Source organism: Herbaspirillum sp. FG34, from assembly GCF_057809315.1.
The window spans coordinates 112436-199441 of sequence record NZ_JBMDJS010000010.1; the positions used below are offsets into that span (position 1 = coordinate 112436).

At 58.0% G+C, this 87006-nt stretch carries 81 protein-coding genes, 1 tRNA gene and 2 pseudogenes (1 of these 84 running past the window's edge); 53 read left to right on the plus strand and 31 right to left on the minus strand.

Annotation, left to right across the window (positions count from 1 at the left end; genetic code table 11):
* The 5 genes in view from ACODSZ_RS14170 to ACODSZ_RS14190 are tightly spaced (at most 33 nt apart) and all read right to left on the minus strand, a layout consistent with a single transcriptional unit that may run on beyond the window.
* Positions 1-14: the 5' end (the start) of a 5-oxoprolinase subunit C family protein gene (locus ACODSZ_RS14170; RefSeq protein ID WP_488927840.1), read on the minus strand. Its footprint begins 964 nt before the window's first position; the window shows 14 of its 978 coding nt (coding positions 1-14); it begins with the start codon at positions 12-14; its stop codon lies off the left edge, out of view.
* Entirely contained in the window at positions 4-903 is a 900-nt protein-coding gene (locus ACODSZ_RS14175) for a 5-oxoprolinase subunit B family protein (RefSeq protein WP_488927841.1), read from the minus strand. The genes ACODSZ_RS14170 and ACODSZ_RS14175 overlap by 11 nt, the downstream gene beginning before the upstream one ends.
* Entirely contained in the window at positions 900-2291 is a 1392-nt protein-coding gene (locus ACODSZ_RS14180; protein WP_488927842.1) for an acetyl-CoA carboxylase biotin carboxylase subunit, read from the minus strand. The genes ACODSZ_RS14175 and ACODSZ_RS14180 overlap by 4 nt, the downstream gene beginning before the upstream one ends.
* Before the next feature lie 9 nt (positions 2292-2300).
* Positions 2301-2549, minus strand: a complete 249-nt coding sequence (locus ACODSZ_RS14185; protein ID WP_175344813.1) for an acetyl-CoA carboxylase — start codon at positions 2547-2549, stop codon at positions 2301-2303.
* Positions 2550-2582: 33 nt separating this feature from the next.
* On the minus strand, positions 2583-3341 hold the full coding sequence (locus ACODSZ_RS14190) for a 5-oxoprolinase subunit PxpA (RefSeq protein ID WP_488927843.1): 759 nt from the start codon (positions 3339-3341) through the stop codon (positions 2583-2585).
* Positions 3342-3470: 129 nt separating this feature from the next.
* Here ACODSZ_RS14190 and ACODSZ_RS14195 point away from each other — a divergent pair, with 129 nt between their 5' ends.
* Positions 3471-4388 (plus strand): LysR family transcriptional regulator, encoded by a 918-nt coding sequence (locus tag ACODSZ_RS14195; RefSeq protein WP_488927844.1) that lies wholly within the window; start codon positions 3471-3473, stop codon positions 4386-4388.
* Between the two features lie 77 nt (positions 4389-4465).
* Here ACODSZ_RS14195 and ACODSZ_RS14200 read toward each other — a convergent pair whose 3' ends face one another.
* Entirely contained in the window at positions 4466-5506 is a 1041-nt protein-coding gene (locus tag ACODSZ_RS14200; RefSeq protein WP_488927845.1) for a restriction endonuclease, read from the minus strand.
* A gap of 617 nt (positions 5507-6123) precedes the next feature.
* On the opposite strand from ACODSZ_RS14200, the gene ACODSZ_RS14205 reads away from it, so the two are divergent.
* From ACODSZ_RS14205 to ACODSZ_RS14220, 4 genes are read left to right on the plus strand one after another with little or no spacing between them, the layout of a single operon-like run.
* Entirely contained in the window at positions 6124-8604 is a 2481-nt protein-coding gene (locus ACODSZ_RS14205) for a type I restriction-modification system subunit M (RefSeq protein ID WP_488927846.1), read from the plus strand.
* Complete coding sequence (locus tag ACODSZ_RS14210; protein ID WP_488927847.1) at positions 8595-9881, plus strand: restriction endonuclease subunit S; 1287 nt, start codon at positions 8595-8597, stop codon at positions 9879-9881. The genes ACODSZ_RS14205 and ACODSZ_RS14210 overlap by 10 nt, the downstream gene beginning before the upstream one ends.
* Positions 9874-12987: a type I restriction endonuclease subunit R gene (locus ACODSZ_RS14215; protein ID WP_488927848.1), complete on the plus strand. Its 3114-nt coding sequence runs from the start codon at positions 9874-9876 to the stop codon at positions 12985-12987. The genes ACODSZ_RS14210 and ACODSZ_RS14215 overlap by 8 nt, the downstream gene beginning before the upstream one ends.
* Complete coding sequence (locus tag ACODSZ_RS14220; protein WP_488927849.1) at positions 12987-13703, plus strand: M48 family metallopeptidase; 717 nt, start codon at positions 12987-12989, stop codon at positions 13701-13703. The genes ACODSZ_RS14215 and ACODSZ_RS14220 overlap by 1 nt, the downstream gene beginning before the upstream one ends.
* Positions 13704-13803: 100 nt before the next feature.
* Here the strand turns inward: ACODSZ_RS14220 and ACODSZ_RS14225 are convergent, their stop codons facing one another.
* Both ACODSZ_RS14225 and ychF read right to left on the minus strand, forming a co-directional pair.
* Positions 13804-13986 carry a hypothetical protein gene (locus ACODSZ_RS14225; protein ID WP_488927850.1) on the minus strand — a complete coding sequence of 61 codons (183 nt, stop codon included), beginning with the start codon at positions 13984-13986 and terminating at the stop codon, positions 13804-13806.
* A gap of 133 nt (positions 13987-14119) precedes the next feature.
* The gene (gene ychF / locus ACODSZ_RS14230; protein WP_008332485.1) at positions 14120-15211 is read right to left on the minus strand and encodes a redox-regulated ATPase YchF; all 1092 of its coding nucleotides are present in this window, start codon (positions 15209-15211) and stop codon (positions 14120-14122) included.
* A gap of 409 nt (positions 15212-15620) precedes the next feature.
* Here ychF and ACODSZ_RS14235 point away from each other — a divergent pair, with 409 nt between their 5' ends.
* The 24 genes and pseudogenes from ACODSZ_RS14235 to tatC all read left to right on the plus strand — a co-directional run bounded on the left by ACODSZ_RS14235 (position 15621) and on the right by tatC (position 33284).
* Positions 15621-16424, plus strand: coding sequence for an ABC transporter ATP-binding protein (locus tag ACODSZ_RS14235; protein WP_008332484.1), 804 nt, complete (start codon positions 15621-15623; stop codon positions 16422-16424).
* Positions 16421-17200 carry a lipid asymmetry maintenance ABC transporter permease subunit MlaE gene (gene mlaE / locus ACODSZ_RS14240; protein ID WP_008332483.1) on the plus strand — a complete coding sequence of 260 codons (780 nt, stop codon included), beginning with the start codon at positions 16421-16423 and terminating at the stop codon, positions 17198-17200. Before ACODSZ_RS14235 ends, mlaE begins: the two co-directional genes overlap by 4 nt.
* A 74-nt stretch (positions 17201-17274) precedes the next feature.
* Positions 17275-17751 (plus strand): outer membrane lipid asymmetry maintenance protein MlaD, encoded by a 477-nt coding sequence (gene mlaD, locus ACODSZ_RS14245; protein ID WP_034351105.1) that lies wholly within the window; start codon positions 17275-17277, stop codon positions 17749-17751.
* 5 nt (positions 17752-17756) lie between these two features.
* The gene (locus tag ACODSZ_RS14250; RefSeq protein ID WP_034351103.1) at positions 17757-18494 is read left to right on the plus strand and encodes an MlaA family lipoprotein; all 738 of its coding nucleotides are present in this window, start codon (positions 17757-17759) and stop codon (positions 18492-18494) included.
* A 267-nt stretch (positions 18495-18761) separates the two neighbouring features.
* Entirely contained in the window at positions 18762-19397 is a 636-nt protein-coding gene (locus ACODSZ_RS14255; protein WP_008332480.1) for an MlaC/ttg2D family ABC transporter substrate-binding protein, read from the plus strand.
* A gap of 57 nt (positions 19398-19454) precedes the next feature.
* Positions 19455-19748 (plus strand): STAS domain-containing protein, encoded by a 294-nt coding sequence (locus ACODSZ_RS14260; protein WP_488927851.1) that lies wholly within the window; start codon positions 19455-19457, stop codon positions 19746-19748.
* A 341-nt stretch (positions 19749-20089) separates the two neighbouring features.
* Complete coding sequence (locus ACODSZ_RS14265) at positions 20090-21001, plus strand: ABC transporter ATP-binding protein (RefSeq protein ID WP_008332478.1); 912 nt, start codon at positions 20090-20092, stop codon at positions 20999-21001.
* A complete protein-coding gene (locus ACODSZ_RS14270) occupies positions 20998-21762 on the plus strand; it encodes an ABC transporter permease (RefSeq protein ID WP_175344810.1) in 765 nt (254 codons plus the stop codon). Before ACODSZ_RS14265 ends, ACODSZ_RS14270 begins: the two co-directional genes overlap by 4 nt.
* Before the next feature lie 47 nt (positions 21763-21809).
* Positions 21810-22046, plus strand: a complete 237-nt coding sequence (locus tag ACODSZ_RS14275) for a BolA family protein (RefSeq protein WP_008332475.1) — start codon at positions 21810-21812, stop codon at positions 22044-22046.
* A gap of 9 nt (positions 22047-22055) precedes the next feature.
* Complete coding sequence (gene murA / locus ACODSZ_RS14280) at positions 22056-23312, plus strand: UDP-N-acetylglucosamine 1-carboxyvinyltransferase (protein WP_175344809.1); 1257 nt, start codon at positions 22056-22058, stop codon at positions 23310-23312.
* A 25-nt stretch (positions 23313-23337) separates the two neighbouring features.
* Positions 23338-23988 (plus strand): ATP phosphoribosyltransferase, encoded by a 651-nt coding sequence (gene hisG / locus ACODSZ_RS14285; protein ID WP_134223469.1) that lies wholly within the window; start codon positions 23338-23340, stop codon positions 23986-23988.
* 40 nt (positions 23989-24028) lie between these two features.
* Positions 24029-25345 carry a histidinol dehydrogenase gene (gene hisD, locus ACODSZ_RS14290; protein ID WP_008332467.1) on the plus strand — a complete coding sequence of 439 codons (1317 nt, stop codon included), beginning with the start codon at positions 24029-24031 and terminating at the stop codon, positions 25343-25345.
* 1 nt (position 25346) lies between these two features.
* Positions 25347-26183 (plus strand): DNA-methyltransferase, encoded by an 837-nt coding sequence (locus ACODSZ_RS14295; RefSeq protein ID WP_008332466.1) that lies wholly within the window; start codon positions 25347-25349, stop codon positions 26181-26183.
* Entirely contained in the window at positions 26164-27270 is a 1107-nt protein-coding gene (gene hisC, locus ACODSZ_RS14300; RefSeq protein WP_488927881.1) for a histidinol-phosphate transaminase, read from the plus strand. Before ACODSZ_RS14295 ends, hisC begins: the two co-directional genes overlap by 20 nt.
* 73 nt (positions 27271-27343) lie before the next feature.
* The gene (gene hisB, locus ACODSZ_RS14305) at positions 27344-27940 is read left to right on the plus strand and encodes an imidazoleglycerol-phosphate dehydratase HisB (RefSeq protein WP_008332457.1); all 597 of its coding nucleotides are present in this window, start codon (positions 27344-27346) and stop codon (positions 27938-27940) included.
* A 63-nt stretch (positions 27941-28003) separates the two neighbouring features.
* On the plus strand, positions 28004-28642 hold the full coding sequence (gene hisH / locus ACODSZ_RS14310) for an imidazole glycerol phosphate synthase subunit HisH (RefSeq protein ID WP_488927852.1): 639 nt from the start codon (positions 28004-28006) through the stop codon (positions 28640-28642).
* A 78-nt stretch (positions 28643-28720) separates the two neighbouring features.
* Positions 28721-29518 (plus strand): 1-(5-phosphoribosyl)-5-[(5-phosphoribosylamino)methylideneamino]imidazole-4-carboxamide isomerase, encoded by a 798-nt coding sequence (gene hisA, locus ACODSZ_RS14315; protein WP_008332447.1) that lies wholly within the window; start codon positions 28721-28723, stop codon positions 29516-29518.
* A gap of 1 nt (position 29519) precedes the next feature.
* Complete coding sequence (gene hisF, locus ACODSZ_RS14320; protein WP_175344806.1) at positions 29520-30284, plus strand: imidazole glycerol phosphate synthase subunit HisF; 765 nt, start codon at positions 29520-29522, stop codon at positions 30282-30284.
* Positions 30281-30664 (plus strand): annotated as a pseudogene (gene hisI, locus ACODSZ_RS14325) (phosphoribosyl-AMP cyclohydrolase); the annotation flags it as partial. The gene hisF and the pseudogene hisI, both read left to right, overlap by 4 nt.
* 113 nt (positions 30665-30777) lie before the next feature.
* Complete coding sequence (locus tag ACODSZ_RS14330; RefSeq protein WP_039783857.1) at positions 30778-31116, plus strand: phosphoribosyl-ATP diphosphatase; 339 nt, start codon at positions 30778-30780, stop codon at positions 31114-31116.
* Between the two features lie 52 nt (positions 31117-31168).
* The gene (locus tag ACODSZ_RS14335; protein ID WP_175344804.1) at positions 31169-31549 is read left to right on the plus strand and encodes a histidine triad nucleotide-binding protein; all 381 of its coding nucleotides are present in this window, start codon (positions 31169-31171) and stop codon (positions 31547-31549) included.
* A gap of 71 nt (positions 31550-31620) precedes the next feature.
* Positions 31621-31824, plus strand: coding sequence for a Sec-independent protein translocase subunit TatA (tatA, locus tag ACODSZ_RS14340; protein ID WP_008332431.1), 204 nt, complete (start codon positions 31621-31623; stop codon positions 31822-31824).
* Positions 31825-31945: 121 nt separating this feature from the next.
* On the plus strand, positions 31946-32470 hold the full coding sequence (tatB, locus tag ACODSZ_RS14345; RefSeq protein WP_008332430.1) for a Sec-independent protein translocase protein TatB: 525 nt from the start codon (positions 31946-31948) through the stop codon (positions 32468-32470).
* Positions 32471-32510: 40 nt separating this feature from the next.
* Positions 32511-33284: a twin-arginine translocase subunit TatC gene (gene tatC / locus ACODSZ_RS14350; protein WP_008332428.1), complete on the plus strand. Its 774-nt coding sequence runs from the start codon at positions 32511-32513 to the stop codon at positions 33282-33284.
* A gap of 78 nt (positions 33285-33362) precedes the next feature.
* Here the strand turns inward: tatC and ACODSZ_RS14355 are convergent, their stop codons facing one another.
* Together ACODSZ_RS14355 and ACODSZ_RS14360 are read right to left on the minus strand one after the other, a co-directional pair.
* Positions 33363-34052 carry a DUF2461 domain-containing protein gene (locus ACODSZ_RS14355; protein ID WP_008332426.1) on the minus strand — a complete coding sequence of 230 codons (690 nt, stop codon included), beginning with the start codon at positions 34050-34052 and terminating at the stop codon, positions 33363-33365.
* 18 nt (positions 34053-34070) lie between these two features.
* Entirely contained in the window at positions 34071-35252 is a 1182-nt protein-coding gene (locus ACODSZ_RS14360; protein ID WP_034351100.1) for a Do family serine endopeptidase, read from the minus strand.
* 44 nt (positions 35253-35296) lie between these two features.
* Here ACODSZ_RS14360 and ACODSZ_RS14365 point away from each other — a divergent pair, with 44 nt between their 5' ends.
* The gene (locus ACODSZ_RS14365; protein WP_488927853.1) at positions 35297-36061 is read left to right on the plus strand and encodes a Nif3-like dinuclear metal center hexameric protein; all 765 of its coding nucleotides are present in this window, start codon (positions 35297-35299) and stop codon (positions 36059-36061) included.
* 77 nt (positions 36062-36138) lie between these two features.
* Here the strand turns inward: ACODSZ_RS14365 and mscL are convergent, their stop codons facing one another.
* The gene (gene mscL / locus ACODSZ_RS14370; RefSeq protein WP_283810207.1) at positions 36139-36576 is read right to left on the minus strand and encodes a large conductance mechanosensitive channel protein MscL; all 438 of its coding nucleotides are present in this window, start codon (positions 36574-36576) and stop codon (positions 36139-36141) included.
* A 292-nt stretch (positions 36577-36868) separates the two neighbouring features.
* On the opposite strand from mscL, the gene petA reads away from it, so the two are divergent.
* The 6 genes from petA (at position 36869) to ACODSZ_RS14400 (ending at position 41092) form a co-directional block, all read left to right on the plus strand.
* Positions 36869-37477, plus strand: coding sequence for a ubiquinol-cytochrome c reductase iron-sulfur subunit (petA, locus tag ACODSZ_RS14375; protein ID WP_034351097.1), 609 nt, complete (start codon positions 36869-36871; stop codon positions 37475-37477).
* Positions 37478-37479: 2 nt separating this feature from the next.
* Positions 37480-38886 carry a cytochrome b gene (locus ACODSZ_RS14380; protein WP_175344801.1) on the plus strand — a complete coding sequence of 469 codons (1407 nt, stop codon included), beginning with the start codon at positions 37480-37482 and terminating at the stop codon, positions 38884-38886.
* Positions 38887-38909: 23 nt separating this feature from the next.
* On the plus strand, positions 38910-39674 hold the full coding sequence (locus ACODSZ_RS14385; protein ID WP_008332420.1) for a cytochrome c1: 765 nt from the start codon (positions 38910-38912) through the stop codon (positions 39672-39674).
* Between the two features lie 97 nt (positions 39675-39771).
* Complete coding sequence (locus tag ACODSZ_RS14390; protein ID WP_017453790.1) at positions 39772-40383, plus strand: glutathione S-transferase N-terminal domain-containing protein; 612 nt, start codon at positions 39772-39774, stop codon at positions 40381-40383.
* A gap of 120 nt (positions 40384-40503) precedes the next feature.
* Positions 40504-40992, plus strand: coding sequence for a ClpXP protease specificity-enhancing factor (locus tag ACODSZ_RS14395; protein WP_008332418.1), 489 nt, complete (start codon positions 40504-40506; stop codon positions 40990-40992).
* A gap of 24 nt (positions 40993-41016) precedes the next feature.
* A tRNA-Thr gene (locus ACODSZ_RS14400) sits at positions 41017-41092 on the plus strand.
* A 588-nt stretch (positions 41093-41680) separates the two neighbouring features.
* Here the strand turns inward: ACODSZ_RS14400 and ACODSZ_RS14405 are convergent.
* From ACODSZ_RS14405 to ACODSZ_RS14425, 5 genes are all read right to left on the minus strand, one after another.
* Positions 41681-42034 (minus strand): DUF2185 domain-containing protein, encoded by a 354-nt coding sequence (locus tag ACODSZ_RS14405; protein WP_488927854.1) that lies wholly within the window; start codon positions 42032-42034, stop codon positions 41681-41683.
* A 148-nt stretch (positions 42035-42182) separates the two neighbouring features.
* Positions 42183-43172 (minus strand): DUF1444 domain-containing protein, encoded by a 990-nt coding sequence (locus ACODSZ_RS14410; protein WP_488927855.1) that lies wholly within the window; start codon positions 43170-43172, stop codon positions 42183-42185.
* A complete protein-coding gene (locus ACODSZ_RS14415) occupies positions 43129-43746 on the minus strand; it encodes an LbetaH domain-containing protein (protein ID WP_488927856.1) in 618 nt (205 codons plus the stop codon). Before ACODSZ_RS14415 ends, ACODSZ_RS14410 begins: the two co-directional genes overlap by 44 nt.
* Before the next feature lie 206 nt (positions 43747-43952).
* Positions 43953-44633 (minus strand): tetratricopeptide repeat protein, encoded by a 681-nt coding sequence (locus ACODSZ_RS14420; RefSeq protein WP_488927857.1) that lies wholly within the window; start codon positions 44631-44633, stop codon positions 43953-43955.
* A gap of 5 nt (positions 44634-44638) precedes the next feature.
* Positions 44639-45040, minus strand: coding sequence for a hypothetical protein (locus ACODSZ_RS14425; protein ID WP_488927858.1), 402 nt, complete (start codon positions 45038-45040; stop codon positions 44639-44641).
* A 152-nt stretch (positions 45041-45192) separates the two neighbouring features.
* On the opposite strand from ACODSZ_RS14425, the gene ACODSZ_RS14430 reads away from it, so the two are divergent.
* Entirely contained in the window at positions 45193-47400 is a 2208-nt protein-coding gene (locus tag ACODSZ_RS14430) for an OsmC domain/YcaO domain-containing protein (protein WP_488927859.1), read from the plus strand.
* Between the two features lie 196 nt (positions 47401-47596).
* Here ACODSZ_RS14430 and ACODSZ_RS14435 read toward each other — a convergent pair whose 3' ends face one another.
* The 7 genes from ACODSZ_RS14435 to ACODSZ_RS14465 form a co-directional block, all read right to left on the minus strand.
* On the minus strand, positions 47597-48433 hold the full coding sequence (locus ACODSZ_RS14435) for a hypothetical protein (protein ID WP_488927860.1): 837 nt from the start codon (positions 48431-48433) through the stop codon (positions 47597-47599).
* A 224-nt stretch (positions 48434-48657) separates the two neighbouring features.
* Positions 48658-49623 carry a hypothetical protein gene (locus ACODSZ_RS14440; RefSeq protein WP_488927861.1) on the minus strand — a complete coding sequence of 322 codons (966 nt, stop codon included), beginning with the start codon at positions 49621-49623 and terminating at the stop codon, positions 48658-48660.
* Positions 49620-51044 carry a hypothetical protein gene (locus ACODSZ_RS14445; protein WP_488927862.1) on the minus strand — a complete coding sequence of 475 codons (1425 nt, stop codon included), beginning with the start codon at positions 51042-51044 and terminating at the stop codon, positions 49620-49622. Before ACODSZ_RS14445 ends, ACODSZ_RS14440 begins: the two co-directional genes overlap by 4 nt.
* Positions 51045-51064: 20 nt before the next feature.
* Entirely contained in the window at positions 51065-52768 is a 1704-nt protein-coding gene (locus ACODSZ_RS14450; protein ID WP_488927863.1) for a DUF2345 domain-containing protein, read from the minus strand.
* A gap of 295 nt (positions 52769-53063) precedes the next feature.
* Entirely contained in the window at positions 53064-54149 is a 1086-nt protein-coding gene (locus ACODSZ_RS14455) for an Imm71 family immunity protein (RefSeq protein ID WP_488927864.1), read from the minus strand.
* Positions 54146-54298: a hypothetical protein gene (locus tag ACODSZ_RS14460; protein ID WP_241822122.1), complete on the minus strand. Its 153-nt coding sequence runs from the start codon at positions 54296-54298 to the stop codon at positions 54146-54148. The genes ACODSZ_RS14455 and ACODSZ_RS14460 overlap by 4 nt, the downstream gene beginning before the upstream one ends.
* Before the next feature lie 214 nt (positions 54299-54512).
* Positions 54513-55580, minus strand: coding sequence for an Imm71 family immunity protein (locus tag ACODSZ_RS14465; RefSeq protein ID WP_488927865.1), 1068 nt, complete (start codon positions 55578-55580; stop codon positions 54513-54515).
* Positions 55581-55946: 366 nt separating this feature from the next.
* Between ACODSZ_RS14465 and ACODSZ_RS14470 the strand changes: the two are divergent.
* Positions 55947-56183: pseudogene (locus ACODSZ_RS14470) on the plus strand (OsmC domain/YcaO domain-containing protein); the annotation flags it as partial.
* Positions 56184-56301: 118 nt separating this feature from the next.
* Here the strand turns inward: ACODSZ_RS14470 and ACODSZ_RS14475 are convergent.
* From ACODSZ_RS14475 to tssJ, 8 genes are all read right to left on the minus strand, one after another.
* Positions 56302-56895: a hypothetical protein gene (locus ACODSZ_RS14475; RefSeq protein WP_241822124.1), complete on the minus strand. Its 594-nt coding sequence runs from the start codon at positions 56893-56895 to the stop codon at positions 56302-56304.
* 384 nt (positions 56896-57279) lie between these two features.
* Complete coding sequence (locus tag ACODSZ_RS14480) at positions 57280-58194, minus strand: hypothetical protein (protein ID WP_488927866.1); 915 nt, start codon at positions 58192-58194, stop codon at positions 57280-57282.
* Between the two features lie 65 nt (positions 58195-58259).
* Positions 58260-59027: a hypothetical protein gene (locus tag ACODSZ_RS14485; RefSeq protein WP_488927867.1), complete on the minus strand. Its 768-nt coding sequence runs from the start codon at positions 59025-59027 to the stop codon at positions 58260-58262.
* A 132-nt stretch (positions 59028-59159) separates the two neighbouring features.
* A complete protein-coding gene (locus ACODSZ_RS14490; protein ID WP_488927868.1) occupies positions 59160-60083 on the minus strand; it encodes a DUF2515 family protein in 924 nt (307 codons plus the stop codon).
* 113 nt (positions 60084-60196) lie between these two features.
* Positions 60197-63076 (minus strand): type VI secretion system Vgr family protein, encoded by a 2880-nt coding sequence (locus ACODSZ_RS14495; RefSeq protein ID WP_488927869.1) that lies wholly within the window; start codon positions 63074-63076, stop codon positions 60197-60199.
* Between the two features lie 39 nt (positions 63077-63115).
* On the minus strand, positions 63116-63895 hold the full coding sequence (icmH, locus tag ACODSZ_RS14500) for a type IVB secretion system protein IcmH/DotU (RefSeq protein WP_175345026.1): 780 nt from the start codon (positions 63893-63895) through the stop codon (positions 63116-63118).
* Entirely contained in the window at positions 63892-65244 is a 1353-nt protein-coding gene (gene tssK / locus ACODSZ_RS14505) for a type VI secretion system baseplate subunit TssK (RefSeq protein ID WP_008332282.1), read from the minus strand. Before tssK ends, icmH begins: the two co-directional genes overlap by 4 nt.
* Positions 65245-65305: 61 nt before the next feature.
* A complete protein-coding gene (gene tssJ, locus ACODSZ_RS14510; RefSeq protein ID WP_488927870.1) occupies positions 65306-65935 on the minus strand; it encodes a type VI secretion system lipoprotein TssJ in 630 nt (209 codons plus the stop codon).
* Between the two features lie 367 nt (positions 65936-66302).
* On the opposite strand from tssJ, the gene ACODSZ_RS14515 reads away from it, so the two are divergent.
* The 15 genes from ACODSZ_RS14515 to ACODSZ_RS14585 all read left to right on the plus strand — a co-directional run bounded on the left by ACODSZ_RS14515 (position 66303) and on the right by ACODSZ_RS14585 (position 86610).
* Positions 66303-66917: a tetratricopeptide repeat protein gene (locus ACODSZ_RS14515; RefSeq protein WP_488927871.1), complete on the plus strand. Its 615-nt coding sequence runs from the start codon at positions 66303-66305 to the stop codon at positions 66915-66917.
* 88 nt (positions 66918-67005) lie between these two features.
* Positions 67006-67506: a type VI secretion system contractile sheath small subunit gene (gene tssB / locus ACODSZ_RS14520; RefSeq protein ID WP_175345025.1), complete on the plus strand. Its 501-nt coding sequence runs from the start codon at positions 67006-67008 to the stop codon at positions 67504-67506.
* 11 nt (positions 67507-67517) lie between these two features.
* Entirely contained in the window at positions 67518-69011 is a 1494-nt protein-coding gene (gene tssC, locus ACODSZ_RS14525; RefSeq protein WP_488927872.1) for a type VI secretion system contractile sheath large subunit, read from the plus strand.
* A gap of 35 nt (positions 69012-69046) precedes the next feature.
* Positions 69047-69538, plus strand: coding sequence for an Hcp family type VI secretion system effector (locus tag ACODSZ_RS14530; RefSeq protein WP_175345024.1), 492 nt, complete (start codon positions 69047-69049; stop codon positions 69536-69538).
* A gap of 178 nt (positions 69539-69716) precedes the next feature.
* On the plus strand, positions 69717-70205 hold the full coding sequence (gene tssE / locus ACODSZ_RS14535; protein WP_241822129.1) for a type VI secretion system baseplate subunit TssE: 489 nt from the start codon (positions 69717-69719) through the stop codon (positions 70203-70205).
* Complete coding sequence (gene tssF, locus ACODSZ_RS14540) at positions 70206-72050, plus strand: type VI secretion system baseplate subunit TssF (protein WP_488927873.1); 1845 nt, start codon at positions 70206-70208, stop codon at positions 72048-72050.
* Entirely contained in the window at positions 72014-73102 is a 1089-nt protein-coding gene (tssG, locus tag ACODSZ_RS14545) for a type VI secretion system baseplate subunit TssG (protein WP_488927874.1), read from the plus strand. Before tssF ends, tssG begins: the two co-directional genes overlap by 37 nt.
* 72 nt (positions 73103-73174) lie before the next feature.
* On the plus strand, positions 73175-75850 hold the full coding sequence (gene tssH, locus ACODSZ_RS14550; protein WP_488927875.1) for a type VI secretion system ATPase TssH: 2676 nt from the start codon (positions 73175-73177) through the stop codon (positions 75848-75850).
* Between the two features lie 95 nt (positions 75851-75945).
* Entirely contained in the window at positions 75946-78843 is a 2898-nt protein-coding gene (locus tag ACODSZ_RS14555) for a type VI secretion system Vgr family protein (protein WP_488927876.1), read from the plus strand.
* An 11-nt stretch (positions 78844-78854) separates the two neighbouring features.
* Entirely contained in the window at positions 78855-79805 is a 951-nt protein-coding gene (locus ACODSZ_RS14560) for a DUF4123 domain-containing protein (protein ID WP_488927877.1), read from the plus strand.
* Between the two features lie 3 nt (positions 79806-79808).
* A complete protein-coding gene (locus tag ACODSZ_RS14565; RefSeq protein WP_488927878.1) occupies positions 79809-82670 on the plus strand; it encodes a T6SS effector BTH_I2691 family protein in 2862 nt (953 codons plus the stop codon).
* A gap of 81 nt (positions 82671-82751) precedes the next feature.
* Positions 82752-83501, plus strand: a complete 750-nt coding sequence (locus ACODSZ_RS14570; RefSeq protein WP_241822136.1) for a putative type VI secretion system effector — start codon at positions 82752-82754, stop codon at positions 83499-83501.
* Between the two features lie 226 nt (positions 83502-83727).
* Positions 83728-84480, plus strand: a complete 753-nt coding sequence (locus ACODSZ_RS14575) for a putative type VI secretion system effector (RefSeq protein WP_488927879.1) — start codon at positions 83728-83730, stop codon at positions 84478-84480.
* Between the two features lie 280 nt (positions 84481-84760).
* Positions 84761-85708 (plus strand): DUF6708 domain-containing protein, encoded by a 948-nt coding sequence (locus ACODSZ_RS14580; protein ID WP_008332265.1) that lies wholly within the window; start codon positions 84761-84763, stop codon positions 85706-85708.
* Positions 85705-86610, plus strand: coding sequence for a DUF6708 domain-containing protein (locus ACODSZ_RS14585; RefSeq protein ID WP_488927880.1), 906 nt, complete (start codon positions 85705-85707; stop codon positions 86608-86610). Before ACODSZ_RS14580 ends, ACODSZ_RS14585 begins: the two co-directional genes overlap by 4 nt.
* Positions 86611-87006 lie beyond the last annotated feature (396 nt).

Here is an 87006-nt window from a genome sequence, read left to right on the forward strand (position 1 = left end):
ACCTTAATCGTCATGGAGGGCCTCCTTGAGAGCGTGGATGCAGGCCGCCGGATCGGCCTGGAAGGCATCGAGATCGAAACTGGCCGGGCGGATGCGCAGGTCGAAGCGGCCGGCCTCGACCGCCGCGACGGCGGCGTCATACCCGGCACGGTCGATGGGCTTGAACTGCACGATGTCACCGGCACGGAAGAACACCATCGAGTCCTGCAGATAGGGCAGGCCCTGCGCCGGATCGTAGATGGGCGCGGGCGTGACGCCGAACATCTGGTAACCGCCAGCGCCGCGCACCGAGTAGATGCAGCCGAAGCAGCCGCCGTGGCCCAGGGTCAGCCTGGGCGTGTCGGTACGGGGCCGCAGGTACTTGGGCACCTGCAACTGCTTGTCCTGCCCGACCATCTGGTACATGAAGGGCAGCCCCGCCACGAAACCGACCATGGAGACGAACCAGGGCGTGCCGCTGTGGGCCGCGATGAAGGCTTGCACCTCGTCATAGCCATTGATGCGCGCCGCGTATTGCAGGTCGGTGGAGGACGGGTCCTGGTGGCGGTCACGGAAGCGCGCCTGGGTTTCATTGGTCCAGGGATCGTCATACAGCACCGGCACCTCGATGATGCGGGTCTGGATGCGGCGCTCGGCGGTAGTGCTGGCTTCCAGCGCCTTGACCTGTTCCAGCAGAGCCAGCGGATGGATCAGGTCAGGATTGAAGCGGATCTGGAAGGAGGCATTGGCCAGGCAGACATCCAGTACGCCGGGCAGCGCCAGCCGCTCCACGGCGCGGGTGATGGCCATGGCGCGGAAGAAGGCTTCCAGCGACATCGATTCCGACACTTCCGCAAAGAGGTGTTCGTCACCGGCGATACTGTAGCGGATGGGCGCGCAGGGCTGGGATTGTGGGCTGTTCATTTCAGGCCTCCAGAAGTTGCGCGGTGCGCTCGGCTGCGTTCGGCCAGCCAGGTTTCCAGCGCGCCGGTATTGAAGCGCGCCGCCTGCACGCGCGCATCGGCCAGCAGCCACTGATGCAGTGGCAAGGTGGTGGCCATCCCGCTGATCCGCGTGGCGGCGACTGCCGCCTGGGCGCGTTCGATGGCCTGCGCCCTGTCCTTGCCATGCACCACCAGTTTGGCCAGCAGCGAATCGTAATACGGCGGGATGCGATAGCCGTCGTAGAGATGGCTCTCCACGCGGATGCCTTCGCCTTGCGGCCAGTGCAGGTCCGTCACGGTGCCTGGGCAGGGGAAGAAATTGCGTTCCGGGTCTTCGGCGTTGATGCGCATTTCCACTGCTGCGCCCAGCATGCGGATGTCGGATTGCCGCAAGCCGAGCGGCTCGCCACCCGCGATGCGCAGCATGGCCTGCACCAGATCGATGCCGGTGATCATTTCGGTGACGGGATGCTCGACCTGGATGCGCGTATTCATCTCGATGAAGAAGAACTCGCCGCTCTCGTCATCGAAGAGATATTCCAGCGTGCCGGCGCCGCGATAGTGCAACTGTTCGGCCAGCCGTACCGCGCTCTCGCAGAGGGCTTGGCGCTGTGCGGACGTGAGCGCGGGCGAGGGCGCTTCTTCGAAGACCTTCTGGCGGCGCCGTTGCAGCGAGCATTCGCGTTCGAACAGGTGTACGGCGCGCAGGCCATCGCCCAGGATCTGCACTTCGATGTGGCGCGCGCTGCGGATGAAGCGTTCCAGGTACACCGCGCCTGATCCAAACGCGGCCTGCGCTTCGCTTTGTGCGATGGGGAATTCCCGCGTCAGTTCGGCAGCATCGCGCGCCATGCGGATGCCGCGACCACCGCCGCCAGCCGAGGCCTTGATCAGCAGGGGATAGCCGACCTGTTCCGCACAGGCCAGGGCGGCGGGGAGATCATCGAGTTCACCCGGCGATCCCGGCACCACCGGCACGCCGGCAGAGGCCGCAGTACGGCGCGCTTCGGCCTTGTCGCCCATGCGGCGGATGGTATCGGCATCCGGTCCCACGAAGATCAGCCCGGCCTCGCTGACCGCTTGCGCGAAGGCGGCGTTCTCGGAGAGGAAGCCATAGCCGGGATGGATGGCATTGGCACCGGTCGCGCGTGCGGCCTGCAGCAGTGCATCTGCGTTGAGATAGCTGCGGTCGGCGCGGGCTGGTCCGATGATCTGGACTTCATCGGCCATGCGCGCAGCCATCGAATCGGCGTCGGCCTCGCTGCAGGCGGCCACGGTCGGGATACCCAGCGCTTGCGCGGCGCGCAGGATGCGCACGGCGATTTCGCCGCGATTGGCGATCAGCAGTTTGGTGATGGACGTGCTCATGATGCCGCCTCAGCCTGCCGTCTCGATGACGGCGACCAACTGGCCGGGTTCGACCGGATCGCCGTTCTCGACGTGGAAGGCCAGCAGCGTGCCGCCGTGCTCGGCCTGCAATTCCGTAAATTGTTTCATCACTTCGATCAGGCCGATCACGGCACCGGCCTCGATGAGGTCGCCTTCCTGCGCATAGGGTGGGGCCTCAGGGCTGGACCGGCGATAGAAGGTGCCGGGCAAAGGGGAGTGCACTTCTTGGACTGCCATGACTTTTCTCCTTCGTGTGATGAATGGTATGGATCAGCGCGGTGCGGCGATGGCTATTTCGGCGACTTCGAGGCTCCTGCGTGTGGCCTGCACCAGTGCGAGGGCACCGGGTGTATCGCTGTGGATACAGACGGATTCGAAGGCGATGGGAATATCGCGCCCTTCGACCGTGCGCACCACGCCTTCGCGGCAGGCCCGCAGCACCTTGGCCGCCACCTGCGCCGGATCGAGCGCACCGACCCGGCGGGTGAAGACGATGGAGCCGCTGTTGTCGTAATCGCGGTCGGCGTAGAACTCGCAGACCACGGATTGTCCTAGTTCCCGGGCCACGCGCCAGACGGCCGAGCCGTGCATGCAGAACAGAAGCAAGTTCGGGTCCAGCTGGCGCAGGGTCTGCACGAAGGTGCGCGCGGCCTCTTCATCCCGGGCCAGGTGCATGTAGAGCGCGCCATGCGGTTTGATGTGTTGCAAGGTCATGCCGTTGAGGCGGGCGAATTCGCGCAGGGCGCCGAGCTGGTAGAGCATGTCGTTGACCAGCTCGGTGGCCGGGGCGTTGAGATGGCGGCGGCCGAAGCCGACCAGATCACGGAAGCCCGGATGCGCACCGATGGCCACGCCGTGTTGCCGCGCCTGTTCCACCGTGCGCCGCATGGTGTTGGGATCGCCCGCATGGAAGCCTGTGGCGATGTTGGCTGAACTGATCAGGGGCATGATGGCCGCATCGACGCCATCGCCGATGGTCCAGGGGCCGAAGCCTTCGCCCATGTCCGAATTCAGATCGATTGTTCTCATCTCGTGGTCTCCTGCGCTGCCGGAATCAGCGCGTGAAAATGAGTATAGAAATCGGCCACGGTATTGGACAGATGTATTATCAGAGGGCTTGATATCGAAAAATCCGATAGCTTATGAAGGGCATCAAACATGGCCATCACCCTCCGGCAGATTCGTTATTTCGTTGCTACTGCGGAAGTGGGACAGATTTCGCAGGCGGCAATTCATCTGCACATTTCGCAATCCTCGGTCACCAGCGCCATCCAGGAACTGGAGGCCATGCTGGGCGCCCCGCTGTTCATTCGCTCCCCGCAGGGGATGATCCTCACCGACAGCGGGCGGCATTTTTTGAATCATGCGTATTCGATTCTGCGCAGCGTGGACGATGCGATGAAGAGCCCGCTGCCGGACAACACCGCCAGTGGCAGCTTGCGGGTGGCGGCCAGTTATACGGTGCTGGGATATTTCTTGCCGCACCATTTGCAGCGGTTGTCGCAGTCCTATCCGGGGATCAAGCTGCATGTGCATGAGAAGGAGCGTGCCGAGATCGAGCAGAGTCTGGTGGAGGGCGACATCGACATGGCGGTGGTGCTGACTTCCAACCTGCGCCATCGCGAGATCGCTTACGAGACGCTGTTTGGTTCGGTGCGCCGGCTGTGGCTACCGGCGCGCCATCCGCTGGGGGAGCGCTCGGTGGTAAATCTCTCCGAGGTGGTCAATGAGCCCTTCATCCTGCTGACGGTGGACGAGGCCGACAAGACCGCGCTGCGCTACTGGAACCAGAGCGGACGCAAGCCCAACATCATCATGCGCACCAGTTCCATCGAGGCGGTGCGCAGCATGGTGGCCAATGGGTCGGGGGTGGCGATTTTGTCGGACCTGGTGTATCGGCCGTGGTCGCTGGAGGGGTTGCGTATCGAGACCGTGTTGTTGATGGATCACGTGCCGGCCATGAATGTGGGGCTGGCCTGGCGCAAGGGGGTGAAATTTACGCCGGCGATGGAGGCGGTGCGGGAGTATTTCAGGCAGTCGTTTTTGACGCCGCAGTTGAGTAGTGGGAGGAGGTGAGAAAGTGATTCTCATAATTGGAGAATCACTTTCAGTTGAATTGTCCACAGCACTTGTCGTGGACAAGCGGAAATGATTTAGAGAATTTCTTCCTGAGAGGCCACCATCCAGACGCGCTTGAGAGGCAGTTCTGCCTTGAGGTCCTCATCGAGGCGGTCATATTGGTCGAAGAGTTGTTCGAGTATTTCCTTTTGCGTCCACAGGCGCAGCCGGAAGAACTGTGAAGCCATTTCCTTCTGTACGTTGCCCTTGAAGCCACCCCAGGCCACGAACAAGCCTTGGTCAGCGTTGAACTTGGTCATCGCGCCCAATAATTTATCCACAGGCTCGCGCCCGATGGGTGAGTCTTCCGACTTGACCTCGATGCACAGGCGTGGTGCCGAAAAGCCCAGCGGGCCGGAACCGGCCAAGATATCGGCGCCGCCGTCCGCGCCTTCCGGGCTGCGGTAGGTCGTGTAGCCCTGCGCCTTGAGGATGCCTTCAATCAGGCGGGTCAGGCCGTGGCCCTTGAAACGGGCGGAGATCAGGGAGGCAATCTGGTCGCGCGCCAGTTCGTCCAGGTCGGTATCGGCGGTGTCTTCATCGTTGCTGACCGTTGCCGGCGCTTGGGTGGCAATGGCGAGAGTTTCTGCTTTCCAGCCGTTGGCGCGCATGGCGGCAATACGCTTTTCGGCGTTGTTGCGCTTGATGCGGCAGATGGTCATGAAGGCGCCGAAGGAGAACAACAAGTCCTTGCCGAAGTGCGTGCGGGGGATGGCTTCGCCTATCCATTTGACGGCGCGGGAGTGGAAGAAGGGGTTGGGACCGGATGCTTGCGACTGATAGTCTCCGGTGATTTCACCGATGTAGACCGCTGGCTGTGACTTCAGGGGGATGACGACCAGATCGCCGATGTTCATCTCATGCGCGAAGGGCCAGACCTGGCTGACCCAGTTCTGGATGGTCTTGGGCTTGGCTTCGCTGTAGCGCTGGGTCATCGCGGCGGTGAGCTCGCTGCGGCCGGACATTTTGGAGAGATCGACGTCGAGATCGTCCCAGGTCACGTAGACGCGGTTTTCCTGGATGAACTTGTGTTCGTACTCGCCGTGGGAGCCGGCGCGGATGAGCCAGATGGACATGGATGGTTTCCTTGTTTTGTTTTCTAGGGCGGAATGGGTTTAGAAGGTTGGCGATGATGATAGCTGAAAGCTTAATTAATTGGAGGCGGTTAGTTATCTCCAGATTTCTGGCGTTTGCGAGGTTGAGGAACTTGATCGGACGGTGTAATAAGCTTAACGAGTCTTCAAATGGTAGACTCTCGCCCTACGATTCAGGAGCTGGCTGACGTGCCAGCAAAGCTTCCTGGCATCAGCGCGGCAGCTAAAGCCCGCCGTCCAGGCTGCGAACGAATTGAAAGAGGGAATGAAAAAATGAAAAGCGTACTACAACGTGTCCAGCGGGCCTCGCAACGAGCTAGTCACTTCGAATTAGATACTCCAGCGAATGTTGTTCTTAAGGGGCTGGGACTAAAGATTGATTAAGAAATAAGCGCGACCCACGATAGCCGCTCATCCGCACGCCTTCCTATTTGGTATGTTGCATCGTTCGGTCGAGAGTAGCACGGGCCGCCTATCGTTCCACCCAGTAAGACTATCTGCTATTGCTCGCGTGTCAGCTAACGTCGCAGACCGTTGGAGCGGAAAGCCGCGTTCGACTAGCTTTCTGAGCAAGAAAAAATAACTGAAATTGAATCACAATGGCCATCAAGAAATCAGATCTCTATTCCTCCCTTTGGGCATCTTGCGACGAACTGCGCGGCGGCATGGATGCCAGTCAGTACAAAGACTACGTGCTGTTCATGCTGTTCATCAAGTATGTTTCGGACAAGTATGGCGAGTCTGATGACTTTTCTCCGCCCGTCACGATTCCCCCCGGAGCCAGCTTCAAAGATATGGTTGCGCTCAAGGGAAAGAGCGATATCGGTGACAGGATCAACACACAGGTGATTCAGCCGCTGATTGACGAAAACTCGCGCCTTGCGCGCAGTGATTTTCCTGATTTCAACGACCCGAACAAACTCGGTGAAGGTCAGGCGATGGTGGATCGCCTCAGCAATTTGATTGGTATCTTTCAAAAGCCTGAACTAGATTTTTCGAAGAACCGCGCCGAGAACGACGACATTCTGGGGGATGCCTACGAATACCTGATGCGTCATTTCGCCTCACAGAGCGGCAAGAGCAAGGGCCAGTTCTACACCCCATCCGAAGTCAGTCGGATCATGGCTAAGGTTGTGGGGATATCTCCCTCCAATGCAGTGGCATCGACCACTGCGTACGACCCCACCTGTGGTTCTGGTTCGTTGCTGCTCAAAGTTGCAGCCGAGGCAGGAAAACACATTACGTTGGAAGGCCAGGAAATGGACGTGACCACTGCTGGTCTCGCCCGTATGAACATGATCCTGCACGACTTTCCAACCGCCAACATCCTGCAGGGCAATACGCTCGCATCGCCGAAGTTCAGGGATGGTGAGTCGCTGCGAACCTATGACTACGTGGTCGCCAATCCGCCATTTTCAGACAAGACTTGGAGCACAGGAATGACCCCGGCCAGCGATCCGCACCAGCGGTTTGTTTGGGGGGAGCCGCCGAAAAAGCAAGGCGACTATGCTTACCTGTTGCACATCATTCGTTCAATGAAGAGCACTGGAAAAGGTGCGTGCATTCTGCCGCACGGCGTCCTTTTTCGGGGCAACGCCGAGGCTGTCATCCGCGAGAAACTGGTGCGCTCGGGCATCCTCAAAGGGATCATCGGTCTGCCGGGCAACCTTTTCTACGGCACCGGCATCCCGGCCTGCATTTTGGTGCTGGACAAGGAAAACGCTTCAGCCCGCAAAGGCATCTTCATGATCGACGCCTCCAAGGGCTACATCAAGGATGGTCCCAAGAACCGCCTGCGTGAGCAGGACATTCACAAGATCGTCGATGCCTTCACCAAGTTGACGGAGTTGCCACGCTACTCGCGCATGGTACCGCTGACCGAGATCGCAGACCCCAAGAACGACTACAACCTCAACCTGCCACGCTACATCGACAGTACCGAACCTGAAGACATCCAGGACATTGATGGCCACTTGCGTGGCGGGATTCCAGAGCGTGACCTGGATGCGTTGAGCGACTATTGGAAGGTCATCCCAGGTGTGCGTAATGCCCTGTTCGCGTCAGCCGGGCGCGCTGGTTATGCACAGCTGAAACTGCCCATCGCCGAGGTGAAGACCGCCATCTTTGCACATCCTGAGTTCACTGCATTCAATCAAAAGACGACCAAGATCTTTGTTGACTGGAAGCAGACCAGCACACCGCAGCTAAAGGGCTTTGCGAAAAACGGCCACCCGAAGCAATTGATCGAAACACTGTCCGAGGAGTTGCTTTCCCGATTCAAGTCGACGCCCCTAGTCAATGCCTATGACGTGTATCAACATCTCATGGACTACTGGGCCGAGTCGATGCAAGACGACTGCTACCTGATCTCCGACGCAGGCTGGCAGGCTGGGGCGCAGCCGCGTGAAATTATTCAGGTCAAGAACAAGGACGGCAAGTTGGCGTGGCCGGAAGCGCATGACTACAAGAAAGGCAAGCGCCGCTTCAAATCGGATCTGATTCCGGCGTCAATTCTGATTGCCCGTTATTTCATCGCTGAACGGGACGCCATTGAAACATTTGAGTCCAAGCTGGCAGATGTCGAGCAGCAACTTCAGGAGATGATGGAAGAGAACAGCGGTGAAGAAGGGCTGCTGGCCGAGGTCATTGAAGGCGAGGGCGACAAGCAGAAGATCACGGCTAAGGCTGTCAAAGCCCGCCTGAAGGAAATCGATCACGATCCTGACTATGCCGACGAATGCAAGGTGCTGCAGGACTACGCCGCCTTGCTCGACCAGCAGACCGATATCAAGGTAAAACTGAAAGCGGCGCAGGATGACCTTGAGTCCAAGTTGGATGCCAAGTACCCCAAGCTGACGGAGGATGAAATCAAGATACTTGTGGTGGACGACCAATGGTTGGCGATCTTGGGCGACGCCGTGCAAGGTGAGCTGGATAGGGTTTCTCAGAGACTCACCAGTAGAATTCGCCAGCTTGCAGAGCGTTATGCCAAGCCGTTGCCGACGCTGGCCAATGATCTTGCAATACTTTCAGCGCGAGTAGATGAGCACCTGAAAAAGATGGGGGCTGTATGGAACTGAGCCCAGGCTACAAGATTTCCGAGGTCGGGGTGATTCCTGATAGTTGGGAGGTAAAGACCTTAGGCTCTCTTACAACACTCCTAACAAACGGTTTTGTTGGGACTGCCACTACCGCTTACGTCGATGGTGATGATGGCATACTCTATATTCAAGGTTACAACGTCGAGGAAAACGGATTCAATTTCAGAGGCATTAAACGTGTTTCAAAAATATTCCACGCCAAAAATAAAAAATCTTGTTTGGAGATAGGTGATTTACTCACGATTCAGACAGGAGACGTCGGCGTTACAACCGTTGTGACTTCAGAAATTGCAGGAGCAAATTGTCATGCCTTGATCATTTCTCGGTTCAGGATATGGGAATCTGAACCTTGGTACTACTCCCAATATTTCAATTTTGAGCGAGGGCGTGCAACACTCAAACAGATCGAAACAGGGACAACGATGAAGCACCTTAATGGTGGCGATATGAAGCGTATTTTTTTGCCGTCGCCACCTGTTGAGGAGCAACGAGCCATCGCGCAAGCCCTGAACGATGTGGATGTATTACTTGCAGCACTCGAAGAAATGATCGCAAAGAAGCGCGATTTGAAGCACGCTGTTGTGCGGAAATTGATGACTGGCGAGATTCGACTGCCGGGTTTTTCAGGTGAGTGGCAGAAAAAGACCTTCGGTGAACTGGGCGAGACCTATGGTGGGCTAACTGGGAAAAAGAAATCGGATTTTGGGGTCGGCTCTGCCAAGTACATCGCTTTCACGAATGTGATGGCGAATGCGGTGGTCGATTGCGCCGCTGTCGAGCCAGTGAACGTGTCACCCTCTGAGACTCAAAGCAAAGTGCTACGCGGTGACCTACTTTTCAACGGCTCCTCCGAAACGCCGGAGGAGGTTGCGTTTTGCTCACTGATGACCGAAGCAGTGCCGGATTTGTATCTCAACAGCTTCTGTTTCGGATTTCGTCTTTTTGACGATCAGCAAGTGAACGGTCTATTTTTTACCTATTACATCCGTGCCAAACCAGGGCGAGAAATAATGAAGGCACTTGCACAAGGTTCCACAAGGTACAACCTCTCTAAAGCAGCCCTGCTTGATGCGTCGATCCTATTGCCCAGGATAGATGAACAAGTGGCTATCGCAGAAGTTCTTTGTGAAATGGACGCAGAGCTAATTGCACTTGAGTCGCGCCGGGATAAAACCCGCAACATCAAAAGAGCCATGATGCAAGAGCTGCTCATGGGGAAAACGCGGCTGATTGCCAAGGAGAAAAGTCGTGTCTGAACGAACCCGATCTGAACGCAAGACGCAGAACCGTGTTGCCTCTCTGTTTACGGATGTAAGTCACCCTGACTGTCTTGGTTATGATTATCTAGGTGAGTGGAGTAAACGCAATGAGGGGCAAGGTGGCAGCCGCGCCGTCGAGACAGATTTTTTGCGTAGTAACCTTAAGAAGCGTGGTTATTCCCACGCCCACATCTCCGCCGCGCTACAAAAGCTCCTAACGGCAGCCGACTCCACCGGCGTTACTCTGTATCAAGCCAATCTGCGCACCTACCAATTGCTGCGCTATGGCGTACCGGTACAGATCGCAGCCGGGCAGGTACATGAGACAGTACACCTCATCGATTGGGAAATTCCCGACAACAATGATTTTGGCCTGGCCGAAGAGGTCACCTTGCGCGGAGGCTACGAACGGCGGCCTGATATGGTGGTGTATATCAACGGCATCGCCATCGCAGTCATTGAACTAAAACGTAGTTCGGTAGAGGTGGCCGACGGTGTGCGTCAGCTCATCACCAACCAGGAAGAGATTTTCAATAAAGGCTTTTTCAGCACAGTCCAGTTGGTGTTGGCGGGTAGTGACTCGCAGGGGCTGCGATACGGTACCACCGGAACGCCGGAAAAGTTTTTTGTAGCGTGGAAGCAGAGCAAGGATAAAAATCCCACCACGTCAGCACCCATTGCCGAGGGAGCCTTGTTGGATAAGCCGCTGGCCCAGCTGTTTGATAAAGGGCGTCTGCTGGATTTGATCCGTAACTTTATCATCTTCGATGGAGGTCAAAAGAAGGTGCCTCGCGTGCACCAGTACAACGGCGTCAAAGCCGCCCAAGAGCGGATTAAGCAGCAAGAGGGCGGTGTCATCTGGCACACCCAAGGTAGCGGCAAGAGCATTTTGATGGTGCTCATCACTAAGTGGCTGCTGGAGTTTGATCCCCATGCCCGTGTTCTTGTCATTACTGACCGTGATGAGCTGGACAAGCAGATCGTCGGCGTGATGCGCAATGCAGGTGTGATTGGCGAAGACGCTGCGTCACCGCGCATTACCTCCCGCGCCGAACTCGTGCAAAAGCTCGGAGCGGCCACGCCTCGTTTGATGTGCGCACTGATTCACAAGTTTGATGCGACCGATCTGCAAAGTGAACCACCCAGGGTAGCGGGCCGCATTTACGTCTTGGTCGATGAATGTCATCGCACGCAGGGCGGCAGCATGAACAAGCAGATGAAGCGTTGGCTGGAGAATGCAGTTTTCATCGGTTTCACCGGTACGCCTCTGCTGCGCAAAGACAGGCAAACCACCCGCGAGGTATTTGGTACCTATATCCACACTTACAAGTTTGATGAAGCGGTGACAGACAAGGTGGTGCTCGACCTGAAGTACGAGGCACGTGATGTGCCGCAGCGACTGACGTCGAAGAAAGCCATTGATGACTGGTTCGATCAGAAGACCAAGGGTCTGAATAATTTTAGGCGCTCGGTTTTGCGGAAGCGCTGGGCGACCATGGAAGAATTGATGAGCGCCGGTGAGCGTAAGCAGCGCATCATTGCCGACATCATCCACGACTTCGGCGTCAAGCAGCGCCTGAACAATGACCGCGGAACGGCCATTCTGGTGGCCGCTTCCATCTATGATGCGTGTCATTATTTCCGCCTGTTCCAAAACACGTCTTTCGGGAAGTATTGCGGAATCATTACCTCTTACGAACCCAATCACAACGCAATCTCGCGCGAACCAAAGGATAGCGACGAACGCTACAAGTTTGATACTTATACTGAGCATGTCCTGCAGAAAGACCAGAGCACCAAGGACTACGAGGATAAGGTCAAGCAGCGCTTTATCGATGAACCTGCCAATCTGAAGTTGTTGATTGTCGTGAGCAAACTGCTGACGGGCTTCGATGCGCCGTCTTGCACTTACATCTATCTCGACAACGGTCTAAGTGATCACACTCTGTTCCAGGCTATTTGCCGCACCAATCGGCTCGATGGCGACGATAAAGACTACGGTCACATCGTCGATTACAAAGAGCTTTTCGATAAGGTGCAAGACTCTATCGCCGTCTATACCTCGGATGAGCTGGACATCGACGAAGATGGCGATGATGGTAACGTCGTCGTGAAGGACTGGCTCAAGGAGGGCAAGGCGCAGTTAGATGCTGCGCGGGAAGCCCTGCACTACTTGTGCGAGCCAGTCGCAATGCCCCGTGAGATAGAGCAATACCTGCACTATTTCTGTGGGGATGCCAATGATCCTGAAGCGTTGCAAGATACTGAGCCGCTACGCATCTCGTTTTATAAGTCTGCTGCCGTATTTCTGCGAGCATATGCGGCGATTGCGCAAAAGCTAGAAGATGCAGGGTATTCATCGCTGGATATTGCTGCTCTAGAAAAAGAGATAGCGTTCTACAGCGACATCCGCATGGCGATCAAGAAGCATTCTTGCGAAGAGCTTGATATCAAGCCCTATGAGGCGGATATGCGCCACCTCATCAACTCTTACATCCAAGCAGACTCGGCCGAACAGTTGGGTAACCTCAACTCGCTTTCGCTGACTGAGCTGATCATTGAAACCGGTATTCACGACGCCATTGCCAAGAAACTTAATCAAAAGGGAAAGCTGTCGAAGAATGCTATTGCCGAAGGCATCATCAACAACGTTCGCAAGACGATCATTCGTGATCAACTGACTGATCCGAAGTTTTATGACGAAATATCCAAGCTCCTCGAAGATCTGATTAAGCAAAAGCGAGATGACACTGCCGCCTACGAGAAATTTCTCCAGAAGGCAGAGGAGTTGGTGAAGAGGATGGCCGCAAAAAATAATGGTAGTCATCCGCACGTGCTCAACGGGAACGAGGAAGCCGTCACGCTCTTCAATAATCTGACTGGGATCCCGGTTGCAAATTTCGTCTGCCCGGTTGACGATGACGGTAAGGCAGCGCTCGCACTGAAGCTCGATCAGGCCATGCGAGAGCAGGCTCCTGCTGGATGGAAGGGAGATGAGACACGTGAGAAGCAGGTGCTGAACGCGCTGTTTCCCCTTATGTCGCGGGATCGGGTTGCGACGCAGGCCATTTTTGAAATCATCAAGAACCAACCGGGGTACTGATGAACGAAACGATTCTATTGGGCGAGATTTCGATAACAGTGATCAGGAAGGACATCAAGAATGTCCACCTCACCGTGCACCCGCCCGATGGACGCGTATCGCTCGTCGCCCCAACTAACACACGTCTAGAAGTGGCGCGCGCCTACGCGATCTCAAAGCTGGTTTGGATTCGTGAACAGCAGAGAAAGTTGGAATGCCAGGCGCGGGAAACTCCACGCCGATTCATTGAGCGTGAAAGCCACTATGTTTGGGGACGGCGCTATTTAATGTCGGTCAACTATCACGATGTAAAGCCTTCAGTTGTTCTCAGCAATAAGCGGATCATTTTGACCGTTCGTCCTGGCTATGGCGAAGAAAAACGGGGCGAGGTGATGCATGAGTGGCACAAGTCGCTGCTGCATAAAGTCGTGCCGCCACTGATTCAAAAGTGGGAGCAGAGACTAATGGTAAATGTGTCGGGCTATTTCCTGCAGCGGATGAAAACTAAGTGGGGTGGTTGTAATCCCGCATTGAGACACATTCGATTGAATACGGAATTAGTGAAAAAGCCAAAGGATCTGCTTGAGTATGTTGTGGTGCATGAAATGGCCCATTTGATTGAGGCCACGCATAGTGATCGCTTTATCGCAATCCTCGATGAGCATTACCCTAGCTGGCGTGAAGCGCGTGCCGAGCTCAATGAATTGCCGTTGGCGGCGGAAGTATGGAACGAGTGATGCAGCACCTGACAGGGTAGGTACTGAAATTTTGCGAGCTGCTAGTTCTCTTGCTTGTCGACGGGCGGATGTAAGAGAGACCGTTGCAGAACAATCGCAGTCACGACAAATTCTCGGCTTTTTTTGGTCCGATGACGCGTTCGGTGGGCGTGAATTGAATTGGCGTCAGACAGCTTTCATTTAACTCGCGCATGGTCTGCTTGTCGACGGCGCCGATTTCATTCAGAGCCTCCATCGTTTCGTGGATAGCCGCATAGGCTTCGCTACGGTATCTCTTGGTCATTATTTTGTTCCACCATCAATTGCTGCTCTTCGATCAACGCGGCAAGCTGCTCTTGACCGAGCGCATGCCATGCAATAAAAAACCCCGAGTTTAATCGGGGTTCAAGTCCTACTGGAATTCGATAAATCGGTGTTCAGACATTGAACAAGAAATTCATCACATCCCCATCCTTGACCACATACTCCTTGCCTTCCGCGCGCATCTTGCCCGCTTCCTTGGCACCGGTCTCACCCTTGAAGGCAATGAAGTCCTCAAAGGCAATCGTCTGCGCACGGATGAAGCCGCGTTCGAAATCGGTGTGGATCACGCCCGCCGCCTGCGGACCGGTAGCACCCACCGGCACCGTCCAGGCGCGTACTTCCTTGACGCCCGCCGTGAAGTAGGTCTGCAGGCCCAGCAGCTTGAACGCCGCACGGATCAGACGGTCCAGGCCCGGCTCTTCCATGCCCATATCGGCCAGGAAGTCGGCCTTGTCGGCGTCGTCGAGATCGGCGATCTCGGCTTCGATGGCCGCGCAGATGGCCACGATGGGGGCGTTCTGTTCCTGGGCGTAGGCGGTCAGCTGGTCCAGCAGCGGGTTGTCGGTGAAACCGCTGTCGGACACGTTGGCCACATACATCGCCGGCTTGGCCGTGATCAGGCACAAGGGCTTGATCAGCAGCATCTCTTCGGCATCCAGACCCAGCGCGCGCACCGGCTTGGCTTCGTCCAGCGCCGGCATGATGCGCTCCAGCAGCGCCACCAGCTTGGCCGCATCCTTGTCGCCGGAACGGGCCTTCTTCTGTTCGCGGTGGATGGCCTTCTCGACCGTGCCCATGTCGGCCAGCGCCAGTTCGGTCTGGATCACGGCGATATCGTCCAGCGGGCTCACGCGACCGGCTACGTGGATCACGTTCGGGTCTTCAAAGCAACGCACCACGTTGACAATGGCATCGGTCTCGCGAATGTGCGACAGGAACTGGTTGCCCAAACCTTCACCCTTGGAGGCACCCGCCACCAGGCCCGCAATGTCCACGAATTCCACCGTGGCCGGCAGGATGCGCTCGGGCTTGACGATCTCCGCCAGCGCCTTCAGGCGCGGATCAGGCACTTCCACGATGCCGACGTTGGGCTCGATGGTGCAGAACGGATAGTTCTCGGCGGCGATGCCCGCCTTGGTCAGCGCATTGAAAAGAGTGGATTTACCGACGTTGGGCAGACCCACGATGCCGCATTTGAGGCTCATGACAGATTCTTCCGAAAGCAAAACCGACATTGTAGCAAGCCCCACGCCCCAAGCCCCAGCTTTGCAACGCAGCATCGAAGCGCACGTATGCGCTGTGGTATCCGGCCATCACTGGTAACATGCGAGTCTTGATTCGCATCTCGGAAATTGTCTGCAATGCACCATTCCGTTGCAGATGTACCACGCAATAAGAATTTTTTTGCCGGTGCAATATTTAAATGACTCATCCGTCATCTAGTTGGTTGTCGGAAAGTGTACCTATTTGTAGTGAACATGCCTGTAACTTGTAAAGAACAGGCGTTTTCAGCGCCCGTGATTTACAGGCTGTATTGCCTTCTTGAAAGCGATTTGTAAAATTTGCTCTACAATGTCGGTTTTCCCAAATCCTCAAAGAATCCCCTTGCCTCCCGTGCCCAACATCGTCGAAATCCGCGATCTGCATTTCCGTTATGGCGACCGGCCCATCCTGACCGGTTTGCAGATGGACTTCCCGCGCGGCAAGGTGGTGGCGGTGATGGGCGGTTCCGGATCCGGCAAGACCACCATCCTGCGCCTGATCGGCGGGCAGTTGCAGCCTCAGCAGGGCAGGGTGGAAGTAGATGGCGAGAACGTGCCCTCGCTGGCGACCCGGCAGTTGTATGTGCTGCGCCGCAAGATGGGCATGCTGTTCCAGAACGGCGCGCTCTTTACCGACATGACGGTGTTCGACAACGTGGCCTTCCCGTTGCGCGAGCATACCGACCTGGATGAAACGCTCATCCGCGACCTGGTTCTCATGAAGTTGAATGCCGTGGGCCTGCGCAATGCCGCCGCCCTCAAGCCGGCCGAGATCTCCGGCGGCATGGCGCGCCGTGTGGCGCTGGCACGGGCCATCGCTCTGGACCCGGCGTTGATCATGTATGACGAACCCTTCGCCGGGCTCGATCCGATTTCCATGGGCGTGACGGCCAACCTGATCCGCCGCCTCAACGATGCCCTGGGGTCGACCTCGATCCTGGTGTCGCACGATGTCAATGAATCCTTTGCCATTGCCGACTATGTGTATTTCCTGTCGGCCGGCAAGATCGTGGCCCAGGGAACGCCGCAACAGATGCGTGAATCCACCGATCCCTATGTGAAGCAATTTGTCCACGCCGAGGCCGATGGTCCGGTGCCCTTCCATTATCCGGGCCGTTCGCTGGCCGAGGACCTGGGCCTGGGAGGTGGCGCATGATCGTCCGTCTGCTCGGCGGTCTGGGCCGCAGCGTGCGCGAGTTCGCAGTCGGCGTGGGTTTTGCCGCGCGCATGTTCATCAACATGCTGGGGGCCTCGCTGGGCCTGCTGCGCCGTCCGCGCTTGATTACCGACCAGATCCACTTCATCGGCAACTATTCGCTGGTGATCATTACGGTGTCGGGCCTGTTCGTGGGGTTCGTGCTGGGTCTGCAGGGGTATTACACGCTCAATAAATATGGTTCGGAGCAGGCCTTGGGTCTGCTGGTGGCCTTGTCGCTGACCCGTGAGCTGGGCCCGGTGGTCACGGCCCTGCTCTTCGCCGGGCGCGCCGGGACCTCGCTGACCGCCGAAATCGGTCTGATGAAGGCTGGTGAACAGTTGTCGGCCATGGAAATGATGGCCGTGAACCCGCTGCAACGCGTGGTGGCGCCCCGTTTCTGGGCCGGCGTGATCGCCATGCCGGTGCTGGCGGCCATCTTCAGCGCCGTCGGTGTGCTGGGGGGCTATGTGGTCGGCGTGCTGCTCATCGGTGTGGATGAGGGCGCGTTCTGGTCGCAGATGCAGGGCGGGGTGGATGTGTGGAACGATATCGCCAATGGCGTGTTGAAGAGCATCGTCTTCGGCGTGGCCGTGACCTTCGTGGCATTGTTCCAGGGATATGAAGCCCAGCCTACGCCCGAAGGCGTGGCCCGCGCCACCACCCGGACCGTGGTGATCGCCTCGCTCACCGTACTGGGCCTGGATTTCCTGCTGACTGCACTGATGTTCAGCTGAGCGGCCACAGTACTTGGACTGGCGCCCGGTGAGGGCGCAATGATGTGAATAAAAGGGTAGAAAAAGGGTTGAATATGCAACGTAAATCTCTGGATGCCTGGGTGGGAATCTTCGTGCTGGCCGGCGTGGCGGCACTGGCGTTCCTGGCGCTCAAGGTGGGCAACATGAGCTCGATGTCCTTTGGCCAGAAGACCTATGCCCTCAAGGCCAATTTTGACAACATCGGCGGCCTCAAGTCGCGTGCGGCCGTCAAGAGTGCCGGCGTGGTGGTGGGCCGGGTGGACTCGATCCGTTTCGATGACCAGACCTTCCGTGCCGTGGTCACGCTGAACATGGACGAGGGCTACAAATTCCCCAAGGACAGCTCGGCCAAGATCCTGACCTCTGGCCTGTTGGGTGAACAATACATCGGCATCGAGCCGGGCGGCGATACTGCTAACCTGGCTGCGGGCGATACGATTAAGATGACACAATCCGCGATCGTGCTGGAAAACCTGATCGGTCAGTTCCTGTACAGCAAGGCGGCAGAGGGAAAGGATGATTCCAAATGAATCAAATGAATAAAAAAACCATCAGCACCGCTTATGCAGGCCGCCTCGGCGCCTTCGCCCTTGCTGCCGCCGCCCTGACCGGCTGTGCCAGCACCAGCAACAATCCCAAGGATCCGCTGGAAGGCTTCAACCGCACCATGTTCAGCTTCAACGACACGGTCGACAAGGTGGCCCTGAAGCCGGCTGCGCAAGCCTACGACACCGTGGTGCCGACGCCGGTCCAGCGCGGCGTGGGCAACTTCTTCGGCAACATCGGCGATGTCTGGTCGTCCATCAACCAGCTGCTGCAGGGCCGCATCGAGCAGGGGGTCTCGACCTTCATGCGTGTGGCCATCAACACGACCTTTGGTCTGGGTGGCGTGCTGGACGTGGCGACCGAAGCGCGTCTGCCGCGTGAGAAGTCCGATTTCGGCCAGACCCTGGGCAAATGGGGCGTCGGCTCCGGTCCCTACGTGGTGCTGCCGTTCTTCGGGCCCTCCACCCTGCGCGACACCGCCGGCATGCCGGTGGACCTGTACGGCGACCTGTGGACCTACAAGCGTCCGACCCGCTGGCGCAATGTCGGTGCGGTGGTCCGCATCGTCGACCGTCGCGCCCAACTGCTGGATGCCTCGACCCTGCTGGAAGATGCCGCACTGGACAAGTATGACTTCGTGCGCGATGCCTACCTGCAACGCCGCCAGAGCCAGATCAACGGTGCCTCCGGTGGCAGTGAGCAGAAGGAAGAAACCATCAAGCCCTGATGGCCCGGATCGCCTCGCGGGTGTAACCTCCGGGGCGCCCGCAGGGGCGCTTTGGTCTTGAAATGTGGCCGAACTGCCCAATCTGCGCTTTCCGTGCAATCTCCCCTCAGGGCAATCTGTAACATCCGTGCCGAACTGTGACGGCGCGGGAACCCCGCTCCCGGGCGGGTTTCGAAGGACAACGCCAGCTGCCGTCGGCGCGCCGTACAGCGCGACGCCACCGGGCAGCCCCGGCGCCTTCTGCCGACTCGAATGGAAAACCGACTTATGAAGATGCTTACCAAACTTTTCGCCATCGCCGCCTTTGCCGTTCCGGCGCTGTCCTTCTCCGGCGCCGCATCGGCCCAGGAGGCCCCGGATGCGCTGGTCAAGCGCATCAGTTCCGAAGTTCTGGATACTGCCAGGAACGACAAGGACATCCAGGCCGGCAACAACGCCCGCATCATGCAGCTGGTGGAGCAGAAGATCCTGCCCTACGTGGATTTCGAGCGCATGACCCAACTGGCCGCCGGCCGCTACTGGCGCCAGGCGACGCCTGAGCAGCAAAAGCAGCTGATCACCCAGTTCCGTAGCCTGCTGGTGTTCACCTATGCCGGCGCGCTGTCGCAGGTGCGCGACCAGAAGATCGAATTCAAGCCGCTGCGCGCTGCGCCGACCGATACCGAAGTGGAAGTGAACTCGCAGGTCATCTCCTCGCGCGGTGGCGAGCCGATCCAGCTGAGCTATCGCCTGGAAAAGAAGGCCGACGGCTGGAAGCTGTATGACGTCAACGTGCTGGGCGCCTGGCTGGTGGAAGCCTATCGCGGTACCTTCTCCAGCGAGATCAACAAGGGCGGCATCGACGGGCTGATCAAGGCCCTGACGGACAAGAACCAGCAACTGGCCGCGCGCGGCAAGAAGTAATCTCCGTCACTGCTGACCGACCCTCGACCACTGACCCCTGATCCGAAAGAGCGCATCATGTTCAAGCCCGGCGCCTCGTTGACCTTCACCAATGCCAGCTCGGTGTTGCGCCAGGGCCTGTCGGCCATCGCCGCCGGCCAGGCCAGCATCGACGTCAGCGAGGTGGTCGTGGTCGATTCCTCGGCAGTGGCGACCCTGCTGGCCTGGCGGCGCGCTGCAGCCGGTCGTGGTGCGGCACTGGAGTTCGGGGTCTTGCCCGCCAATTTGCAAAGCCTGGCCGACCTCTACGGTGTGACCGCCTTGCTGCTAGGCGCCAGCGCGCCGACTTCCGCGACTGATCGACATCACTGATCGCGCTCTCCCCAGTCGTCCGGGCTCCCGGACGCCGGGAAGCCCGTCCGGGGCGGCCCCGAATATCGAATTCCCCTATAATCGAAGGTTTTGCAGGCGCGTCGGCAGCCTGGGCCGCGGATAAGCTTTCCGCCCAGGCAATCTCCTGCCTGTCGGCAATGCCGACGGCAACACCGAAACACTGCGCTATTTTTCATGGCACAACGACAAGATGGCTGCGACAGCCTGCCTCCCCAGCGGAGAGCATGGCGCAGCCAGGGCGAGGTGGACAGCGGATTCCCCGGTGGAACTCCTGGCTCCTTATTTCTTTCTGGCAAGTAACGTATTGAACGGGCGAGGCAATGGCCGCTCTCCAAATCACAGACATCAAGAAGCGCTACCAGTCCCTGCAGGCGCTGGGTGGCGTATCCCTGGCGATCGAAGAAGGTGAATTCTTCGGTCTGCTCGGTCCCAACGGGGCCGGCAAGACCACGCTCATTTCCATCATTGCCGGCTTGAACCGGGCCGATTCGGGCTCGGTCACCATTCACGGGCATGACGTGGTGAGCGACTATCGCGGCGCCCGCATGAACCTGGGCGTGGTGCCGCAGGAGCTGGTCTTCGATCCCTTCTTCACCGTGCGCGAGACCTTGCGCATGCAGTCCGGCTATTTCGGTCTGACCAACAACGACAAGTGGATCGACGAGGTCATGGAAAACCTCGACCTCACCAACAAGGCCGATACCAACATGCGCGCGCTGTCCGGCGGCATGAAGCGGCGCGTGCTGGTGGCCCAGGCGCTGGTGCACAAGCCACCCGTGATCGTGCTGGACGAACCGACCGCCGGGGTGGATGTGGAATTGCGCCAGACCCTGTGGCAGTTCATCGGACGCCTGAACCGCGAAGGGCATACCATCGTGCTGACCACGCACTATCTGGAAGAAGCCCAGGCCTTGTGCAATCGCATCGCCATGTTGAAGTTCGGCCGTGTGGTGGCGCTGGATTCGACCGAGGCCCTGATTCGCCGCATCTCCGGTTCGCAGATGCTGTTGCGCTTGAAGCGCGGCAGCCTGCCCGATGGCTTGAAGGCATTGGTCACCCATCCGGAAGAGCTGTTGTCGGGCAATAAATTCACGCTGCGCGTGACGGACTACAAGGAAGTCGAACCCATCCTGGCCACGCTGCGCGCCTCGGGCGCGGAGATCGACGATCTGCAGTTGCAGCAGGCCGACCTGGAAGACGTCTTCATCCAGATCATGGGAGATGAAAAATGATTGGTTTCCGTACCCTGTTCTACAAGGAAATCCTGCGTTTCTGGAAGGTGGCCACCCAGACCATCACCGCGCCCATCGTCACGGCCCTGCTGTACCTGCTGATCTTCGGCCACGTACTGCAGGATCGCGTACAGGTTTATCCGGGCGTGAACTACACCGGTTTCCTGGTGCCGGGCCTGGTGATGATGAGCGTGTTGCAGAATGCCTTTGCCAATAGCTCTTCTTCGCTGATCCAGTCCAAGATCACCGGCAACCTGGTGTTCGTATTGCTGACGCCGCTGTCGCACTGGGAACTGTTTGGCGGCTACGTACTGGCGGCCGTGGTGCGCGGTCTGATGGTGGGCGCGGGCGTGTTCGTGGTCACCGTCTGGTTCGGCCACCTGGACTTCGTGGCGCCGCTGTGGATCCTGATGTTCGCCCTGCTGGGAGCGGGCATCCTGGGCACCATGGGGCTGATCGCGGGCATCTGGGCCGAGAAGTTCGACCAGCTGGCGGCGTTCCAGAATTTCCTGATCGTGCCGCTGACCTTCCTGGCCGGCGTGTTCTATTCGATACACTCGCTGCCTCCGTTCTGGCAGGCGGTATCGCATTTCAACCCGTTTTTTTATATGATCGACGGCTTTCGTTATGGCTTCTTCGGCCAGTCCGACATTCCCCCCATGACCAGCCTCGGTATCGTCGCCGTGTTCTTCGTGGCGCTGTCTACCCTGGCCGTGCGCATGCTCAAGAGCGGCTACAAGCTGCGGGCAGGTTCGCATTGAACACCCTGCGCCCCGCCATCTCCCTCATTCCCGTGAAGAGCCTCAACATGCTACCCACACCTGAACTCGTCAAAAGCTACATCGCCGCCGGCCTGGAGTGCCAGCACCTCGAAGTGGAGGGCGATGGCCAGCACTTCACCGCCGTTATCGTCGCCGAGGCGTTTGCCGGCAAGCGCCTGATCCAGCGTCACCAGCTGGTCTATGCCGCGCTGGGTGACCGCATGCGCGAAGAAATTCACGCGCTGTCGATGAAGACCCTGACTCCCGAAGAATTCCAGAAATAAGGCAACACGATGGACAAGCTTTTGATCCGTGGCGGCAAGCGCCTCTCCGGTGACCTCACCATTTCCGGTGCCAAGAATGCCGCGCTGCCTATCTTGTGCGCGGGCCTGCTGACCGATGGCGACCTGGTGCTTTCCAATGTGCCCCACCTGCAGGATGTCTCCACCATCACCAGGCTGATGACGCAGATGGGCTTGCGCGTACGCGAGAACGGCGAGCGGCTGGTCTTGAACGGCAATGACATCACCCGCCCCGAAGCGCCCTATGAGCTGGTCAAGACCATGCGTGCCTCGATCCTGGTGCTGGGCCCCTTGCTGGCGCGCTTTGGCCAGGCCAAGGTGTCGCTGCCCGGCGGTTGTGCCATTGGTTCACGTCCGGTCGACCAGCACATCAAGGGACTGCAGGCGATGGGCGCGGAAATTCATATCGAGGCCGGATACATCCATGCCAAGGCCAAGCGCCTGAAAGGGGCGCGCATCGTCACCGACATGATCACCGTGACCGGCACCGAGAACCTCTTGATGGCTGCCGCCCTGGCCGATGGCGAGACCGTGCTGGAAAACGCTGCGCGCGAACCTGAAGTGGGTGACCTGGCCAATCTGTTGGTGAAGATGGGCGCGAAGATCGAGGGCATCGGCACGGATCGCCTGGTGATCCAGGGTGTGGATAAGCTGCACGGTGCCGAGCATGAGGTCATCGCCGACCGCATCGAGACCGGCACCTTCCTGTGCGCCGTTGCGGCCACCGGTGGCGACGTTACCCTGCACCGTACCCGTGCCGGCCTGCTCGATGCTGCGCTGGACAAGCTGCGCGAAGCCGGTGCCATCCTCACTTCGGGCGAGGACTGGATCCGTATCCAGATGGCGCGCCGTCCCAAGGCGGTGAGCTTCCGTACGACTGAATATCCGGGCTTCCCGACCGACATGCAGGCGCAGTTCATGGCCTTGAACTGCCTGGCCGAAGGCACCAGCCACGTTACCGAGACCATCTTCGAGAACCGTTTCATGCACGTGCAGGAATTGAATCGCCTGGGCGCGGCCATCGATGTGGAAGGCAATACCGCCATCGTCACCGGGGTCGAGAAATTCCTCGGCGCCCCCGTGATGGCGACCGACCTGCGCGCCTCGGCCTCGCTGGTCATCGCCGGCCTGGCGGCGCAGGGCGAGACGGTGGTGGAGCGCATTTATCACCTCGACCGCGGCTATGACCGCATGGAAGCCAAGCTGTCGGCCATCGGCGCCGATATCGAGCGCATCAAGCAAGTTTGACGGATTCCACAAAAAGTACACCATCATGACCCAACAACTGACGCTGGCACTCTCCAAGGGCCGTATTTTCGAAGAGACCCTGCCGCTGCTCAAAGCCGCCGGCATCACCGTGGCCGAGGATCCGGAATCCTCGCGCAAGCTGATCCTGCCGACCAATGACCCCGACGTGCGCGTGATCATCGTGCGCGCTTCGGACGTGCCGACCTACGTGCAATACGGCGCGGCCGATTTCGGCGTGGCCGGCAAGGACGTGCTGATGGAACATGGTGGCGAAGGCCTGTACCAGCCCATCGACCTGAACATCGCCAAGTGCCGCCTGTCCGTGGCGGTGCAGGAAGGGTTCGATTACGCCAGCGCGGTGCGCCAGGGCGCGCGTCTGCGCGTGGTCACCAAGTACGTCAATACCGCGCGCGAGCACTTCGCTGCCAAGGGTGTGCACGTCGACCTGATCAAGCTGTATGGCTCGATGGAACTGGGCCCGCTGGTGGGCCTGTCGGATGCCATCGTCGATCTGGTCAGCACTGGCGGTACGCTGCGCGCCAACAAGCTGGTGGAAGTCGAGCACATCATCGACATCTCCTCGCGCCTGGTGGTGAACCAGGCCGCGCTGAAGTTGAAGCGCGAGCGCCTGCAGCCGATTCTCGATGCCTTCGAGAAGGCTTCCAAGGCCAAGTAATTCCCACGACCCCAGACATCCTCGCAGAGCAGGTGAGACCATGAGCATTGCCATCCGAAAACTCGATTCCGCCGATGCCGGCTTCCGTGACAAGCTGTCGGCCGTGCTGGCCTTCGAAGCCAGCGAGGACGAAGCCATCGACCGCGCTGCGGCCACCATCCTGGCCGACGTGAAGGCGCGCGGTGACGCCGCCGTGCTGGAATATACCCAGCGTTTCGACCGCCTGCAGGCCACTTCCGTGGCCGCTCTGGAGATCGGCAAGGATGCGCTGCAAGCTGCACTGGCCGGGTTGCCCGAGGCACGCCGCCATGCGCTGCAGACCGCCGCCGACCGCGTGCGCGCCTATCATGAGCGCCAGAAGAAGGAATGCGGCTCCGATGGTTTCCTCTATCGCGAAGCCGATGGTACCGAACTGGGCCAGAAGGTCACGCCGCTGGATCGCGTGGGTATCTACGTGCCGGGCGGCAAGGCAGCTTATCCGTCATCGGTGCTGATGAATGCGATTCCGGCCAAGGTGGCCGGTGTGCAGGAAGTCATCATGGTGGTGCCGACTCCGGATGGCGTAAAGAATGAACTGGTGCTGGCCGCCGCCGCCATTGCCGGCGTGGATCGCGTCTTCACCATCGGTGGTGCGCAAGCCGTGGGCGCGCTGGCCTATGGCACCGCCACCATCCCGCAGGTGGACAAGATCGTCGGTCCGGGCAATGCCTACGTCGCTGCTGCCAAGCGCCGCGTGTTCGGCGTGGTGGGCATCGACATGATCGCCGGTCCCTCCGAGATTCTGGTCATCTGTGACGGTGCCACCGATCCGGACTGGATCGCCATGGACCTGTTCTCGCAAGCCGAGCACGATGAACTGGCGCAATCCATCCTGCTGTGCCCGGATGCGGACTACATCGCCAAAGTCGAAGCCTCGATCAATCGCCTGCTGGAAGATATGCCGCGCAAGGACGTGATCCGTACTTCCCTGACCGACCGTGGCGCCCTGGTCAAGGTGCGCGACATGGAGGAAGCCTGCGAGATCGCCAACATGATCGCCGCCGAGCACCTGGAGATTTCCGCGCAGGAACCGCAGCAGTGGGCCGACCAGATCCGTCACGCCGGGGCCATGTTCCTGGGCCGTTTCTCGTCCGAATCGCTGGGTGATTATTGCGCCGGTCCCAATCACGTGCTGCCGACTTCGCGCACGGCGCGTTTCTCCTCGCCGCTGGGCGTGTATGACTTCCAGAAGCGTTCCAGCATCATCCGCGTGTCGGAAGAGGGCGCGCAGACGCTGGGCAGGATTGCCGCTGAACTGGCTTATGGCGAGGGTCTGCAGGCCCACGCCCGCTCGGCCGAATTGCGGCTCAAGAAGTGAGATGATGACCTCCGCCACCGACTCCCTTGCAGGCGCCGGCTGGCTGGACCGCGTATTTTGCGAGGATGCGCTCTCGGTCGCTGCCGGCCTGGCGCGGGTTCCCGATGGCAGCGTCGATCTGATGATCGCCGATCCTCCCTACGGACTGGGCAAGGATTACGGCAATGATTCCGACAAGCTCGATACCGCCGCTTACCTGGCCTGGACCGAGCAGTGGGTCGATGCCGCGCTGCCCAAGCTGAAGCCCAATGGCAGCCTCTACATCTTCCTGACCTGGCGCAATTCGCCGGAGATCTTCGTGATGTTGAAGCAGCGCATGACCATGATCAACGAGATCATCTGGGACCGCCGCGTGCCCTCCATGGGCGGCAGCACCCGGCGTTATTCGTCGGTGCATGACACCATCGGTTTCTTCGCGCGGGCCAAGGATTATTTCTTTGATCTCGATGCCATCCGCATTCCCTACGATGCCCAGACCAAGAAGGCGCGTTCACGCTCCATCTTCGTCGGGGCCAAGTGGCTGGAAATGGGCTACAACCCCAAGGATGTGTGGAGCGTCTCGCGATTGCACCGCGAGCACAAGGAGCGCGCTGACCATCCCACCCAAAAGCCGCTGGAAGTGGTGGAACGCATGGTCAAGGCATCATGCCCGCCCGGCGGCGTGGTGCTCGATCCCTTCATGGGCAGCGGCACCACGGCCGTGGCAGCACGCCGTTGCGGGCGCCACTTCACCGGCTTTGAACTCAATCCCGATTATTGCGAACTGATCCGCCAGCGTCTCGACGCTCTCGATGCGCCGGCGCCTGCGAGCCTAGATGATGAATCCCTCCAAGCCTGAGACCGTGGACGACCTGGTGGCCAACGTGATCCGCCCGCTGGTGCGCGGTTGGCAGTCCTATCACGTGCCCTCGGCCGAAGGGATGGTCAAGCTCGATGCCATGGAAAATCCCTACCTGCTGCCGCCGGCCTTGCGTGATGAACTGGCGCAAAGACTGGCGGCACTGGCGTTGAACCGTTATCCGGTGCCGTCCTATACGCACCTGAAGGCGGCGATCTGCGCACAGTTGGGTGTGCCCGAGGGATATGACGTCCTGCTGGGCAATGGCTCGGATGAGCTCATCACCATGCTCTGCGTGGCCTGTGCCATGCCGGGGCGTACCGTCCTGGTGCCGGAGCCGGGTTTCGTCATGTACGGCATCTCGGCCAAGATGGCTGGCCTGGACTACGTAGGCGTGCCGCTGCGCGCGGACCTGACACTGGACCTGCCGGCCATGCTGGCCGCCATCGAGCAACACAGGCCCGTGATCACCTGGCTGGGCTATCCCAACAATCCGACCGGCACGCTCTATCCGATGGCCGAGGTGTTGCGCATCATCGAAGCCGTCGCGCCCTACGGCCTGGTGGTGGTGGACGAAGCCTATCAACCCTTTGCCGCCTCGACGCTGATGCCTGCATTGCCGCAGCACAACAACCTGATCGTCATGCGCACCGTCTCCAAGCTGGGCCTGGCAGGCATCCGCCTGGGCTACCTGTCGGCGGCCCCGGCCCTGTTGCGTGAATTGGACAAGGTGCGCCCGCCCTACAACGTCAACGTGCTGACCGAGGCGGCGGCGCTGTTGGTGCTGGAGCACCTGCCGGTGCTGGAGGCGCAGGCGGCACAACTGCGTGAGGCGCGCGGCGCACTGGCAGCGCGGCTGGCGGCGCTGGAAGGGGTGGAGGTGTTTGCCTCGGCGGCCAATTTCATCCTGATCCGCGTCCCGGATGCCGATAAAGTCAGCGCTGCATTGCTGGCGCGCAGGGTACTTGTCAAAAATGCCGGTAGAATGCACGTATTGCTGCGAAACTGTTTGCGTATTACCGTCAGTTCAGATGAAGAAAACCGCATTTTTCTGACGGCCCTGAAAGAAACACTGCGAGAGCACTGAAGGATTCAGGCTCCCGCACAGGCAAGCCGGCATCAAGCATTACCCAACGATAGAACACCGTCTGACCCCAACCATGTCTACACCGAGAACCGCGGAAGTCGTCCGCAACACCAACGAGACGCAGATCCGCGTTGCGATCAACCTGGATGGCACCGGCCAGCAGAAGCTGGATACCGGCGTCCCCTTCCTGGATCACATGCTGGACCAGATCGCCCGCCACGGCCTGATCGACCTGGACATCCACGCCAAGGGCGACCTGCACATCGACGCGCACCATACGGTGGAAGACGTGGGCATCACCCTGGGCATGGCGTTTGCCAAGGCCATCGGCGACAAGAAGGGCATCCGCCGCTACGGCCATGCCTACGTGCCGCTGGATGAAGCCCTCTCGCGCGTGGTGATCGACTTCTCCGGCCGTCCCGGCCTGGAATACCACATTCCCTTTACCCGCTCGATGATCGGTTCCTTCGATGTCGACCTGACCAGCGAGTTCTTCCATGGTTTCGTCAACCATGCGCAGGTGACCCTGCACGTGGACAACCTGCGTGGCGTGAATGCCCACCACCAGGCCGAGACCGTGTTCAAGGCCTTCGGCCGCGCGCTGCGCATGGCCGTCGAACTCGATGCACGCGCTGCTGGTACGATTCCGTCCACCAAGGGCAGCCTGTAAATCGCAGGGTATCGCTAAACATCATCTGGGTTTCCCGGTGCGTGAGCACCGTTCAATGTCGCCATGAATAAAATTGTTGTAGTCGATTACGGCATGGGCAACCTGCGCTCGGTGGCGCAGGCGCTGCGCCATGTCGCGCCTGAAGCCGACGTGCGCATCTCCGGCGAGGTCGCCGATATCCGCGCCGCCGACCGCGTGGTCCTGCCCGGCCAGGGCGCCATGCCCGATTGCATGCGCAGCCTGCGCGAATCCGGCGTGCAGGATGCCGTGCTCGAAGCCTCCCGCACCAAGCCGCTGTTCGGCGTGTGCGTGGGCGAGCAGATGCTGTTCGACTGGAGTGAAGAAGGCGACACCCCCGGCCTGGGCCTGCTGCCCGGCAAGGTGGTGCGCTTCGAGCTCGAAGGTATGCGCCAGGACGATGGATCGCTGTTCAAGGTGCCGCAGATGGGCTGGAACCATGTGCACCAGACCGGCGCCCACCCCTTGTGGGAAGGCATCGCAGATAATGCCTTCTTCTATTTTGTCCACAGCTATTACGCCGTCCCGGCCGAAACGTCGCAGATCGTTGGCCAAACTCCCTATGGCCGTGACTTCGCTTGTGCCGTGGCCCGCGATAATATCTTTGCAACTCAGTTCCATCCGGAAAAAAGTGCTTCGGCGGGTTTGCAGCTGTATCGGAATTTCGTACACTGGAAACCTTGATTTTTTGCCTTTCCGGCAAGAACTTCGCCGCAGAGCGTCGCCAACCCTTCTTTTTTACTGACTAGTCATCCCCTAGCCATGCTGCTCATACCCGCCATCGACCTGAAAGACGGTCATTGCGTACGCCTCAAACAAGGTGATATGGAACAAGCCACCGTTTTCTCCGAAGATCCGGCGGAAATGGCCCTGCACTGGCTCAAGCAGGGCGCGCGCCGCCTGCACCTGGTGGACCTGAACGGCGCCTTCGCCGGCAAGCCCAAGAACGAGGCGGCCGTGAAGTCCATTCTGCAGGTGGTCGCCCGCTTCGCCGAGGAAAACGAGGTCGAGGAAATCCCGGTGCAACTGGGGGGCGGCATCCGCGACCTGGACACCATCGAGCGCTATCTGGACGATGGCCTCTCCTACATCATCATCGGCACCGCCGCGGTGAAGAATCCCGGTTTCCTGCATGACGCCTGCAGCGCCTTCCCCGGCCAGATCATCGTGGGTCTGGATGCCAAGGACGGCAAGGTTGCCACCGATGGCTGGAGCAAGCTGTCCGGCCACGAAGTGGTGGACCTGGCGCAGAAGTTTGAAGGCTATGGCTGCGAAGCCATCGTCTACACCGACATCGGCCGCGACGGCATGATGGGCGGCGTCAACATCGAGGCTACGGTGCGCCTGGCGCAGGCCGTGACCATTCCCATCATCGCTTCGGGCGGCGTCCACAACGTGGGCGACGTCGAGGCGCTGTGCCGGGTCGAGGATGAAGGCATCGAAGCCGTCATCTGCGGCCGTTCCATCTATGAAGGGACGCTGGACCTGCGCAGCGGCCAGGATCGTGCGGATGAACTGACGCGCGAACTGGAAGCCAACCGCCTGTCCGGCAGCAAATAACATGGCCCTTGCAAAACGCATCATCCCTTGCCTGGACGTGACCGCGGGTCGCGTGGTCAAGGGCGTCAACTTCCTGGAGCTGCGCGATGCCGGCGATCCGGTCGAGATTGCCCGTCGTTATGACGAGCAGGGCGCCGATGAGCTGACCTTCCTCGACATCACCGCCTCCTCCGATGGCCGCGACCTGATCCTGGACATCATCGAAGCCGTGGCCTCGCAGGTCTTCATCCCCCTGACGGTGGGCGGTGGCGTGCGCGCGGTGGAAGATGTGCGCCGCCTGCTCAATGCCGGTGCCGACAAGGTGGGCATCAACACCTCGGCCGTGACCAATCCGCAACTGGTGGCCGATGCGGCCAACAAGTACGGCTCGCAATGTATCGTGGTGGCCATCGATGCCAAGCGCGCCGGTGACGGCAGGTGGGAGGTCTACACCCACGGCGGGCGCAAGGCCACCGGCCTGGATGCCGTCGACTGGGCGCGCAAGATGGCGCAGCTGGGTGCGGGCGAGATCCTGCTGACCAGCATGGATCGTGACGGTACCAAGAGCGGCTTCGACCTCGACCTGACCCGCGCGGTCTCGGAAGCGGTCAGCATTCCCGTGATTGCTTCGGGTGGCGTGGGTGGCCTGCAGGACCTGGCCGACGGCATCACCAAGGGCAAGGCCGATGCGGTGCTGGCCGCCAGCATCTTCCACTATGGCCAGCACACCGTGCAGGAAGCCAAGCGCTTCATGGCTGATCAGAACATTTCCATGAGGCTGGCATGAGCATCAGCGCCAAATGGCTCAACAAGGTCAAATGGGACGAAGTCGGCCTGGTGCCGGTGATCGCCCAGGAAGTCGGCTCCAATGACGTGCTGATGTTCGCCTGGATGAACCGCGAGGCGCTGGCGCGCACCGTGGAGATCGGCCAGGCGGTCTACTGGAGCCGCTCGCGCAAGAAGCTGTGGCACAAAGGTGAAGAATCGGGTCATTTCCAGAAAGTGCACGAAATCCGCCTGGACTGCGATGAAGACGTGGTGCTGCTCAAGGTCGAGCAGGTGGCCGGCATTGCCTGCCATACCGGCCGCCATTCCTGCTTCTTCCAGAAGTTCGAGGGTAGCGCCGACAGCGGCGAATGGGTCACGGTCGAGCCGGTCCTGAAGGATCTGCAGCCGGGTGCCGGCGGTGCTCCGGTCGCCGCAGCGGCCGCACCGGTCGCCAAGCCCAAGCGCGTGCGCAAGACCATCCCCAAGCCCGTGGATAGTGACAAGACCCCATCATGAGTGAAACCCTGAAGCGACTGGCCGAAGTCATCGAGTCGCGCAAGCTGGCCAACGGCGGCAATCCCGAGAAATCCTACGTCGCCAAGCTGTTCTCCAAGGGGGATGACGCCATCCTCAAGAAGATCGGCGAGGAAGCTACCGAAACCGTGATGGCCGCCAAGGATGCCCGCGTCTCGGGCGACAAGTCCAAGGTGCTCTACGAGTGCGCCGACCTGTGGTTCCATTCCATGGTCCTGCTGGCGCAGTTCGAGCTGAGCCCGCAGGATGTGCTCAACGAACTGGCGCGGCGCGAAGGCCTCTCCGGCCTGGAAGAAAAGGCGGCCCGCAAGGACTGACCTGACCGGTTGGCGTTCTTTTCCATTCCCCTTGTTTCCCAGGAGTACGGCGTTGGATAATTGTATTTTCTGCAAGATTGCGGCGGGCCAGATCCCCTCGAAGAAGATCTACGAGGACGAGGACCTGATCGCCTTCCACGATATCAATCCGGCTGCACCGGTGCATTTCCTGATCGTGCCGCGCCAGCATGTGGCGACCCTGGCCGATTGCGGTGAACAGCATGCCGCCCTGCTGGGCAAGATGCTGGCGCTGGCACCGCGCCTGGCGGCCGAGCAGGGCTGTGCTTATGGTCTGGACGCCGAAGGCAAGCCCAGCGGCGGTTTCAAGACCATCATCAACACCGGACCGGATGGCGGCCAGGAGGTGTACCATCTGCACATGCACGTGATCGGCGGTCCGCATCCCTGGCGGGTACGGTTCGTGCAACAATAAGGATTCGCCGGCCCGGGGGCTGGCAGGTTTCACTTGTACACAGGGCAGGGATGTCCGCTTAGGAGAAGAGAATGGGTTCGTTCAGTATTTGGCATTGGCTGATTGTTCTGGTGATCGTGATGCTGGTCTTCGGCACCAAGAAGCTCGGCAACATGGGTTCCGACCTGGGCAAGGCAGTCAAGGGCTTCAAGGATGGCGTCAAGGGCGCCGAGGAAGAGAAGAAGGACGCGGCCATCGACGTGCAGGCCAAGGAAAAGGACAAGTCCGGCAGCTGAACAGGCCGCCCGCCAGCCCTGTCTGGCGGGCTCGCATGGGCCCGCGTCGCGGTTCGAAGCGGGTATCCCGTCTTCCGGCGCATGCGCGCCCTCGTTGTCCTCTTAATGCCCACACAGACTCATGATTGATATCGGCCTTACCAAGCTGGCCTTGATCGGCGTGGTCGCGCTGGTCGTGATCGGTCCCGAGCGCCTGCCCAAGGTAGCGCGCATGGCCGGCACCCTGTTCGGTCGCGCCCAGCGCTACATCAACGACGTCAAGTCGGAGGTCAGCCGCGAGATGGAACTCGACGAGCTGCGCAAGATGCAGAAGGATGTGCAGGACGCCGCCAGCGATGTCAGCAACAGCATCCACAAGAGCATGTCGGAGACGGAAGCATCGATCAATGACGCCTGGAACGGCGGTGACGATTCTTCCAGTTCCGACAGCGCCAGTGCGGGCAATAGCTGGACCCGTACGCCCGATCCTTCCCTGCATGCGATCAAGGCCAAGGCCTTCCGCCGCAAGAAGCTCTCGCGCACTACCGGCGTGCCGGCCTGGTACAAGCACCAGAGCGGTCACAAGACCCGCGTGATCTCGGCCTCGGCACGGGTGGCCAAGTATCGCCGTCCGGTCGGTGTGGGCAAGTCGGCAGGTTTCTTCTAATTTGGCGCAGCGCGTCTCACCTCATCGGAATTCCGACCCCATGGCTGAAGAAAACACCCAGGCCGAAGATACCTTCATCTCGCACCTGATCGAATTGCGCAGCCGTATCGTCAAGGCGGCTGCCGTGGTGCTGGTGGTGTTCCTGTGCCTGATGCCCTTCGCGGCCCACATCTTTGACGTGCTTGCCGCGCCGATGATCCATGCGCTGCCCGCCGGCAGCCGCATGATCGCCACCGGCGTGATCACGCCTTTCCTGATTCCCATCAAGGTCACCATGCTGGTGGCGGTGCTGATCTCGCTCCCCTGGGTGCTGTACCAGCTGTGGGCCTTCGTCGCACCGGGCCTGTACGCGCACGAGAAGCGTCTAATCGCGCCGCTGGTGATCTCGTCTTCGCTGCTGTTCGTCATGGGGGTGGCGTTCTGCTACTTCTTCGTCTTTGGCGTGGTCTTCCCGTTCATCAACAACTTCGCCCCCAAGTCGGTCTCGGTGGCACCGGATATCGACAGCTACGTCGACTTCGTCCTGACCATGTTCGTCGCCTTCGGCGTGACCTTCGAGGTACCGGTGATCGTGATCGTGCTGGTGCGCATGGGCTTGGTTCAATTGTCCAAGCTCAAGCAGATCCGTCCCTACGTGATCGTTGCCGCCTTCATCGTCGCCGCCGTGGTCACCCCGCCGGACGTGATGAGCCAGCTGATGCTGGCCGTGCCGCTGATCCTGCTCTACGAAGTGGGCCTGTTGGTGGCGCCGATCTTCGAGCGCGCCACACGCGCGCCGGATGCCGAGCCCAGCAGTTCGGTATCCTCGGAATAAGCCCGGCTGTCCCCGTAAAACAAAGCCCGCTCGATGATGAGCGGGCTTTGTCGTTGTGGAAGCAGCTTGGATGAGTCCTCACTCCTCGAGGCTCACCAGAGGGATCTCGCGCAGCCATTGCACCAGCGGATAGGCATCCTTGAATCCTTCCAGTACCTGCTTGCCGAGGTCAGCAGGAATCTTCTTGCGGATATCTTCTTCGGTCCAGACGATGAAACTCTTGAGCTTCACGTATTCGATATTGGGCGTGTCCGGATCGAAGCCCTTGGGCGGACGTTGCAGCTTGCCTTCCTCCTGCAGATCCCCATAAGTCGCCACAAGCTTCTTGTTCTTGCGCATCTTGGTGAAGCCTGCTGCATCTTCCACCACCCGGTTGCGGATGGCGCGCAGGCGCGGCGTCGGTGGCAGGTATTCACCTCCGGCGATGAGCAGCTGCCCGGCTTCGTTGATGTGGAAGTAGTAGGCCGGACCACCGCCCTGGCTGGGCTTCTTCAGCCCACTGGCGGTGATGGCAGCGGAGAAGTGCGTTTTGTAGGGCCGCTTGTCATGTGAGAAGCGCATGTCGCGGTTGATGCGAAACAGCGCCTTCTTCGGATTGCAGCCCGCGATGGCCGGATCGAACTTGCTGATCTCGGCGATGAGCTTGATGGTCAGCGCCAGGAATTCCTCGCGCAGGATGTCGTAGCGCGGCTTGTTCATGACGAACCAGGCGCGGTTGTTGTTCTCGGAGAGCTCCCCGAGGAACTGGATCAGGTCTCGCACGTGCATGGATGGCTTGCTCCTGGATTATTCTTCTTCGGCATCATCGTTCTTGGGCGGCGGCGGACGCTTGCCCACGGTGATGTTCAGCTTGGTCTCCTGCGACTTGCGCAGCACCGTCATGGCGATCTGCTGGCCGGGCGTGAGTTGCGCGATGACGTTGAGCATCTCGGTCGTATCGGCCACCGGCTTGTCGGCGATGCTCACCAGGATGTCACCCGGACGCATGCCTGCACGATCGGCCGGACCACCCTTGAGCACGCCGGCGATGATGGCACCGGTCTTCTTGCCCAGGCCAAAGCTCTCGGCCAGTTCAGGGGTGATGTCCTGCGGCTCGACACCGATCCAGCCGCGCACCACCTGGCCGTGGCTGATGATGGCTTCCATCACCGTCTTGGCCGTCGACATCGGAATCGCAAAGCCGATGCCCAGGTTGCCGCCGGTACGAGAATAGATGGCCGTGTTGATCCCCAGCAGGTTGCCGTTGGTATCGACCAGTGCGCCGCCCGAATTGCCGGGGTTGATGGCGGCATCGGTCTGGATGAAGTTTTCGAAGGTGTTGATGCCCAGGTGATTGCGGCCCAGCGCCGAGATGATGCCCATGGTGACGGTCTGGCCCACGCCAAACGGATTGCCGATGGCCAGCACGACATCGCCCACCGAACTGTTTTCCGGATGACCCAGAGTGATGGCGGGCAGGTTGGGCAGGTCAATCTTGATGACGGCCAGATCGGTCTCGGGATCGATGCCGACCACTTTGGCACTGGCCTTGCGGCCATCGGCCAGGGCCACTTCGATCTTGTCGGCCGCTTCCACCACGTGGTTGTTGGTCAGGATGTAGCCTTGCGGGCTGACGATGACGCCCGAGCCCAGACTGGATTGCTTGTCATCCTGCTGCTGCTCGTCGAACTGGTCGCCGAAGAACTTGCGGAAGAACGGGTCGTTCTGGAAGGGGCTCTTCTGCGGGCGGGCTTCGGTCGTGGTGAAGATATTGACCACCGAGGGCATGGCCTGGCGCGCGGCATGACGATAGGAGTCCAGGGCGGGCGCGGCGGGCGTGGCTTCCTGCATCTGGATCGTGGACTGGGCAGGGCGCGCACGCGAAGTGAAGGATCCGGACAGCCAGTCCGGCTTCAGGGTCGCTACAATGAACCACAGCGCCAGACCCACTGTCACGGTCTGGGCAAACAACAGCCATAAACGTCGCATAAAAAGAATTTTTGGTTTTGGATTTGAAATCGGATGAGGAAGAGATGACCCGCCACATTAGTCGAAATGAATTCGCAGTCTATCTGGGGCAGACGCTCAACGCGGCGCAATATCGCGATTATTGCCCAAACGGCTTGCAGGTGGAAGGGCGCGCCACCATCGGCCGCGTGGTCAGCGGCGTGACGGCCAGCCTGGCCCTGATCGAGGCGGCCGTACAATGGCAGGCCGATGCCATCCTGGTCCATCATGGCTACTTCTGGCGCGGCGAAGACATGCGCGTGATCGGCCAGAAGCAGCGGCGCCTGAAGCTGCTGCTGGCGCATGACATCAATCTGTTCGGCTATCACCTGCCGCTGGATTGCCATCCCGAGCTGGGCAACAATGCCCAACTGGCCAAGCGACTCGACTTTGACGCCACCGGTCGCTTCGGTGAAAACGACATCGGCTGGATCGGGCGCTGCCTTGCCCCTTCGGTCAAGACTGCCGCCGACCTGGCGCAGCTCATCGAGAAACGCCTGGGACGCACGCCGCTGCTCATCGGTGACCCGCATCAGTCCATCGCTCAGGTCGCCTGGTGCACGGGCGGTGCACAAGGCATGCTGGGCGAGGCCATCGACGCCGGCGCCACGGCCTACATCAGCGGCGAGATTTCGGAACCGACCGTGCACCTGGCGCGCGAGAGCGGCACCGTCTATCTCGCCGCCGGCCATCACGCCACCGAGCGCTACGGCATTGAGGCGCTCGGCCAACATGTGGCCAAGCACTTCGGCATCGAGCATCGCTTCATCGACATCGACAATCCGGTCTGAGACCGGATGGCGATGTTTTGACTACAAGCTTCAGTTTAAAAACCAAAAAGATGAAGCATAAAAAGTGAGGAAGCGCGTCAGCCCTGCTTCTTGAGCGCATCGCGGATTTCACGCAGCAGAAGCACGTCTTCCGGAGTGGGGGCCGGTGCGACGGGGGCGGCTTCCTCTGGCTTGGAGGCCAGGTCACGCGCCTTGTTGATGGCGCGCACCATCTGGAAGATGATGAAGGCCAGGATCAGGAAGTTGATGAAGATGGTCAGGAAGTTGCCGTAGGCGAAGACCGCGCCGGCCTTCTTGGCTTCGGCCAGCGGCAGCCCGTAGGCTTGACCGTTGAGCGGCAGGTAGTAGTTGGCGAAGTCCAGACCGCCGAAAATCTTGCCGACGATGGGCATGATGATATCCTCGACCAGCGAGCCGACGATCTTGCCGAAGGCCCCGCCGATGATGACACCGACGGCCAGGTCGACCACGTTTCCCTTGATCGCGAAGGCGCGAAAATCCTTGAGCATGCTCATCCCTGGTTTCTCCTTTGAAAGTTGCTGTTTAAACATGAGGCGGGCTTACAACGGGTTATATCCTGCCCGCCAGGAAAAGTAAATCGGACAAGCGCTGACGCCGCACTGCAAAAAAACCGAGAACGAGAGCAGATTGACAAGGGGTTGCGCTGCGTCAAATGTTCATTTTCACAAGCCTGTACGATACCCGCCGTTAGCTACAAAACCCTATTCAGCTTATATATAATCAAAAAGTTGCATGAGGGTCACTTAGAAGGTCCACGCTAACTTACATTTGGAGATTGGGGTCTTTATGACTGACGAGAATCAGGTCGACGCGAGTCGACGAGGTTTGCTTGTTGCGACTTGTGCGGCCGGAGGTGTAGCGGGTTTGGCCACCGCTGGAGCATTCGTCTCCACCCTGCAACCTTCCGAACGCGCCAAGGCAGCGGGCGCACCGGTGGAAGTGGATATTTCTTCACTGGTTCCCGGTGAAATGCGCACGGTTGAATGGCGCGGCAAGCCGGTCTGGATTCTCAAGCGCACCCCCGAAATGATCGAGTCCCTCAAGAAGACCGATAGCGAGGTGGCCGACCCGAACTCCAAGCGTACCGATTTCTCCGAGACACCCGATTACGCCCTCAATGAGTGGCGCTCGCTGCGCAAGGACATCCTGGTCGTGGTCGGCATCTGTCCGCACCTCGGCTGCTCCCCCAGTTCCCGCTTTGACACCGGCCCGCAACCTTCGCTGCCCGACGACTGGCACGGCGGTTTCCTGTGCCCCTGCCACGGCTCGACCTTCGACCTGGCCGGTCGCGTGTACAAGAACAAGCCGGCGCCGGACAACCTGCAAGTCCCGCGCTACATGTTTGAAGGCGATAACAAGCTCGTCATCGGCAAGGACGAGAAAGGGGAGGCCTGATCATGGGAGCATTTCACGAAAAGAAGCTGCCGGATGATGCACCGGTGGCTGCCAAGGCCCTGAACTGGGTCGATTCGCGCTTTCCGCTGACGGCCACCTGGAAAGCCCACCTCTCCGAATACTACGCCCCGAAGAACTTCAACTTCTGGTACATCTTCGGCTCCCTGGCACTGCTGGTGCTGGTGATCCAGATCGTCACCGGCATCTTCCTGGTGATGCACTACAAGCCGGACGCCAACCTGGCCTTCGCCTCGGTCGAATACATCATGCGTGATGTGCCCTGGGGTTGGCTGGTGCGCTATATGCACTCCACTGGCGCCTCGGCCTTCTTCATCGTCGTTTATCTTCACATGGTGCGGGGCCTGCTTTATGGCTCCTACCGCAAGCCGCGCGAACTGGTGTGGCTGTTCGGCGTGGGGATCTTCCTGTGCCTGATGGGTGAAGCCTTCTTCGGTTACCTGTTGCCCTGGGGGCAGATGTCCTACTGGGGCGCACAGGTGATCGTGAACCTTTTTGGCGCCATTCCCTTCATCGGTCCGGATCTGTCGCTGCTCATTCGCGGCGACTATGTCGTTTCGGACGCCACGCTGAACCGCTTCTTCTCCTTCCACGTGATCGCCATTCCGCTGGTGTTGATCGGCCTGGTGGCAGCGCACATCATCGCCCTGCACGAAGTCGGATCCAACAACCCGGACGGCGTGGAAATCAAGGAAAAGACCGATGAGAACGGTGTGCCATTGGATGGCGTGCCCTTCCACCCGTACTACACGGTGCATGACATCTTTGGGGTCTCGATCTTCCTGCTGGTGTTCTCGGCGGTGGTATTCTTCGCGCCGGAGATGGGCGGCTACTTCCTGGAGTACAACAACTTCATTCCGGCCGATTCCCTGAAGACGCCGCCACACATCGCTCCGGTCTGGTACTTCACGCCGTTCTACTCGATCCTGCGTGCCACGACGGCCGATTTCATGGGCTGGCTCATTGCCGGCGTGGCCGGCTACGTTGCGCTGCTGGTGTTCAAGTCGCGGCTGACAGCCAAGCTGAAGATCGTTGCCATCGTCGTCGGTCTGGCCATCATCGCCGGCATGCTGATTTTTGATGCCAAGTTCTGGGGCGTGGTCCTGATGGGCCTGTCGGTGGTGATTCTGGGCGGACTGCCGTGGCTGGATCATTCGCAGGTCAAGTCCATCCGCTATCGCCCGACTTGGCACAAGTACGTGTATCTGGTCTTTGGCATCGCCTTTGTCATCCTTGGCTACCTCGGCGTGCAACCGCCGACGGCCATCGGCACCACCGTCTCTCAGGTGTGCAGCTTCATCTACCTTGGCTTCTTCCTGCTGATGCCCTGGTGGAGTGCTGCCGGTACCTTCAAGCCGGTGCCCGAGCGCGTCGTCTACCATCCGCACTAAGCCAGCTGCCAAAGGACAAGAACATGACATTGCTCAAGAAAGTGATTGCCGCGCTGGCCTTGCTGCCGGCACTGGCCTGCGCCAACGAAGGGGGCTTCCCGCTGGATCACGCCCCGGACCGTACCAAGGATGTTTCTTCGCTGCAAAACGGTGCCAAGCTGTTCGTCAACTATTGCCTGAACTGTCATTCGGCCTCGGCCATGCGCTACAACCGTCTGCGCGACATCGGCCTGACCGAAGACCAGATCAAGAACAACCTCATGTTCAGTGGGGAAAAGGTCGGCGACCTGATGAAGATCGCGATGACGCCGCAGGATGCCAAGGCCTGGTTTGGCGCGGCGCCGCCGGACCTGTCGGTGATCGCCCGGGCCAAGGCATCGGAGGCCGGTAGCGGTCCGGACTGGATTTATACCTACCTGCGCAGTTATTATACGGACGACAGCCGCCCCACCGGCTGGAACAACATGCTCTTCCCCAACGTTGGCATGCCGCATGTGTTGTGGGAATTGCAAGGTATCCGCAAGGCCAAGTTCGTGGAAGAGAAGGATCCTCACGACGCGAACAAGACCATCCACAAGTTTGCCGGCTTCGAACAAGTCAAGCCTGGCAAGATGAGCGCGGCGGAGTATGACAACAATGTCGCCGATCTCGTTGCCTATTTGCAATGGATGGGTGAGCCGGCGCAGAATACGCGCAAGCGTCTGGGTGTCTGGGTGCTGTTGTTCCTGGGAATCTTCTCGGTATTGGCGTGGCGTTTGAACGCGTCCTATTGGAAGAACATCAAGTAAAAACGTACAATCACGTATCCGCGCAGTTTTTGCGGAATTGCGTATCGGGGTGAGCGTTATGCGTCTCGCCCCCCTTTTGTTTTAGGGCTCTGAAAAAATGATGGTTCTCTACTCGGGCACGACCTGCCCATTTTCGCAACGTTGCCGCCTCGTCTTGTTCGAAAAGGGCATGGATTTCGAGATCCGCGACGTCGACCTGTTCAACAAGCCGGAAGACATTTCGGTCATGAATCCCTATGGCCAGGTGCCTATCCTGGTCGAGCGTGATCTGGTGCTGTACGAATCGAACATCATCAACGAGTACATCGATGAGCGCTTCCCGCATCCGCAGCTGATGCCGGCTGATCCGCTCATGCGTGCCCGCGCGCGGCTGATGCTGTTCAACTTCGAGAAGGAACTGTTCGTTCACGTGCACACCCTGGAAAATGAAAAGTCCAAGGCTGCCGAGAAGAATCAGGAAAAGGCCCGTCACGAGATTCGTGACCGCCTGACCCAGCTGGCACCGTTGTTCCTGAAGAACAAGTACATGCTCGGTGACGAGTTCTCCATGCTGGACGTGGCCCTGGCCCCGTTGCTGTGGCGCCTGGATCACTATGGCATCGAGCTGTCGAAGACGGCAGCCCCGCTGATGAAGTATGCCGAGCGCATTTTCTCGCGTCCTGCTTACATTGAAGCCCTGACCCCGTCCGAAAAGGTCATGCGCCGTTAAGCCGTACCGGCTGCACTACCGCCTGAGCGGTGGTGCAGCTGCCAGTTGTTCAGATTGCTTTCCACCCCGGCCTAGCCGGCAGATGCGGTTTTTACAGGCGCATCGCACACCACACCAGTCATGCCAGAAGTCTCCACCAAGCCTTATCTGCTGCGCGCCATCTACGAGTGGTGCACCGACAATGGCTACACGCCGCACATCGCCGTGGTCGTCGACGGCCGCACGCGCGTGCCGATGCAGTTCGTCAAGAATGGCGAAATCGTCCTCAACATCAGCTTCGAGGCCACCAGCGGTCTGAAGATGGAGAACGACAACATTCACTTCAGCGCCCGTTTTGGTGGCGTTTCACGCGATATTCTGGTTCCCGTCGAAAACGTGATCGCCATCTATGCCCGAGAGAATGGCCAGGGCATGGCGTTCGAAGCCCCGGCGCCGGCCAAGGCAGAGGAGGCGCAGCAGGCAGCTGAACAGGAAAGCGTCACACCGGTCTTGTCGTCGGTGCCAGTATCCGAGCCAGAAAAGAAACCCGCCGAAGGCGGCGATAAAGGCGATGATGATCCGGAACCGCCGAAAAAGGGTGGTCGCCCTGTACTGACTCGCATCAAGTAAGCTATAATCGCCGGCTGAAGTTTTGCTGGCTTAGCTCATCTGGTAGAGCACCTGACTTGTAATCAGGGGGTGGCGGGTTCAAGTCCTGCAGCCAGCACCAGTATTTAAAAGGCTCTCCGACCGGAGAGCCTTTTTATTTTGCTTCGCAACGCACTTTTTTTTGCGAAGCGGCCTGTTTCTTGGTGATTTTATGCAGTCACTGAAATCGGACGATTTTTACTCGCAAAAAATAGCCCAAATTAACTGGGCTATTTTTCTCTGACTACGTCCGCTTCTGGCCGATTGCGGACTTTGAATCAATCATCGTCACCATAGTCATGTGCATCAGAATCAATGAACTGCTGGAATTCGGCTAGAGACTGGTACGCGATAACTGATGGGTATTCTGCCGGTTTTATATGCGGGCCGGTTGCCCAGTCGAGGTGGACAATTACCATTGTTCCATCACAACAAAGGACCAATACATCATCGTTGTCCACTCGACGGCCAACGACTTCAATATCTTTCCCCCAGAGGGGATGGCCTTCTGCAAGCTCTCGTTCCAGTTGGAGCTGAAGAGCAGGTACGTCTCGAGGATGAGTCAACGGTCTCCAGGGCATCCTCCATACAATGTTATCGATTGTCTTTGTCATAAATGATAGAAATGGTATGACGGCTTCTGGCCGATTCCGGCCCTTCATGCTGCACGTTATTCCAATGGTTCCTCATACGGCACCTGAATGAGTTTTCCAGACAAGATCCTTGCGAACGCTGTGCGTGGGGGCGAATCAAGAAGCCCTACAATGTCCGGAGAATAGTTTGCGATAGTATTTACGTCGTAAATTCCGTGGTTGGCGCCGTTATCCATATATTCCTGAGTCTCGTCGCCAGCCATAAAACACCACCCGCTGTCGCCCGGGCGTGACGTCTCTTCGCGCACCATATATCCCACCGGCTTGCCCTCAACAGTGATTTTATCTGTAGCAATGCATCCTCCTCTGCCAGTAGCCAGAGGCCTGATTTGATCAGCCGTAAGTGCGAATTTCTTTTTTTGATCATTCATGGTTAGAGTTCTTGAGTTGGGTATGTCTGGTTCTGGCCGATAAGAGACATCAACAGGAATTCTTTCGAGGTTCCTGGATCGGTGCCAGAACAGAAGGAAAGACTTCCACCATTCCTCCTGGTCGTCGGATCATCATTGGCTGTCCCGGCTAGGGCACCAATTCCCATCGCTCCTTGGTCCATCGAATCACTGCCGATGACAGTGGATTCGGGGATCTGCGTGCAATATCCCGAGAAAGTCCCTTCAGTCGTTCAATTGCCGCAGGGCTGGCTTCGGAGATGTAGAGCACGGCATCCGTGGTGGGGAGCGCGATCAGCAGCACCCCGTCTTGCGAAGATGCCAGGGGCGCCCAGTCATCATGCAACGTGACGCGGCCAACCTCGTAGAAGTTGCCATGGATGGTTCCAATTCTTCCGGCGGCTACCGGCTTGGCAGTTTCGGATAGCGGCCTCAGTGCAGCACGCACATTCTTGGCGCCAAGCTCGAACAGCTGTTCTTCTGATAAGCCGATCTTCTCCAGATCCTTGTCACTCAAGGGGCGAACAGCTCGCGGCGTATCGAGAACCGCCACTGCCACCAGGCCATCCACAAAGGGGCGAAGTTGAAGATTGAGTCCGGACGCATTTGCGCCCAATGACGCCTGCGCATGCTTGATATAGTCGGTTGAGCGGATCACGAGGCGAACAGCATCCGGGTCGGGCGGCGTATTGCGCTCCTTGAGAAGGTCAGACGCGGTCTTAGCATAGTTGCCGGACTCAATCTCGCACGTCTCGCCGCCTTTCCGGCAATAGCTGTAGAGGCGATCCAAGTTCGCCTGCAAGCTGCCCACGGCCAAGGTCAAGGGCCCCTTGACCGTCACAGGAGTATCGCCAACTTCAGCGCGAATTCTTGACGCCATGTATTCGGTGAACGCCGCCGGCTCCAGCGGTACAGGTTCGGCATGTGCCGCTGCCATCGTGAGCAGGGTCAAACATAAGCAGACGAATCTGATTGTCTTGAGTCTGGTGAAAGGCAAGTTGCCCCCGTTGTTGTTATCGACAGATTGGAAGTGTAATGCGCTACGACGGTCTTTGGCCGATAACAGACGTCGGCACTTAAATTTCAGTGGCATCGTCGTCACGCAAAGCACCTCGTTCAATGACCGTGCTCCGTTGAATCAGCGTGCCAGGTGCAATTACAGAATTCGCCCCAAGACAGCTGTGGTCTCCGACTAAGGCACCAAACTTCTCAATGCCGATATTGAGCATAATTCCGTTAGCGCGCACAGAGATCGTTTTGTTGACTCGCTCATTGCGGTGATTGCATATGATGGACCCCGCTTCGAGATTGACATCGCGCCCAATAATCGAATCTCCGACGAAATTGAAATGGGCCAATCTGGATTCTGCGAAAATGAAAGACGACTTGATCTCACACCCAGGGCCAATACTGCAGCGTTCATCAATCCAGTTACCACCCCGGATATAGGCATGGGCCGCGACGAAGACGCCCGGGCCGATTATTGCAGGCCCTTTCAAGATCGCGCCGCTTTCAACAGCAGCCGTTACATGAACGGCTACCCCATTCTCAATCTTGAATTGAAACCGATCAAGGTCATCCATCATCAACCTGACGATAGACTCACTTTGGCTGGTCAGTCGCCACGGGCTAAGGTCTTTCCAGCTAGAAAGAGGGGTGGTTTCTATTCCAGAGATAAATTGAGACAAATGCATGGCTTGCGTAGCTCGACAGGCTTTAGCTGATCGGTTTTGACAACTCTAATTTAGAAAACTTTTAAAACAGGCGGGTGCTCATCGTAGATAGTCTGCTTCTGGCCGCAAGCGGTCCGAGACATCCCAGATTCGTTGTAGTCTGCAGATAGAATCTTGCGAATTTATTATGCGCAGGTCCGATCAGTAAGTTGCCAATTAAGGTCAGATCATTTGGCGTTGGCAATCGATGCTGGGGACCAAGTATTGCCCTGTTCCCGGCACGAAGCGAGATCATCTGGAGTCAAGGAGCGCTCCAGTTTTGGCAGGATGTTAGCCAAATGGACTGAAAGCCGCTTCTCCCTTGCCCCAGAAAACCGCGAGGCACGGACAATCCATACACAAGCCATTCGCTCGTCTACCTTTCCAAGTTGCCCAGCACCGTACATATTGGCGATATTCCACATTGCTTCGGCCCAGCCCAGGTCTGCAGCTCGGGAATAGAGTTCAAAACCTTTATGTCTGTCTTGCGGAGTGCCGAGCCCCGTATCATAAAGATAAGCTGCGCTATTTGTTGCCTGGGCATGTCCTTGCGAAGCTGCTTTCTCGTACCAAAAAAGCGCATCCCTGTACTCTTTTCCTTCCTGAAACATGCTTCCAAGACTGTTCTGCGCTTCGACATTACCCCCTTCGGCCGCCACGCGATACCACTTCATCGCGTTACTTCTATCCTGCGGTGCCCCTTTGCCGACATCGTAAGCCAGGGCGACCTGAATCTGCGCTTCAGCATCGCCCGCTTCGGCTTTGACAATCAATGCCTTGGTCTCTTCAGAAAGGAACCGGTCTGCTGTGGCTGGCAGAGGAAATGCGCTAAAAGAGATGAGTAAGAAAAAGATCAGGTTTCTATTCATTATTTTTACCATGGGTTTTCTCCATATTTTCTAGTTTCTGGCCGATTGCGGACATCGGCAACTGTAGCAAACATTCGCATCTGGCAATGAAAATTCCGCTTCGCAATCGTCGAGCGACCGGCGCCCAATAAGGGCTTGCGAGGCGCTAAATTTCTTGATTGCGAAGCAAAAAAATGAGCTAAGTCTTTGATATAATTGATATTCGCGCCGGACTTGTAATCAGGGGGTGGCGGGTTCAAGTCCTGCAGCCAGCACCAATACCGAAGCGGCTCACAGCGATGTGAGCCGTTTTTCTTTTGCTCCGCATTTTTGCCCATTGAGACGTCGTCTCCCCCAGCCTGAGCTGCGGCCTTTGTGAAGCACTCAACACGGTCACGCTGCCGGCGCAAGGTCACCTGAGCTATCATCAAGGCTCTTTGCCGGACGACCGATAGCGCCGATCAACGGCATCGCCAATGATATCGCGCTCGTCACGACAATTCTCCGGGCCGCTGTAGCGGCCGGACTCCTGAACACGTCAGTTTCAGCCACCTCTTCGGTTCATTCTCGGAATTTCGCCATGGAAATCAAAGTCAACTTCCTCGACAAGCTGCGTCTTGAAGCCAAGTTCGACGACTTTACCGTCATCGCAGATCAGCCCATCCGCTACAAAGGAGACGGCTCGGCACCTGGCCCCTTTGATTACTTCCTGGCGTCATCGGCCCTGTGCGCGGCGTACTTCGTGAAGCTGTACTGCAATACGCGCAATATCTCGACCGAGAACATCCGGCTATCCCAGAACAACATCGTCGATCCGGAAAACCGCTACCAGCAGACCTTCAAGATCCAGGTCGAACTGCCGGCCGACATCGAGGAGGCAGACCGCCGCGGCATCCTGCGTTCGATCGAGCGCTGTACGGTCAAGAAGGTGGTGCAGCAGGGGCCGGAATTCGTCATCGAGGAAGTGGAAAGCCTGGACGCCGATGCGCAGTCCTTGCTCACACTCAAGCCCGAAGCCGGCGTGAGCACGCATATCCTTGGCAAGGATTTGCCTCTGGAGCAGACCATCGCCAACATGTCGGGCTTGCTGGCCGAACTGGGCATCAAGATCGAGATCGCTTCCTGGCGCAATATCATTCCCAATGTGTGGTCGCTGCATATCCGCGATGCGCATTCGCCGATGTGCTTCACCAACGGCAAGGGCGCCACCAAGGAAAGCGCGCTGGCCTCGGCGCTGGGTGAGTACATCGAACGCATCAGCAACAACCATTTCTACGCCGGTTCCTACTGGGGTGAGGAGATTGCCAATGCCGACTTCGTGCATTACCCCAACGAGCGCTGGTTCAAGCCCGCTCGCGCAGACAAGCTGCCCAAGGAAATCCTGGACGCGTATTGCCTGGAAATATACAACCCGGACGGCGAGCTGCGCGCGTCGCATCTGATCGACACCAATTCGGGCAACGCCCAGCGAGGTATCTGTTCGCTGCCTTACGTAAGACAGTCGGATGGCGAGGTCGTGTATTTCCCTTCCAATCTGGTCGAGAACCTCTTCGTGAGCAACGGCATGAGTGCCGGCAATACCCTGCCTGAAGCTCAGGTGCAATGCCTTTCGGAGATCTTCGAGCGCGCGGTCAAGCGTGAAATCCTGGAAGGCGAGATCTGCCTGCCCGACGTGCCGCAAGAAGTCCTGGCCAGATACCCTGGCATCGTGGCAGGTATCCAGGGGCTGGAAGAGCAGGGCTTCCCGGTGCTGGTCAAGGATGCTTCGCTGGGCGGGGTCTATCCGGTGATGTGCGTGACCTTGATGAACCCACGCACCGGCGGCGTGTTTGCTTCCTTCGGCGCACATCCGAGCTTCGAGGTGGCGCTTGAGCGCAGCCTGACGGAGCTGCTGCAAGGCCGCAGCTTCGAGGGCCTCAACGATTTGCCGCAGCCGACCTTCGAGAGCAATGCCGTGACCGAGCCCAACAATTTCGTCGAGCATTTCATCGACTCCTCCGGCATCGTGTCGTGGCGCTTCTTCAGTGCCAGGTCGGATTATGAATTCGTGGAATGGGATTTCTCCAGTCAGGGGGAAGATTCCAATGCCGACGAGGCGGCTACCTTGTTCGGCATTCTGGAGCAGATGGGCAAGGAGGCCTACGTTGCGGTGTATGACCAGCTGGGCGCTACGTCTTGCCGCATTCTGGTGCCGGGCTATTCCGAGGTCTATCCGGTGGAGGACCTGATCTGGGACAACACCAACAAGGCGCTGCTGTTCCGCGAGGACATCCTGAATCTGCATCGCCTGGACGACAAGGCGCTGGCTGCCTTGCTTGATCGTCTGGAGAACAACGAGCTGGATGATTACTCGGATATCGCGACCCTGATCGGTATCGACTTCGACGAAAACACCGAATGGGGCCAGTTGACGGTGCTCGAACTAAAGTTGCTGATCAATCTGGCCTTGCAGCAATTCGACGAGGCACATGACCTGGTCGGCGCCTTCTTGCAGTACAACGACAATTCGGTCGAACGCGGTCTGTTCTACCAGGCCTTGAATGTCGTGCTGGAAGTGAAACTGGATGATGAGTTGGAACTGGCTGACTACGAGACCAATTTTCGCCGCATGTTCGGCAACGCGCGCATGGACGCGGCCATCGGATCGGTGACGGGAAGCGTGCGCTTCTTTGGCTTGACGCCGACCAGCATGAAGCTCGAAGGACTGGAGCGTCATCAGCGCCTGCTTGATAGCTATCGCAAGTTGCACAAGGCGCGGGCGAGGTTTGCGCAGGCGGATGCCGCTTGAGGAAGTTTATTCGCTTTATGAGGGGGCAGTCGCAATAGCTGAGCCCAGCATCCGCGTTGGGATTGATCATCAGGTCTTTGATGTTCATATCGGCGGGTTGAGGCAGGGCCAAACGGGGACCGGGCCTGTCCTGCAGCATTCAGTCCTGATCGGTATTCGTTCTCGTGGCGACGTTACGTTGCGGACTGGGGAGCGTTTAAGCTCCTGCATTGGACGGATGTTCGAACAAGTCGATAGGCTGTCCGTGAAGTTGTTCTACGTAAATCCAATCGCAGGGACAGGGACGTGAAGTAAAAGCTTGGCGCGCTATAAGACTTGCAGCGAGCTCGGGATCATTTGTACTTTCATTGAAGTACGGATCTGCCATCAAGCGAGGATCTTGAAGGTGACTTTGCACGAATTGATTCATACGGTAATCATCTAGCCACAGCGCTTGACGACCGACGCTCGCGAGTGCTTCAAGTCCAAGATCGTTAAATGTGGCGCACTCCTTGAGTGTTCCTGAAGGCTTTCCGGTCCAGCAAAATTGAGGAGTGCCATGAGGGTCGTCGAGAGGCAAATAGATGCCGGTACGCGGCGGTGTTGTGCCGCTGTGGGCGTTGATGTCGCTTCGAAGTCTCAATGCCGTCGCGTCTCCAAGTGCTTCGGGATGTTTCGCGAGGCATACTGTCAAATCAAAATCATCCCATCCTCCAGAGATACCGGATTTCTTTAATTTTCTGTCGATATTGTGCGCGTACAGGTATAGATCATCGAAGCGGGATTGGAATTCATCTTCCTCCTCCGGTGTCATCCAGTTCAGAGAGTACTCCGACAGGCCGCGCCCACAATTGTACGCATCGGTAAATGAATAGACTTCGAATGCACGCTCTGCAATCTGCGTGGCGACAGATAGTTCGAAGTCGGCAAGAAATGGCCAGCCATTATTGGCCCAGTTCTCCGAGGTGTCACGTGTTCCCCAGCGGCTGTTGGTCAGCAATGCGTCGCGGCCTTGAAGCTTGGCTTCGGCCAACGTTGGATCGACGAATCGCATCAGCTCGTGCAGGCGTACTTGAAGGCCTTTCAGATATTCGAGGGAGGCGAAATGGTAAAGCAGGCAGACAGACGTGTTTTTTCTGGGGCAGTCTGAGTTCAATGGGGTACTTGCTCATTCTATTTGTCCTGGATTTTTCGCTTCTTGAGGCAAGCAAGATGAGCTGATATGCCAGAGAATTCGGTCTTTATCCTGGTCAAGCTGCTTTTCTTTGCATCTTGCGTTCAATCCTGATCTGCATCCCATTGCCAGATGGTGGCACCATATTGGGAATTCAGGGTTGGCATGGTCTCTCCGCGCTTGAACTTGCGTCGGGAATTCAGTTGGGCAGGCGTGAAATAATATCCATCCTCCGGGCAGAGTTCTCCGCTTGCAACGCGTCGCTTGAAATCCTGCGGTGCGCTTAGCGATGTTACCTTCCGTTGATGGGCCACCTTCTTGACCAGCGTCCATGTGCATGGAGCGGTCTGATGCAGAGCTTCTTCACCGTATTTTTCTGAGGTCCCCGGAATGTAGAGAGATTGCATTCCCAGGAATATGCTGCATTCGGGTGCCTCATCAATGTCCGGCCCCAGGAACTGAGCGCTGGAATTGGATTGGTCTGGAACATAGATGCCTGGTCTTGGCGGTTGCTGTCCTGTTCGCGCGGTGGCGGAAGGATCAAGCGCGTAGCCAGGCCAGGTATCCGGCGCATCGAGTGGCCCGCGGTCCTCCGGGGTATAGCGGGGTGACAAGGTTCCGGCCGACCAGTATGCACCTTGAGTAGAAATGATGTTGCGAGCCCGGACGAGCGCCTGATTCAAGAGGTGTCGATACGTAGGTACGCCTTCATCGCCCATCCAATCGGCGGAAAATTCGAGCTGCCCCTTGAAGTCCGAGCGCACTCCATGCGCGCTCTTGAGTCCATCGAAGTCTCCATGAGACAACTTGATATAACCGCTGCAGAGGCCGTCGAATGTATCTCGGAAGTTGGGAAGCACCTGTTCTCCCCAAACGATATCAGGTTGTTCAGGTAGAGCGCGGTTGCGGTAATCAGGAGGCAAGTTTTGCATGAACTGATTCAGCCGTGACTCCACAAATTCAAGTAGCTCTTGCCATCTGTCTCGCAATTGGCCCAGGTATTCAAGAGACGTGTAACGTTCCAAGAGAAAAATTTCTTGTGGATCGATATGGCCAGGAGAGTTAATCATTTCTTTTTTGACTCGTACCAATTGTTAGTGAGAACCGGAACACCAACCAGATCAGTCTTTTGACCGAATTCATCATAGCCCCAATGGGTAGGTTGTCGCTTGCTCACCAAGGCTTTCTTCAGGTCATCCGGATTGACCACAATTTGTCGTGCTCCACCTTCAAGCACATAGGTTGAATTCTTCAATTGCAGCGAAGCTACCACACCCTCCCACACCTTTAGACCGCCTTCGGGAACGATGTAGGTAATTACTTCCCCGTTGCTGTTCCAGCTCGCCCAGACTGCGAAGCGTTCGCGCCAATCTGCTTTGCTCTGGAGCTTCTGGAATTCTTCTTCAGTCATCCAGCAGATCGAATTGTCCGCTGACTTCGGGTCAAGCACTCGACGCAGTTTCGTGCCGGCGGGCAGATCCAATGGCCGTATGGTATTGAAAGTGTCGTACGCATTTTTTGTGGCGAGCCCATCCTCGAATCGAGGATACCCCGGGGGAACGTTGGGGGGGGCTTCCAGTGGAGGATACTTCAACGTCTTGGATTTGGTCGCCCAAGGCGGAAGGTCTTTGTCGAAAGCCTCCTTTTCTGCATCAGTGGTGGTTCTTCGGAAGCCATGCGGATTGATTGTGTTGAGATGGGCGCGATGTAGCATGTCCGATTCAATATCCAAGCGCCGGGCCAACTGGTCCAACAGATCTTGTAAAGGTTTCATCGCTTTGGCAAGCATTCGGTCTGCTTGAGCGCGCACTTCATTTATCAGTTTCATCAGACCGATGGCGCGATCACCCAGAGCAGGCCCCCCCCATTTTCTGACCAACTCCAGAAGCGATAACGTGGCTTTCTTCCCGTCATCAAAGGCCGCAAGTAACTTGCCGACATTTACTTGGGCTTTTACTTCCCGCAGTTTCACGGCGAGATACTTATAGGGATTATCGATCTTCAATGCTCTCAGCGTTTTGACGACCTCTGGCCGAGCAAGAAAACGGTTGAGGAGAGAAATGCTGAGTTCGATATATTTCGTTATATCAGGCAATACGGCGGTTGCCTTTCTAGCCGCTCCTAATGAAGCGCGGCGTAGCGCCGAAAACATCACTTTCCCACAGCCCTTCACCAACGATCCCAACGTCGGGAACAGACCGATCAGCGTCAAGCATAATGCTACCCAGTGCCATGCTTCATTGGGCTCCGAATGGATTTTCTTGCAGTTCGCGACGATATCCCGAACATCACAAATCTGGTCTACAAATGGGATCATCGAAACCACGGTACTCACCGCAGTTTGCGCTGTGGTCGGGTTCTCATTGAAATCACCCTGAATCACGCCCCAGAGCCATTCTCCCGCAGCCGATAGATCTTTTCTCGCACTTGATAGCCACCGACTAGGCGCAGAGGAAAACCAGGCAAGAGCATTTTCGAATTGGTCATTCATGGCTTAATAGGAGAGCGCCCTTAAGAATTAAATTTTTCCTGCGCCTTTGCGACCAGCTCGGATAGTGGTTGCCAAGATGATTCCGGATCGGGTGTCCTTGGTTCGTATTCCACGTGAGTCGGCTTCTCGGGCACATTTTCGTGATGCGCTTCTCCTTTTGCATCCAGTTTTCCTTGAATGGTGGCACCGTCCGAAAACTTGATTTTGTATCCGACGTCCTGCATCGGCTCCCCATAGACGTCCCGATAATTGATATTGATGAAGTTGCTTATTTCGGCATTGGGATTGGGCAGAGGGGATAGAGAGGCTGCCAGCGACGCCCCTCCCGGAAACGCATGCGTCCCCCCCTTCACCGAAAACGTCCCCGGACAGGCAAACGTAATATTCCCGCCCTCCAACGTCACCGAAGCCTGTCCCGCCTGCAGCACGATCTTCTGGCGCGCCTTGATCTCGATGCCCTCATTGACGCTGATTACGCTCACCTCCTTGTCGGCCAGGATCTCCAGCGCATCGGTATGCGCCTGCAACGAGACCGGTCCATTGCCCGTATAAGCCTGGATACCTCCGTCTTGCGCAAACAGGGTAGCCGCCTTGCCAGCGGCCAGGCTGGCAGTGTCCGCAGCAGTCCAGTGGGTATCGCCCTGGCTGGTCCAGTGCAGGTTCTCACCGGCATAGAGCACCGTGGAGGCAGCGCTGGCCCAGTTGATGTTGGCCGGAGATTCCATCAGCACCGCCGCCTTGGCGAACTTCTCGACCGGTTGCGCGGTGTCGCTCTCGCGGGAACCCTCTTTGCTCTTGAAGGCGTCCTGGCCATTGACGCTGCCCGGATGCTTGCCTTGATCAGCAGGGTCGATGATGGAGATGAAATCCCTCTTGGCCTGCAAGGCATCCGCACTATGCAGCGCCTGCTGCTGCGTGGCGGCATCCCCCATGGTCTGGGCCAGTTGCTGCGCCCCCTTCAGTTGGGCGACGGCCTCCTGGGCATCCATCTGCGTGCTGGTTACGCTGGCCCCGGCAGCCGGGCGCGCCGTCGAGGAAATCAGCAAGCCCTCCGCACCGCGTACCACGCCCCAAGCGTCACTACGCAGTTCAAAACCCTGACCGCGATAGCTGCCGCGCTGTGCGCCGGAGTCGGCCTGTTCGATCAGGTGGCCGAGATTGAGCTGGGACCTGGCCTGGCTGGAGGCTAGCCGCATGCGCAGTTGCGACTGCGTATCGTCCACCACCCATTGATTGAATCCACTGCCATCATGCGCCGTGCTGTGCCAGCCCGAGATCGTGCCGGCATGGTTGGCTCCGGAATCGGCACCAGCCGGGAAAGGCGGTACATCGCTGCCGTTGTAGAGCTGCGCGACCACGACAGGCCGGTCGATATCGCCCTCGATGAAATCGATCAGCACTTCACTGCCAATGCGCGGCGTGAACTGGCTGCCCCAGTTGGGGCCGGACTGGGCTTCGGCCACGCGTACCCAGGTGCCGGAGGCGTCGTTGCCGGGCGCGTTGCCGTCTTTGTCATCGAGGTTGCCGGTCTCGCGCAGGCCGCCCGGGTTCGGCGCCTGGCCGCGTTGCCAATGGAACTGCACCTTGACGCGATGATTGCGGTCCGTGGTGACAGCAGCGTCCGGCAGGCCGGTGACCAATGCGGTCTGCGTGCCGCGTGCAGTTGGCTTGAGACGCTCCGTGATTGCGGCAGGAACGATGGGAACCCCATCGCGCACGGCCACGAAGCTGTTGCGGTGCGTGTGGATGGGGCGCTGACGAAGCTAGGGCCGAGCGACGCGGGCAATACCTCATCAAGAATCTGGGCAATGTTGCTGTCGAAGTTGTTGCGAGCACTATGGCTGACCGACAGCAGCTTGAAGCGGTTCTCTCCCTCGGGATTGCGCTCATGCTGGGTGAGAGCGAACCGAGCACCGGCACAGAGTTGATGCACTGCGCCTGTCCGCAATTTTCATGCGAATGTTCACGAGTACGGACACGCGTGAGGGGGAAGAGGGAGTATCCGGTCAAGCTGATTCTTCATTCAGCCAGCACCCAGCGTACCGTGCGCCCCTGATGCAAGGGCAATAGCTCGCCTGCCTTCAGTTCGACGCTGGTTGCCATATCGGACTCCACCAACCATCTACCTGCCTTAGGTGCCGCTGCACCGCTTTCAGCCCAGGTGATCTGGTCGTTCACCGCGACAGTTGGCTGTGTCGAACGCTTTACGTCGGGTTGAGTGAAACGGTAATGCTTCTCCTCTTCGGGGACGGAGCCGTCGATATAGCGATCGTCACGCCATAACAATCGCCAGGTAGTGTCCATATCCACGCTGTCATCAATGATGAACGCGCTCGTCGTAGGCGCGGGAGAGCCCCCATGCAGATAGTTCATTGCGCCCATTATCGCGAAAGGTGGTTCAGATTTCTCTGCCTTTCCGAGCAGCAGCATTATCAGTGACGGCTTGGGAGCGTCGATCGGCTCCCAGATTCCCGAGCAAGGTGTCAACTCACCAGTTCGAACAAATATATTGTCTTTGGGATCAGGTACTTCATGGAGCAAGGGTGGATATTTCCGCGAGTGAAGCAGTTTCTTCAGCCATTCGTTGTAACGAACCGGGGCCGCTTCATCAGTGAAGCGAGATTCAAGAATATATTTTGCGCATTCGCCCCAAGCTTTTGCCAACTGGATAAGCGCTTCACGGAATTCAGCCCATCGTGGCGTATGCTCTTCGTCGATGCGATTTTCTCCAATGTCGATACGCTCCAGAAGCTGCGAATAGTGAGACAAGATACGCCGTGCCATAGCAAATTCTCCATTGGCGTCAAACTTGAAAACGCGTTTATCGCCCTTTTTCAGGCGCATAACACCTTCTTCGCAGTGGGCAAGGCATTTAAGAATATAGGCGTACTCGGAATGCGATAAAGAGGTCTCGTTGGTCCAGCCGCGATCATCAGCCTCGCGCACACTGTTCTCGGTGGCGTCCGCCCACGCGTTATAAAACCCTAGTATTCGTTGCCACGCTGTCAGCGAACTTAGTTTTTTTAGAAGATAGAAGAGCTGCTGTCGCTCGGACGGAGAGGGCAGCATAATGTCGTTGATCTTTCTGTTGCCGTATTGAGTCATGGATGAATGAGAACCTGTTCGTTATCTTTTTCCGCCTGTTCACGAGCGCCGACACGTGCAGTTTGCACTGAGCCTGTTCCAGGGGGGCGAAGGTAGCCCCAGATTCCGTTTGCATCTGTCCAGCCGGTTGCATGGAAAGTGAATTCCATGCCAGTCTCTGGATCAGTGAACGTCACTTTGGCTGTCTGTTTTGAACTCGAAAATTCTTTCGCTGTACGGCCAGTTCACTTGACCTGCAGCGGTAATTTTCAGCCAGTTAGCCAGTGAGTCGCTTGTCTGCGCCGGTCCGCAATCTTCATGCGAATGTTCACGAGTACCAACACGTATGAGGGATAACAGGAAGCTTCTGGTCAAGCCGATTCCTCATTCAGCCAGCACCCAGCGCACCATCCGCCCCTGATGTAAGGGCAATAACTCACCAGCCTTCAGTTCGATGCTGGCTGTCATATCGGACTCCACCAGCCATCTACCCGTCTTAGGTGCCGCCGTACCGCTTTCAGTCCAGGTGATCTGATCCTTCTCCGAGACATTTTGCGGTGCAGAATGTTTTACTTCAGGCTGGTTGAAACGGTAATACCTCTCCTCTTCTGGAATTAAGCCGTCGATATAGCGGTCGTCTCGCCAGAGCAGGCGCCAAGTAGTGGCAAGATCGATTTCGTCATCCTTGGTACATGCGCAGATCGTCGGTGCTGGAGAAGCTCCGTGCAGATAGTTCATGCACCCCATGAGCGTAAAAGGTGGCAGTGGTGTTTCAGTTTTTCCAAGCAGGGTCATGATCATGGAAGGCTTAGGTGCATCTATAGGTTCCCAGATTCCCGAGCACGGTACCAATGAGCCGGTGCGGACTAACAAGTTATCTTGTGGATCTGGGACAGGCTCTAGAACGTCCGGAAAAGGGGATGCTTTCAGCAACGTTCTTAACCAATCGTTGTACGGAAGTAGTGCCGGCTCATCTTGATAACGAGGTTCCAGAATATTGACGCCGCATTCTCCCCATGCCTGACTGACCGTTAACAACGCTGAGGAGAATTCAGACCAAAGTGGTGTGTACTCTTCGTTGATCCGATTTTCCCCGATTTCTAAACGATAGAGTAACTGTGAATAGTGGCCCGTTGCCCTGGCAGCCATGGCGAATTCGCCGTTGGCATCGAATTTGAATACCCGCTTGTCTCCTAGCCTCAGGCGGCGTACTCCTTCTTCGCAATGGGCCAGGCTTTTTAAAAGGAATGTGTAGTCCGAATAAGGTAAGGATGTCATTTTCCCCCAGCCCCGGGTATCTGCTTCCCGAACGCTACTTTCTGCCACGTTCACCCAGGCTTGGTAAAACTCGAAAATCCGCTGCCACGCAGTTAGCGAGCTGATCTTTTTAAGATAATGGAAAATTTGGCCCCGCTCTTTCTCCGATGGGAGCATGATGTCTTGGATATTCATATCGTTGATTTGCCTTACGGCTGGACTAAGACTTGTTCATTATCCTTGCTAGCTTGTTCGCGCACCATGCCGCAGGTGGATCGGCTGCCGCCTTTTATTGTTTAAAGACATCTTCGGTAATCCAGCAATCACTCATTGCTCGGCTATTTGGAGACAGGATTCTGTAGAGTCGAGCAGGATCTTTTATTCCATCTGCTATCAAAGTGTTGAACGATTCAATATTGCGTGAGGAAATCGGTGGCCATCCTTTTGAAATTTCTTATCAACATCTAACTTCATTTCAGAAGAAACCGGTCCCGGATATTCTTGATATTTTCCCTTACTGAGCAACGACGGCGGAGGTACGGTCTCCCGCATCAGCTTGACCTGGATGAGGAGCTGGAACTATCGGACTATGGGACCAACTTCTGCCGCATGTTCGGCGACGCGCGCATGGATGCGTCCATCGGATCGGTGAACGACAGCGTACGCTTCTTTGGCTTGACGCCGACCAGCATGAAGCTCGAAGGGCTGGATCGCCATCAGCACTTGCAGGATAGTTATCGCAAGCCGCACAAGGCGCGTGCCCGGTTTGCGCAGGCGGATTCTGCTTCAGCGGCTTGATGCAGTTGTCCTTGCTGCGCGGATGACCACTCGGCCTGATCTGCGATCAGGCCGTTTTTTTTGGTGCAGAGCCCCGGCAGCTGCATCCATTCTCTCAACTTTCGCCTGAAGCAGGCTTTCAAGGAATGGATGGGTCCTGGTAAGCGCTATCGATGACAACGCCGCGTCGTCGCAACGTCTCTTCAGCCTGATCCCGGTCTTGCTTCAATAGCGGCAATTCCGAAGAGAGTGCGTTTTGCCAATCTGATCGCTTTGCAGGCCCAACTATCTGACGTGCCTCTTCCTTGCTGCCAACCAGGGATAACTTGAGGAAGTAAGCGCCTGGCTTGTTTCTGTCAAGTCGTTCCATGTCGCGGGTCAGGGTCAAGGTCAGGTAAGCATGTTCAAGCTGGAGGCACCATGTCGCATCAGCGGGAAGACTCATCCATTCATCCAGGTCAGGCACGTAGGCGGGATCCAGCAAGTGCACCGGTGAGGTGATGGCAAAGTGCAAGGCTTGCGCCCCATTCAGCCGCGGCAGTGAGCGCTCTATGTAGTGACGCCGGCCAGCGGCTCTTATGTTGTTCAGGATGCGCATCATTCTCTGCCTTGCCTCATCGTGCGGGATATGCTCTTCAGCGCCCAAGCCAGCGTAGATGTTCCATTCAATGATATTTTCGTCCGGGAAGTGGGGATCCTCGTTACCAGAAATTCCAAGAACATCATTGAGCATGAATGCGCGTGTGCCGTTGCGTATCTCCACGGCACCCGAGGCATCACGAGGCCAGTCCATTGAATAAAAGTTGACGTTGGGGGCCTGATGATCAGAACTATCTGATTTGGGTAGCGTGCGAGAAGTTCTTTGCCGGATTGGTTGGCGCTGATTTCGATCTGATGGAGCATATTGATCGACTTCTCTGATTTGTCGGGAGAACAGGCGGTCCGGAGCGCGATGATCCAGAACATGGAACTCATCGCGCCAATTCGGAATAGCCGGAATGCTTTCACTGGCATGAGCAATATAAAGTGAAGCTGCAGTGCGGTCTCATTGTCTATTTGGTCTTGCCCAGCTTGGGTACATGAGTCCTCATCTCGCTTTGGGTGGGGTGGACAATTATCAGAAGCCCGGCGGATCTTGATAGGCTTCGTCAATGTTGACTCCCTGTTTGCGTAAGGTGCTTTCGGCCTGCTGGCGCTTTTCTTTCAGCAGTTTTATTTCAGCGCGCAATGCTTGCTGCCAAACCGTCCGCTTGTCAGCGCCCACCAGTTGGTGGAATTGCTCTTTTTCACTCCGGAGGTTGAATTCAATGAAGTAGGCACCCGGCTGGTTGACGTCGTTTAGAGAAAGATCGCGGGACAAAGCAATCGTCAGGTAGCCCTCCTTGCTCCAGAGTTTCCAAAGCGTGCGGCCGGGAAGATGCATCCATTCGTCCAAGGTTGGCTCGTAGTCCGTATCCAATCCATAAACGGAGGGCGTGGACTCTGCATAGCGTAGCGCGTTTTCACCCGACAGCCGGGGGGCATCCGGATCGATATAGCGATGCCGGGAGCCCTTGCGCAGATTTGCACGAATGGATTGAAATTGCTTCCTTGCAGCGTCGTGCATGATCGGACTGCTTTCCGCCAGGCCAGCATTGATGTTCCATTCGATGATGTTTTCGTTGGCAAATGAAGGCGAGTAGTTCCCTGTTGCGCTCAACGCATGGTGAATGACAAACAGTGTCTCCGATGGCCCAATTTCAACTGTGCCGCGCGCGTCCTTGGTCCATCTGGCCGCATGGAACTTCGCACCTGAGGGATGATTGCTCATTGAAAATAGTCCGGGATAGTTCTCAAGGATATCGTCGCCGGACTGGCCGAGTTGGATATGAATGCGCTCGTTCATTGCGTGGTGCTCGGCTCCGCTGCTATTGCCGCAGCCGCCTAGCATTGCGGTCGCCAAAACGAAAATCACCATTCTGCCTATTGCGGATTTGAACGCGGAGCGCACACGAGTCCGCTGGTATTCAAGGGAGTAAAAAGATGAGTGCACGGGGAATTTCCTCAGCTTGATCGTCAGCGGTCAGAGATCACCATGCCAGCAATTCGTACGGGACGTTATTGGAAGACCGCCGGATCCTGATAAGCCTGATCGATGGTGACGTTGTCATTCTTCAGTTGCGCCTCCTTCTTTTCCCGGGCCTGCTTCAAGGCAGGCAGTTCCTTCCTGAATTCCATCTTCCAGTTGTCGAGTTTTTCATCATCTACATAGCCGCGCAGATAGGCGTCCTGCGCCGTCAATGAAGAGGTGACGAAGTAGGCTCCCCTCTTGTGCGGATCGAGCCGGTTGGGATCTCGGTACAGTTTGATTTCGAGGAACACGTGATCGGCGTAAAAGAGCCAGGGAGTGCCGTCAGGCAGCGTCATCCATTGCGCCAGCGACAGGTCATACGAAGGGTCGAGCGGATAGCCGGGGTTCTTCAGCGCGTAGGCCAGCGCTTGTTCACCTTTGAGTCGCGGGCGGCTGATCGGGATTACCTTCGACCAACCTGCTGCGCTTAGTGCATGCAGCAATGCGGTAAATTGTTTGCGCGCGTCGTCATGGGAAATCGTTTCTGCATCGCTGACCCCACCATTCACGGACCACTGCGAAATATGCTCTGCAGCAAACCTGGTGGAGGCGGTTCCCGTGACGCTGAGCACGGACGGCATTGAAAACGATCGCGGACCATGGTCTAAGGTGACAGTACCTGGGTTGCCAGATTCCCATTTGGCCGTGACGAATTGCAGGCCGCTCGGGTGTTCGCTCGCTGTGAAAAGCCCGGGGTTGGCTTTATTAAGCGTATCGACGGGTTCGTTGATCGAAATATGAACAAGTTGGCTCATCTTGGGTTTTTCTGAAGAGTCGTGGGGGGGGCAGGCGCTTAGCCCAGCAAGCAGGAGCAGCGGCAAAAGTGCGATCCGGACGCGTGTCCGGATCGGGAGGTGAATATGTTTCAACATGGCGTGGAATTGATGTCAGATCGGAGGCAGCATCATGGGGCGGTTTTCGAGTTCCAGCGACTCGTCCATATGGACCCATCCCGCCATGGTACTGAGCTCCTGTTCCATATACGCGCGCTCTTGACCCATCAGTTGATGGAAACGACCGGCTGCTTGCGTGATCCAGTCCATGCGGCTCTTGTAGTCTTCTAGGATAGTGCCCTTGGGCGCAACTGACTTCTTCAATGGCTGTTTGCTGTCGCACGCGCTGGTGAATGCCAGGCGCAGTTCAGGCGATACGAGGTTGACAAGGCGCCAGCGTTGGACTGCGACCCAATCAGAGAAATCCTTGTCAGCATAAATCAATGGCTGGAGGATGACATATTGCTCATGCTCGGCAATCTTGATCAAGTGATCCCACTGCAGCTTGCGGCGCTCGACGCGATCTGATTCTTCTTCAATCTGCTTGACCAAGGCAAAACCGGCCTGAATCTTGTCAAAGGTCCGCATGTTATTGATCTTGGAGAGGGCCTCGTCCTTCCATGGATAGTTCGTGACCTGTTCCTTGACCGCAGTGATATAGGCGGAAGCATCCCGTTGGCTAATGCACAGATCGAAGCTCGTGCCGAATCTCGTGTAATACCAATGCCAGCCACTGATGTCATAGAAGAGCCAGAGATTTCCTTTTGCCAGCCCTTTGAAGACGGTATCAATCGTTGCGACGCGGATGTCGTCCAGAGAACAAGCGACCGTCTTGCTGGCAAACGCACCCAGGGCCATCCAGTAGAAGCGGCCCTTTTTGGCCGGATCTCCATAATCTTCCTTCTCCAGATAGAAGCGCGCATAGGTGGCTGCGATCCTGCGAGCGCGGTCACTGTAGACCGGAATGATGGAACCTTCATTACGCCCGTGTAGTTTGCAAAGGCGCTTCGTGCTCATCTCCTGGATCATCGACCACATCAGATTGCAGTCGCACTTGAGTTCCTTCTTCGAGTTCCCAGTCGTATTTGTCTGTGACTGGACTTTATCTGCGGCTCCCATCGAGCATCCCCTTTGCACCTTGGTTTATCTGTTCAGGTTTTGGTCGGCACGACCTTGAACCATTCCATGGCAAATTCCACGTTTTCGCTGGCCTCCGTACTGACCCGCTCGCTCATGCCGTCCTTGGTGGTGGCCGCCAGCTGATCACCGGCTGAACTCTTGATCCGGTAAGGAACATTGGAAAGTGGATTACCATTCGGATCCTTCACCACGAAGGCCTCGTCAAAGAGCTTGTACTTGGTGTCTGGCAGTGCCATCAGATCCGGCGAAACGCTCATCCCACCCGGAAACGCATGCGTCCCCCCCTTCACCGAAAACGTCCCCGGACAGGCAAACGTAATATTCCCGCCCTCCAGCGTCACCGAAGCCTGTCCTGCCTGCAGCACGATCTTCTGGCGCGCCTTGATCTCGATGCCCTCACTGACGCTGATCACGCTCACGTCCTTGTCGGCCAGGATCTCCAGCGCATCGGTATGCGCCTGCAACGAGACCGGTCCATTGCCCGCATAAGCCTGGATGCCTCCGTCATGCGCAAACAGGGTAGCCGCCTTGCCAGCGGCCAGGCTGGCAGTGTCGGTAGCCGTCCAGTGGGTATCGCCCTGGCTGGTCCAGTGCAGGTTCTCGCCGGCATAAAGCACCGTGGAGGCAGCGCTGGCCCAGTTGATGTTGGCCGGAGATTCCATCAGCACCGCCGCCTTGGCGAACTTCTCGACCGGTTGCGCGGTGTCGCTCTCGCGGGAACCCTCTTTGCTCTTGAAGGCGTCCTGGCCATTGACGCTGCCCGGATGCTTGCCTTGATCCGCAGGGTCAATGATGGAGATGAAATCCCTCTTGGCCTGCAAGGCATCCGCACTATGCAGCGCCTGCTGCTGCGTGGCGGCATCCCCCATGGTCTGGGCTAGTTGCTGCGCCCCCTTCAGTTGGGCGACGGCCTCCTGGGCATCCATCTGCGTGCTGGTTACGCTGGCCCCGGCAGCAGGGCGCGCCGTCGAGGAAATCAGCAAGCCCTCCGCACCGCGCACCACGCCCCAGGCATCACTACGCAATTCAAAACCCTGACCGCGATAGCTGCCGCGCTGGGCGCCTGTGTCGGCCTGTTCGATCAGGTGGCCGAGATTGAGCTGGGACCTGGCCTGGCTGGAGGCCAGCCGCATGCGCAGTTGCGACTGCGTATCGTCCACCACCCATTGATTGAATCCACTGCCATCATGCGCCGTGCTGTGCCAGCCCGAGATCGTGCCGGCATGGTTGGCTCCGGAATCGGCACCAGCCGGGAAAGGCGGTACATCGCTGCCGTTGTAGAGCTGCGCGACCACGACAGGCCGGTCGATATCGCCCTCGATGAAATCGATCAGCACTTCACTGCCAATGCGCGGCGTGAACTGGCTGCCCCAGTTGGGGCCGGACTGGGCTTCGGCCACGCGTACCCAGGTGCCGGAGGCGTCGTTGCCGGGCGCGTTGCCGTCTTTGTCATCGAGGTTGCCGGTCTCGCGCAGGCCGCCCGGGTTCGGCGCCTGGCCGCGTTGCCAATGGAACTGCACCTTGATGCGATGATTGCGGTCCGTAGTGACGGCGGCGTCCGGCAGGCCGGTGACCAATGCGGTCTGCGTGCCGCGTGCAGTTGGCTTGAGACGCTCCGTGATCGCGGTCGGCACGACAGGAACCACATCGCGCACGGCCACGAAGCTGTTGCGGTAGGTGCCGGCTTTGAGATCGTCGTCTGAGCTGGTGCCCGGAGAGGGTGAGCTGACCAAGCCTTGCCCGAGCGAAGCGGGCAATACCTCATCAAGGACATGGGCGATATTGTTGTCGAAATTGTTGCGCGCACTATGGCTGACCGAAAGCAGCCTGAAGCGGTTCTCTCCCTCCGGATAGCGCTCATGCTGGATCAGGGCGAACTGAACACCGGCACAGAGCTGGCGCACCGCGCCTGCGCCTTCGAAGCACTTGTTCTGCAGTTCCATGGCCTGCAGCATCAACAAGGCATGGTCCGATGCCGCCTTCTGGTCGGCAAAGTCCTGCTGGCCGCTGCCGTCGTAGACCGGCAGGGCAGGGAGCTCGCCAGCATCCAGGCTGGAGCTCTCTTCGGCCGAAGCTGAAGAAATCTTCTCAGGATGCCAGCTGGCCAGGGCCACCGCGTTGGAACGCACGCTGCGCACGGCGCTGAAGTCGGTGATGGCATCACTGGACTCGGTGGCTGCGACACGGTGAAAGCGAATGCGCGCATCGCCACCCGGCAGGTCCGGGGCCTTGGCGTTACGGTCGAAGATGATCAGTTTGTGCCGTGCCTGTTGCTGGCCGGAGGCTTGGCCATCGTCACCATCCTGCTGATGTTCGAAACGGAAGTTGAGGCCTTCGCTGGCCAGGATGCGGCGCAGGAAGGCGTAATCGCTCTCGCGGTATTGCGTGCAGATCTCGCGCCTGGCAAGCGTCTGCGTGACATCCAGCGAGAAATTGGCTTGCGGATACTCCTTCAGGACCGCGCTGGCGATGTCGGTGACGCTCATGTCCTGGAACAGGAAGCTGTCGCGGCGCCGGTCGAGGAAGGCGAGGAAGGATTCCAGCCGCAACCGGTAGCGTGCCAGACCGCCATCAGCACCCAGCCAGGAAGCCTGGGTGCAGTAGCCGTGCCAGGCGCGTCGGCTGCCATCGACCTGCAGCAGGCGCAGCGTCAGCTCGCTGCCGATGAATTGCTTGAGGTCGAGATCGGTGGAGACGGACAGCGCATCAATGTCGAACCTGAAGTCGTCATTGACGCTCTCCTGGCCGTGGAAGCGCTCCACCACCAAGGATTCAGGGAGGTTTGCGGTCTGGGCGCTGCTCAGAGTGATCAGGCGCGCGTGTTGCGACAGGCCGGGGCCGAAAAGCTGGTTGATGACACTGTTGAGAGTATCGGAAAAAGGCAGATTCATCCGAGTGGTCTTCCATGACAGTCAGGGGAGAGATCACGCTCAGGGCAGCGTAATGGTCAGGTTGGCAGTACGTGGTGCCAGCTTGACGATATCGGCATAGCCGGCCAGTCCGTTCTCGGTGCCGCTGGTGAGCATCCAGTTCAGGCCCAGGTAGGCAAACATGCCGATAAAGGCAAACAGCGAGGCCACCACCCACAACGGCACGTCATTGCGCAGCTTGTTGACGATGGCATCCGGCCGCGACCAGTGCGGCGCGAATCCCGCGCTCTTGCCCTTGAGATGAGCGATTTCGTCACCCAGCCGCGCGGTCAGATAATTCAGTTTTTCCGGTCCTTCGAGTGCGTACTTTCCCTGGAAGCCCAGCAGCAGGCACATATGAAACACTTCCAGCGCCTGGATGTGCGCGTTGCCACGTACCCGCAGGTCTTCCAGCTGCTTGAAGAAATTTTCACCTGCCAGCTGATCGCCGAACATGGTCAGCTGCAACGGGCGACGTTCCCACGCATCGCGGATGCCGAAGCTGGAACGCAGGATGATCTCATCGACCGAGGCACAGAACGCATATTTGGCGGCGTAGACGTCTTCCGGAGAGACGTCAAGCTTCTTTGCATTGCGCTCTACGTCACCCAGGAATTTCTGCATCTTCACCGAGAAGGATGCTTCATCCACAGGCGCACTGCCGTTCTTGAGCATGAAGAGCGCATAGAAGCCGTCATACATCAGATCCAGTAGCGACTTCGCATTCACGGGGGCGCTGGCCAGCTGGGTCGGCGGAAGGTGATCTTGATCGAGCAGGGAGGGGGCCGAGGTCATGTTCATTGCGTCACCGCCAGGAGTTCGAGTTTGAGGTCACGGATGCCGGAGGGTACATAGATGCAGATCGATTGCGCCTGCAGCATGCGTTCGTACATGGCGCCCTTGCTCTCCAGCGTGAAGTAGTAGGTATCAGGGCGTACGGGCAACGCCGCCGGCACCTGCGGCGAGTGCACCAGCTTTACGCCAGGCAGTGCGGCCAGCACGAATTTCTCGACGTCCTCGGGCGCGCCGATCTTGAAGCGCAGCGGCACCACATCGACCAGCTCGATGGCCGGGAGGTCGGCATTGACGGCCAGGTAGAAACTGGTCTTCTCGTCGATCTTGCCCGAGTCCAGCATGCCCATGTGATAAGACGGCTTGTTCTCGTGCAGGGCAATGGCGAAATAGCGCGACGAGATGACGGTGTCGAGCAGTTCGCGGATGATGCCGTCAAGCCGCGCAAACGCGGGTCCGGGATCGCGATGCTCATAGGGCGGCAGGTCGGCCAGCGCCAGGCTGCGCGAGAACGTCATCAGCGACCCTGCCAGGGCGAGCAGTTGTTCGTAGAGCCGTTCAGGATGCAGCATGGGATTGTTCAGGTAGTGCGAGAGACTGGCATAGGCGGTGCTGGCCGTATGCAGCAGCCAGAAAGAGGTGATGTCGCCGGAACGGAATTCCACCACGCTCTTGCTGGGTTCGCGATGGTGCCCGTACAGCGCGCTGACCTTGGCCTGCAAGGCATCGAGCAGGCGGCGAAGCCGCAGGAACAGCAGCGGTGCTGCATGTACCGACAGGCTGGGCGCCACGAAATCAGGATCCAGTTCGAATCCTGATGAGCTTGCCCGACGCAGTCGGACGATAGGGATGCACACCAGCGAATCGCGCGGTTCGTTCTCCGACACCAGCCTCACCGCCTTCTTCAGATAGCTCATTTCGGCCTTGGCGGCATCGGTGAAGAGATCGGGCGTCTCGATATTGTGCTGGATGTAGCGGCTGGACTGATGATTGCCGCTTCCGGTACCGGCGGCGAAATTGCTGCCGAAGCTCTTCAGTGCAGGCAGCGCCGCGTAGAAGGTCACGGATTGCTGCGATAGCGCAATCTCGGTCAGTTCGATGGGGTCGGGCAGGTCATCGCCATCCGGAGCCTTGTATATTTCGCCATCCTGGAAGATGGCCGACAGTTCCAGGATGCGCAGTGTATTGTTGCTCAGCGCATCGCGATCGACCTGAAGCGAACAGATGCCCCAGCAATAGGGATTGAGCGCCAGCGCAGTCTGGTGCAGGCGCGTTTCGTGATAATGATCCTGCCGCTGGAAGTGTTGCGGCCGGAGGAAAAGACCTTCGCCCCAGAGGACTTTGTTGGAGTGATTCACTTGGATTGCCCCGTCGTGATGATTGTCATGTCGCGATGTCCTGCGAATTGTTGTTTGAATTTCACTGACACTGAACTGGTGCCAGCATCAGATTCTTTTCCAGCGGCTTGCCCTGCGTATCGATGGCCACGGCACCAGCACCTACGGTCAGCGAGCAGGACTGCAAGCCTACGGTGATACCGTTCTTCTCGGCCTCATCAGCCTTGAAGACGGCACGCCAGCGCTGCGGCGCCGGGTTGACGAACAGCGCTGCCACGCCGATATAGCCGGCTTCATAACTGACCTTCTCGGAAATCTCATAGCGCTGGCCCGGGACCAGCGTCACTTCCTTGACCTCCAGGAGGTCAGCTCCCAAGGCTTCCTTTTCTTTCTGTGCGCTCAGTAACGTGTCGTATGACGCCTGTTGGAAACTAATGTTCTGCTTGAGCTTATAAATTTTTACGACCAGGGCCAGAGGACGCTGCTGCGAATCGACGTTGAGAGCCTTGGATGCGTGCAGCTTGATGGGCACCGTGCGCGGCTGCTTCATGGAATCGGGGACTTCCGGCGTGTCGGGTTTCTTCAGTCCCAGCGCCTCCAGCGTGGACTTGGCGGCCTGGGCGACCCCGGATGCTGCACCCACGGCGGCACAGCCGGATAGGGAAAAGATGGCAACTCCCGTTGCCAAGTGATTAATCAATCGTTTTTTCAACTCTGCCCCGTTCGTTCTATTGGATTTCTCATGCGCGAATTCTCGCGTGCCGAAAAAATTTTAGGAAGTCTTTACAGATTGTGGAACTGCATTTTCCCGTGAAGGTCTATGCGATACATTTGGACGAGCTTAAGTTCAAATTACTCAAAACTATTAAGTCGGGCAACAACCTGATAGTCGTAATTAGAACGTGGCGTAGTTGAAAAGTGCGGTTTCCAAGAGCATCAATTTCGCCGGAAAACTGCCGTCGCATCTCATTTGCAGCCTAAAAATCAGGAATCTCCGGAATTTTTCGGTCCCGACTAATTTGCTTGTGCGATTTCGCGCAAGGTTTTCTTAATGTCAAAAATATAAGGAGTGAATTCCAATGCGTGCGAGCAAATTGAAGGCTGGTGTGATCGTTCCGGCACTGCTGGCGGTGATGTTGGCCGGTTGTGCCAATATTCAGAGCAAGCCCAATCCGGAGGACGACGCCAAGAACACGCTGGAAAACGGGGTGGCCCAGGCCAACACCGCGCAGGCCGAAGGCAAGACCGATGAAGCCGTGTCAGTGCTGAAGATAGTGGCCAGCCGCTTCCCTGCCGACAAGACTCCCTGGGTGCGCATTGCCCAGATCCGCTTCGACGCCGGCGATTACAGCGATGCGATCGTCAATGCCCAGGAAGCACTCAAGCGCGACCCGTCCGACAAGGTCGCCAACAGCATCGTGACTGTGTCCGGCCTGCGTCTGGCGACGAAGTCGCTGGCGGATCTGCGCTCGCAGAATGCGCTGAACGGCTCGGTCAAGACCGAAGCCCAGGACCTGACCAAGATCCTGCGTGAAAGCCTGGGCGAAAACACCTTGGTGCCGCCACCGAGCAAGCCTGTCGCTGCATCTCGTGCGCGCGGCAAGGTCGTGCGCAAGGCGGTCGCACCCTCAGCTGATACCGATGCAGGCAATGGTGGCGGCAGCGGCCCCAATCCATTTGGCAATCTGAAGTAAGGCGAGCCGGCGGGACGCCTTGCGTGTTCCCGCTTTTCAAGCCGCCTCAGGCGATGGGGCGAGTCACTCAAACAGCAGCGGAGCAAACATGGCCAAAAGAGAAAGCATCCAGAAGAAACTGCAGAAAGTGCGTCCCCCGCGCGTGCAGATGACCTATGACGTCGAGATCGGTGACGCCATCGAAAAGAAGGAACTGGCCTTCGTGACCGGCGTGGTCGGCGATTTCGGCGGGAACTCGGAGGTGCCGCAGCCGCGTCTGAAGGATCGGAAATTCATCAATATCGATCCCGATAATTTCGATGAAGTCATGAAGGGTATCGAACCGCGCGCCGTCTATCGCGTGCCCAACGAGCTCTCCGAAAAGGGGGGGGAATTCGCGGTGGAACTGAAGTTCCGTTCGATGGAAGATTTTCGGCCCGAGTCCGTGGTGCAGCAGGTCGAGCCCCTGCGCAAGCTGCTGGAAGCGCGCACCAAGCTGGCAGATCTGCGTAACAAGATCGCCGGCAACGACAAGCTGGAAGACATTCTCAGCGACGTGCTCAACAGCACCGAGAAGCTGGCCGAACTCAGCAAGCAAACCAACAAGTAAAAGAGATCCCCATGTCCGCTCAAGCCAATACCGAAGCTGCCGCAAGTGCCGCGCCCGCTGCTGTCGGCAGCACTCTTCTGGATGACATCGTCGAACAAAGCAAGGTCGCCAAGTCCTCTTCCGAACATGATCGTGCCAAGGATCTGATTTCCGAACTGGTCAGCCAGGTCATGGAAGGCACGGTAGTCGTCTCGGAAAACCTGTCGGCCACCCTGGATGCGCGCATCGCGGAACTGGATCATCTGATCTCCAGCCAGGTCAGTGCGATCATGCACGCGCCCGAGTTCCAGAAGCTGGAAGGCAGCTGGACCGGCTTGAACTACCTGGTCCGCAACACCACCGTTGGCGAGAACCAGAAGATCAAGATCCTCAACGCCACCAAGAAGGAACTGGTCAAGGACTTCAACTCGGCACTGGAATTCGACCAGAGTGCCATGTTCAAGAAGGTATATGAAGAAGAATTCGGTACCTTCGGTGGCGCGCCTTTCGGTGCCTTGCTGGGCGATTTCGAGATCACGCGCCAGCCTGAAGATATGTACTTCATCGAGCAGATGTCGCGTATCGCCGCAGCCTCCCATGCGCCCTTCATCACGGCGGCCTCGCCCGAGCTGTTCGGCCTGGAGAGCTTCTCCGACCTGGGCAAGCCGCGTGACCTGTCCAAGGTCTTCGATACGGTTGAATACGCCAAGTGGAAGTCATTCCGTGAATCCGAAGATTCACGTTATGTCGGCCTGACCCTGCCGCGCTTCCTGGGTCGTCTGCCCTTCAATCCCAAAGACGGGACGACGGTCGAAGGCTTCAACTTCGTCGAGGATGTCGATGGCACCGATCATTCCAGATACCTGTGGTGCAACGCCGCCTATGCCTTTGGCAGCAAGCTCACCAAGGCCTTCGAGGACTTCGGCTGGTGCGCGGCTATCCGTGGTGTGGAGGGCGGCGGTCTGGTCGAGGACCTGCCCACCCACACCTTCAAGACGGATGAAGGCGAAGTTGCCCTCAAGTGCCCCACCGAGATTGCCATCACCGATCGCCGCGAGAAGGAGCTGTCGGATCTGGGCTTCATTTCCCTGGTCCACTGCAAGAATACCGACTATGCCGCCTTCTTCGGCGCACAGTCTGCCCAGAAACCCAAGAAGTACAACACGGACGCCGCCAATGCCAATGCGGTCCTGTCCTCGCAGTTGCAATACATCTTTGCCGTCTCGCGCATCGCTCACTACATGAAGTCGATGATGCGGGACAAGATCGGCAGCTTTGCTGCCGCTTCGAACGTCGAAGACTTCCCCAATCGCTGGATCGCGCAATACGTGCTGCTGGACGACAACGCCACGCAGGAAGCAAAAGCGCAATTCCCGCTGCGCGAAGCTTCGGTACAGGTGTCGGAAGTGCCGGGACGGCCAGGCGTTTATCGCGCCGTGTCGTTCTTGCGTCCGCATTTTCAGTTGGATGAACTGTCGGTGTCGCTCCGGCTGGTTGCGGAGCTGCCGCAGGCAGGTAAATCCTAACTATTTTTTCCTCCCTCATGTTTACAGGATAAGTTATGGCAATTGACGTCTATCTGCAAATCGACGGCATCAAGGGTGAATCCACTGATGACCTGCACAAGGATTGGATCGAGTGCAAGACCGTTGACTGGGAAGTCCTGCAGCCGAAGTCGGCAACCGCATCGACCGGTGGTGGTCACACCGCCGAGCGCTGCGAGCACAAGGACATCGTGTTCACCAAGGTGGCCGACCTGGCCTCGCCCCTGCTGCTGCAAAACTCCTCCTCGGGCAAGACCATTCCGAAGGCCAAGTTCGAATTCATGCGCGCCGATGGCAAGGGCGAGCGCGTCCGCTACTTCGAGATCGAACTGACCAACGTCATGATCAGCAGCGTCAAGCCGACCATCGAGTCGGGCGAGATCTTGAACGAAAAGGTCGGCCTGAAGTATTCCACCGTCAAGTGGAAGTACACCCAGCAGAAGAAGGATGGCGGTACCGCCGGTAACACCTCTGGCGGTTGGGATCTTTCGACCAACAAGGTCATCTGAGGCTACCTTGCACTGAACGGATGAGCTGTCGACAAAAGAACAGCCATTCATGAAGCGTATGACGTCCGCCGGTCTTCCGGCGGACTTCCGCTTTCAACGCCTGTTATGCCGACTTCAATGTCGTGCGATCCAAGCAATAACCATTCGATCATCCGATCACCAGACGGGGGAAACGCAGATGAAAGGCTTCGCGCCCAGCCTGTTTGACAAGCTGATGAATGACGGACCCCGTTCCGCCGTCAGTCCTGTCGTCAGCCGTCTGTCGATAGAAGAGCTCAAGGATGTGGTGGCACGGGACCTGGAGGCGATGCTCAACACGCGCTCGGTGGTGCCTGAGGAATTGCTCCAGCAATATCCGGAGTGCAGCAACTCCATCATCGCCTACGGCCTCAATGATTTCGCCGGGATGAGTCTGGCCAGTCTCGATGACCGTACCGCGATCTGTCACTCCCTGGAAGAAGCGATCTCTCGGCACGAGCCGCGGCTGCGCAATGTGAAAGCCACGCTGGAAATCCAGGAGGGTTCGATCAACCGTCTCAACTTTGCCATCAGCGCCTTGCTGGTGGTCAACGCTGCGCGCGAGACTGTCAATTTCGATGCCGTACTGCAGCCGTCGACCCTGCAATATTCCATCAGCAAGTCGCGAACGACCCGCATAGGAGTTTAAGTGCAAGAGCTGCTACCTTATTACGAGCGCGAGCTGAGCTTCCTGCGGCGCTATTCCCGCGAGTTCTCCGAGCGCTATCCCAAGATCGCGGGCAGCCTGCTGATGGCCGGCGAGATATGCGAGGATCCGCACATCGAGCGCATGATCCAGTCCTATGCGTTGCTCAATGCGCGCGTGTCCAAGCGGCTCGATGATGACTATCCCGAATTCACCGAGGCCTTGTTCGAGGTCCTCTATCCGCATTACCTGCGTCCTTTTCCCTCCTGCTCGATCGCGCACATGGATTACGCGGCGTCGGCCGCGCAGCTGACCAATGCCTCCGTGATCCCGCGTGGCACGTCGCTGGCCACCCGCCCCGTCAAGGGCGTGGTCTGCCGCTTCCAGACGGTCTACGATATTCCGGTCGCTCCGATCCGTCTGTCGCAGGCAGTCTTCTCTCCCATCATCGATGCGCCCGAGGCCGTGGTATTGCCGACTTCGGTGAGCTCATCGCTGTCCATCACCATCGAGACGACGGCGGAGTCGCTGGCCCTGGCCAAGCTGGGTCTTGCTTCACTGCGGGTCTTCATCGATGGCGAGGCTTCATTCTGCGCGGCCCTGCGTGACAGTCTCTTCATCCGCAGCACGGCGGCCTGGGTCGAATTGCCGCGCAGTGGCCGTTGGACTGCCCTGCGCAAGCTGCCTCTGGCCGAGGTCGGGTTTGCCGAAGAGGATGCACTGATCGATTTCCCCTCGCAGTCGCATCCAGCCTATCGCTTGCTGACGGAGTATTTTGCCTTCCCGGAGAAATTCAATTTCTTCGATATCGATCTGTCGGCCATCCTCGCCATCCTGCCTGCGGGGGCCAAAAGCTTCACCTTGCACCTGGGCCTGTCCGGCCTGCGTGCCGATTCGCACATCGCCCGGCAGCTCGGTGGTGTCAGTGCGGCCAATCTGCTCTTGGGCTGCACACCGGTCATCAACTTGTTCAGTCAGCGCGGTGATCCGATCCGCCTCACGCACGCGGGTGCCACCTATCCGGTACTCCCTGACGGGCGGCGCGCCTTCGGATACGAAGTCTATTCGATCGATTCGGTACAGCTGGTGCGGCAGACGCCCCAGGGGGAGTCAGTCACGCAGTTCCGTCCCTTCTATTCGCTGCGCCATGGACAGGCCCCCGAAACGGATGGCCATTACTGGGCAATGCGTCGCGATGAACTGGTCGCCCTGAAGAGTCCGGGCTATGAAACCGAAATCTCCATCGTCGATATCGATTTCAATCCGGCCAAGGTCGAAACCGATACCCTGAGCATTGACCTGACCTGCACCAACCGCGATCTTCCGGCGCTGCTCACCTACGGGCTGCCCGGTGGCGACCTCAGCATGGAGGGTGGTGGCGTCACCCGCACGGCCGCTCTGTTGCGCAAGCCGACCCTGCCTTCGCGCTTCGAGCGAGGGCGCGGGGCGCAATGGCGTTTGATCTCGCATCTTTCGCTGAACCATCTGTCCCTCATGCGCGGCGGGCTGGAAGCCTTCCAGGAGATGCTGACGCTCTACGACCAATCCAATTCACCCATTTCTCAACGCCAGATCAGTGCTATCGCCGCCATCGAGCACAAGGCTACTACGGCGTGGTTGCCGGGTAATCCCTTCGCCAGCCTGGTGCGGGGCATCGAGGTCAGATTGACCGTTGACGAGGAGGGCTTTGTGGGCAGCGGACTGCACGCCTTCGCCAGCGTGATCGATCGCTTCATGGGCTTGTACGTCCACGCCAACAGCTTCTCGCAGTTGATCGTGATATCCAAAAGAACCGGGGAGGAACTGCTCAAATGCAGGCCACGCAGCGGAGATTTGAACCTAGCGTGATCGAGCGGCTGTTTGCCGCTCCTCACCGCTTCCAGTTTTTCCAGGCCGTGCGCATGATTGAACTCTGGTTCAAGCGCAACGGCGTTCCGCATGAACGTGCGGTCAGCGATTTCCTTCGCTTTGCCAATCGCACGGTACTAGGATTTCCTGCCAGCGAAATCGAGGGCATCGACACCTACCCACCGCGCCAGGAGGCATCGGTCTCGGTCAGCGACATGGAGCAGGCGCTACGCAGCGGCCAGATGAAGTATGTCCGGCTTACGCCTACCTTCATGGGCTTTCTGGGCGGCAGTGGTTCTCTTCCGGCCCATTACACCGAGCGCATCGCGCGTCATCAGATCGAGCAGCGCGATGAAGGCCCGAGGGCCTTTCTGGATGCCTTCTCCACCAGGTCGCTGGCCTTGTTCTACCAGGCGTGGACCAAGTATCGCCTGGCCTTTCAATATGAGGCCGGTCGGCGTGACACCTTCCTGCCTTTGCTGTTGTCCCTCTCGGGGCTTGGTTTCCGTTCCTTGCGCGAGCGCCTGCAGGATCGTCATGGCAACGGCGTACGTGACGAGTCGCTGGCGCATTTCGCCGGTGCCTTCCGCCACCGTCCGGCCTCGGCACCCTACATGCAGAAGGTACTGGGCGAATATTTTTCGGTACCGCTGCAGATCGAGCAGTTCGTCGGCTACTGGTACAAGGTGCCGCGCGAACACCAGACCATGTTGGGCTCGACCAATTCCGCGCTGGGCACGGCCATGGCTGGTGAACGTGTCTGGCAGCGCGACCTGCGCATGCGGCTGCGTATCGGCCCGCTGGCGATGAAGGACTTCGAACAGTTTTTGCCTGGCAAGAAGGCCTCTCTGGCACTGGCGCGCATGTTGGGCATGTTCACCGGAGCTACCCTGGAATATGAAGTGCAGCTGGTGCTGCGTGCGCAGGACGTCCATGGGATGGCGCTTGCAGGCACAAGTGAAGGAGGACGCCTGGGCTGGGACACCTTCATCGCTACCGTGCCCGAAACACGGGACCGTGCCGATATCCGTTACGAAATTGCAGTTCAGTGATGTGAAGAAAAACCACAAAAACCGAGACGGCCGCCACGACCGTCGCCACTACCAGCAGGAAGGAAACGCAGCATGGGCATCAACCTCAAATCCCTAATCAGCAAGCTCAACGACACCGCGCGCCTGGCCACCGAGCGTGCGGCCACGCTGTGCATGTCGCGCGGCCAGTATGAAGTGGATCTGGAACACCTGTTCCTGGCCCTGCTGGAACAGCCGCAATCCGACTTCAGCCTTCTTGCACGTCACAGCGGCATCAGCGTCGACAGCCTGCAAGCCGATCTGGAACGCGAGATCGGCACCTTCAAGAATGGCAACACGCGCACACCTGTGCTGTCTCCCCATCTGCAGACGCTGTTCGAGCATGGCTGGCTGATCGCTTCGCTGGACGGCGGCAATTCCGCCATCCGCAGTGGCCATCTGCTGCTGGCGTTGCTGACCCAGAGCGAGTTGTCGCAACTGGCCTATCGCGGCTCCAAGCTCTTTGCCAGATTCAAGGTCGATGAACTCAAGCATGATTTGCACAGGCTCACCGAAGGATCGGTGGAGGCGCCGGCGACGGCAGACACCGGTGGTGAGGTTGGCGATGACGAGATGACTGGCGGCGACCCCGTGGGAGAACTCAAGCAGCGCGGCGCCAGCAAAACGCCGGCGCTGGACCAGTACACCACCCAGTTGACCCAACGCGCCCGCGACGGCAAGATCGATCCGGTCATCGGGCGCGATGCGGAAATCCGCCAGGCCGTCGATATCCTGCTACGCCGTCGCCAGAACAATCCCATCCTGACCGGCGAGGCCGGCGTCGGCAAGACTGCCGTGGTCGAGGGCCTGGCCCTGCGCATTGTCCAGGGGGATGTGCCGCAACCCTTGCAGGGCGTGGAGATTCATACGCTGGACATGGGCTTGCTACAGGCCGGCGCCAGCGTCAAGGGCGAGTTCGAGAGTCGCCTCAAGAACGTGATCGACGAAGTCAAGAAAAGTCCGCACCCCATCATCCTCTTCATCGATGAGGCGCACACCATGATCGGTGCCGGTGGCCAGGCCGGACAGAACGATGCCGCCAATCTGCTCAAGCCCGCCCTGGCGCGTGGCGAGTTGCGTACCATCGCCGCTACCACATGGAGTGAATACAAGAAGTATTTCGAGAAAGATGCTGCGCTGGCCCGGCGATTCCAGGTGATCAAGGTCGAGGAACCGACTGAGGAAGTGGCGTGCGCCATGCTGCGCGCCATGGCACCGCTCATGGAAAAGCATTTTGGCGTACGCGTCTATGACGAAGCCATCACCGAGGCTGTCCGGCTCTCGCACCGCTACATCAGCGGCCGCCAGCTGCCGGACAAGGCCATCAGCGTGCTGGATACGGCTTGTGCCAAAGTGGCGTTGGGACAGAACGCCACGCCCGCCCTGCTGGAGGGCGTCACGCGGCGGCTTGAGCGGCTGGATGCGGAGATTGCCGCGCTCCAGCGCGAAACTGCCAGCGGCTCGGAACACCAGGAGCGACTGGTCGACCTGCAGGTGCAGCACGCCAGTGCCCTGGCTGAACAGGGCGAACTACAAACACGCTGGGAGCACGAGCGCGGCTTGAATGAAAGCATCCAGCAGGTGCGCGCCGCACTCGAAGATGCCAACAAGGAAGGCAGTGCCGCCGGCGAGGCCGACGCTGCACGTGCCGAACTGAAGCAGTTGCTGGAAGAGTTGAAGCAGCATCAGGGCGAAACGCCGATGGTCCCGGTCCAGGTGGATGGCCATGTGGTCGCCGAGATCGTGGCCGGCTGGACCGGCATCCCGCTGGGCAAGATGGTCAAGGACGAGATCAAGACCGTGCTGGGCCTGGATGCCCTGCTGCGCGAACGCGTGCTGGGGCAGCCGCAGGCAACTTCCGCCGTGGCGCAGCGCGTGCGCACCTCGCGGGCCAACCTGGATGATCCCGGCAAGCCCAAGGGGGTGTTCCTGTTCGTGGGGCCGTCCGGTGTCGGCAAGACCGAGACGGCGCTGGCCCTGGCCGACGTGCTCTACGGTGGCGAGCGCAAGCTCATCACCATCAACATGAGCGAGTACCAGGAGGCCCACACTGTCTCCGGCCTCAAGGGCTCGCCGCCGGGCTATGTCGGCTATGGTGAAGGGGGCGTGCTGACCGAGGCGGTGCGGCGCAATCCGTATAGCGTGGTCTTGCTCGACGAGGTCGAGAAGGCTCACCCGGATGTACTGGAGCTGTTCTTCCAGGTCTTCGACAAGGGCGTGATGGATGATGGCGAAGGGCGCGAGATTGACTTCAAGAACACCATCATCATCCTCACCAGCAATGTCGCCTCCTCCCAGATGATGCAGGCTTGCCTGAACAAGGCGGCTGAAGAATTGCCGACACCCGATGAACTCGACGCGCTGATCCGTCCACAACTGGTAAAGGCCTTCAAGCCCGCTTTCCTGGGACGCCTCAAGGTGATTCCCTATTACCCGATCGCCGACGAGGTGCTGGTAGAGATCATCAAGCTCAAGCTGGCCCGCATTGCCAAGCGGATCGCCGAGAACCACAAGGCCGAGTTCAGCTACGACAAGGCCCTGGTCGAGGCCGTACTGGCACGCTGTACCGAGGTCGACTCCGGCGCTCGCAATGTGGACAACATCCTCAACGGCAGCCTGTTGCCGGAGATCGCCGAAAGCGTGCTGGCGCGCATGGCCGAAGGCCAGGGCATCGCCCGCATCAAGGTATCGGCCAGCAAGAAGGGCGATTTCAAGTACACCATCCAGTAAGCTCGCGAAGTGACCAAGACCATGCCGTGTTCATCTCCATTCCTTCATGCCGCAGGTTCCGCCGGTGACGCAATCCGACCAGACGCGGGGCGGTCATGAACGCCTCAGCTATTGCCGCCCTGGCCGGTGCGTGGAATCAATCCGCGCGTGTGATGCGGCTGCACCTGCCAGCGGGTGCGGACCTGGGCGCAGATACGCTGATGGCCGAGAAGCTGCAGGCCGTCGAAGAAATCAGTGCCTTCCACGACGGAAATGACATCCCCGAGGTTGACCGGGCCATTGCCGGTTATCGCCTGCAGTTGTCTTGCCTCAGCCTGAACGCCGGCATTTCCCTGCGCAAGCTGCTGGGGCAGGCGGTGCTTGTCGAACTGGACACCGATGGCGCACCGCGCGCCTTCCATGGCCATGTCACCGATTGCCGGATGGAGGGCGCCAACGGCGGCATGGCCCGATACGTGCTCACCATCGAACCCTGGCTGGCCTTCCTGCGGCATCGCCGCGACAGTGCGGTATTCCAGGACATGACGGTGCCGGAGATCATTGACTCCGTCTTTCGCGACTATCAGGGCCAAGGCAGGCTGCAACCGGCCTGGCGACTGGACTTGCAGGATGCCTCGGTCTATGCCAAGCGCAGTCTGGCGACGCAGTACCAGGAAACCGACTTGGCGTTCGTCAACCGGCTGCTGGCCGAGGAAGGCCTGTTCTACACCATCGAGCACAAGGGCGATGCCAGTAGCGCCAGCCTGGGCACACATACCGTGGTGATTGCCGACCACAACGGCAGCTTCAAGCCCAATGCGCGCGAGCGGATCGCCTTCAGCCAGCCGGGCGCGGTGATGCCGCAGGACAGCATCGATCGCTGGCGCAGCGTGCGCCGCTGGCAGAGCAATGCAGTTGAAATCCTCACCTGGGATTATCGCCAGGCCGCAGTCAGGGAGGCCAGCAGCACGAGCAGTGGCGGCGACCACGCCAACGGCAGCCAGGGCGAAACGCCGGGCGGGCTGTTACTGACCCTGCGCGATGCGCCCGGCGTCTACGCCAACGAGAATCGCGCGCAGGCTGAGCGCCAGGCACGCAACCAGCTACAGGCCATCGAAGCGCGCAATGAAGTCTTCACAGGCACGGGCACCGTGCGCAGCCTGAGCCCTGCGACAACGTTCACGCTCGCCGGTCATTACGACCATGTTGGCGGCGCGGAGGATCACTTCGTGCTCCTGCGTGTGGTCCATCAGGCGCACAACAACCTGAACGCCGATCTCAAGGCAGAGGCCATGCGCTTGCTGGGCGAAGCCACGCTCGACCAGGACGCAGTCACGAGTTCCCTGCTGGATGCGGCCTTGCAGCCTGCTCGCGGGGAAGCTCGGCCGGTCTACCGCAACCGTTTCGAGGCGATCCGCAGCAAGGTGCCGTATCGCCCCTTGGTAACCGATGCCGACGGCAATTTCCTGCACCCCAAGCCGGTGGCCAGCGGCCAGCAGACGGCAGTGGTCGTCGGGGCCCAGGGGCAAGCGGTGCATACTGATCGCGACAATCGCGTCCGCGTGCAATTCCACTGGCAGCGCGGCGAACGTAGCCATAGCGGCCTGAGCTCGCCGGCGCCGGATGGTCACGTCGGCGCGCCTGCCAATGAACAATCCGGCACCTGGGTACGCGTGCTGGCGGGCATTGCTCCCACGGCGGGTGCCAATTGGGGCGGTCAGGCAGTACCGCGTGTGGGGCAGGAAGTGCTGATCGACTTTATCGAAGGTGACATCGACCGCCCGGTGGTCATCGGTACCTTGTACAACGGCCGTGGCCAGGACAATGCCCAGGGCAACCAGGCCGGGCAGGGTGCGGGAGCAGCCACCGGCAATGCACCCGCATGGTTCCCAGGTGACGCCGAAGGACATCAGCATGCGGCGGTGCTCTCCGGTATCAAGACCCAGGCATTGGGTACCAGCCAGAGTGGAGGTGGCGCGTACAACCAATTGGTGTTTGACGACACCCCCGGCCAGTCGCGCGCCTCGCTGCAACAGCACGCGGATAGCCATGACGGGGCCAGCGAACTGAACCTGGGCTTGCTGCGCCAGCAGACCCACAATCAGCGGCTGGCCACCACCGGTCAGGGCTTCGAGCTGAAGACTCGCTACAGTGTAGCCGTACGTGGAGGGCAGGGATTGTTGCTCTCTACGGAGAAGGGTTCGGGGGCGCAGCTGGATGTACGGGGGGCGCTCTCGCAGCTGTCCGACAGTGTCGAGAAGCAGAAGCAACTGGCGGAGACTGCGCAAAAACACAATGCCAAATTCGAGGGCGAGACCGAAGCGGGAAAATTGCCCGCCGTGGAGTCCTTGGCGGAGTCCGTCGAGGTGCTCAAGGCGAGTGCCACGGCTTCGGCAGGCAGCAGTGGTGGTGACGATGGCGGTGAAGCAGGCTCAAGTGCCGCGACGGCTTTCAGCGCACCGCAGTTGCAGCTCTCCAGTCCGGCCGGTATCGCTGCGGCCACTCCGGCCAGCGCTATCCTGGCTGCGGGTGTGACCAGCAGCGTCACGGCCGGCAAGGACATCAACCAGATTGCGCAAGGCAATCTGCATCATCTGGCCAAATCGGGCATCAGCCTCTTCACCTATGGCAAGGCCAGTGATGCCAGCAAGCCGGTTCAGGATGCTGGCATGGCGCTGCATGCGGCGTCGGGCAAGGTCATCGTGCAGAGCCAGGCTGGCAAGACGCTCATGACGGCGGCGAAGCAGGTGACGGTGGCCAGCGTGGGGCAGGATGTGCAGATCACGGGAAAGCAGCATGTGCAGTTCAGTGCGCAGGGTGCGTGGCTGAAACTGGAGGGCGGCAATATCGAGGTGCATGGGCCGGGGGCGATGGAGTTCAAGGCGAGTGCAAAGGAGTTGACGGGGCCGGCCAGTAGTACATCTTCCTTGACCATGTCCAGCGGCGACATCAAGGGCTGTTCCCAGGCCAGCCAGGACGCCAGTGCGGCGATGGCCGGTGCCCAAAATCTATAGGGCAGGATTCAATGGAAGATAACGTGACAATGACCGCAATGCCGCTCTGGGATTCGTATGTCCGCGCATTGCATTCCCGTTTCCAGGAAGAACCTTGCCTTGCCTGGATCAACCCGGCCCAAGGCGATCCCTTCGAGACCGATGAATTGGTGGCGGCCAGAAAAGTATGCGTGCCCATCATGCATCCACACTTTGACTTGCGTTACGCACCTTACTTGCTGGAGCTGGATCTGTCCCGATTCCAGGATGGTGATGTACTGGCTCGCACAGTGGAGTTGGCAGCCAATGCTTGGACACTGGACAGCTTGCAGAAAATGAACGGCCAGCCGGTATGCGGCTGGGTGGCAGCCTCATGCTCAGCCAGGGACCTGGCGGCTTACTGGGCTCGTACCTGCCACATCCACCACCGTAACGGCCAAGCCAAGCTGCTGCGCTTCCATGACCCCGGGGTGCGCGAATGGCTGTGGCCTGCGCTCGAGAGACTGCAGCGCACCACTTTGTTGGGGCCGGCGACCCACATCCTGTCGATTGGCCGTAACGGGGAACTACTGGAGCAGGGCCTCGACGATACCGAGCCGCAGCAACAGCAACAGCATACATCCCTGACATTGACCGCAAAACAATGGAACGAGGTAGAGGATTATGCCGTCGTCCACGCTGCCTGGCTTGCCCTGTGCGGGCAGGATGAGGCATGGCGTGGCCGCCTGTCGCAGCAGTCAGGTTGGCAATACAACGTGCTGGATTGTCTTCGGCAAGCGACCGAGTACGGCATTGTGGACGCGCAGGATCGCGCCTTGTTTGCCAGGCACGCCTTGGAAGTCGGCACGAATTTTCATTTGAATGCCTTGCTCTCTCCAGTATGGGAAAGGACGCGCACTGGCCAATACTATGGCGGCGTGCTCGAAGAGGTTATTGGCGATAGCGCCGACCGCCTGTTTATCCATTTGCATCACGAGACTTGAGCTATGGCTTGCAACAACCCCCAGAATCCGCAGTGCCCCAACTGCAACAAGAGTGGCCTTGCCATCCTGCCGGCGCGCTACGCCGTGGTGCCGATGCACGTCGATGCGACCTTGCCAGCCCCCTTGGGCAACAAGGTAACTAGCGTCAGGCTGAATCATCACAAATATGCGTTGCGCGCCTTAAGGGCTGGATTCCTTTACGTCTTTCATGAGAAGCATCCGCGCGGCAGTCACATCAAATGGGAGGTGTACGGCGTTTCGGAGGAAGGTACATTGTGGAAGATGCCTTCGACCAGCGCCATCAAGGCCGTGAGCGAGGAGCCGCAGTGCTCACGCAACGGGCACAACCTCCCAGCCTCGGTCATCACGATCGAATCTCCCGAGAAGTGCAAGCGAGTCTGGATCGCTTTCTCGGAGCATATCTGGAGTGCCGAGACGCTGGCAGACTTCGAGAAGGACGCCAAGCTGCGTGACCGGCGCATGCAGACCTTCCTGCCCGCCACCTGGATTGCGACAGGCGGTTATCGCCACGGGTTGCCGGCGACAAAGGCGAAAATCGAGCAGATTCTTGAATACAAGCCAGGCTTCCGTGCGGATAGCGTGAATCCAAAGGTCGTACCGAAGATCAGCCGGCCTTCCAGGAATGGCAGCTATTTTGCTGACGTGCTCAAAAAGCAGAGCACCATTTACACAGTCGTTGAGCGCAGTGGGCAGAGCGAGCCCGTCTCCAAGCTGATGACCGAGATCGGAAAGAACCCTAAAGGCAAAGACCATCTGCCGCTGGTCATGGGGGTGTGGGATGCCGTCGGGATTGTTCATGAACTCAACGGCTTCCGTAACGATGTTGTCGGCTGGTCGGAAAAGTACATGGAAGAATTGCAGATGGAGGTCTCTGCGATGATGGCCATTGATGGACTCAAGGAGGTCCTGGGCCAACGGGCCGCCGATGCGCAGGACAGCTTCCAGCAGGACATGAAGAGCCACAGCATGTCTCAGCCGGATACCACCGGTCGGCGCCAGTACGCTTCCAAGCTGCCTCCGGTCGACCAGGCCAAGGCCAACGAGATTAGCGACTTCATTGATGAACTGAGGCACAAGCAAGTTCCGACTGTCGTTATCCAGCCGACCTATCTCGATCATGTCAATACGATGCCAGAGCCTCAGCGTAGTGCCGAGTTGGCAAAGTTGCGAAAGCAGGCAGATGACTTCGTAAGCACGCGGGACAAGAATGGCGTGAGAAATATCGAGGATGCCAGAACCAGCGCCTGGTCAAAATATGAAAAGAGGTTGGACAAGAAGCGCTATTCAGACTTCAAGAAGAATTACAACGCTTTCCAGGATGACGTAACCAAGATCGCCAATGATCGTACCGGGGATCTGGTGAACTGGCTTGAAGCGAAGAATCTGATTGATGCGTTTACAGAATTCCATGGAAGGAGTGTCAGCGACGGTGTGGTGTTCGATGATCAGGTGGGCAGGGCGATCTTCGGCATGAACCATAGCAATGTGGGACAGGACAAGATTGCTGCTTGGGTCAAGGAGCTGAAAACGACCGAGACCAACCTCCTGTGGCGCGCCATGGCCTTGAACCAGATTGACGCGATGCCTGAGTTGGATGCGTACCTGCAGGAGGCCAAGCAAAACAATGAGAAGAAGATCCTGGCGAGCACGGTCGATTGGATTGCCATCGGTCAAAAGAGCCTGAAGACCCTCGCCGACACCTATAAGAAAGCTATTGGCATCTACAACGCCAATACCAATGCCGCCTCCGAAAAGGGCTCCATGGCATTCAACGTCAGGGTCAAGCCGATCGAGATTTTCGGGGTCGACCTGAAGATCATGACGGTCGGCGATGCCATCATGAGGGAATTCAAGTTGGCAAGCACGCTTGATTACGTTGGCGAAAAAATGGTGCAGCACATGCTGAGTGTGCGAGCACTCGTCAATCCACTGGATTCTTTGCAGCTAATTCAGGCGCAAGCCAGGAATGACGGCGTGATCAGGCAGCAGACTATCGAACGCTTGCGCACTGCACGTGCGTTTCTGGCCAGTGATCAGCCAGCCATGCGCAATGCACAGACTGAAAGCATGCGTCGAGCTTGGGAGGACTTCAAGAAAAGTGAGAAGGCGCCCACCGCGATCAAAGACGTACGAGCCGCGCTGCTGGTGATGATCATTGAGGGGGTTAACTTCTCCAAGATGGCGCATGCCTGCATAGAAAAAGGAGATGCGAAGAGCTGGTGGGGGCTGGTGGCCTCTGGCATGACCATTACTAGTGGTCTGTTTGATGTGGCCGGAGGTATTCTGAAAAACATGACGCAGAATGCCAAGGGAGAATTCGACAAGGGTGCCAGCTTGTGGAGTTACCAGCGGCTTAAGCTTGTTGGTGGAACGTTGGGTGCAGCGACTGCTGCAATAGGAGTAGTGTTTGATACGCTGGATATGAAAAAGAATTGGGAGATGGGCAAGAGAGGAATGGCTTCGCTATATTTCCTCAAGGTTGTCTTCGGATCTGGAAGCGTTTTGTTGTCGACGGCCACTGCGATGACGTACTCAACACCCCTTATTCGCCAGTTGACTGTGAGGGCGACTCTCAGTTTGACAGCCCAAGTTGTTGCTGAACGAGAAGTGGCCTTGATTGCCGCACGTATCCTGCTGATGGCTGCAGGCTTCTGGGTAGGCGTGGCTATCTTCACCATCCAGGTATTGATCTGGATATTCAGCGACGATGATCTTCAATCATGGTGTGCGCTATGTGTTTTTGGAGAAGACCATAACGAAAAATCAGCGTTTCATTCATTGAAGGAGCAAAGTTCCGGATTGAATCAAGCGCTCGTTGCGATTGGTTTGCCACCAGCGGACTAGGCGAAGAAGGTCGATGTTCGGTTTTGGGAAAATGAATCGAAGCCCACTGTTAAAAAAATGAAACTGCACGACTGAAAGACTATGGCTGAATACGTTACACACCCTGATTCTGGACCTACTCTAAAGCTGAGAGGCTGTATCTCCAATTACAAGAAGACGAGGGAAAGCGCTAGCTTCTTCTTCACCTCGGGGGATCAAGCAAAAATTGGTGCAATGGCCGTCCTGTCGGCAGCTTCCGGTTTGGCTGGACAAGCCGCGATCATGGCTAACTATGCTACCTCACTGGAGGAAGAGGCCGATTTCATTGAGTTCGACTTGGATGGCAAGTCGTTAAGTGGATGGGTATGGCGCAGCCCTTTCCAAGAGGGCGATATTGTAGAGGTGGCTGCTCAGAAACGCGACGATCACTACGAACTATTTGCCGTCGCAAGGCCCTCTGATCGGGTTATTGCTCTATATCCTCATTGCTCGCGAGGGCGCGCGACTCATGTCAGGAACGCTGCGAAGTGGGTTGGCTATTTAGCTATCTATTTCTTTTTTGCGGGGATTCTGCTGGGTTGGTTGATCGGTGCTGGACCTCTGGGGATATGGGGTGACTTCTATTTCAATTTCCCGCAGGGATTTCTGATAATTGGAGCTGGCTGGTTGGCATCGGCGCTTATTGTTGGACACCTGGCACGAAAATGGATGCCATTTGTACGATTGGCCGAAAGGGTCTTTCGAATACTGGAATTGCCATCGCCTTCCAAGATCGATTTGAAGAAATCTAGCAAATTACACAAGACAGAGAATGATCCGCCTGAATGTGGAGTGATGTATTTCAAATATTAGGAATCGTGGTCTTGGTGAGAAAATCTGCCGAAGGAATTCAGTACAGCATTTATCGGACGGCCCGGATTGCGTACGGACAATAAATCAGCGACCACTTCCGTATTAAAGAAAATGTGTGCGACAGGATGGTAATGCTTGCTAAATCGTTTCAGAGATCGGCGCCAATAAATATTCGATATCATTTGCCTGGGTCTATTTTATCGTTCCCCGGCCGACGGATATTCTTATGACCAATTACGTAAGCCATTCAAACGAAATACCGCTTCTGAAGCTCTCAGGAAAAATAAGCTCTTATGATAGAAAAAGACTAAGTGCGAGCTTCGTGTTTACTGAATCAGATCAGACGAAAATTGGAGTGCTTGCTGTCGCGTCAGCGACTGCTGGTCTGGCCGGGCATGCAGCAATCATGTCGAACTATTCTTCTGCAATGGAGGAAGAGGCCGACTACGTTCAATTTGAATTAGATGGTAAAAGGATCAAGGGCTGGCTATGGAGGAGCCCATTTAAGGAAGGTGATGAGGTCGTCGTCGCTGTTGAAAAAAAACTAGAACATTATGAGTTGTATGGAATGATGCGCCCCATGGATAAAGTCATAGCGTTATACCCTCATTGCTCACGCGGACGAATTCGACACATCAAGACTATCGTCAAGTGGTGGTTTATTTTGGTGCCGGCTTTTTTTCTTCTTTTCCTTTTGTTGCCAATCACTGGCGGATACCTGAAATTTTGGGAGTTCTGGGGTGAAATTTTTAAGGGGGATCCTAGTGGCTGGTTCATTATTCTAGGCCTCGTTGCTTTCTTCGTGGCGATGTTTGCCAGCTTAGGAAGAAAGTGGATGCCATTTGTACGATTAGCTGAAAGAGTCTTTCTAATACTGGAATTGCCATCGCCTTCCAATATTGATCTGAAGAAGTCCACCAAATTGCATAAGACCGAGAACGATCCTCCTGAATGCGGCGTGATGTATTTCAAATACTGATGGCTGTTCGGTCCCTTTCCAGGATTTTGGGAGAATTATCAAATCCGCTAGTTGCATAAATGATGATGCATGACTGACAGATGCGGCTATGGAAAATTATATAAACCATTAAGAAGATAACGCGCTATTGAGACTGACTGGAAAGATAAGATTCTATAAGTTTGGCCGGGCAGGCCGCGAGTCGATGGAATGATCGCTTTCTCCAACGAGATACGCGCTCTCAAAAACCGCGAAGGCACAGCGCGCCTGCGGGTCGTTGAGGAAAAATGAGGAGTTGTAGATGAGCCGCACCCGGTCCCGTTTTAATCCGCCCAATCAACATTGGTACGAGGATTTACCCGACCATCAGGCAGACTTCGGTCGCGATATAGAGTCCCCTACGCTCGCTGACGACATCAATGCAATCAGCGAAAGCTATCTGGAAGTGTCGCGCGCGGGCAATGTGATCCGGGGCGGTTTGCTGATGGTGGGCACCGTAATGCTTGTGTTCTTCTCTTGGGTAGTGATGCACCTGGTAGCGGCGAGCATCGGGCCAGATGACGCGCTGATCTTTCCTATCATTAGTTGGAGTTTGCTTGCTTTGGGGATGATATGCGCCATTTTCGGTATGATTCTGGACTGCAGCATTCCGCGTGATATGCCAGTGCGTTTCGACCGCGATAAATGCAAGGTCTATGCCTATGATTATCCAATTCGTCTGATGCCGTTTCCACCCCGTCGGTCGAAACTAAAGATATTTTCCTGGCAAGACGTGCAGGCCGAGATTACCAAGCAGTCCGGTTACAACGGAAAAGCCTATGTCGTCCGCTATGCGCTGGTTCTTGTGATCTGTCAACCCGGCACCGATCAAGTGGTTGATCGCCTCACGCTAAAAGGGAACGACATGACCGTGCGCGGCTTGGAGGTGCTTTGGAGTTACATCCGTCGCTATATGGCCGAGGGGACCGTCAATTTACCGAAAGTGCAGCCGCGGCACCAAGGTGTAACTCTGCGTCGCAGCTTGTTTTCCTATATGCCCTATTTCGACCCGTCGACGGAAGGCGCCCAGTTTCGCAACCGCATGGGTGCAGTCGACTGGCTGCTGGCGCTGGTCATGATGTGGTTTTTCTGGATCTGGCTGCCTCTTGGGCTTTGCCATTACGTTGCAATGAAGTGTGCTCCAGAGCCGCGTTGGCCTGCAGAAGTGGATGAAGAGAGTCGGCGGGGGAAAAAGAAAATTCTTTCATGAGTACATCGCGGTTTAATCCACCGAATTCCCTCTGGTATGAGGACCTCCCGGCCCGAGCGGCGATGGCGGAGGAAGAAGTTTCTGTCATGGCTTTGCAAGAGGATGTGATCGGTGTCGATCAAGATAAACTGGATATTTCTCGCACATCCTCCATTCTGCGAGGCGGTTTCATTTTTATCGGAATGGTGGTCTTGCTGATACTGTGCTGGTTCGCGCCACATGTCTTCACGTCTATCTTTACACCCCCGAGATCTGTATTGGTGATAACGATCTTGACGATTCAGAATCTTGCACTCGCCGGTTACAGCCTGTTCCTGATCTGGCTGGACTGTCGAATTCCACGTGATCTTCCTGTACGTTTTGACCGTCGTGCTGGAAAGATTTACGTACAGGATTTCAGCCTCAGTCTCAAACCTTTCGCACGCCGAAAGCTTCTGCTGAAGACTTTCGACTGGACGGACATCGAGGCCGAGTTGACCAAGCATGCCGGATTCAATGGCAAGGTCTATATGGTGAGATACGCTTTGGTGTTGGTAGTTTGCCGACCAGGAACCACGGAGGTGCTTGAGCGGATCACCCTCAGAGGCAACGACATTGCAACCCAAGGCTTGCAGACTATCTGGTCCTATGTGCGAAGGTACATGGAGCAAGGCCCATCCAATCTGCCGACGCTACATGTACGTGAGCCACGGATTTCCTTGTTGAATAGCCTGTTCTTCTACATGCCCTATCTCGCTCCGGGAGAAGAAGGGCGGAGCTATCGTCGCCATATGGGCGCGGTAGAGTTGATTCTTGCGTTTCTGATGATCTGGTTCTTCTGGATCTGGCTGCCGTTAGGGCTGTGCTACTACGTTGCAATGAAATGTGCTCCACAGCCAAGCTGGCCTGAAGGCTTGGATTGATGGAGCCGTTGGAGAAAAATTGAGACATCGCTCTTTGGACAACTGAGGTTCAGTAGATGCCCGTTTTGGAATCTGAAGAGTCCTGATTGACCGGTTCGATGGCGAAGAAACGTCATGGCTAACAGGAACAGCTGTCCATGAGGAGTTATAGCTGAGCAGTACCCGGTCCCGTTTTAATCCGTCCAATCAACATTGGTACGAGGATTTACCCGACCATCAGGCAGACGTCAGTCGCGATTTAGATTTTCCTACGCTCGCCGACATCCATGCGATCAGCGACAGCTAGCTGCTATGGGATTACCCGTGACAGATTACGTAGATCAATTCAAACGAAAAGTTCACTAGAACCCATTTCATCAATAGGCGTGAGTGCGAGCGAGTCCCGTTTGGGATGAA

What these genes read in the sequence shown, in the direction of transcription:
- ACODSZ_RS14175 (WP_488927841.1), bottom strand. Translation starts at nt 903, where the DNA reads ATGAACAGCCCACAATCCCAGCCCTGCGCGCCCATCCGCTACAGTATC.
- ACODSZ_RS14180 (WP_488927842.1), bottom strand. Translation starts at nt 2,291, where the DNA reads ATGAGCACGTCCATCACCAAACTGCTGATCGCCAATCGCGGCGAAATC.
- ACODSZ_RS14185 (WP_175344813.1), bottom strand. Translation starts at nt 2,549, where the DNA reads ATGGCAGTCCAAGAAGTGCACTCCCCTTTGCCCGGCACCTTCTATCGC.
- ACODSZ_RS14190 (WP_488927843.1), bottom strand. Translation starts at nt 3,341, where the DNA reads ATGAGAACAATCGATCTGAATTCGGACATGGGCGAAGGCTTCGGCCCC.
- ACODSZ_RS14195 (WP_488927844.1), top strand. Translation starts at nt 3,471, where the DNA reads ATGGCCATCACCCTCCGGCAGATTCGTTATTTCGTTGCTACTGCGGAA.
- ACODSZ_RS14200 (WP_488927845.1), bottom strand. Translation starts at nt 5,506, where the DNA reads ATGTCCATCTGGCTCATCCGCGCCGGCTCCCACGGCGAGTACGAACAC.
- ACODSZ_RS14205 (WP_488927846.1), top strand. Translation starts at nt 6,124, where the DNA reads ATGGCCATCAAGAAATCAGATCTCTATTCCTCCCTTTGGGCATCTTGC.
- ACODSZ_RS14210 (WP_488927847.1), top strand. Translation starts at nt 8,595, where the DNA reads ATGGAACTGAGCCCAGGCTACAAGATTTCCGAGGTCGGGGTGATTCCT.
- ACODSZ_RS14220 (WP_488927849.1), top strand. Translation starts at nt 12,987, where the DNA reads ATGAACGAAACGATTCTATTGGGCGAGATTTCGATAACAGTGATCAGG.
- ACODSZ_RS14225 (WP_488927850.1), bottom strand. Translation starts at nt 13,986, where the DNA reads ATGACCAAGAGATACCGTAGCGAAGCCTATGCGGCTATCCACGAAACG.
- ychF (WP_008332485.1), bottom strand. Translation starts at nt 15,211, where the DNA reads ATGAGCCTCAAATGCGGCATCGTGGGTCTGCCCAACGTCGGTAAATCC.
- mlaE (WP_008332483.1), top strand. Translation starts at nt 16,421, where the DNA reads ATGATCGTCCGTCTGCTCGGCGGTCTGGGCCGCAGCGTGCGCGAGTTC.
- mlaD (WP_034351105.1), top strand. Translation starts at nt 17,275, where the DNA reads ATGCAACGTAAATCTCTGGATGCCTGGGTGGGAATCTTCGTGCTGGCC.
- ACODSZ_RS14250 (WP_034351103.1), top strand. Translation starts at nt 17,757, where the DNA reads ATGAATAAAAAAACCATCAGCACCGCTTATGCAGGCCGCCTCGGCGCC.
- ACODSZ_RS14255 (WP_008332480.1), top strand. Translation starts at nt 18,762, where the DNA reads ATGAAGATGCTTACCAAACTTTTCGCCATCGCCGCCTTTGCCGTTCCG.
- ACODSZ_RS14260 (WP_488927851.1), top strand. Translation starts at nt 19,455, where the DNA reads ATGTTCAAGCCCGGCGCCTCGTTGACCTTCACCAATGCCAGCTCGGTG.
- ACODSZ_RS14265 (WP_008332478.1), top strand. Translation starts at nt 20,090, where the DNA reads ATGGCCGCTCTCCAAATCACAGACATCAAGAAGCGCTACCAGTCCCTG.
- ACODSZ_RS14270 (WP_175344810.1), top strand. Translation starts at nt 20,998, where the DNA reads ATGATTGGTTTCCGTACCCTGTTCTACAAGGAAATCCTGCGTTTCTGG.
- ACODSZ_RS14275 (WP_008332475.1), top strand. Translation starts at nt 21,810, where the DNA reads ATGCTACCCACACCTGAACTCGTCAAAAGCTACATCGCCGCCGGCCTG.
- murA (WP_175344809.1), top strand. Translation starts at nt 22,056, where the DNA reads ATGGACAAGCTTTTGATCCGTGGCGGCAAGCGCCTCTCCGGTGACCTC.
- hisG (WP_134223469.1), top strand. Translation starts at nt 23,338, where the DNA reads ATGACCCAACAACTGACGCTGGCACTCTCCAAGGGCCGTATTTTCGAA.
- hisD (WP_008332467.1), top strand. Translation starts at nt 24,029, where the DNA reads ATGAGCATTGCCATCCGAAAACTCGATTCCGCCGATGCCGGCTTCCGT.
- ACODSZ_RS14295 (WP_008332466.1), top strand. Translation starts at nt 25,347, where the DNA reads ATGATGACCTCCGCCACCGACTCCCTTGCAGGCGCCGGCTGGCTGGAC.
- hisC (WP_488927881.1), top strand. Translation starts at nt 26,164, where the DNA reads ATGAATCCCTCCAAGCCTGAGACCGTGGACGACCTGGTGGCCAACGTG.
- hisB (WP_008332457.1), top strand. Translation starts at nt 27,344, where the DNA reads ATGTCTACACCGAGAACCGCGGAAGTCGTCCGCAACACCAACGAGACG.
- hisH (WP_488927852.1), top strand. Translation starts at nt 28,004, where the DNA reads ATGAATAAAATTGTTGTAGTCGATTACGGCATGGGCAACCTGCGCTCG.
- hisA (WP_008332447.1), top strand. Translation starts at nt 28,721, where the DNA reads ATGCTGCTCATACCCGCCATCGACCTGAAAGACGGTCATTGCGTACGC.
- hisF (WP_175344806.1), top strand. Translation starts at nt 29,520, where the DNA reads ATGGCCCTTGCAAAACGCATCATCCCTTGCCTGGACGTGACCGCGGGT.
- ACODSZ_RS14330 (WP_039783857.1), top strand. Translation starts at nt 30,778, where the DNA reads ATGAGTGAAACCCTGAAGCGACTGGCCGAAGTCATCGAGTCGCGCAAG.
- tatA (WP_008332431.1), top strand. Translation starts at nt 31,621, where the DNA reads ATGGGTTCGTTCAGTATTTGGCATTGGCTGATTGTTCTGGTGATCGTG.
- tatB (WP_008332430.1), top strand. Translation starts at nt 31,946, where the DNA reads ATGATTGATATCGGCCTTACCAAGCTGGCCTTGATCGGCGTGGTCGCG.
- tatC (WP_008332428.1), top strand. Translation starts at nt 32,511, where the DNA reads ATGGCTGAAGAAAACACCCAGGCCGAAGATACCTTCATCTCGCACCTG.
- ACODSZ_RS14355 (WP_008332426.1), bottom strand. Translation starts at nt 34,052, where the DNA reads ATGCACGTGCGAGACCTGATCCAGTTCCTCGGGGAGCTCTCCGAGAAC.
- ACODSZ_RS14360 (WP_034351100.1), bottom strand. Translation starts at nt 35,252, where the DNA reads ATGCGACGTTTATGGCTGTTGTTTGCCCAGACCGTGACAGTGGGTCTG.
- ACODSZ_RS14365 (WP_488927853.1), top strand. Translation starts at nt 35,297, where the DNA reads ATGACCCGCCACATTAGTCGAAATGAATTCGCAGTCTATCTGGGGCAG.
- mscL (WP_283810207.1), bottom strand. Translation starts at nt 36,576, where the DNA reads ATGAGCATGCTCAAGGATTTTCGCGCCTTCGCGATCAAGGGAAACGTG.
- petA (WP_034351097.1), top strand. Translation starts at nt 36,869, where the DNA reads ATGACTGACGAGAATCAGGTCGACGCGAGTCGACGAGGTTTGCTTGTT.
- ACODSZ_RS14380 (WP_175344801.1), top strand. Translation starts at nt 37,480, where the DNA reads ATGGGAGCATTTCACGAAAAGAAGCTGCCGGATGATGCACCGGTGGCT.
- ACODSZ_RS14385 (WP_008332420.1), top strand. Translation starts at nt 38,910, where the DNA reads ATGACATTGCTCAAGAAAGTGATTGCCGCGCTGGCCTTGCTGCCGGCA.
- ACODSZ_RS14390 (WP_017453790.1), top strand. Translation starts at nt 39,772, where the DNA reads ATGATGGTTCTCTACTCGGGCACGACCTGCCCATTTTCGCAACGTTGC.
- ACODSZ_RS14395 (WP_008332418.1), top strand. Translation starts at nt 40,504, where the DNA reads ATGCCAGAAGTCTCCACCAAGCCTTATCTGCTGCGCGCCATCTACGAG.
- ACODSZ_RS14405 (WP_488927854.1), bottom strand. Translation starts at nt 42,034, where the DNA reads ATGAATGATCAAAAAAAGAAATTCGCACTTACGGCTGATCAAATCAGG.
- ACODSZ_RS14415 (WP_488927856.1), bottom strand. Translation starts at nt 43,746, where the DNA reads ATGCATTTGTCTCAATTTATCTCTGGAATAGAAACCACCCCTCTTTCT.
- ACODSZ_RS14420 (WP_488927857.1), bottom strand. Translation starts at nt 44,633, where the DNA reads ATGAATAGAAACCTGATCTTTTTCTTACTCATCTCTTTTAGCGCATTT.
- ACODSZ_RS14425 (WP_488927858.1), bottom strand. Translation starts at nt 45,040, where the DNA reads ATGATAGCTCAGGTGACCTTGCGCCGGCAGCGTGACCGTGTTGAGTGC.
- ACODSZ_RS14430 (WP_488927859.1), top strand. Translation starts at nt 45,193, where the DNA reads ATGGAAATCAAAGTCAACTTCCTCGACAAGCTGCGTCTTGAAGCCAAG.
- ACODSZ_RS14435 (WP_488927860.1), bottom strand. Translation starts at nt 48,433, where the DNA reads ATGCGATTCGTCGATCCAACGTTGGCCGAAGCCAAGCTTCAAGGCCGC.
- ACODSZ_RS14440 (WP_488927861.1), bottom strand. Translation starts at nt 49,623, where the DNA reads ATGATTAACTCTCCTGGCCATATCGATCCACAAGAAATTTTTCTCTTG.
- ACODSZ_RS14445 (WP_488927862.1), bottom strand. Translation starts at nt 51,044, where the DNA reads ATGAATGACCAATTCGAAAATGCTCTTGCCTGGTTTTCCTCTGCGCCT.
- ACODSZ_RS14455 (WP_488927864.1), bottom strand. Translation starts at nt 54,149, where the DNA reads ATGACTCAATACGGCAACAGAAAGATCAACGACATTATGCTGCCCTCT.
- ACODSZ_RS14460 (WP_241822122.1), bottom strand. Translation starts at nt 54,298, where the DNA reads ATGGAATTCACTTTCCATGCAACCGGCTGGACAGATGCAAACGGAATC.
- ACODSZ_RS14465 (WP_488927865.1), bottom strand. Translation starts at nt 55,580, where the DNA reads ATGAATATCCAAGACATCATGCTCCCATCGGAGAAAGAGCGGGGCCAA.
- ACODSZ_RS14475 (WP_241822124.1), bottom strand. Translation starts at nt 56,895, where the DNA reads ATGCTCAATGATGTTCTTGGAATTTCTGGTAACGAGGATCCCCACTTC.
- ACODSZ_RS14485 (WP_488927867.1), bottom strand. Translation starts at nt 59,027, where the DNA reads ATGAGCCAACTTGTTCATATTTCGATCAACGAACCCGTCGATACGCTT.
- ACODSZ_RS14490 (WP_488927868.1), bottom strand. Translation starts at nt 60,083, where the DNA reads ATGTGGTCGATGATCCAGGAGATGAGCACGAAGCGCCTTTGCAAACTA.
- ACODSZ_RS14495 (WP_488927869.1), bottom strand. Translation starts at nt 63,076, where the DNA reads ATGAATCTGCCTTTTTCCGATACTCTCAACAGTGTCATCAACCAGCTT.
- icmH (WP_175345026.1), bottom strand. Translation starts at nt 63,895, where the DNA reads ATGAACATGACCTCGGCCCCCTCCCTGCTCGATCAAGATCACCTTCCG.
- ACODSZ_RS14515 (WP_488927871.1), top strand. Translation starts at nt 66,303, where the DNA reads ATGCGTGCGAGCAAATTGAAGGCTGGTGTGATCGTTCCGGCACTGCTG.
- tssB (WP_175345025.1), top strand. Translation starts at nt 67,006, where the DNA reads ATGGCCAAAAGAGAAAGCATCCAGAAGAAACTGCAGAAAGTGCGTCCC.
- tssC (WP_488927872.1), top strand. Translation starts at nt 67,518, where the DNA reads ATGTCCGCTCAAGCCAATACCGAAGCTGCCGCAAGTGCCGCGCCCGCT.
- ACODSZ_RS14530 (WP_175345024.1), top strand. Translation starts at nt 69,047, where the DNA reads ATGGCAATTGACGTCTATCTGCAAATCGACGGCATCAAGGGTGAATCC.
- tssE (WP_241822129.1), top strand. Translation starts at nt 69,717, where the DNA reads ATGAAAGGCTTCGCGCCCAGCCTGTTTGACAAGCTGATGAATGACGGA.
- tssG (WP_488927874.1), top strand. Translation starts at nt 72,014, where the DNA reads ATGCAGGCCACGCAGCGGAGATTTGAACCTAGCGTGATCGAGCGGCTG.
- tssH (WP_488927875.1), top strand. Translation starts at nt 73,175, where the DNA reads ATGGGCATCAACCTCAAATCCCTAATCAGCAAGCTCAACGACACCGCG.
- ACODSZ_RS14555 (WP_488927876.1), top strand. Translation starts at nt 75,946, where the DNA reads ATGAACGCCTCAGCTATTGCCGCCCTGGCCGGTGCGTGGAATCAATCC.
- ACODSZ_RS14560 (WP_488927877.1), top strand. Translation starts at nt 78,855, where the DNA reads ATGGAAGATAACGTGACAATGACCGCAATGCCGCTCTGGGATTCGTAT.
- ACODSZ_RS14565 (WP_488927878.1), top strand. Translation starts at nt 79,809, where the DNA reads ATGGCTTGCAACAACCCCCAGAATCCGCAGTGCCCCAACTGCAACAAG.
- ACODSZ_RS14570 (WP_241822136.1), top strand. Translation starts at nt 82,752, where the DNA reads ATGGCTGAATACGTTACACACCCTGATTCTGGACCTACTCTAAAGCTG.
- ACODSZ_RS14575 (WP_488927879.1), top strand. Translation starts at nt 83,728, where the DNA reads ATGACCAATTACGTAAGCCATTCAAACGAAATACCGCTTCTGAAGCTC.
- ACODSZ_RS14580 (WP_008332265.1), top strand. Translation starts at nt 84,761, where the DNA reads ATGAGCCGCACCCGGTCCCGTTTTAATCCGCCCAATCAACATTGGTAC.
- ACODSZ_RS14585 (WP_488927880.1), top strand. Translation starts at nt 85,705, where the DNA reads ATGAGTACATCGCGGTTTAATCCACCGAATTCCCTCTGGTATGAGGAC.